The organism is Rhizobium sp. USDA 3886 (assembly GCF_056279785.1).
Window position 1 is genome coordinate 1 of the sequence record NZ_JBWCDC010000003.1, and the last position, 111,919, is coordinate 111,919.

The 111,919-nt window shown below is 59.5% G+C and carries 107 protein-coding genes and 10 pseudogenes (1 of these 117 cut by a window edge); 40 read left to right on the top strand and 77 right to left on the bottom strand.

The genetic code is table 11. The features are described 5' to 3' along the window. Nucleotides 1-883: pseudogene (locus ACZ9BX_RS22755) on the bottom strand (dihydroxyacetone kinase subunit DhaK); the annotation flags it as partial. Between the two features lie 22 nt (nt 884-905). Next, nucleotides 906-1,676 (bottom strand): SDR family oxidoreductase, encoded by a 771-nt coding sequence (locus ACZ9BX_RS22760; protein ID WP_476220269.1) that lies wholly within the window; start codon nt 1,674-1,676, stop codon nt 906-908. A gap of 145 nt (nt 1,677-1,821) precedes the next feature. Between ACZ9BX_RS22760 and ACZ9BX_RS22765 the strand changes: the two are divergent. Further along, a pseudogene (locus ACZ9BX_RS22765) lies at nt 1,822-2,103 on the top strand (ISL3 family transposase); the annotation flags it as partial. 725 nt (nt 2,104-2,828) lie between these two features. Here ACZ9BX_RS22765 and ACZ9BX_RS22770 read toward each other — a convergent pair. The 4 genes and pseudogenes from ACZ9BX_RS22770 to pdxR all read right to left on the bottom strand — a co-directional run. Beyond that, nucleotides 2,829-2,942, bottom strand: a pseudogene (locus tag ACZ9BX_RS22770) (ABC transporter ATP-binding protein); the annotation flags it as partial. Nucleotides 2,943-2,981: 39 nt separating this feature from the next. Further along, nucleotides 2,982-4,331: a DUF7986 domain-containing protein gene (locus tag ACZ9BX_RS22775; protein WP_476220271.1), complete on the bottom strand. Its 1,350-nt coding sequence runs from the start codon at nt 4,329-4,331 to the stop codon at nt 2,982-2,984. Nucleotides 4,332-4,451: 120 nt separating this feature from the next. Then, complete coding sequence (locus tag ACZ9BX_RS22780) at nt 4,452-4,667, bottom strand: helix-turn-helix domain-containing protein (protein WP_476220272.1); 216 nt, start codon at nt 4,665-4,667, stop codon at nt 4,452-4,454. 119 nt (nt 4,668-4,786) lie between these two features. Next, nucleotides 4,787-6,244, bottom strand: a complete 1,458-nt coding sequence (gene pdxR / locus ACZ9BX_RS22785) for a MocR-like pyridoxine biosynthesis transcription factor PdxR (RefSeq protein WP_476220274.1) — start codon at nt 6,242-6,244, stop codon at nt 4,787-4,789. A 73-nt stretch (nt 6,245-6,317) separates the two neighbouring features. On the opposite strand from pdxR, the gene ACZ9BX_RS22790 reads away from it, so the two are divergent. The 4 genes from ACZ9BX_RS22790 to ACZ9BX_RS22805 all read left to right on the top strand — a co-directional run bounded on the left by ACZ9BX_RS22790 (nt 6,318) and on the right by ACZ9BX_RS22805 (nt 8,452). Continuing rightward, nucleotides 6,318-6,941, top strand: a complete 624-nt coding sequence (locus ACZ9BX_RS22790) for an FMN-binding negative transcriptional regulator (RefSeq protein ID WP_476220275.1) — start codon at nt 6,318-6,320, stop codon at nt 6,939-6,941. A gap of 30 nt (nt 6,942-6,971) precedes the next feature. Next, nucleotides 6,972-7,667, top strand: a complete 696-nt coding sequence (locus tag ACZ9BX_RS22795; protein WP_476220276.1) for a B3/B4 domain-containing protein — start codon at nt 6,972-6,974, stop codon at nt 7,665-7,667. Nucleotides 7,668-7,814: 147 nt separating this feature from the next. Continuing rightward, nucleotides 7,815-8,063, top strand: a complete 249-nt coding sequence (locus tag ACZ9BX_RS22800; protein WP_476220278.1) for a type II toxin-antitoxin system VapB family antitoxin — start codon at nt 7,815-7,817, stop codon at nt 8,061-8,063. After that, nucleotides 8,060-8,452 (top strand): type II toxin-antitoxin system VapC family toxin, encoded by a 393-nt coding sequence (locus ACZ9BX_RS22805; RefSeq protein ID WP_476220280.1) that lies wholly within the window; start codon nt 8,060-8,062, stop codon nt 8,450-8,452. The genes ACZ9BX_RS22800 and ACZ9BX_RS22805 overlap by 4 nt, the downstream gene beginning before the upstream one ends. Nucleotides 8,453-8,707: 255 nt before the next feature. Here the strand turns inward: ACZ9BX_RS22805 and ACZ9BX_RS22810 are convergent, their stop codons facing one another. Further along, entirely contained in the window at nt 8,708-9,619 is a 912-nt protein-coding gene (locus tag ACZ9BX_RS22810; RefSeq protein WP_476220282.1) for a LysR family transcriptional regulator, read from the bottom strand. A 229-nt stretch (nt 9,620-9,848) separates the two neighbouring features. Here ACZ9BX_RS22810 and ACZ9BX_RS22815 point away from each other — a divergent pair, with 229 nt between their 5' ends. After that, nucleotides 9,849-11,036, top strand: coding sequence for a beta-propeller fold lactonase family protein (locus ACZ9BX_RS22815; RefSeq protein WP_476220284.1), 1,188 nt, complete (start codon nt 9,849-9,851; stop codon nt 11,034-11,036). A 159-nt stretch (nt 11,037-11,195) separates the two neighbouring features. On the opposite strand, the gene ACZ9BX_RS22820 is transcribed toward ACZ9BX_RS22815, so the two are convergent. From ACZ9BX_RS22820 to ACZ9BX_RS22835, 4 genes are all read right to left on the bottom strand, one after another. Further along, nucleotides 11,196-11,984, bottom strand: coding sequence for a transporter substrate-binding domain-containing protein (locus ACZ9BX_RS22820; RefSeq protein ID WP_476220286.1), 789 nt, complete (start codon nt 11,982-11,984; stop codon nt 11,196-11,198). A gap of 94 nt (nt 11,985-12,078) precedes the next feature. Beyond that, nucleotides 12,079-12,738: an amino acid ABC transporter permease gene (locus ACZ9BX_RS22825; protein ID WP_476220288.1), complete on the bottom strand. Its 660-nt coding sequence runs from the start codon at nt 12,736-12,738 to the stop codon at nt 12,079-12,081. Between the two features lie 2 nt (nt 12,739-12,740). Continuing rightward, nucleotides 12,741-13,538 carry an amino acid ABC transporter ATP-binding protein gene (locus ACZ9BX_RS22830; RefSeq protein WP_476220289.1) on the bottom strand — a complete coding sequence of 266 codons (798 nt, stop codon included), beginning with the start codon at nt 13,536-13,538 and terminating at the stop codon, nt 12,741-12,743. Next, entirely contained in the window at nt 13,535-14,158 is a 624-nt protein-coding gene (locus tag ACZ9BX_RS22835) for a DUF1989 domain-containing protein (protein WP_476220291.1), read from the bottom strand. Before ACZ9BX_RS22835 ends, ACZ9BX_RS22830 begins: the two co-directional genes overlap by 4 nt. A gap of 374 nt (nt 14,159-14,532) precedes the next feature. On the opposite strand from ACZ9BX_RS22835, the gene ACZ9BX_RS22840 reads away from it, so the two are divergent. Continuing rightward, nucleotides 14,533-15,711 carry a M24 family metallopeptidase gene (locus ACZ9BX_RS22840; RefSeq protein WP_476220292.1) on the top strand — a complete coding sequence of 393 codons (1,179 nt, stop codon included), beginning with the start codon at nt 14,533-14,535 and terminating at the stop codon, nt 15,709-15,711. Nucleotides 15,712-15,783: 72 nt separating this feature from the next. On the opposite strand, the gene ACZ9BX_RS22845 is transcribed toward ACZ9BX_RS22840, so the two are convergent. From ACZ9BX_RS22845 to pxpB (ACZ9BX_RS22880), 8 genes are all read right to left on the bottom strand, one after another. Further along, nucleotides 15,784-16,197 carry a VOC family protein gene (locus ACZ9BX_RS22845; RefSeq protein ID WP_027509025.1) on the bottom strand — a complete coding sequence of 138 codons (414 nt, stop codon included), beginning with the start codon at nt 16,195-16,197 and terminating at the stop codon, nt 15,784-15,786. A gap of 45 nt (nt 16,198-16,242) precedes the next feature. Further along, entirely contained in the window at nt 16,243-17,409 is a 1,167-nt protein-coding gene (locus ACZ9BX_RS22850) for a M24 family metallopeptidase (RefSeq protein WP_476220295.1), read from the bottom strand. A gap of 133 nt (nt 17,410-17,542) precedes the next feature. Continuing rightward, complete coding sequence (locus ACZ9BX_RS22855; RefSeq protein WP_476220297.1) at nt 17,543-18,175, bottom strand: GntR family transcriptional regulator; 633 nt, start codon at nt 18,173-18,175, stop codon at nt 17,543-17,545. A gap of 10 nt (nt 18,176-18,185) precedes the next feature. Continuing rightward, entirely contained in the window at nt 18,186-19,427 is a 1,242-nt protein-coding gene (locus ACZ9BX_RS22860) for a hydantoinase/carbamoylase family amidase (RefSeq protein WP_476220299.1), read from the bottom strand. Further along, nucleotides 19,424-20,371 carry a hydroxyacid dehydrogenase gene (locus tag ACZ9BX_RS22865; protein ID WP_476220300.1) on the bottom strand — a complete coding sequence of 316 codons (948 nt, stop codon included), beginning with the start codon at nt 20,369-20,371 and terminating at the stop codon, nt 19,424-19,426. The genes ACZ9BX_RS22860 and ACZ9BX_RS22865 overlap by 4 nt, the downstream gene beginning before the upstream one ends. Beyond that, nucleotides 20,368-21,012 carry a GntR family transcriptional regulator gene (locus ACZ9BX_RS22870; protein ID WP_476220302.1) on the bottom strand — a complete coding sequence of 215 codons (645 nt, stop codon included), beginning with the start codon at nt 21,010-21,012 and terminating at the stop codon, nt 20,368-20,370. The genes ACZ9BX_RS22865 and ACZ9BX_RS22870 overlap by 4 nt, the downstream gene beginning before the upstream one ends. Then, a complete protein-coding gene (locus ACZ9BX_RS22875; protein WP_476220303.1) occupies nt 21,009-21,980 on the bottom strand; it encodes a 5-oxoprolinase subunit C family protein in 972 nt (323 codons plus the stop codon). Before ACZ9BX_RS22875 ends, ACZ9BX_RS22870 begins: the two co-directional genes overlap by 4 nt. Next, complete coding sequence (gene pxpB / locus ACZ9BX_RS22880; RefSeq protein ID WP_476220304.1) at nt 21,977-22,702, bottom strand: 5-oxoprolinase subunit PxpB; 726 nt, start codon at nt 22,700-22,702, stop codon at nt 21,977-21,979. The genes ACZ9BX_RS22875 and pxpB (ACZ9BX_RS22880) overlap by 4 nt, the downstream gene beginning before the upstream one ends. A 185-nt stretch (nt 22,703-22,887) precedes the next feature. Between pxpB (ACZ9BX_RS22880) and ACZ9BX_RS22885 the strand changes: the two genes are divergently transcribed. After that, a complete protein-coding gene (locus tag ACZ9BX_RS22885) occupies nt 22,888-23,661 on the top strand; it encodes a LamB/YcsF family protein (protein ID WP_027509017.1) in 774 nt (257 codons plus the stop codon). A gap of 11 nt (nt 23,662-23,672) precedes the next feature. After that, a complete protein-coding gene (locus ACZ9BX_RS22890; RefSeq protein ID WP_476220305.1) occupies nt 23,673-24,527 on the top strand; it encodes a D-amino-acid transaminase in 855 nt (284 codons plus the stop codon). A 366-nt stretch (nt 24,528-24,893) separates the two neighbouring features. Here the strand turns inward: ACZ9BX_RS22890 and ACZ9BX_RS22895 are convergent, their stop codons facing one another. The 10 genes and pseudogenes from ACZ9BX_RS22895 to ACZ9BX_RS22940 all read right to left on the bottom strand — a co-directional run bounded on the left by ACZ9BX_RS22895 (nt 24,894) and on the right by ACZ9BX_RS22940 (nt 34,050). Then, nucleotides 24,894-25,676 carry an ABC transporter permease gene (locus ACZ9BX_RS22895; protein ID WP_476220307.1) on the bottom strand — a complete coding sequence of 261 codons (783 nt, stop codon included), beginning with the start codon at nt 25,674-25,676 and terminating at the stop codon, nt 24,894-24,896. A 3-nt stretch (nt 25,677-25,679) separates the two neighbouring features. Then, complete coding sequence (locus ACZ9BX_RS22900) at nt 25,680-26,855, bottom strand: ABC transporter permease (protein WP_476220308.1); 1,176 nt, start codon at nt 26,853-26,855, stop codon at nt 25,680-25,682. After that, complete coding sequence (locus ACZ9BX_RS22905; RefSeq protein WP_476220309.1) at nt 26,852-27,919, bottom strand: ABC transporter ATP-binding protein; 1,068 nt, start codon at nt 27,917-27,919, stop codon at nt 26,852-26,854. Before ACZ9BX_RS22905 ends, ACZ9BX_RS22900 begins: the two co-directional genes overlap by 4 nt. A 124-nt stretch (nt 27,920-28,043) precedes the next feature. After that, nucleotides 28,044-29,096 (bottom strand): ABC transporter substrate-binding protein, encoded by a 1,053-nt coding sequence (locus ACZ9BX_RS22910; protein WP_476220310.1) that lies wholly within the window; start codon nt 29,094-29,096, stop codon nt 28,044-28,046. A 61-nt stretch (nt 29,097-29,157) separates the two neighbouring features. Continuing rightward, on the bottom strand, nt 29,158-30,543 hold the full coding sequence (locus ACZ9BX_RS22915) for an aspartate aminotransferase family protein (RefSeq protein WP_476220311.1): 1,386 nt from the start codon (nt 30,541-30,543) through the stop codon (nt 29,158-29,160). Between the two features lie 55 nt (nt 30,544-30,598). After that, nucleotides 30,599-30,982 carry an FAD-dependent oxidoreductase gene (locus tag ACZ9BX_RS22920; RefSeq protein ID WP_476220312.1) on the bottom strand — a complete coding sequence of 128 codons (384 nt, stop codon included), beginning with the start codon at nt 30,980-30,982 and terminating at the stop codon, nt 30,599-30,601. After that, the gene (locus ACZ9BX_RS22925; protein ID WP_086995809.1) at nt 30,975-31,709 is read right to left on the bottom strand and encodes an SDR family NAD(P)-dependent oxidoreductase; all 735 of its coding nucleotides are present in this window, start codon (nt 31,707-31,709) and stop codon (nt 30,975-30,977) included. The genes ACZ9BX_RS22920 and ACZ9BX_RS22925 overlap by 8 nt, the downstream gene beginning before the upstream one ends. A gap of 113 nt (nt 31,710-31,822) precedes the next feature. Next, nucleotides 31,823-32,485, bottom strand: coding sequence for a GntR family transcriptional regulator (locus ACZ9BX_RS22930; protein ID WP_476220315.1), 663 nt, complete (start codon nt 32,483-32,485; stop codon nt 31,823-31,825). Between the two features lie 121 nt (nt 32,486-32,606). Further along, nucleotides 32,607-33,148, bottom strand: a pseudogene (locus ACZ9BX_RS22935) (AMP-binding protein); the annotation flags it as partial. Continuing rightward, on the bottom strand, nt 33,148-34,050 hold the full coding sequence (locus ACZ9BX_RS22940) for a LysR family transcriptional regulator (protein WP_132566884.1): 903 nt from the start codon (nt 34,048-34,050) through the stop codon (nt 33,148-33,150). The pseudogene ACZ9BX_RS22935 and the gene ACZ9BX_RS22940, both read right to left, overlap by 1 nt. A gap of 109 nt (nt 34,051-34,159) precedes the next feature. On the opposite strand from ACZ9BX_RS22940, the gene ACZ9BX_RS22945 reads away from it, so the two are divergent. Genes ACZ9BX_RS22945 through ACZ9BX_RS22960 form a run of 4 tightly spaced genes read left to right on the top strand, consistent with a single transcriptional unit; the run spans nt 34,160 to nt 37,897 of the window. Beyond that, a complete protein-coding gene (locus tag ACZ9BX_RS22945) occupies nt 34,160-35,242 on the top strand; it encodes a 4-oxalomesaconate tautomerase (protein ID WP_476220316.1) in 1,083 nt (360 codons plus the stop codon). Nucleotides 35,243-35,289: 47 nt separating this feature from the next. Continuing rightward, the gene (locus ACZ9BX_RS22950) at nt 35,290-36,291 is read left to right on the top strand and encodes an ABC transporter substrate-binding protein (protein ID WP_476220317.1); all 1,002 of its coding nucleotides are present in this window, start codon (nt 35,290-35,292) and stop codon (nt 36,289-36,291) included. A gap of 15 nt (nt 36,292-36,306) precedes the next feature. Further along, the gene (locus ACZ9BX_RS22955) at nt 36,307-37,137 is read left to right on the top strand and encodes an ABC transporter ATP-binding protein (protein WP_476220319.1); all 831 of its coding nucleotides are present in this window, start codon (nt 36,307-36,309) and stop codon (nt 37,135-37,137) included. Then, complete coding sequence (locus ACZ9BX_RS22960) at nt 37,121-37,897, top strand: ABC transporter permease (RefSeq protein WP_476220321.1); 777 nt, start codon at nt 37,121-37,123, stop codon at nt 37,895-37,897. Before ACZ9BX_RS22955 ends, ACZ9BX_RS22960 begins: the two co-directional genes overlap by 17 nt. 499 nt (nt 37,898-38,396) lie before the next feature. On the opposite strand, the pseudogene ACZ9BX_RS22965 reads toward ACZ9BX_RS22960, so the two are convergent. From ACZ9BX_RS22965 to ACZ9BX_RS22990, 6 genes and pseudogenes are all read right to left on the bottom strand, one after another. Further along, nucleotides 38,397-38,678 (bottom strand): annotated as a pseudogene (locus ACZ9BX_RS22965) (NAD(P)-dependent oxidoreductase); the annotation flags it as partial. A 93-nt stretch (nt 38,679-38,771) separates the two neighbouring features. Next, on the bottom strand, nt 38,772-40,004 hold the full coding sequence (locus ACZ9BX_RS22970) for an amidohydrolase family protein (RefSeq protein ID WP_476220323.1): 1,233 nt from the start codon (nt 40,002-40,004) through the stop codon (nt 38,772-38,774). Nucleotides 40,005-40,015: 11 nt separating this feature from the next. Then, entirely contained in the window at nt 40,016-41,365 is a 1,350-nt protein-coding gene (locus tag ACZ9BX_RS22975) for an 8-oxoguanine deaminase (RefSeq protein ID WP_476220324.1), read from the bottom strand. Nucleotides 41,366-41,402: 37 nt separating this feature from the next. Next, nucleotides 41,403-42,599, bottom strand: a complete 1,197-nt coding sequence (locus ACZ9BX_RS22980) for an amidohydrolase (protein ID WP_476220326.1) — start codon at nt 42,597-42,599, stop codon at nt 41,403-41,405. 18 nt (nt 42,600-42,617) lie between these two features. Next, complete coding sequence (locus tag ACZ9BX_RS22985) at nt 42,618-43,655, bottom strand: questin oxidase family protein (protein ID WP_476220328.1); 1,038 nt, start codon at nt 43,653-43,655, stop codon at nt 42,618-42,620. Next, nucleotides 43,652-45,103, bottom strand: coding sequence for an FAD-dependent oxidoreductase (locus tag ACZ9BX_RS22990; protein WP_476220329.1), 1,452 nt, complete (start codon nt 45,101-45,103; stop codon nt 43,652-43,654). Before ACZ9BX_RS22990 ends, ACZ9BX_RS22985 begins: the two co-directional genes overlap by 4 nt. A gap of 219 nt (nt 45,104-45,322) precedes the next feature. Between ACZ9BX_RS22990 and ACZ9BX_RS22995 the strand changes: the two genes are divergently transcribed. The 3 genes from ACZ9BX_RS22995 to ACZ9BX_RS23005 all read left to right on the top strand — a co-directional run bounded on the left by ACZ9BX_RS22995 (nt 45,323) and on the right by ACZ9BX_RS23005 (nt 48,518). Next, nucleotides 45,323-46,609 (top strand): ABC transporter substrate-binding protein, encoded by a 1,287-nt coding sequence (locus ACZ9BX_RS22995; protein ID WP_476220331.1) that lies wholly within the window; start codon nt 45,323-45,325, stop codon nt 46,607-46,609. Nucleotides 46,610-46,761: 152 nt separating this feature from the next. After that, nucleotides 46,762-47,703, top strand: a complete 942-nt coding sequence (locus ACZ9BX_RS23000; RefSeq protein WP_476220332.1) for a carbohydrate ABC transporter permease — start codon at nt 46,762-46,764, stop codon at nt 47,701-47,703. Beyond that, complete coding sequence (locus ACZ9BX_RS23005; protein WP_027508999.1) at nt 47,700-48,518, top strand: carbohydrate ABC transporter permease; 819 nt, start codon at nt 47,700-47,702, stop codon at nt 48,516-48,518. The genes ACZ9BX_RS23000 and ACZ9BX_RS23005 overlap by 4 nt, the downstream gene beginning before the upstream one ends. A gap of 13 nt (nt 48,519-48,531) precedes the next feature. Here ACZ9BX_RS23005 and ACZ9BX_RS23010 read toward each other — a convergent pair whose 3' ends face one another. Together ACZ9BX_RS23010 and ACZ9BX_RS23015 are read right to left on the bottom strand one after the other, a co-directional pair. Next, complete coding sequence (locus ACZ9BX_RS23010) at nt 48,532-49,680, bottom strand: ABC transporter ATP-binding protein (RefSeq protein ID WP_476220334.1); 1,149 nt, start codon at nt 49,678-49,680, stop codon at nt 48,532-48,534. Between the two features lie 46 nt (nt 49,681-49,726). Further along, the gene (locus ACZ9BX_RS23015) at nt 49,727-50,512 is read right to left on the bottom strand and encodes an SDR family NAD(P)-dependent oxidoreductase (protein WP_476220335.1); all 786 of its coding nucleotides are present in this window, start codon (nt 50,510-50,512) and stop codon (nt 49,727-49,729) included. 164 nt (nt 50,513-50,676) lie between these two features. Here ACZ9BX_RS23015 and ACZ9BX_RS23020 point away from each other — a divergent pair, with 164 nt between their 5' ends. The 7 genes from ACZ9BX_RS23020 to ACZ9BX_RS23050 all read left to right on the top strand — a co-directional run bounded on the left by ACZ9BX_RS23020 (nt 50,677) and on the right by ACZ9BX_RS23050 (nt 57,618). Beyond that, the gene (locus ACZ9BX_RS23020) at nt 50,677-51,528 is read left to right on the top strand and encodes a DeoR/GlpR family DNA-binding transcription regulator (protein WP_476220336.1); all 852 of its coding nucleotides are present in this window, start codon (nt 50,677-50,679) and stop codon (nt 51,526-51,528) included. A 68-nt stretch (nt 51,529-51,596) separates the two neighbouring features. Beyond that, nucleotides 51,597-52,397 (top strand): BtpA/SgcQ family protein, encoded by an 801-nt coding sequence (locus ACZ9BX_RS23025; RefSeq protein ID WP_086995735.1) that lies wholly within the window; start codon nt 51,597-51,599, stop codon nt 52,395-52,397. Nucleotides 52,398-52,412: 15 nt separating this feature from the next. Then, nucleotides 52,413-53,894, top strand: a complete 1,482-nt coding sequence (locus ACZ9BX_RS23030) for an FGGY-family carbohydrate kinase (RefSeq protein ID WP_476220338.1) — start codon at nt 52,413-52,415, stop codon at nt 53,892-53,894. 73 nt (nt 53,895-53,967) lie between these two features. Further along, the gene (locus tag ACZ9BX_RS23035; RefSeq protein WP_476223008.1) at nt 53,968-55,527 is read left to right on the top strand and encodes a gamma-glutamyltransferase family protein; all 1,560 of its coding nucleotides are present in this window, start codon (nt 53,968-53,970) and stop codon (nt 55,525-55,527) included. Between the two features lie 528 nt (nt 55,528-56,055). Continuing rightward, a complete protein-coding gene (locus ACZ9BX_RS23040) occupies nt 56,056-56,901 on the top strand; it encodes an SDR family oxidoreductase (protein WP_476223009.1) in 846 nt (281 codons plus the stop codon). A 55-nt stretch (nt 56,902-56,956) separates the two neighbouring features. Next, entirely contained in the window at nt 56,957-57,235 is a 279-nt protein-coding gene (locus tag ACZ9BX_RS23045; RefSeq protein WP_476220340.1) for a hypothetical protein, read from the top strand. A 170-nt stretch (nt 57,236-57,405) separates the two neighbouring features. Beyond that, nucleotides 57,406-57,618, top strand: coding sequence for a hypothetical protein (locus ACZ9BX_RS23050; protein ID WP_476220342.1), 213 nt, complete (start codon nt 57,406-57,408; stop codon nt 57,616-57,618). Nucleotides 57,619-57,901: 283 nt separating this feature from the next. Here ACZ9BX_RS23050 and ACZ9BX_RS23055 read toward each other — a convergent pair whose 3' ends face one another. Further along, nucleotides 57,902-58,906 carry a PQQ-dependent sugar dehydrogenase gene (locus ACZ9BX_RS23055; RefSeq protein ID WP_027508990.1) on the bottom strand — a complete coding sequence of 335 codons (1,005 nt, stop codon included), beginning with the start codon at nt 58,904-58,906 and terminating at the stop codon, nt 57,902-57,904. Nucleotides 58,907-59,118: 212 nt separating this feature from the next. On the opposite strand from ACZ9BX_RS23055, the pseudogene ACZ9BX_RS23060 reads away from it, so the two are divergent. Then, nucleotides 59,119-59,298: pseudogene (locus ACZ9BX_RS23060) on the top strand (Ku protein); the annotation flags it as partial. On the opposite strand, the gene ACZ9BX_RS23065 reads toward ACZ9BX_RS23060, so the two are convergent. From ACZ9BX_RS23065 to ACZ9BX_RS23080, 4 genes are all read right to left on the bottom strand, one after another. Continuing rightward, nucleotides 59,297-60,496 (bottom strand): mandelate racemase/muconate lactonizing enzyme family protein, encoded by a 1,200-nt coding sequence (locus ACZ9BX_RS23065; RefSeq protein WP_476220344.1) that lies wholly within the window; start codon nt 60,494-60,496, stop codon nt 59,297-59,299. The pseudogene ACZ9BX_RS23060 and the gene ACZ9BX_RS23065 sit on opposite strands and share 2 nt — an antisense overlap. Before the next feature lie 17 nt (nt 60,497-60,513). Continuing rightward, nucleotides 60,514-61,875 carry a mandelate racemase/muconate lactonizing enzyme family protein gene (locus tag ACZ9BX_RS23070; RefSeq protein ID WP_476220346.1) on the bottom strand — a complete coding sequence of 454 codons (1,362 nt, stop codon included), beginning with the start codon at nt 61,873-61,875 and terminating at the stop codon, nt 60,514-60,516. Nucleotides 61,876-61,939: 64 nt separating this feature from the next. After that, complete coding sequence (locus tag ACZ9BX_RS23075) at nt 61,940-63,106, bottom strand: mandelate racemase/muconate lactonizing enzyme family protein (protein ID WP_476223010.1); 1,167 nt, start codon at nt 63,104-63,106, stop codon at nt 61,940-61,942. Between the two features lie 55 nt (nt 63,107-63,161). Then, nucleotides 63,162-63,872, bottom strand: coding sequence for a GntR family transcriptional regulator (locus tag ACZ9BX_RS23080; RefSeq protein WP_040116455.1), 711 nt, complete (start codon nt 63,870-63,872; stop codon nt 63,162-63,164). Nucleotides 63,873-64,078: 206 nt separating this feature from the next. Here ACZ9BX_RS23080 and ACZ9BX_RS23085 point away from each other — a divergent pair, with 206 nt between their 5' ends. The 6 genes from ACZ9BX_RS23085 (at nt 64,079) to ACZ9BX_RS23110 (ending at nt 70,551) form a co-directional block, all read left to right on the top strand. After that, a complete protein-coding gene (locus tag ACZ9BX_RS23085) occupies nt 64,079-65,557 on the top strand; it encodes an ABC transporter substrate-binding protein (RefSeq protein ID WP_476220348.1) in 1,479 nt (492 codons plus the stop codon). 74 nt (nt 65,558-65,631) lie between these two features. Further along, on the top strand, nt 65,632-66,591 hold the full coding sequence (locus ACZ9BX_RS23090) for a carbohydrate ABC transporter permease (protein WP_476220349.1): 960 nt from the start codon (nt 65,632-65,634) through the stop codon (nt 66,589-66,591). Then, on the top strand, nt 66,588-67,478 hold the full coding sequence (locus tag ACZ9BX_RS23095; protein WP_476220351.1) for a carbohydrate ABC transporter permease: 891 nt from the start codon (nt 66,588-66,590) through the stop codon (nt 67,476-67,478). The genes ACZ9BX_RS23090 and ACZ9BX_RS23095 overlap by 4 nt, the downstream gene beginning before the upstream one ends. Before the next feature lie 10 nt (nt 67,479-67,488). Then, nucleotides 67,489-68,586, top strand: a complete 1,098-nt coding sequence (locus ACZ9BX_RS23100) for an ABC transporter ATP-binding protein (RefSeq protein ID WP_476220353.1) — start codon at nt 67,489-67,491, stop codon at nt 68,584-68,586. Between the two features lie 33 nt (nt 68,587-68,619). Next, nucleotides 68,620-69,783 carry a mandelate racemase/muconate lactonizing enzyme family protein gene (locus tag ACZ9BX_RS23105; RefSeq protein ID WP_476220355.1) on the top strand — a complete coding sequence of 388 codons (1,164 nt, stop codon included), beginning with the start codon at nt 68,620-68,622 and terminating at the stop codon, nt 69,781-69,783. A gap of 21 nt (nt 69,784-69,804) precedes the next feature. Further along, nucleotides 69,805-70,551, top strand: coding sequence for a ribonuclease activity regulator RraA (locus ACZ9BX_RS23110; RefSeq protein ID WP_132566904.1), 747 nt, complete (start codon nt 69,805-69,807; stop codon nt 70,549-70,551). A gap of 317 nt (nt 70,552-70,868) precedes the next feature. Here the strand turns inward: ACZ9BX_RS23110 and ACZ9BX_RS23115 are convergent, their stop codons facing one another. The 3 genes and pseudogenes from ACZ9BX_RS23115 to ACZ9BX_RS23125 all read right to left on the bottom strand — a co-directional run bounded on the left by ACZ9BX_RS23115 (nt 70,869) and on the right by ACZ9BX_RS23125 (nt 72,873). Next, the gene (locus ACZ9BX_RS23115) at nt 70,869-71,711 is read right to left on the bottom strand and encodes a type 1 glutamine amidotransferase domain-containing protein (protein ID WP_476220357.1); all 843 of its coding nucleotides are present in this window, start codon (nt 71,709-71,711) and stop codon (nt 70,869-70,871) included. Nucleotides 71,712-71,765: 54 nt separating this feature from the next. Next, nucleotides 71,766-72,067: pseudogene (locus ACZ9BX_RS23120) on the bottom strand (putative quinol monooxygenase). Nucleotides 72,068-72,081: 14 nt separating this feature from the next. Beyond that, nucleotides 72,082-72,873, bottom strand: coding sequence for an SDR family NAD(P)-dependent oxidoreductase (locus ACZ9BX_RS23125; protein WP_476220359.1), 792 nt, complete (start codon nt 72,871-72,873; stop codon nt 72,082-72,084). Between the two features lie 97 nt (nt 72,874-72,970). Between ACZ9BX_RS23125 and ACZ9BX_RS23130 the strand changes: the two genes are divergently transcribed. Then, a complete protein-coding gene (locus tag ACZ9BX_RS23130) occupies nt 72,971-73,891 on the top strand; it encodes a LysR family transcriptional regulator (RefSeq protein ID WP_027508964.1) in 921 nt (306 codons plus the stop codon). Between the two features lie 61 nt (nt 73,892-73,952). Here the strand turns inward: ACZ9BX_RS23130 and ACZ9BX_RS23135 are convergent, their stop codons facing one another. Further along, nucleotides 73,953-74,561, bottom strand: a complete 609-nt coding sequence (locus ACZ9BX_RS23135) for a TetR/AcrR family transcriptional regulator (protein WP_476220361.1) — start codon at nt 74,559-74,561, stop codon at nt 73,953-73,955. A 119-nt stretch (nt 74,562-74,680) separates the two neighbouring features. Between ACZ9BX_RS23135 and ACZ9BX_RS23140 the strand changes: the two genes are divergently transcribed. Further along, on the top strand, nt 74,681-75,715 hold the full coding sequence (locus ACZ9BX_RS23140; protein WP_476220362.1) for an aldo/keto reductase: 1,035 nt from the start codon (nt 74,681-74,683) through the stop codon (nt 75,713-75,715). A gap of 323 nt (nt 75,716-76,038) precedes the next feature. On the opposite strand, the gene ACZ9BX_RS23145 is transcribed toward ACZ9BX_RS23140, so the two are convergent. Then, complete coding sequence (locus tag ACZ9BX_RS23145; RefSeq protein WP_476220364.1) at nt 76,039-77,820, bottom strand: peroxidase family protein; 1,782 nt, start codon at nt 77,818-77,820, stop codon at nt 76,039-76,041. 827 nt (nt 77,821-78,647) lie between these two features. On the opposite strand from ACZ9BX_RS23145, the gene ACZ9BX_RS23150 reads away from it, so the two are divergent. Both ACZ9BX_RS23150 and ACZ9BX_RS23155 read left to right on the top strand, forming a co-directional pair. Further along, nucleotides 78,648-80,003 (top strand): S8 family peptidase, encoded by a 1,356-nt coding sequence (locus ACZ9BX_RS23150; protein WP_476220365.1) that lies wholly within the window; start codon nt 78,648-78,650, stop codon nt 80,001-80,003. Next, nucleotides 80,000-80,230: a hypothetical protein gene (locus ACZ9BX_RS23155; protein ID WP_476220367.1), complete on the top strand. Its 231-nt coding sequence runs from the start codon at nt 80,000-80,002 to the stop codon at nt 80,228-80,230. The genes ACZ9BX_RS23150 and ACZ9BX_RS23155 overlap by 4 nt, the downstream gene beginning before the upstream one ends. 158 nt (nt 80,231-80,388) lie before the next feature. Here the strand turns inward: ACZ9BX_RS23155 and ACZ9BX_RS23160 are convergent. From ACZ9BX_RS23160 to ACZ9BX_RS23190, 7 genes and pseudogenes are all read right to left on the bottom strand, one after another. Beyond that, a pseudogene (locus tag ACZ9BX_RS23160) lies at nt 80,389-80,802 on the bottom strand (hypothetical protein); the annotation flags it as partial. Nucleotides 80,803-80,877: 75 nt separating this feature from the next. Further along, nucleotides 80,878-81,552, bottom strand: a complete 675-nt coding sequence (locus tag ACZ9BX_RS23165; RefSeq protein WP_476220369.1) for a 4-carboxy-4-hydroxy-2-oxoadipate aldolase/oxaloacetate decarboxylase — start codon at nt 81,550-81,552, stop codon at nt 80,878-80,880. Nucleotides 81,553-81,643: 91 nt separating this feature from the next. Continuing rightward, complete coding sequence (locus ACZ9BX_RS23170) at nt 81,644-82,480, bottom strand: ABC transporter substrate-binding protein (RefSeq protein ID WP_132566919.1); 837 nt, start codon at nt 82,478-82,480, stop codon at nt 81,644-81,646. Between the two features lie 31 nt (nt 82,481-82,511). Then, complete coding sequence (locus ACZ9BX_RS23175) at nt 82,512-83,276, bottom strand: amino acid ABC transporter ATP-binding protein (RefSeq protein ID WP_476220371.1); 765 nt, start codon at nt 83,274-83,276, stop codon at nt 82,512-82,514. Further along, complete coding sequence (locus tag ACZ9BX_RS23180; protein ID WP_476220373.1) at nt 83,273-84,031, bottom strand: amino acid ABC transporter permease; 759 nt, start codon at nt 84,029-84,031, stop codon at nt 83,273-83,275. The genes ACZ9BX_RS23175 and ACZ9BX_RS23180 overlap by 4 nt, the downstream gene beginning before the upstream one ends. Next, complete coding sequence (locus tag ACZ9BX_RS23185; protein ID WP_476220374.1) at nt 84,028-84,735, bottom strand: amino acid ABC transporter permease; 708 nt, start codon at nt 84,733-84,735, stop codon at nt 84,028-84,030. The genes ACZ9BX_RS23180 and ACZ9BX_RS23185 overlap by 4 nt, the downstream gene beginning before the upstream one ends. Next, the gene (locus tag ACZ9BX_RS23190; protein ID WP_476220375.1) at nt 84,732-85,511 is read right to left on the bottom strand and encodes an SDR family oxidoreductase; all 780 of its coding nucleotides are present in this window, start codon (nt 85,509-85,511) and stop codon (nt 84,732-84,734) included. Before ACZ9BX_RS23190 ends, ACZ9BX_RS23185 begins: the two co-directional genes overlap by 4 nt. A 194-nt stretch (nt 85,512-85,705) precedes the next feature. On the opposite strand from ACZ9BX_RS23190, the gene nac reads away from it, so the two are divergent. Next, nucleotides 85,706-86,665, top strand: a complete 960-nt coding sequence (gene nac / locus ACZ9BX_RS23195) for a nitrogen assimilation transcriptional regulator NAC (protein ID WP_476220377.1) — start codon at nt 85,706-85,708, stop codon at nt 86,663-86,665. Between the two features lie 13 nt (nt 86,666-86,678). Here nac and ACZ9BX_RS23200 read toward each other — a convergent pair whose 3' ends face one another. The 14 genes and pseudogenes from ACZ9BX_RS23200 to ACZ9BX_RS23265 all read right to left on the bottom strand — a co-directional run bounded on the left by ACZ9BX_RS23200 (nt 86,679) and on the right by ACZ9BX_RS23265 (nt 98,214). After that, on the bottom strand, nt 86,679-87,881 hold the full coding sequence (locus tag ACZ9BX_RS23200) for a pyridoxal phosphate-dependent aminotransferase (RefSeq protein ID WP_476220378.1): 1,203 nt from the start codon (nt 87,879-87,881) through the stop codon (nt 86,679-86,681). A 61-nt stretch (nt 87,882-87,942) separates the two neighbouring features. Continuing rightward, nucleotides 87,943-88,710, bottom strand: coding sequence for a 5-oxoprolinase subunit PxpA (locus ACZ9BX_RS23205; RefSeq protein ID WP_476220380.1), 768 nt, complete (start codon nt 88,708-88,710; stop codon nt 87,943-87,945). A gap of 84 nt (nt 88,711-88,794) precedes the next feature. After that, nucleotides 88,795-89,790, bottom strand: coding sequence for a 5-oxoprolinase subunit C family protein (locus ACZ9BX_RS23210; RefSeq protein ID WP_476220382.1), 996 nt, complete (start codon nt 89,788-89,790; stop codon nt 88,795-88,797). Continuing rightward, a complete protein-coding gene (gene pxpB, locus ACZ9BX_RS23215; RefSeq protein ID WP_476220383.1) occupies nt 89,787-90,494 on the bottom strand; it encodes a 5-oxoprolinase subunit PxpB in 708 nt (235 codons plus the stop codon). Before pxpB (ACZ9BX_RS23215) ends, ACZ9BX_RS23210 begins: the two co-directional genes overlap by 4 nt. Then, entirely contained in the window at nt 90,491-90,916 is a 426-nt protein-coding gene (locus tag ACZ9BX_RS23220; protein ID WP_476220385.1) for an acetyl-CoA carboxylase biotin carboxyl carrier protein, read from the bottom strand. Before ACZ9BX_RS23220 ends, pxpB (ACZ9BX_RS23215) begins: the two co-directional genes overlap by 4 nt. Beyond that, nucleotides 90,913-92,299 (bottom strand): annotated as a pseudogene (locus tag ACZ9BX_RS23225) (acetyl-CoA carboxylase biotin carboxylase subunit). The gene ACZ9BX_RS23220 and the pseudogene ACZ9BX_RS23225 overlap by 4 nt, the downstream one beginning before the upstream one ends. Beyond that, entirely contained in the window at nt 92,299-92,742 is a 444-nt protein-coding gene (locus ACZ9BX_RS23230; RefSeq protein WP_476223011.1) for an acetyl-CoA carboxylase biotin carboxyl carrier protein, read from the bottom strand. Before ACZ9BX_RS23230 ends, ACZ9BX_RS23225 begins: the two are co-directional and overlap by 1 nt. 188 nt (nt 92,743-92,930) lie before the next feature. Then, nucleotides 92,931-94,145 carry a multidrug effflux MFS transporter gene (locus ACZ9BX_RS23235; RefSeq protein WP_476220386.1) on the bottom strand — a complete coding sequence of 405 codons (1,215 nt, stop codon included), beginning with the start codon at nt 94,143-94,145 and terminating at the stop codon, nt 92,931-92,933. A gap of 322 nt (nt 94,146-94,467) precedes the next feature. Continuing rightward, the gene (locus ACZ9BX_RS23240; RefSeq protein ID WP_476220387.1) at nt 94,468-95,064 is read right to left on the bottom strand and encodes a TetR/AcrR family transcriptional regulator; all 597 of its coding nucleotides are present in this window, start codon (nt 95,062-95,064) and stop codon (nt 94,468-94,470) included. A 355-nt stretch (nt 95,065-95,419) separates the two neighbouring features. Continuing rightward, nucleotides 95,420-96,082: a hypothetical protein gene (locus ACZ9BX_RS23245; protein ID WP_476220388.1), complete on the bottom strand. Its 663-nt coding sequence runs from the start codon at nt 96,080-96,082 to the stop codon at nt 95,420-95,422. Between the two features lie 224 nt (nt 96,083-96,306). Beyond that, entirely contained in the window at nt 96,307-96,654 is a 348-nt protein-coding gene (locus ACZ9BX_RS23250; RefSeq protein WP_476220389.1) for a YciI family protein, read from the bottom strand. 182 nt (nt 96,655-96,836) lie between these two features. Further along, a complete protein-coding gene (locus tag ACZ9BX_RS23255) occupies nt 96,837-97,421 on the bottom strand; it encodes a glutathione S-transferase N-terminal domain-containing protein (protein ID WP_476220390.1) in 585 nt (194 codons plus the stop codon). Next, nucleotides 97,418-97,879, bottom strand: a complete 462-nt coding sequence (locus tag ACZ9BX_RS23260; protein WP_476220391.1) for an SRPBCC family protein — start codon at nt 97,877-97,879, stop codon at nt 97,418-97,420. Before ACZ9BX_RS23260 ends, ACZ9BX_RS23255 begins: the two co-directional genes overlap by 4 nt. Further along, nucleotides 97,876-98,214, bottom strand: a complete 339-nt coding sequence (locus ACZ9BX_RS23265) for an ArsR/SmtB family transcription factor (RefSeq protein ID WP_476220392.1) — start codon at nt 98,212-98,214, stop codon at nt 97,876-97,878. The genes ACZ9BX_RS23260 and ACZ9BX_RS23265 overlap by 4 nt, the downstream gene beginning before the upstream one ends. 915 nt (nt 98,215-99,129) lie before the next feature. On the opposite strand from ACZ9BX_RS23265, the gene ACZ9BX_RS23270 reads away from it, so the two are divergent. Further along, nucleotides 99,130-100,278 (top strand): ABC transporter substrate-binding protein, encoded by a 1,149-nt coding sequence (locus ACZ9BX_RS23270; RefSeq protein WP_476220393.1) that lies wholly within the window; start codon nt 99,130-99,132, stop codon nt 100,276-100,278. A gap of 256 nt (nt 100,279-100,534) precedes the next feature. On the opposite strand, the pseudogene ACZ9BX_RS23275 reads toward ACZ9BX_RS23270, so the two are convergent. From ACZ9BX_RS23275 to ACZ9BX_RS23295, 5 genes and pseudogenes are all read right to left on the bottom strand, one after another. Continuing rightward, nucleotides 100,535-102,677 (bottom strand): annotated as a pseudogene (locus tag ACZ9BX_RS23275) (TonB-dependent receptor). A 544-nt stretch (nt 102,678-103,221) separates the two neighbouring features. Continuing rightward, entirely contained in the window at nt 103,222-103,974 is a 753-nt protein-coding gene (locus tag ACZ9BX_RS23280) for an SDR family oxidoreductase (protein ID WP_476220394.1), read from the bottom strand. 153 nt (nt 103,975-104,127) lie between these two features. Continuing rightward, a complete protein-coding gene (locus ACZ9BX_RS23285; protein ID WP_476220395.1) occupies nt 104,128-104,532 on the bottom strand; it encodes a cupin domain-containing protein in 405 nt (134 codons plus the stop codon). A gap of 107 nt (nt 104,533-104,639) precedes the next feature. Beyond that, nucleotides 104,640-105,395, bottom strand: a complete 756-nt coding sequence (locus ACZ9BX_RS23290) for an SDR family oxidoreductase (RefSeq protein WP_476220396.1) — start codon at nt 105,393-105,395, stop codon at nt 104,640-104,642. 419 nt (nt 105,396-105,814) lie between these two features. Continuing rightward, nucleotides 105,815-106,222 (bottom strand): hypothetical protein, encoded by a 408-nt coding sequence (locus tag ACZ9BX_RS23295; protein WP_476223135.1) that lies wholly within the window; start codon nt 106,220-106,222, stop codon nt 105,815-105,817. On the opposite strand from ACZ9BX_RS23295, the gene ACZ9BX_RS23300 reads away from it, so the two are divergent. The 3 genes from ACZ9BX_RS23300 to ACZ9BX_RS23310 all read left to right on the top strand — a co-directional run bounded on the left by ACZ9BX_RS23300 (nt 106,187) and on the right by ACZ9BX_RS23310 (nt 109,077). Beyond that, complete coding sequence (locus ACZ9BX_RS23300) at nt 106,187-106,540, top strand: sensor histidine kinase (RefSeq protein WP_476223012.1); 354 nt, start codon at nt 106,187-106,189, stop codon at nt 106,538-106,540. The genes ACZ9BX_RS23295 and ACZ9BX_RS23300 overlap by 36 nt on opposite strands. Nucleotides 106,541-106,744: 204 nt before the next feature. Beyond that, nucleotides 106,745-107,662, top strand: coding sequence for an MBL fold metallo-hydrolase (locus tag ACZ9BX_RS23305; protein WP_476220398.1), 918 nt, complete (start codon nt 106,745-106,747; stop codon nt 107,660-107,662). A gap of 371 nt (nt 107,663-108,033) precedes the next feature. Continuing rightward, the gene (locus ACZ9BX_RS23310) at nt 108,034-109,077 is read left to right on the top strand and encodes an alpha/beta fold hydrolase (RefSeq protein ID WP_476220399.1); all 1,044 of its coding nucleotides are present in this window, start codon (nt 108,034-108,036) and stop codon (nt 109,075-109,077) included. A 148-nt stretch (nt 109,078-109,225) separates the two neighbouring features. On the opposite strand, the gene ACZ9BX_RS23315 is transcribed toward ACZ9BX_RS23310, so the two are convergent. Beyond that, nucleotides 109,226-109,975, bottom strand: a complete 750-nt coding sequence (locus tag ACZ9BX_RS23315) for an SDR family NAD(P)-dependent oxidoreductase (RefSeq protein WP_476220401.1) — start codon at nt 109,973-109,975, stop codon at nt 109,226-109,228. Between the two features lie 95 nt (nt 109,976-110,070). On the opposite strand from ACZ9BX_RS23315, the gene ACZ9BX_RS23320 reads away from it, so the two are divergent. Next, nucleotides 110,071-110,967 (top strand): LysR family transcriptional regulator, encoded by an 897-nt coding sequence (locus tag ACZ9BX_RS23320; protein ID WP_476220402.1) that lies wholly within the window; start codon nt 110,071-110,073, stop codon nt 110,965-110,967. 23 nt (nt 110,968-110,990) lie between these two features. Here the strand turns inward: ACZ9BX_RS23320 and ACZ9BX_RS23325 are convergent, their stop codons facing one another. From ACZ9BX_RS23325 to ACZ9BX_RS23335, 3 genes are all read right to left on the bottom strand, one after another. Further along, on the bottom strand, nt 110,991-111,353 hold the full coding sequence (locus ACZ9BX_RS23325; protein ID WP_027513238.1) for a response regulator: 363 nt from the start codon (nt 111,351-111,353) through the stop codon (nt 110,991-110,993). A gap of 3 nt (nt 111,354-111,356) precedes the next feature. Beyond that, on the bottom strand, nt 111,357-111,521 hold the full coding sequence (locus ACZ9BX_RS23330; RefSeq protein WP_156915367.1) for a hypothetical protein: 165 nt from the start codon (nt 111,519-111,521) through the stop codon (nt 111,357-111,359). An 80-nt stretch (nt 111,522-111,601) separates the two neighbouring features. Beyond that, on the bottom strand, nt 111,602-111,919 hold the 3' portion of the coding sequence (locus ACZ9BX_RS23335) for an MASE1 domain-containing protein (RefSeq protein ID WP_476220404.1). The gene runs 3,411 nt beyond the window's last position; the window shows 318 of its 3,729 coding nt (coding positions 3,412-3,729); its start codon lies off the right edge, out of view — the gene reads right to left on this strand; it ends in the stop codon at nt 111,602-111,604.

Sequence of the window (111,919 nt, forward strand, 5' to 3'; positions counted from 1 at the left end):
GATATAGGTCTTGTGGATCTTCAGTCCGCGTCCGGTGATTTCGGACTCGATCGTGTCATGGAGAATATAGAGCTCGTTGAGAGGCGTGGCTCCGAGACCTGAGACAATCACCGCGACTTCGGTTCCGGCAGCGAGATTATGGTCGTCGAGAACGGCATTCGCCATGTCGCGTGCAACTTCGCTTGCCTGTTTCAGCGGTTCGACCCGCACGCCCGGCTCGCCGTGATGGCCGATGCCGACCTCCATCGTCCCGGGCTCGATCGAGAAATTGGGATGCCCGACAGCCGGCAGGGTGCAGGGACCGAGGCCGACGCCGATCGAGCGGCAGTTGTCGATCGCCCGTTGCGCGACTGCCTGAACCTCTTCGAGGCTCCCACCCTCTGCCGCCTTGGCGCTACCACACTTCCACATGAAGATCTCCCCGGCGACGCCGCGGCGTTTCTCCCGCTCGTCTGGCCCGGCCGAACACACGTCATCATTGGCAACGACGGTCGTGATGGTTGATGCCTTCCTTCGCCGCAAGCTTGATCGCCATTTTGACGTTCATGTTGTCGCCGGCATAGTTGCCGTAGAGGCAGACGACGCCATTGCCGCCATTCACTTCCCGCGCCGCGTCAAGGAAACTCTTGGCGGTCGGCGACGAAAAGAGCTCGCCCACGGCGACTGCATCCAGCATGTTGCGGCCGGTGTAACCGATAAACGCCGGCTCGTGGCCCGATCCGCCGCCGGTGATGACGCCGACCTTGCCGCTGACCGGCGCATGGCGGGCGACGACGACGCGCGGATTGCTACTTCCGAGCCTGACGATATCGGCATGCGCCTTGACGAAGCCCTTAACCGTATCCTCGACGACTTCGTCAGGATTATTGATGAACCGCTGCATTGTAACTCCTGTTCTCCGCTCGTCAGACAATCGTGTAGCCGCCGTCGATCAAAAGGTCCGCGCCGTTGATCATGTCGGCCCCGTTCGAGGCCAGAAACACCGCGGCGGCGGCTATTTCTTCCGGGACGGCGAAACGGCCGGTTGGGATGCGCTGCTTCAGCGCCTCACCGCGCGGACCATCCCATGCCTTCTTGCCAAGATCTGTCAGGACGACAGTCGGAGAAATGGTGTTGACGGTAATGCCATGTTTGCCCCATTCGGCAGCAAGCGTCTTTGATAGGCCGATGACGCCGAATTTCGACGCGCAATAGGCGACGTGCTGATCGATTGCGACCGTGCCGGCCTGCGACGCCATATTGATGATCTTGCCACCCTTTCCCGCTTTGATCATCGCCCGGCCCGCTGCTTGCGAAACAAGGAACGTGCCCTTCAGATTGATGGCAATGGTCTTGTCCCAGGCGTCGAGTGTCAGGTCTTCAGCGGGAGCAAGCATGACCACGCCCGCACTGTTGACGACGATGTCGAGATGCCCGAAAGCTGCCTCCGCTGAAGCGATGACGCCTTCCACCGATTGTGCGCTTGAGACGTCGCACACGAAGGATCTGGCGCCACTGCCGAGTTCGTCGGCCTTGGATCTCGCGACCGATTCATTGATATCAATCACGCCGACGACAGCACCCTTCGCCGCCAACGCCGAGGCGATGGCGCTGCCGATGCCGGACGCGCCGCCGGTGACCAGGGCGACCTTACCACTCAGCGAAAAGTTCAGATCAACCTGTTTTGAATCAGTCATGGATCTCTTCCCGACCTGTCGGAACGAGGGGTGGATCAACCACCCCTGGATGGAATTAGTTGCGCGTGGACAGAAGCTGGTCGACGTTCTCGGCCGTCACCGGCGTCCATGGTACATTGTAGTTCTTGTCCTTGCCGTCGTTCCACCCTTATATTTTCAGGCGTTTCTCGCCCAGTGCTGGAAAGATGGTAATCGCCGCGGACGGCAATACGAACAGTGCGGCTATTCAGGCAGTTTCTCGAATCTCGAACGACTTTTCAAAAGCTGGCGCCGCGCCGAGAGGTCGGAGGAAGAAAGTGCGTCGTCGGCTCCGATCATTCCCCATCAACAAGTCCGTGACGCTATCCTGGTACGGGATCCTGAGACTGGCCATGTGATTTCACCGGTCATCGCAGCGGTCCTTTGCATGAACCCACGAGGCCTCCTGAGATCAAATACGCGAGGAAGGTGGTGAGGCTGCTGCCAATCATGAGGAAGTTGCACAGGCCACGTCGCGATGGTTCGGCAAAGCCAAAATGTAGGGAAGGCTCGGTTGCGCTGCATCGCGGGGTTTTCCTGCAGGTGAGCGGAGGGGTTTTCCGGTGGAAAGGAGAGGCTTCGAACGATGAGACTTGGCCAAAGGCGCGGCCTGGAACCTTATTTCGTGCATCTTGAAGATGCGAGCTATGAAGCGTACTTTCCGACGTCGCCCGCTCTAGGGCGCTGCTCATCATTTCTTGAGCCCCGTCCCCTTGCGGGGCTTCTTTTCCCAGCGCGTCATCACCAGGCATCGTCCGGCAGAACACGCGAACTTGTTTCGCGCGCCACGAAAACGCTCGCTGTCGTCGCGACCGTGCAAAGCTCTAAAACTCTCACGGACGTCATAATGGTCACTCGGCCACTTGCTACTTAGGAGCATGGCCGGTGAGATCCTCGACTGTGTCAGAGTATCGATATCGTTTGTTGCCTTCGATTTCGACGTCCATCGGGCTGACAAAATGGGGGACCTCACCGAGCCATGCGCTTAAACTCCATTGCGTTTATTAGAATTCAGTAAATGGCGCCTTGAAATAATTTTCTTCCTTCCCGGCATCGAAGCTTGCGGCTTATATCACAACGTACCCCAGCGCTGTCGGCCGACGAGCACTCACTCTACCGTCACTGAAATGTCCTGCGGCGGCGCCGTGCGATCTCCGAGCGCATATGGACGCGCAATTCAGTATCGAGATTCGACAGCGGTTCGTCGAACAGCAAAACATCCGGATTACCTGCAGTGGCGCGGCCGATAGTCTCAGGGCATTATTAGGACACAGAACGACGGTAGGGTTACTGGCGCAGATCGATGACGCCGAGTTCGTGCCACATCCACTCGAAACTGTATGTGGCCATGGGGTCTGCGGAGTTCGGCCGTTTTGCGGATTGATTTTCGAGATATTTCAGCCACTCGGCAACCTGCTGGCGACCGGATGCTGATTTTGCCGCCTGGCGCGGCGTCTTGTTGCCGAGCAGGCCGACCGGCTGGTCGAGGGTTTCACGATACTGGCGGTCCATGAACTGATGGACGATCTGCTCTGCGATTTCGGGCGGAATGTCGGATGTAGCTTCTGTCTGATCCTGAGAAGAACGTTCGGCCATCATCTGCTCAGCGGTGCGGATTTCCGTGAGCGGAGTGAGCACGAGATCGCCGAGGATCTTCTGGATCAGGGCCGTTCCTTTTTCCGCACGGTCAGCTGAGTTGGTCGCCAGATGCAGGAAGCGACTCTTGAGCTCCACATTTCCCAGCACGCGCAAGCCGCTGTCCATGGTGGTGTCGAGAGAAAGCCCGGCGTTCTTCTTGTTCTTGCTTTGCGGTTGGTCCTCTAACCAGTTCCAGAACTTTGCGCTCTCCTGCGACATGCCGGGAATGCTGTTCACGCGAGAAGCAATGTCCTTCTGGGTTGTGCCGGATGCTAGCGGAAATCTCACATCGTGGAAGACGAGATCGTCCCCGTCGGCATTCTGGAGCCGCGGCATGTCCATTGTCCGCTCAAGCGTGTCGAACAGCCATGAGAGGGTGAACATGGAGGCTGCGGCCTGCAGGTCTTCATCCTTGATGGCCGGTAGTTTCTTTGCGTTCTTTTTGCCGAACATCTGCCGCAGGCCATCGAGCAGTGCGTCGGTAGCCTGCGGCGTGAACGGCAAAAGACCGCCGGCAAACACGTTTTTTCCCATGACGGGGACAATGCGGGCAGCAATCCTGTCCCACTGCTTTAGCGATTTAGTGGCCGTTCCCTCGCTGACGGCGAGCGGCTCGCCACCCCGAATGAGGTCACGCGCCATGAGAGACTTGCCCGGAACGACCTCACTGACCTCGTACAAGCTCATGACGGAGGTTCGCAGCGCCGTCATATAGGCTTTTGCCTGGGCATTTTCCTTCCAGCCGCGGCGTTTGAGATATTCATCAACGATGTTGCCGCCCTCGACTTCAAAATCCTGAGTGAGGAAATCCTCGAAGGCGCAACCCCAGAGTGTCATGGACCAAACTTCACCGAGGATTTCGGCAATGTCCTCGAAGTCTATGCCGCTGGCATCGAGGACCGGCCCGAAATGGTCGTAAAACACCTCGTCGAAGCATTCACTCCATTCGTCCCGGGCGAGGAATTTCATCAGCCCCTTGAGGTCATGGCTGGTTGGCATAGAAAATCTCCAGGTTCTGGCGATGCTCGGCCGCGATGCGTGAGACGGTCGGCACGCTGATATCGCAGAGTCTCGCCGTTTCGGCGCCGCACTTTTGACCGATGCGAACTTCGGCTTCCCCTAGTTCGCCAAGAGTTCTTGCCCGGCGTTAGTAGGTGGCAGCCCGCGAGAGGTTCTGCTGAGAAATTGCGTCCCGAGATGAGCCTCAAGCCCCGCGATTTGTTTTCTCACGGCAGGCGGTCCGATACCAAGTTCACGGTCGACATGGGTGAAGCTGCCATGATCTACGACCCGGACGAACAACTGCAATGATGAAAAAGCGATCCACGGAACCATTGCCTATTGGGCGTATCGTTGGCACGACCTCTTCAGAACCTCAAGTGACTTTGACCGGCAGCCTTTGCCAGAAAACGGCTGTTCAGCCGCAGCGCCATGTCCGCTCAGGTCCAAACCGGTCATGCCGACCATAACTTGGATCGGTAGACTCGTGCTAGGTTGTCTATCCCCTTTGCAATCAGCGCAACAGCGATTGACGCGTATCCGAATATGAAGCCCGCGCGTTGATCAGTTGGAGCCTCGAACAAGCGCGAGATTGGATAGATGCCGACACCATCCTTCCTGGCACGGGCGGCGAAACCCTCTTCATCGCTTGCCGCCATGCGGTTGAACCACACTACGATATGAAGACCCGCCGACGTTCCTACGATATCAACCTCGCCGCCAAACGCGTCCGCCATTGCTTTTAAGAAAACCGCACGTCTTTCCGCGTTCAGTCGCCTCATCTTCCGAACATGGCTCTCATATGCTCCCGATTCGATCATTGCGGCGAGCGCCTCTTGCTCGAAGCTCGAGCTGTGTCGATCCGTGATCTGCTTGCAACGTACGAAGGGGTCGACAAGCTTGCCAGGCAGCACCATGTAACCAAGTCGAAGTGTCGGCGACAGGGTCTTGGATACGGTGCCGACATAGATGACCCGACCCTGACCTGTAATCGACAGCGGGGGGATCGGACGTACGTCATAGCGATACTCGCCGTCGTAATCGTCCTCGATGATGTAAGTGTTCCCGGCGTTCGCCCATTCAATCAGGGCCTGGCGACGATGAGAGGGTAGGACGCCACCCAACGGAAACTGATGACTGGGCGTCACAAATGCCAGGGCGACGTCCTTCGGATCGGGAAGCTGAGTCGTATCCATTCCGTCCCTGTCGCAATATACTGGAATGGACTTTGCCCCTGTAGCAAGCATCACGTTCCGGGCCATCGCGTAGCAAGGCTCCTCGAGGACAACTAAGCCTCCAGGATCGACAAGTACCCGCGCACACAGGTCCAACGCCTGCTGGGAACCGCTGACGATGATGATCTGCGAGACATCGCATTCAATGCCACGGGCTCGCCAGAGATAACCTTGCAAGGCATGGCGAAGTGCCAGATTCCCGGCTGGGTGCTCATAGCCAAGCCGTTCTTTGTGAGCCAGAACTGCGGAGTTCAAGGCACGCCGCCAGGCAAGCTTGGGAAAGTCAGATGAAGCGATGTCTCCGTACCGAAAGTCGTATTGCAAGGCTTCCTGTTCGGCGCTGATGTTCTTCGGCAACGCCATTACGCGCGAGGCATACTCAGACACCTGAGGCGCGGTTTCCCGCCCCTGCGGTGCTTCTCCAGTATCCGCAGGTCGCCCACTAGAGGTGACCGTCGGCCGCGTACCCTGCCGCACCTGAATGTATCCCTCAGAGATCAACTGGTCGTAGGCAGCCGTTACTGTGGTCCTGGAGACACCGAGTTGGTCCGCAAGCGCGCGGCTCGAGGACAACCTGTCGCCCGGCGCGTAAACGCCAGACATGATTTGGTCACGCAAGGAAAGGTATATGCGGCGGGTCGCGCCGGTTTTTCTTGAGCCTTTTCGAGACTGGACCAACAAAACATTCCCTAACTGGCGGTGTATTTGGGCCACCTGATGTGAATAATGCGCTCACGTCAAGGAGATGCTTATGTACACCCCGCCAGCCTTTGCCGTGGAAGACGCGGCCGAACTCTATGCAATGATGCGGCAATGTCGCCTCGCCGATTTCGTAACGGCTACACCCGATGGCCCGATGGCCACACCCTTACCGATGTTCCTCGATGAGACTGAGGCAGAAAAGGGCGTCCTCTATGCGCATCTCGCTCGACCGAACCCGCAGTGGCAGGCCAATGTCATTGGACATGGACTTGCAGTCTTCATGGGACCCGACGCCTATGTGACCCCCTCTTGGTATGCCTCAAAAGCCGAGCACGGGAAGGTCGTCCCGACGTGGAACTACACAGCCATCCATGCGAGTGGACCGGTTGAGTTCTTCGCAGATGCCGAACGACTGCTTGAGGTAGTGTCGCGGCTTACGGGCATTCACGAGGCGTCACGCCCGCTGCCGTGGGAGGTCACGGATGCCCCCGAAGCCTACATCAAGGCTCAGCTCCGCGGCATTGTCGGCATTCGCATGCCGATCGTTTCGCTGCAGGGGAAGCGGAAGATGAGCCAAAATCGGCCTGAGGCTGATAGAAAGGGGGTAAAGCAAGGGCTCGGCGATAGCCCCAGCCACACCGACCAGATCGTTTCGGACATGATACCGGTCTAAGGTGAGCAATTGGGTTTGAGTGGAAGTCTGATGTTAGCAATAGATGGTGAGTCACCCGTGATCGACGGACGGATCAAGGAAATTGCGCCTGGGTTCAGGGCGATGAGCATTCGTGTCGACGCGACAAACGCTGGGCAAGGAAGCCTCTCACCAAAGCTTCTGACAGATGGCTGCGATTATGTATTGCAGGGCGGCCCAAGCTGGGCTAAGGCCCATTTGGCGAGTTGGGCCGACGCCTATATCCGATTTGGATCAAAGCCCAAACGGACGCCATGTTCAGCGCAGGCGCTGAGAAAGCGGGTGTTAAAAGACGGATCAATCCCTTCTATCAATCCCATCGTCGATCTCTACAACGCTGTCAGTCTCAAATATGCCATTCCGGTTGGCGGCGAGAACTACGATGCCTATCTCGGACGTCCGCTTTTGACTGTGGCCGACGGAAGCGAGACATTCGAAACGGTCATGAACGGCGAAGCGGTGATCGAAAATCCCCTCCCTGGAGAGGTCATCTGGCGAGATGACGCGGGCGTAACATGTCGGCGATGGAACTGGCGGCAGGGCACCCGCACTCGACTGGATGCTGCGGCTGGACGAATGTGGTTTGTATTGGAAAGCCTTGAGACGATGCCAGACGATGCTCTTGCAGAAGCGTCGGACATGCTCGTCGATGGGCTAGAGACGTTGATGCCCGGTTGCTCGGTGTTCGCTCAGAGAATTGCTGTCTGAAGATGACTTGTCCGCTACGGCGCGAAGGAGACTGGACTGTTTTCAGCTTCGGCCCATCGGACGTTATTTTTGCAGACTTGAAATCGGCACGATTTTTATGTAGAAAGCTAGAAATAATGCTATTTTTCTAGACGAAGATTGGCACCGATGAGCCTTAGCATCAAGGATCCGGAAGCCCACCGCTTGGCACAGGCAATCTCCCGTGCCACGGGAGAAAGCATGACCCGCGTCGTGACTGAGGCATTGCGCGAGCGCCTTGCGACAATCGAACGCCGAAAGGGCCGAGCGAGCGTCGAGGAACTTCTGGCGATTGCCGACCGCGCCGCCGCGCACGTGAGACACCCCTATGTCGATCACGCTGACTTTCTCTATGACGAAAACGGCATTCCGAAATGATTGTCGATACCTCCGCACTGGTCGCAATCCTTTACCGCGAGCCCGAAGCGGCAAGCTTTGTAATATTTGTCCACGACGCCGAAACCGCCCGGATGAGCGTCGCGAATTATGTTGAGTTGTCCATGGTGGTGGAAAGCCAGCTCGGGCCTGATGGTATGCGCCAGACTGAAGCTTTCTTCCGACGCGCCGGCATTATCGTCGAGCCCGTCACCGTCGAGCACGGAGAACTGGCACGACAGGCTTTTCTCGATTTCGGCAAAGGCCGCCACAAAGCCGGTCTTAATTTCGGCGACTGCTTTGCCTATGCTCTGGCCAAGGCGTCTGGCGAACCGCTACTGTTCAAGGGCGACGGCTTTTCTCAAACCGATATCCAGGCGGCCTGGTCATAGCCGACGATGCGCGGTTAACCGGACTAACGCGCAGACACATCTGGTGGCCTCCTATGAATAGGCATCGTGCAATGACCCCGTCACCTCAGCAAAAACAATTATCTAACCTGCCGATCGGCACCGGGACCCCATGCCGATTCACAATCATCGATGCGGTCCTCCCTAGCGGGAGCCGCCAAGTCGAAATGCCACGCCGCCGAGCACAACTGGTTCTCATCAGGAACTGGAAGGCGCTGTAACAATCCTAGGGCTCCGTTAGGAGGGATTCAAAGTCGCGCTTACGCCAGCGACTAAGCGCCGGAGCCAAGCTTGACCGGGGTCACTATCATTTCGCCTATGCCACAGCATGGTTTCCGTGTAACCGCTATATTCGAGAGGCACAGGAAAGGACCTTACATCCGGCCAATCCGCCAAATCGAGCACGCCGGATGATACGGTGCAAATCATGTCCGTACGAGAAATGATGGCTGGCACCGCCAGAGAGTAAGGCAAGCTCATCGCGACCGTCCGCTTGAGGCCACGGTCGTCCAGCATCCGATCGATGTAACCTTTCAAGTCACCCACGTGGGTGACCAGCAAGTGCGGATATTTCAAGAACAACTCCAGGGTCAGTTCATCGCGGACTTCGGGATGGTTCACTGAAACAATCGAAAGCCACTTCACATGAAAAAGAGGAGCGCGTTTGATGCTCGTCGGCGCGTCGGGCAAGATTGTAATAGCAAGATCGACAGATCCCTTCTCAAGGCTATCAACGACGTCCTGCCGATGAAGATTTCGAATGATGATCGCAATCCTCGGCGCGATTGATCGCACAGAGGCCATCAAACTCGGCATCAAAGTCGCTGCAAGATGATCTGTCGTCGCAATCCTGAAAACCCGACCAGACCGTGTTGGCGAGAATTGTCCGAATCCGCCCAACGCTTCTTCAATCTGGCGCAGCGCCGAGCGGATGGGATCGGCAAGGTCCAGCGCCTTTTCTGTTGGGCGCACACCATCTGCATGCCGGATAAAAAGATCATCAGCGAAAAGCTGCCGCAAGCGAGCCAACCGCTTGCTCATCGCCGGCTGGCTCAGGCCGATGCGGTGCGCCGCGGCACTGACGCTCCCCTCGCCCAGCAGGGCGTCAAAAGCAACAAGCAGGTTCAAGTCGATTGCAGCCAAATTCATGACGCCATCCTACAGCGGTATATAACTTGAAGGAATATACAGATACCCAATATCGATTGGACGATTGAAGCAAAAACTGGAAGACAAAGCCAGTCGTATCATCCGGAGCCCAATCATGCGAATATGCTCAGGCCTCTTGGCTTTAACGATATTGCTGATACCGTCACTGTCGCGTTCCGAGGCTTCCAGCAGCGAAGCCGAGGCTGTTTACGTGTTGTCAGATACAGATATGGTCCCGACTGTCTACGAAACCGGCGAACTCGGTCCTCCAGACGTGAAGAGCCAGGACACGCTGTCGGTTATAACGTCACCGTTAAGCCCGGCAGCTTCGGTAACAGGGGTGGAAATCTCGAACTCGACCTATGGGCCGCCAGGAGTTCTCGATCTCTCGCCGGACGGCCGCTTCGCTTTTGTTGCGGAGACATACCTCCAGCGGCCCACAGGAGCGACCCGTCTCGATGAACTGCCACCAGGCAATACGATCCGCTCCCTAAATCTCAACGGTGACCGCTCAGTTGTCGACAGCGTGGAAATCGGCAGCCGGCCGCAGGCGATCGAGGTGAGCCCATTGGGGGATCTTATCGCCGCGGTTACGGTCGAAAACAATCGCGAGCTTGCCTTTGTTTCGGTCGATGGCGGTCGTTTCGGCAAGGTTGCGAGCTTCGACCTTGGCCTGGAGCCACCCACCGGCTTCATCCCGTTGAAGTCGACCTGGGTGCAATGGCATCCAAGCGGCCGCTATGTCGCGGTGAACCTGGTGGACCGCAATCAGGTCGGCTTCTATGAGGTAATTCGCGATCAGTCTGGTCACGTCGCAAACATCCATCCGTGGGGCAATCGTGTCCAGACAAACAAATTCCCGTTCGTCGGCCGTTTTTCACCGGACGGGCGCTATTACATCACGTCTGACCTTCAGTGGGGAATTGATACAGATGGCTTTTACGGGGTACAGGAGGGGATTCTGACATCCATCAGGCTCGCGGATGTCGGCTCTTCCGGTGACGTTGCGCGGCACAGGGTTCCCCACATTGCTCTTGGCGGCTGGGGATCGGAGACGATGGCCTTCAGCCCCGACGGCCGCTTCTTGGTCACGTCCAATCTCCGAGGAACTGGAAAGCCGGAAGGTTCGCGTGACTGGACGGAGCGGGCCTCCCTCAGCCTCTACGAATTGAATGCCGAAACCGGCCGATTGACGCTTCACGGTGAGTGGCCGATCTCGTCCGTGCTTCCACAGGGTCTCGCCTTCGACCGCAGCGGGCGGAATGTCTTCGTCGGTGTCAACCGATACAGAAACGAAAGTTCTCCGCTCGGAGCAGTCGAGATCTGGCGGATTGTCACCGAAGGTCGTCCATCGCTCGTCGCAACAAAGGGCCGCATCCGGCTGCCACCGGGCGTACACACGATCGTCTCGCGCTGATCCCGGTCGTCCGTTGGTATCGGTTGAAGACCCGGGTTGGACTTGCGCCCTTGCGACGGAAGACAGAGATCAAGCCGATTTTCAGCGGCTTGATGAGCGAGACATGCAGGCTCACCGTGGCAGGCGTGGCACCCCACGGTGATAGAATTGTGCCTCTGATTATTGAATGCTTTTGATCGGGTCTTTCGGCGCGGGATTGAAGCCCACCAGATCCGTCGTGAGCTTGGCGTAGGTACCATCTGCAACCATGTCGGCGAGCGCCTTGTTGACCGCCTTGACGAGTTCAGGCTTGCCCTTTTTGACGGCGAAACCCTTCTGGACATGGCTGACAAAATCAGGAAGGACCTCAAGTGGCATGTTTGCCGACTTGATCATGTAGCCGGCGCCGATCGCATCGGTGATTTCAGCGTCGATGTTGCCGTTGATCAGGTCCTGGATGCCGTCTGTCTCAGCCTTGTATCCCTTGACGGCAGCACCCTTGTCTTCTGCGATCTTGGCGAAGGTGGAAGACGCCAGGGCGCCGACGGTCTTGCCCTTCAGGTCAGCCGGCGTCCTGATTGCGGAGCCCTTCGCAACAACAACGACGCCGCCGGATTCGAGCCACCCGTTGGCAAAGACGACCTGCTTCTGGCGCTCGGCCGTGATGTCCATCGCATCGCTGGTGATGTCGTATTGATCGGCCTGAAGCCCGATCAACAAGGATTCCCACTTGATGATGACAGGCGTGTATTCGAGGTCGAGGCGTTGGCAGATTTCCTTCATCACGCGGATTTCAAGTCCATCCAAGGTGCCATCAGCAGCGCGCATGCTGAAGGGTGGAAAAGTACCTTCGGTGGCTACGAGTAACTTGCCGGGCTGGAGCAACTCGAGTTCGGCGGCCGAGGCGGCAACGTGGCTGGAAAAGGCGGCTGCTGCGGTCAAGGCAAGGGCGATTATCTGATGTTTCATTTCTGTTCCCTTCTTAATTCTTCGAGGCCCCTCGCCGGCTGGCCGAGAGGGGTTAGGTTCTTCGGGCACGATGCACGAGGAATAGGTCAATTGTTCAGTTATGCACTGCATAGCGGCGCTCGAGCCAAGCGGCGAGTTGCGTGAGAATGGTCGTCAACAGCAGGTAAATCACCGCAACTGCAATGTAGAAGTCGAACGGGCGAAAAGTCATTGCAATCAGTGTCTGGGCATACAACGTCAATTCGACGACGGTGATCGTCGACAGGAGCGAGGTATTCTTCAGCGTCGAGATCGCCTCGTTGGTTAGCGACGGAAGAACGATGCGAAACACCTGCGGCAGGATAATGCTGCGCATTGTCGCGGCCTGGCTGAAGCCGATCGCGAGGGCGGATTCCGTCTGGCCCCGAGGGATAGCCGAGAGCCCGCTGCGGATGATTTCCGCAACATAGGCGCCGCTGTTGATGCCGAGTGCGAGAACCCCGGCCGTAAAAGGCGAAAGCCTGATCCCTATCTGAGGAAAACCGAAATAGACGATGAAGATCTGGATGATCGTCGGCGTCCCGCGAATGAACCAGATGTAAAACGCGGTGACGGAGCGAACAGTGCGCCATCTCGAGGTTTGCCCGAGCGCGGCCAGCAGACCGGAAATCCAGCTGACGATGATGGTCAGGACCGTGAGCCAGAAAACCGTCCAGGACGCCATCAGGAACCCGAAACCGTAGAGCCTGACATCCGCCAGAGAATTAGACAGCATGATCAAGCTCCTTCCGCTGCTGCACTGCCGTAAGCCAGGCCATCATGCAGAATGCGATGAAGGAATTGCCGCAGCCGGTCGCTTTGGGGATTTCGCAGGATATCGGGCGCGCCCCGTTCGGCAATCACGCCCTTGTCAAAGAACAGCACGCGCGAGGAAACGTCGCGTGCGAAGGCAATCTCGTGCGTGACCAGCAGCATGGTCATTCCTTCCGAGGCAAGCGAAGCCATCAGCACCAGCACTTCGTGCACCAGTTCCGGATCAAGCGCCGAGGTGACTTCATCGAACAACATAAGCCGCGGCTTCATGGCGAGCGCCCTGACGATCGCAACGCGCTGTTGCTGACCGCCGGAAAGCTGAGACGGATAGCTGTGCCTCTTGTCATAGAGGCCGATGCGCGACAAAAGCGCCTCCGCCTCTTCGATTGCCCGCGCTTTTTGAAGCTTCAACAGTGCCATGGGCGCATGGACGACGTTTTCCAGCACCGTCATGTGCGGCCACAGATTGTAGCTCTGGAAAACCATGCCGACCCGCTGCCTGAGCGACTGCATTTGCGCAGGCGTGGGAAGAAAGCGGGACTCCGTTCGAAAATCGAAGGATAGCTCTTCGAATTTCAGGAAACCCTCCTGCGGCATTTCGAGACCGTTGATGGAGCGCAGGAACGTGCTCTTTCCGGAGCCGCTGGCACCGATGATCGACACGACTTCACCGGCCTGTACGTCCAGTGAGACACCCTTGAGGACCTCATTTTCGCCGAAGCTCTTTTTGATGTCCTTGAGCGCAAGAAGCGGTCCGGTCATTGTAAAGCCTCCGGATATTCATCGGCAATCCGAATTGCTATGTCCCGGGGTGTGCGATCGTCGCCGTTTATGACCGTGATATCCTGAGGGCAGGCCGAGAGCACTAGAAGCAGATCCATTTCAGCCCGTAGCGCGACATAGTCTCCTGCCTTCGACGCGGGCGCACGCCGCTCAAGGCTGCCGTCGGCGTGCACCGGGACGTTCATAAAAAGATTAAGCGAGGCGGGAGTGAAAGGAAGCTGTCTCTCCTTGGCGGCAAGCGCTTCATGAAAGTTGTCGGAGCAGCTGCGATGATAGCCATCGCAGCCGAGTTGTTCGTAGATTTCCGCATTGCAGGGGCAGAGCAGTGTGTCGTGACAGAGCAGCGCGCTATCGTCGAGCAATGTCATCATGGGCCGCCGCCGATTGCTGACGAACTTCATACCCTTCTCCAGGTAGATGCTGCTGTTGACCGAGCGGGTGTGATCCATCGAGCTGAACTCCAACGGATCGGTCTCGGACAAGGCCCAGGCATCCACAACCTGGTTGCCGTGCAGATTGGCAATTACGGCAACCTGCCCAGCCTGCATGCGATATGCGCGCCCATGGCTCGCCGGCACGATTTCAGAAATCACGGTCATTCTTCACTTACCCAACGATGCCCAGGTCACGATGCGCAACCGGCCTGCGGCAGCGATCTACAACGTCATTCAGCCGCTTACAGAAAAGCTTATTCAGTATACCGCTGGAATTCAACTATAAAATTCAGATATTTATGATGATCTTATAGTCATAATGCACAATTTAGAGACTCCGAATGATGAAATTTTCATCAGAGACAATTATGAGTAGATCGGGTTGATCGAGTGATTGACGTCAGAACACTGTTGGTGTACCGAAATTATTTAACTGCCGCGACGTGATCGTGCGCTTCAATCCATTGCCGCTGCGACAACGCACGTTTACTTCGAAAGAGGTGTCGCTTCCGTTCTGATTGACGTTCTCAGGAGACCTGATGACCCGCTATTTCCCACAGGAAGAATATGAAAACCGTTGGGATCGTGTTCTTAAGGAAATGCAGTCGCGCGGTTTCGAGACCGCCGTCGTCTTCGGCCGCGGTGGTGGCACCACGGATAATTGCGGCGATATTCTTTATCTCTCCAATCATTATGCCATCAGCGGCGGCATGGATTCGCTGATATGGTCGGCGCGCTCGTTCTCCGGCGTTATCCTTCAGCAGGGGACAGAGCCACAACTCCATATCGACGAACCCGAGGTGCGCACCGATCTCGTGTCCATCTCGGACGCACATTGTTCGAACCATCCCTTCCGTAGCGTGGCGAAAGCACTCACAGAGAGGGGCGTTGCCGCGCGCGTGGCACTGGTGGGCACACAGTTTATCCCGATGAAATTCTATCAGCAGCTTCTTGAGGACGCGCCGGACATTCAATGGATCCCTGCCGATGATCTCGTCCGTTCGGCACGGCGGATCAAAAGCCCTCGTGAGCAGGACTGTTACCGCATTGGCGGCGAGACTGCCACGGCCGGCCTGAACCGTTTGATGGAGGGTTTGATCAGCGGCCTTTCAGAGCGGGAAGCCGCGGGCGAGGCTGCCCGCGAAGTGGTGCGGCGCGGTGGTCGTGTGCAGATGATCGGAACGAACCATGGCGAAACGCTCGGCTTCGACCAGCGGTTTCCGCTGACGGGCTATAGCGCCGATACGCCCAAACCCGGCGATATCGTCACCGGCACCCTCCATGGCGCCTTGCACCAGGGTTACTATCTTGATCCTGGCCGGACGGGCGTTCGCGGCAGGCCAAATGCAGATCAACGAAGGCTGATCGATGCGGTCGCGGACCTCGTACACCGCCTCTCGGAAATGATGCGCCCTGGGGTCAGGCTTCTTGATGTCGCTGCAGAAGGTGACCGGCTGACGGCAGCCTTCGGCGGATCGATCTCGCCGATCATGAAGAACTTCCCTTTTTACGGACACGGAATCGGCCTGGGGTTCGAGCAGCCGCGCATTTCCACCGTGATGTCTCTGCCGGAAGATGTCGTCGACGAAAACATGGTGTTCGGTGTCGAGGCCTTCCTGTCGCACGATGGCGTCGGCGCGGCCTTTTACGAGGACATCATCATCATCGGCAAGGATAGCAACGAGTTACTGACGCCCTCGCCCACCCATTGGTGGTAAGCGGGAGGCCTATCTCTTCGCAAAATCCATGGTGATGAGAAAACCGGCGACCTTTGGCCGCCGGATTTCTTTCTAATGCGCGAAAACGCCGTCGAAATCCTTGAAGCCCTTGACCTCGATCGGATTGCCACTCGGGTCGAAGAAGAACATCGTGCGCTGCTCGCCCGGTTCGCCCTCAAAGCGCACGACCGGCGGGATGTCGAAGGCAATGCCGGCGTCCTGCAGGCGCTTCGACAGGGCGAACCAGTCGTCCAGCGGCAAGACGACGCCGAGATGCGGCATCATCACCATGTGGTCGCCGACCTTGCCTGTGCGGGTAACCTCAAACGGCTTGCCGAGATGCAGCGAGATCTGGTGGCCAAAGAAATCGAAATCGACCCATGTGTCGGTTGACCGGCCTTCTTCACACCCCAGGACGCCGCCGTAAAACTGGCGGCATTGGTCGAGATCGGTCACGTGATAGGCGAGATGGAAAAGCGAACGCATGATGGCTCCTTGCGATGTTGGAATGCTGAAGTTGTAGAACCGGTTTTAGCGGATGGTGAGATCCCGCTGCAGATTAGACAGAGGCTCGGCGCCGTTCTCTGTCACGATGACGGTTTCGGAGGCGCCAACGGTCCACACACCGTAGCTGCGCAGGGTCGCCGGCAGATGGAAGACCATGCCGGGCTCGATGATCCGGTCGACGCCGGAAAACAAACTAAGGATGCCACCCTCCCCCCAGTCCGGCGCAAAGGCGACCCCCATCGAATAGCCGATCCGCTTGCGGAAGGCGGCCGTGTAGCCTGCCGCGTCGATAACCCGCTGTGCTGCCTCGTGTGGCGCTGCGCAGGACGCCCCCGGCTTTATCTCGGACAGTGCTGCATCGAGCGCGGTCAGCGAGCAATCCATCATTCGTCGCGCCTCGACGGGTGGCTGACCGATCCAGACGGTTCGCATCAGCGCAGCATGATAGCGGGCATGACTGCCTGCCAATTCGAGAAACACGGGATCGCCCTCTTCAAGTCGTCGTCGTCGCCACGTCATGTGCGGCAAGCCGCTGCGCGGGCCAGAAGAGATCAGCGGCTCCATTGCCATCACCTCGGATCCCGCCCGCGTGGCAGCATCGAGCATGGCAGCGGCGATGGCATTTTCGTCCGTGCCGGCGCCACTGGCCGAAATTCCCGCGGCAAGACCGGCTTGCGCGTAAGTCGCGGCCAACCGGATGGCTGCCAATTCTGCGGGTGACTTAACCGTTCTGAGCGGCACCAGAATGCCGGAGCCATCCGGCATGGTCTCGACGCCGATTTCGGTGGCAATCTTTTGTGCCAGCATCGGTGACAAGAACCAGCCGGCAAGCTCGATGGCCGATCGCCTTATGCCCCGTTCCCGCAGAAGCTGGACCAGCAGGGAGGCCGGCTCTTCTCCATCCTGATAGACGGCAATATCGTCCAGCCAGGTGTTGGCGATAGATCCGACCAATTCCAGTTGGCGAACCAAAAGCGTCGGCTCGCCCTCCTCGGGCATGATCAGGGCCTGAAAGGCGAAATAGCCCGCCGTCTGGCGGCCCGTCAGCCAGTAGATGTTTTCCGGGGTCGTGACAATCAGCGCGTCGTATCCGGCGGCGTTGATTGCGGCCCGGGCGCGGGCCTGTCGGGCCTTGAATTCGTCTTTAGGGAAAGAGGCTTCGCAACCTCGGAATTCGGCAAGCTCAGGCATGTAATCTTACTCGGCTCAGGAGATGGCGTCTCTCTATCGAGACAGGCAGGCGGATTCTGGAAATCCAATATGGTGAGTGATGCAGTCGGCAGCCTTCCCTTCGAAAATCGTACCGCATCGGCGAATGCTGGCTCTAAGGCCGGGCAAGCCATCGCAGAAACCGACTACGCACGCTATCAAAATGGGCCTCCATGGCCCCTGCCGCTGCCGCTGGATCACGCGCCTCGATGGCGTCGATTATTGCGATATGCTCAGCGGCCTGCTCGGCAAAGCGGTCGTGAGTGCGGGTGATCGTACAGCGCCGGGCGATGCTGCGCATTTCCCTGACCATGTCGGGGAGAAGATGCAGATCGGCCGCCTCGGCGACGGCTTCGTGGAACGCGTCGTCATCCGTCCAGAAATGATCGAAGGCCACGTCCTTTCCCTCAACATAGGCCTGCATGATCTTGCGCGATTGCTCGAGCGCCGGCGTCATCGGACGCTGGGCGGCGCGAGCGGCAGCTGCACCTTCGACAAGACGGCGGATCTGGACGATTTCCAGCAATTGCTCGACGGTGACGGGCAGAACCATCAATGTGCCGTTGGTCAGCCGTGAGATGACACCCTCTTTTTGAAGCCTCGAAATCGCCGCACGAAGCGGCGTGCGGGAAATGCCGGATTCGATCGCCAAAGTCCGTTCGGTCAGCAGATCGCCGGCCTTGATGGCCCCTTCGAGAATGCGCTGCTTGATATCTTTGTAGGCTTGCTGGGCCAGGGTTTCGCTCATGTTTCCACTCTCACGATTTCGACCAGGCATGATGCAGAACCTTGACGGCCTGTATCAGGTCCGCGGGGTTCATGGCCTCATCCGGATTATGGCTGCCATTCCAATTGCGCAGAAACACCATGACCGAGTCCCAGCCAGCCTGGGCGAAGGCGGCGGCGTCATGGCCGCCACCGGATAACATCGTCCGAGGCTTGAGACCGAGTGCGACAGCGGCGGCGGTGATGGTCTGACCGAGGTCTGGAGACAACCGGGTCGGCTGGCTTCGCGATTGCGCACCGGTGACGACGCGCACCCCTCGCGCCTTTTCTATCCTGGCAATCTCGTCATGAAAAATCCGGTCGACCCGTTCCATGATTGCAGTATCGTCGCTGCGGATGTCGATGCAGAAATCAACCCGGCCCGGGACTTTGGCAAAGGCATGTTCGGCCGTTGCCGCATCGACGCGGCCAAAGGTCACCGCAAGGTCATGCCCCTCTTCCAGGACAGTGCCCCAAGCCTTGTCCATCGCCACAATGAGATCTGCAAGCGCAAATACGGCATCCGATCTCGAAACGCGTGGTGCGCCGCCGGAATGCGCCCAGACACCCTCGATGCGGGCGTCCCGGTAGCGCAGGCCGCCACGCACGCCGTCAACTATCCCGAAGGCTTCGCCTGCGTCGTCAAGGACCGGTCCCTGTTCGATGTGCAGTTCGAGGAAGCGAGCGGGCACGAGCCCCGAGCTACTGATAACCGCGTCCGGATCGCCGCCTTGTTCGCGCATGTGATCGGCGAGCGTGCGGCCGGTGTCTGTGCGCTTGGCCTGCATCTCCGCCGCCGTCAGGCGACCAAGCGCCGATCGCGAACCGATGTAGGAGACAGGAAACCAGACGCTTTCTTCGGCTCGGATTACTGTAACGACAAGATCGGTCGGCGGCGTTTTGCCACTCTTTACGAACGCCGTGGCGAGCGCCATGGCCCCAACAACACCGGCCGTGCCGTCATAGGCGCCGCCCATCGGAACTGTATCCAGATGCGAGCCGACGTAGAGCGCAGGCGCCTTTCGATCCCGGCCCGGCAGTCGCGCATAGAGATTCATAGCCGCGTCACGTGTTACTTCAAGGCCAAGGGCCTCTGCCTCTTCGGCTATCACGCGATGGGAATCAGTTTCCAAGGTGCTGTAGGCCGGTCGGGTATATCCCGGCCCGGGCGCGGAAATGGAATTGATCTTCTCCAGCAGCCGGTCAACTGTCTCCTTGATCAGCGTATCCGTCATGCCGACATTCCTACGGGAACGTTAAGGGCAGTCGCGGGGCGTCCGCCAGAGAGAGCGGTCAAGACGTTGCGGGCCGAACCCACGGCAACACGGCGTAGTGCCTCCTCGGTCGCGCCGCCAAGATGCGGAGTGAAAATCACCCGCCCGCCCGCCGCCAGCGGACCAAGCGGTGCTTCATGGGTATAGACATCGAGACCCGCCGCAAAAACACGGCCGGCGTCGATGGCCGCGACCAGTGCTTCTTCGTTGACAAGGCCGGCACGCGCAGTATTGACGAGGATTGCTCCGGGCTTGATGACCGACAGCGCCGCTTCGCCGATCAAATGGCGCGTCTCCGGACGAAGCGGTGTATGCAGCGACACGAGGTCCGCTTGGGAGAGGCCGGTTTCGAGGCTGGTCACTCTTTCGAAGCCCTGAAGGTCGGTAACACGCGGCGAGTACACCAGAACGCGCATGTCGAGTGCTGCCTTGAGCATATGGCCGAGCCCTGCGCCCGTTGCGCCGAAGCCGACAATCAGTGCTGTCTTGCCCGAAAGCTCGAAGAACATCTCACGCTCGCGAAAGCCATGCGCGCCGGTTCGTTCGCTGCGATCGGCGGCGGGAACGCGCCGGGCGGCGGCTAGCGCCAGAGCCAGTGCCAGTTCGGAAACCGATCGGGCATTTGCGCCCGGTGTGTTACAGACAAGAACACCCTTGCGCGTTGCCGCATCCTTGTCGACCGCATCATGACCGGCACCATGGACAACGACGACGCGCAGGCCGTTGCTGGCCTGAATGGCTGCAGCGGACAAACCGGCATCCCGCGTGATGACTGCATCGCAACTCGGAATCATCCGGGCGACGGTCTGCATGTCGGATTTCGGGCACAGCACCGGCTCGACGCCGGCCTGGCGCAGCAGTTCCAGCCCTTCGGCATGAATCGGCTGAACGATCAGGCACTTCATTCCCCGGTCCTTTCAAGGGATAGTGCGAGCCTTTCGAGAATGGCATCGCGGGCGTGGTTGATGTGCTCCTCCATCAGGAGGCCTGCCCGCTCACCATCGCCAGCCCGCAGGGCATCGAGCATTTCCAGGTGCTCTTCGCAGCTCTTCAAAAAACGGTGCGGCAAATTGCTGTGGTCGAACATGCAGGTGCGACGGCGCAGGTCGGCAATGGTGCTGACCATCATGTCGTTGCGGGTGGACAGCGCAAACGTCCGATGCAGGTCATCGTCGACCCGGCGCTGTTCGTCTTCCTCGCCCGGACCATGTTGCAGCAGATGGCGAACCCGGGCATCCAGTTCGTCGAGTACGGAAACGGCAACCGAGGTTGCCTGTCTGGCGCAGTGGGATTCCAATACCCCACGCAGGAAGAAGATTTCCTCGACTTCGGCGGCGGTCAGCGTTCGCACTTTCAGAAAGCGGCCGTCCTGAACAGCCAAGCCCTCCGCTTCGATCCGCTTGATTGCCTCACGCACCGGGGTGCGCGACATGTCCAATGTGTCGCCCAGCTTTGCTTCCTGCAGCGCATCGCCCGGCATCAAGGTGCCGGACAGGATCATCTCTATGATCTTCCCATAGGCCTGTTGGGCAAGCGGCTGGTTCATTGCGATATCTCTCCCGGTCGATCGTTACTGGCCGGCTTGGCTACCAGATTTGCAAGGACGCTGCGCAGGGCCTGCCGTTCGGCGATCAACAATTCCTCGGCCTGCCCCTGCGAAATGCGAGCAAAGCGGACTGTGCGGCCGGTTGCCACCTGGGCCAGCCTCGGCAGATCGACAGAGGCTACCGTGGCGATCTTCGGATAACCGCCCGCCGTCTGCCGTTCCGCCATCAGTACGAACAACTTGTTGGACGACGGCACCTGGATGGAGCCCGGGCATGTCCCGTCGGAGACGATATCGTGCCCTCCGACTGCCCGGATCGGCGGCCCGTCCAGCACCTGCGCCATGCGATCCCGGGTGGGCGACACGATGAAGGCCATCTCCAGAAATGTCTGCCTGACGTCTTCGGCAAAATAATCGTCCTGTGGTCCGCAAACCACCCGTATGGGACGCCCGCCGCGGCGCCAGGGTTGCCCCAAGGCAAGATTGATGGAACTAACGGCGTCACCGATCGGCAACCGGTCGCCCGCCTGTAACCGGCGCCCGCGGTGGCCGCCAAGCCCGCTGCGAAGATGGGTGGATCGCGAGCCGAGGACGGGCGCCACGTCGATGCCTCCGGATATCGCCAGATAGCCCCAGACGCACTCCCGCAAGGCGCCGATCGTCAGCGTCACACCCGGCAGAAGATCGTAGCTTTCCCAGGGATGTGCCCTCATGCCATCGAGCCTGATATCGACGTCACCGCCGGTCACCGCAAAACGCACAGGACGTGAGAGAGTAAAACTGCCGCCGACGCCGGCAAACTCCAGCCCGGCGCACATCGGATCATTGCCGACCAAGGCATTGGCGATACGGAAGGACGGGGCATCCATCGGGCCCGAACCGGATACGCCTGCATGTTGCAAGCCCTTTCGACCGAGGTCCTGGACCGTTGTCATCGGCCCTATCTGCCTGATGTCGATGAAGCTCATTGCGGCACCGCCTCGCCCGTCATCCGTCCCGCAGCGATCGCTCGATCAAGCGTCTCGGCCTCGCCCTCGCTGACGGGCCGAAATGTGACGCGATCGCCGGCTTTGAGCAGAAATGGCTCGGCTCTTGCCGGATCGAAAAGCCGCAGTGGCGTCCGGCCGAGAAACCGCCAGCCGCTTGGCCCTGGAACGGAATTGATGCTCGCCTGCTTGCCTCCGATGCCGATCGCGCTGGCCTCTATCCTTTGCCGGGGGGTTGCAAGACGTGGCGTATGCAGGATTTCCGGCAGCCCACCGAGATAGGCAAAGCCGGGCGCAAAACCGATCATGAAGACCCGATATTCAGCCGACGAATGAAGTTCGATCAGCTGGGAAACCGTCAGATCCTTCATGTCGGCGAGTTCCTGCAGGTCCATACCCATTGTCCCGCCATAGACGACAGGCACGTGGAAACGCCGCATGTGGCTATCGCCGACGACAAGGGCATCCAATCGCTGACGCAACGTCATCGCGAGACTGTGCCCGCGAACCGTTTCAGGATCATAAAACACCATCAACGAGCGGTAGGTCGGCACCAGCTCCTCGACACCATTCACCGGCGCATCCGCTAGATTTTGTGCGAGCGCTATGACTCGCTCGCTGACTGCCTCGTCAATGGTGTCGCACAACTCAACAGACAAGGCGCTGTCGCCGCAAGCAAGAATGCGCGGAAACGTCTTGACCATCGTATGCAGTTCCCCTTCGTCCGTTGCAGATAGGTGCGATTCTCGCTTATCGCGCGCTATTGCTATTTCAGTATACCAACTGTATGTCAACAAAAACTGCTTTAAATGCAACGCGCCAAACTTAAATTGCGCAGGGAAACCATAATTGCTGCAACGCAAGTCCACCCTGCAAGGAGTTCTATCGCATGGCAACCATCGACCTCAATTGTGACATGGGTGAAAGCTTCGGCGCCTACAAGATGGGCGATGACGAATCGATGCTAGAGCTTATTTCCACCGCCAACATTGCCTGCGGATTTCACGCGGGAGACCCCGTGGTTATGCGCGACACGATCCTGGCCGCCAAGGCCAGAGGCGTGGCGATCGGTGCCCACCCGTCCTTTATGGATCTTTACGGCTTCGGCCGCCGCCGCATTGCCGGCGAACGTCCTGAAGATCTGGAAGCGCAGATCATCTATCAGATCGCGGCCATGCAGGGCATGGCGACAGCCCTGTCCTGGCCGATAACCCATGTCAAAACCCATGGCTCCCTCGGCAACATGGCGGCGATTGACGCCGAACTCGCCGCCGTCTGCGTTCGCGCCATCAAGGCAGTCGATCCAACGCTCGTGTTCATTACCCTTCCCTATTCGGAAACGATGAAGGCAGCAGAAGTCGCCGGTCTTCGCGTCGCCTGCGAAATCTATGCCGACCGGACCTATGACGATGCCGGCATGCTGACCTCCAGGCAGATGGAAGGATCGGTCATTCACGATCCGCAGCAGAGCGTCGACCAGGTTGTGTCGATGGTCCGGGATGGCGTTATTCCAACCATGGGCGGGAGAAGGTTGCCCGTAGAAGCGGCGACGATCTGTGTTCACGGCGATAATCCCCATGCTGTAGCGATGGTCCGCGCCTTGCGCACATCACTCGCCGCCCATGGCGTCGATATCGCTCCCTTTGCAAAACCTGCGATCTGAACGAGGACGTAATGAGCCGCATTGTTTATTTGAATGGCACCTGGCTTCCCGAAGCCGATGCGAAAGTGTCCGTTTTCGATCGTGGCTTTCTGTTTGCTGACGCCATCTACGAAGTCACAGCCGTCATCGGCGGCAAGCTGATTGACTACCATGGCCATAGCGCCCGTCTTCATCGGTCCCTTTCAGAGCTCGGCATTCCCTGCCCGCTCTCCGAACCGTCGCTGCTGGACGCCCATCGGGAGATCGTCCATCGCAACGGGCTGGATGAGGGGCTGATCTACCTACAGATCAGCCGTGGTGCCGCGGATCGCGATTTTGCCTATCCCACCAAGGCGGAGCCGACGCTGGTACTCTTCACCCAAGCAAAGCCGATACTGAACAATCCGCGGAGCGAGACTGGCATCTCGATCGCCACCGTTCCGGACTGGCGCTGGGAGCGACGGGACATCAAAACCGTGCAACTGCTCTATCCATCCATGGCGAAGATGGAGGCGATGCGGCGCGGTGCCGACGACGCGTGGCTCGTTGAGGATGGGCTTGTCACCGAGGGCAGTGCTGCAACAGCCCACATCGTGAAAGCCGACGGAACGCTCGTGACACGTGGCCTGTCGAATGCGCTGCTACACGGGATCACCCGCGCGAGCATCATCGATCTTGCTCGCGGCGCTGGAATGGCCGTTGAAGAAAGGGCATTTTCTGTGGAAGAAGCTCAGGCGGCGGCCGAAGCCTTCATCACGTCTGCAACCAACTTCTCCACGTCGGTGATCAAGATCGATGAGGTCATCATCGGTGACGGCAAGCCTGGCCCCGTCTCAAGAAGGCTTCGCGCGCTTTACACGGAGAGTCACTTGGCTTCAGCAATTTGACAATAAGGATTTGAGAGGATCGCTTTTGGTATCTCAGCAGTAGGCGTGGCAGCATGGAGTCCGCGCCGGGCTGAAATGACGGATGCTGGTAGGGACAGATTAACAGATTAAGAGATCTGCTCGCTCAGGCCAGCCGAACTCAGCTGTCCGCGCCGATCAGGGTGCTGCGAATAAGGTAGGCCTAGGAGTATGCCGGTACAACAATTCATGATTGCCGGTGGGTGTGAAGAAATGCATCGTGGAGGCCGCCACTGCGGCAGTGGCGGCCTCCACGATGCATTCCAACAACGGTGCCAATCAGGATGTTGCCGGCAAGTCCGGCTGCACCGGAGCAGCGACCTCAGGCGCTTGCTAGAGTGGAAAGCCTCACGCCTCACACGTTTTTCGGCCTTTGGCGATAACAATGCCAATCAAACCTATCACTACAGTGCCTGCTATAAGGATCAGGGCCGCCGCTGCTATAGCTGGACTTATATTTTCACGTATCGTCGAGAACATCTGTCGTGCCAGCGTTCTTTGATTTGGCCCAGCCACAAATAGAGTCAGAACCACCTCATCGAGCGACGTCGCGAATGCGAGAACAGCGCCTGAAATGATGCCCGGCATGGCAAGGGGAAATGTGATACGCCGCAATACGGTGGCTGGAGAGGCGCCGAGGCTTTGGGCAGCCAGTTCCACACGCTTGTCGATCCCGGCAAGAGCAGCGCTAACACTTACGACCACGAACGGAATGGCGACAACCGTGTGCGCGACGATCACGCCGATATAGCTGTTGGCGATGCCGAGCCGGACGAATAGCACCTGCATTCCGACGCCTAGAACGACGGCCGGGACTACCATCGGCAGCAGGAAGAGTGTTTTCAATGCTCCCGACAGGAAGAGCATTCGATGGCGCAAGCCAAGAGACGCGGCCGTGCCCAGCGTAAGTGAAAGAGCTGTGGTTCCGAAGCCGACAATGAGACTGTTGATGATCGACCGACTCCAGGCGTCTGCAGTGACGAGCTCACCGAACCATCGCATTGACAATGCTGGTATAGGGTAGGTCAAAAAAACGCTTGACGTAAAGGCTAGGGGCAGGATCGCGACGAGTGGTGCGATTAAGAACGTAACGACGGCGATACTAAAGAGAATTTTGAAGGACGTGGTCACGGCTCAAGCTCTCCTTGGATCTTCGGCTGCAAGGCGCGCATAGAGGGTGTACAGGGCAATGGTGGGTACCAGAAGAACCAGGCCTAAGGCACCCGCCATGCTCCAATTGGCCGAACCGGTTGCATAGAAGGCGATCACGGAACTGATCATCTGGTCGCCTGGCCCCCCGATGAGAGCCGGCGTGATATAGTAGCCGATGGCCGACATGAAGACGAGCAACGCACCGGAAGCAACGCCCCGCAGACTCAGCGGCAAAAGCACACGTAGGAATGCCTTGATCGGATGCGCTCCCAGTGATGCGGCGGCGGGCATCAGGTTTCTCGGGATAGCTATCAGCACGCTGTAAATCGGCAGAACCATGAAAGGAAGTAGAACATGCGTCATTGCGATGATGACGCCCGTGCGGTTGAAGATCAGGGGCAGCGGGCCGTTGATGAGACCCAGCGCCTCCAGGACCTCGTTGATCAAGCCTTTTTCTTGGAGGATGATAAACCAAGCTGCCGTCCGCACCAGAAGAGACGTCCACAGCGGCAAGAGTACCGCCGCGAGAAGAATCTGGCGCTTCCATCCGTCGCACGCCGCAATCAGCATCGCATATGGAAAGCCGATCACGATGCAGGCGAGCGTTACTAAGGCTGCGATCCAGAGGGTGCGCGACATGATTGTCCGATTGGCGGAAGCATCTGGCGGCATTTCGACGATGCTCCCCGACGAGTCCCGGGTGAGATCGACCGCTGCCAGGAGATGACGGTCTGTCGTCGGTGATAGTGCGCCCGTGATCGCCCGCCAGAACTCTGGATTTTGCCAGCGTGGATCGATCTGCTCAAGACTTGGCAGAGGGTCGTTGCTGTTAATGGCCGACAGGGTTTTGGACATCAAAGTGCGAAAGCCAGACTGAGCGCTGTTTAGCCGTCGCACCATGTCGCCTATGGCCTGCGTATCGGTAGCCTGCTTCAGGTCCTTGACCAAGGCCGCCTTCAATTCGGGTGTCGGCGCCGACCGTCCGTCCCAAGAGTTTGCAGCTTTCGCCGTCTCTGGCAAAATGCATAACACCGCCGTGTCGGAGACCGCCTGGGACATCATCGTCATTAGCGGCCAGATGAAAAACACCGCGCTGAACAGGAGGAGCGGAGCAAGGAGAAGCGTTGCCCGCAGATTCTTTATTGCCCTGCCGGTCATGATGCGATGATCCAGCAATCCGAAGGCTGGAACTCGGCAACGACACTGGCACCGACGGGCCATTCGTGGGATTTGCGGCCAAGGCGTGCGACAACACTGTTGCCATTCCCGTCCAAATGCACCCTCAGATGATCGCCTTGATAGACGCTATCGGTGACGTTAGCCGCAAAGCTGTTCATTCCCGTCTTTGTCTCTTTTAATTCGATCCGTTCTGGCCGGATCGAGACGAGCACCTGTTGACCCGCGCGCATCACATCCCCAAGCGTTGCGCTCATCTGGCCACCGTTCTGAAGGCGAATTAGCCCTTGCGATCCGTCAACGCTCTCGATGGTACCCTGGAGCAAGTTCGTTTCGCCAATGAACTCCGCGACAAACCGCGTTCTCGGGTGGTCGTAGATCTCGCGGGGCGTACCGATCTGCTCAATCTTGCCCTTGTTGAATACGGCGATCCGATCAGACATGGTCAGTGCTTCTGACTGATCGTGCGTTACAAAGACAATGGTCAGTTCGAGGCGATTATGCAGGGCGCGGATGTCGAGTTGCATCTGTTCACGTAAATTCTTGTCAAGCGCACCGAGCGGCTCGTCCATCAGCACGACACGGGGCTCGAACACCAATGCCCGAGCTAGGGCCACCCGCTGCTGCTGCCCGCCGGAAAGTTGTGCAGGCCAGCGGTCACGCATGGCGCAGAGTTGAACCATGTCTAGCGCTCTCGTGACCCGCTCGGCGATCTCAACTTTGCCCGCCGAGCGCATCTGCAAGGGAAAGGCAACGTTTTCGGCAACACTCATGTGGGGAAAGAGCGCATAATTCTGAAATACTACACCCATGTCGCGGCGATGGGTTGGCACACTATTGACGGGCTCGCCATCAACCAAGATGGTGCCTTGGGTCGGTGTCTCGAAACCCGCCAGCATCATCAGAAGCGTTGTCTTGCCCGAGCCGGAAGGGCCGAGAAGGCTGACGAATTCGCCTTTGGCAATATCGAGATCGAGATTGTCGATGACACAAAGCGGACCATAGGATTTGCTGATTTGGTCAAAACGTATGCGCAGGTCACTCACAGGCGCTCTCCGTGTAGTTTTGACCGGCTCATATCGAGATGAAAGAATGGCCGGCCGACGTCGAAGAAATGCGGCGGACGCGCACTCAAGATAGTCCTGCTGCGCGCCGCCCGGGAGGAACTTTTTACTGTGCTAGCCAAGCGTTGAAGCGCTGCGTCAGAGCTTCGGCATTGTCGATCCAGAAATCGGTGTTCAGCGGCAGTGAGTCCGTCATATTGTTGACATCTGTCGGGACGTCCGAGGCATATTCCGCTGAAACATTGCTGGCGGCTTCGACGTTCGACAGTCCATAGGCGATGTAACGGGGCAACATGACCTGATTTGCGGCCTCGCTTGCAAACGCGATGAAATCTTGGCCGAGTACCTTGTTTTCTGCATCTTTCAAGACGACCCAGCTGTCGATTGCATAGATGCTTCCCGGCCAGACGACCTTGAAGTTCTTGTTCTCCGTGCGGTTGATACCGGTGATGCGGCCGTTATAAGCTGACGCCATGACGACTTCACCCGAAGCAAGCAATTGCAGGGGTTGTGCGCCTGATTCCCACCAGACGATGTTCGGGCGCAATTCGTCGAGCTTCTTGAACGCTCGATCGACACCTTCCGGAGTGGCAAGAACGTCGTAGACTTCGTCCTTCTTCACGCCGTCGGCGAGCAGCGCAAATTCGAGGGTATATTTTGCCCCTTTTCGCAGCGACCGCTTACCAGGGAATTTCTTCATGTCCCAGAAATCGGCCCATGATTTCGGACCATCCTTTAGCCTTGCACCGTCGTAGGCGATCGCCGTTGACCAGACGATTGCGCCAACACCGCAGTCGCTGACGGCATCCGGCAGAAACTTGTCCTTGCCGCCAAGCTTGTTCCAGTCAATCTTCTCGAAAAGTCCGTCGGCGCAGCCAAGAGCAAGTTCTTCGGCCTCAACCTGAACGACGTCCCAATTGGGTGCGCCGGCCTTAACCTTAGCCTGGAGCACACCAATGCCCCCATCCCAGGCTTCCTCGAGCAGTGGCTTGCCGATTTTTTCGGAAAACGGCTTAAAGTAGATTTCACGTTGTGCGTCCTGATAGCTTCCACCCCAGGACGCCACGGTCAGATCGCGAGCCGAAGCCGCCGGAACGGCCAATCCGGAAGAGGCCATGACAAGATTGGAAACGAGCGCGGTCTTGATAGAAAATTTCATTTCATTCCCTTCTTTTGTTGGCTGGAACCCCGCTCCTTTGCACGGGGGCAGGCGCAGGAAATCAGTCCTTTACGGAGCCGGCGGGAAGGGATGCGAGCGTTGCATCGAGTGCCTGCCGGAAACGGCCAAGAAGATCGTCGACTTGGTTTTCGGAGATGATGAGAGGCGGGCAGAAAGCCAGGGCATCGCCCATGATGCGGCTGATCACGCCAGCCTCCTGAAAATTGTTGTTGGCGATTGCTCCGAGTTGACCGGGCAATTCCAGACCCGTCTTGAGAGATTTGTCGGTGACGAGCTCAACGGCGGCCATCAAGCCGACGCCCCTGACTTCGCCTACGAGTGGATGAGTCTCCAACCTGTGCAAGCCAGTACGCAACCGTTCGCCCATGGCGGCGGCGTGTGCCACGAGGTTTTCCTCCTCGATGATACGAATGGTTTCCAGCGCCACGGCCGCAGCCACGGGATGCCCTCCCCCGGTGTAACCGTGACCGAGCGTACCGATCCTGTTGCTTTCGTCAGCAATAGGGTCGAATACCCGGTCATTGATCAAAAGCGCAGATGCAGGGAGGTAGGACGAAGACAATTGCTTCGACAGCACCATCATATCCGGTTTCAGATCATAGGTCTGGGTGCCGAACATATTGCCAGTGCGCCCGAAGCCGCAGATGACTTCATCAGCCACGAACAGAATATCGTATTTTTGCAGAAGGGCCTGAATCTTGTCCCAGTAGGTGCGCGGCGGCACGACGACCCCGCCTGCGCCAATGACCGGTTCTCCGAAAAAGGCGGCGATCGTTTCCGGACCCTCGCTCAGGATTGTCTCCTCGAGTTCTTCGGCAAGGCGCGTGGAAAAACTTTCCTCGGTTTCGCCAGCCTCCGCTTCACGCCAATAGTGCGGACAGGTGAGCCTGCTTACGCCGGACACGATCAGGTCAAAGGAGCGATGGTTGCCGGGTAGGCTCGTCAGGCAGGAACCGGCGACGGTAACGCCGTGATAGGCGCGGTTACGTACGACGATCTTCTTGCGCTGAGGTTCGCCGAGTGCGTTGGCGCGATACCAGATGAGCTTCAGGGCCGTGTCGATCGCTTCCGATCCGGAGTTCGTGAAGAACGCCTTGCTCATTGGAACTGGCGCCATGCTGACGAGCTTTTCGGCGAGATCGACGACAGGCCCGTGCGATTTATGTGTGAAGGTGTGGTAGAAGGGCAGCTTCGCCATTTGCCGCGCCGCCGCCTGGACCAGCCGTTTTTCACTGAAGCCAAGGGCCGCGCTCCAGAGGCCGGCCATCGCTTCGATGTAACGGTTGCCGGCAGAATCTATAACGTAAATGTTTTCGCCACGTTCAATGACGAGGGGCCCGATCTCCGAGTGTTTCTTGGCGTTGGTGTAGCCATGAAGATGGTATGCGATGTCGCGAGCTTCTGCCGAATTGGGTGCTGCTGTCATTATGTGCTTCCTAACCGCTCGCGCGAATAAGACCTAATGTATGATGCATCATATTTCATGCGTCATGGTGAGTCAATCCTTTTGGCTCCTCCAAGCCGATCATGCGCTGGATCTCCATCTCGCTCGTGGCAACCAGCACCTTGCCGCAGTTTTCGAAACGGGATGCCGTGGTCTTCGCAGAAGCGCTTGGTTGCCTCGGCCCCTTGCCGACAAAGGCGCGCTTTGAGGGAACCCGGCTGGTAGTAGAGCCGGCATGGATCACGCCACTGTTATGACCGGTCTGATGCCGGGCCAGTCCGGTCTCCTTTTTGAGAGGGAGAATACGCGCACCAGCGGTGCGTTCCTGAAGCGCCATTGCGGTGGCAAGACCGACGATCCCACCGCCGACAATGCAAAAATCGTATACCAAAGCCGCCCGTTTCCTCGACAGGTCAGACATGCTGTCCGCCGTTGATGTGGATCTCGGCACCATTGATGTATGAGGAGGCGTCACTACACAGGAAGTGTATCGTCTCGGCTACTTCGCGGGGCGTTCCGAGCCGACCCATCGGGACTTCTTGCTCCACCAAAGCGTCGGTGCCCGGCGACAGGATTGAGGTTTCGATTTCACCCGGAGCAATTGCGTTTGCACGGACGCCTCGTGGGCCGAACTCATGTGCGAGTTCGCGTGTCAAGGAAGCGAGGCCGGCCTTTGACGCGGCGTAGGCGACGCCGGCAAACGGATGAACACGCGAGCCGGCGATTGAAGTCACATTGACGATGTGGCCCTTGGCCGCCTCAAGCTCCGGCAGGAGCGCCCGTGCGAGCAATGCGGTGGAAATCAGATTGACGTTCAACACTTTCGTCCAGGTATCCGCGTCGGTTCCGATGATGCCAAGCCGCGAGCCGCCGGGGCCTTTGGGCGAAATGCCGGCGTTGTTAACAAGTGCGTCAAGCTTCCCATCAGGAAGACGCTCCCTAACAGCCGCGACCAAGGGGCCGATCTGAGCGAGATCTGCAAGATCAGCCTGAATGTGACTCTCCCTTGCTGTCGGCCAGGCGCATTCTTCTGAAAATGGCTGCCGCGACACTGTGAGGATGCGCCAGCCTTTCTCCTGAAATAACTTTACGGTTGCGTGGCCAATCCCGCGGCTTGCGCCTGTCAACAGCATGTATCCGGTTGCCATAAGACTCTCATTCATCTAGATGTATGATGCATCATAAGTGAGAACACGTTTGGCGCAAGATGTATTTTTGGCTGCCCTCAAATATTATCGTATCGACATCCACGCGGACATCATTAAGCAGCAGCCACACTCACACGCGCAAGGATAACTCGTCCACCCTTCTCAATGTCGTCCATGATTGCCCGCGCCGCGCCCTCGGGGTCGCCTCTCTTGATTGCCTCGACTATGGGGTAGTGGAAGTCGATCATCGAGCGGCCTCCCTCAAGATAAGCATCAGCGATCAGAGGACCCATCTGAAGCCAAAGGCGGCGGAGGATTCCGTTCAACACATGTAAGTCTGCAATTTTTGAAAGTTGGAAATGAAAGGCCTGATTGAGTTCTGTCCCTTTCAACCGATCGCCATCAACAAGCGCCTTTTCGTTTTCCGCCAGGATTGCCGTCAGGGTCTCAATGTCTGCCTTCGATGCAACACGGGCGGCACTCTCGGCTGCGAGAGCTTCGAGCCGCAAACGAATTGCGCGTATTTCGAGATACTGCGGCTTGCTAAGTATGGGAATACGTATGTCCCGGGGGGATTGAAAAACGATTGCATCGTCGTGAGCCAGCCGCAGGATTGCGTCACGTACAGGCGTTACACTCGTGCCCAACTGTTCGGCTATCTCGCGGATTTTCAGCCTGTCACCCGGCTGAAACCGGCCTTTGATCAACGCGTCGCATAGTGTTGCATAGACAGTGTTGCTCAGATTCTCATGTTCCAAAATCGGTAACTCGGACACGTATCAGACCTCGTGTTAAAGACAGTTAGATGCAGATAACTCGTTATGAACGTCTTTGATGCATCAAGCAACGTCGTGTGATCAGGCGGTTAGGGGAAACGGTTCATGCAGTTTCAAAGTCCAACCGATGACTTTCGCGCGGCTTCACTCTGCCTTGGCGAGGGCATCGAGATACTTGGCCGAGGTGCCGAAAATGGAAAAACTGCTCCTCTTCGGCGTAGTCCCACTCGACCTTTGCATCAGGCGCAAAGGGAGAGCCATCGCACAGGCAGAGCGTGGCGTCGCTCGCAAGCCCGGAAACCAGCTAGTTCTACATCATCCAGCCGCACATCGTGTAGTAGAAGAGCTTGTCCCCACTCACGAGATCCCAATGGAACCGGTGTTCCTTCAGATGCTGCAGAAGCGTTCCCCCGGCCGAGTGGACGATGCATTTCGGCACGCCCGTCGCCCCGAGGAAAACCGGATGACCAGCGGATGGGAGAACGGCAACCTCGAACTCGGGTTCGCGGGCGTCATGGGCGGACATGAATGCCTCGAGGGTGCGCCCATTCGCTGGCCTTGCGACAAGGCTTACCGCCCACGGCAATCCACGACGGCGACCGGTACGCCGAGCTGTGGCTCCAGCAACGTCACCTTCTCGCCGACATCAACGCGTTTGCCGCTCAGTTTCCTTCGGCCCACGTCCCAATCAACATTGTCATGAACCGCTCGGCTGCCGGCGAAAGCGTACCACCACGGCGGCGCACGATGCCTATCGTTCGCGAGATTTGCGGGTTGCGAATAGGTCTCGTGACGAGGAACGGATGCTCTTCCTGTGGTGTGGCGAGCTTCGGCAGAACCGAAATTCCAAGCCCGGCTTCCACCAAACCAAGCGATGTCGACAGATGCGTGACTTCATAGGACCAGCGCAATTTCAGGTTCGATTTCGCCAATGCTGCATCAAGAAGGGTGCGATTGCCGCTGGACCGGTGAACCGTGATCAGTTGATAGGGCGCCAGATCATCCCACTCGAGTTCACTCTTCGTCGCCAGCGGATGATCCTTGCGTGCTGCCAGCACGAACGGATCCTCGATGAGCCGGTCAAAGACAAGGTCGGGATCTGAGAAGCCCATGATATTGATGCCGAACTCGACTTCCCCGCGGGCGACCGCCTGCAGCCCGTCCGTGGCAGGCAGGTCGAGGATGCGAAACCGAATATGGGGATACTCGGCGCTGAACTGCTTGATGACCGTCGGCAGGAAATAGAAGGCTGCCGTCGGCAGGCAAGCGATGGTCACCAGACCGCTGCGCTGGGACCCGACATCGCGCACCGCAAACAGCGACGTGTCGAACTCCTCGAGCATGCGCCGCACCAAGGGGATCAGCTCCGCCCCAAGGGCAGTTGTCGAGACATGCCGCGTCGTGCGCTCGAGCAACGGCGCCCCGATTGCCAGCTCCAGCTTCTGAATTCGTCGGCTGAGTGCCGGCTGGGAAAGATTGAGAGCTTCGGCAGCTCGGTGGAAATTCTCGAGTTCGACGACCGATAGAAACGCGCGCAAATCCAATATCTCGCAATTAATGCTCATAACGCATCATTCCTTCTGATATTCGCATTTCACATATCAATCATTTTGCCGCTTACTGCAACAAAGAAGCTGATTGATATTTAAATCACATCAGTATGCGGACACAACCATGAACGACCTGATTTCCATCCCCTGCGTTCTGATGCGAGGCGGCACCTCCAAGGGACCGTTTTTTCTCGCATCCGACCTTCCGTCGGATTCGCGTCAACGCGATCAGATCCTGCTTTCGGTCATGGGATCCGGTCACCCGTTGCAGATCGATGGAATCGGCGGTGGCAATCCGGTCACAAGCAAGGTCGCCATCGTTGGTCCAGCAACCGTGTCCGATGCCGATGTGGATTATCTGTTCGCTCAGGTCCGCATCGATCAGCAATTCGTCGATACCTCGCCCAACTGCGGAAATATGCTGGCGGCCGTTGGGCCGTTCGCGATCGAGGCCGGTCTGGTCAAGGCTGCAACGGGCGTAACCCGCGTGCGCATTCACAACGTTAATACCGGTAAATTGATTGAAGCCGAGGTTCCGACCCCTGATGGCCGCGTTGCCTACATGGGAGATGCCTCGATCGACGGCGTGCCCGGCAATGCTGCGCCAATCGCACTGACTTTCATGGATGCTGCCGGGGCACGCACAGGCAAGCTTTTTCCCACCGGCAACCCGCGCGACATGATCGATGGCATCGACGTCACCTGCATCGATTGCGCGATGCCGATGATGCTGCTCAAAGCCGCCGCTCTCGGCGTGACTGGCAATGAATCCACCGCCGAGCTCAATGCCAACAGCGCGTTGCTTCAGCGGCTCGAAGCCCTCAGGCTCGAGGCCGGCCGGCGCATGGGTATGGGTGACGTTAGCAATCAGGTCACGCCAAAGCCGGTTCTGATCTCCAGGCCCAACAAGGGCGGCGATCTCGGTGTGCGCTATTTCATGCCGCATCAGTGCCATCCATCTCTTGCAACGACCGGTGCGGTTGGGATTGCCACGGCCTGCATCAGCGACGGAACCGTCGCCTCGCGGCTGATCGGGGACCGCAAGCCGCCGGTCGTTCTCGTTCTCGAACATCCAAGCGGTCGTTTGGAAGTGAAACTGGATACCCGCGACGGCAAGACAGTTGCCGGAATCCTACGGACGGCCCGGCGCCTCTTCGAGGGCCGGGTCTTTGCAAAACCTATCGCGCAAATGGTTTGCGCGGCATAATCGAAAGTGGTTGCCGGGAGGGCGCCACGCATCAGGGAGGAATACACATGCGTAAACTTTTACTCGCCCTTGCGGCAACGGTCGCTTTTGCCGGTTCGGCACTTGCGGAACCAGTCCGCATCAGCGTCGGGTCCTACAACCTCAACAACCTGCCCTTCCCGGTCGCAGCCGGCCTAGGTCTCTACGAGAAGGAAGGTCTTGAGGTGACCGTCGAAAACTTCGCATCTGGCGGTTCAAAGACGCTGCAGGCGCTTGTCGCCGGCTCGACGGATATCGCCGTCGGCTTCTACGATCATACGATCCAGATGCAGTCGCAGAACAAGGCCGTCGTCGGCTTTGTCCAGCTTGCGCGCAATTCGGGCCTGGTTCTGGCTGGCGGCAAGGGCACAACCTTCGATCCGGCTAAACCCGAGACAATCAAGGGCGCGAAAATCGGCATCACCGCACCGGGTTCATCCTCGGACTTCTTCGTCCGCTACTATCTGCAGCGCAACAATCTTTCGGCCGACGACATCTCGTTGATCGGCGTTGGCTCAGGCGCGGCGGCCGTCGCGGCGCTCGAGCAAGGGAAAGTTGATCTGTTGGTCAACTACGATCCGGCAGCAACCTTTATCGAAGCCAAGGGTGTCGGCAAGATTTTGATCGACGCCCGCAGTGACGAGGGTGCCAAGGAAATCTACGGTGGAATCTACCCGACCTCCGTCCTTTATGCGACGCAGGCCTATATCGATGAGAACCCGGAAACCATCCAGAAGGTCACGAACGCGACCGTTAAGGCACTGGCCTGGATGAACGCACATAGCGCTAAAGAGATCGTCGAAAAACTGCCGAAAGAATTCATCTCCGGCGACCGGGACACCTATGTGAAGGCCGTCCAGAATGCCAAACCGATTTTCTCAGTGGACGGCAAATTCAGCGAGACCGACACGCAGACGCCGTTGGCCGTTCTCAAGAGCTTCAACGAAAAGGTTGCTGCCGCAACAATCGATCTTTCCAAAACCTACACGAACGCTTTCGTGGACAAGGTGACGGATAAGACCACCAACTGATCCTAGGAGGAGGCCATGTCTTTGGCTGTCGTAACACCTATGCCCATCCCGACGGGACAGCAAAATGCAAAGTCGATGGTATCGATCGACGCCGTGACAATGTCGTTTGGTTCCTATGTCGCGGTGCAGGACGTCAACCTGGCGGTTGCCGATGGTGAGTTTCTCGCCATCGTCGGCCCGACCGGTTGCGGCAAGAGCACCATTTTGAACGCGATCGCAGGTCTTCTGAAACCCGCGAGCGGAACGGTGTCGATCGACGGCGCGCCGGTAAAGGGCGTCCAGAACGACATAGGCTATCTCTTCCAGCAGGACGCGCTGCTTCCGTGGAAGACATCCATCGAGAATGTCGAACTCGGCCTGATGTTCAGGGGCGTTGCAGCCGCCGAGCGCTGCGAGCGGTCGATGAGTTGGCTTGCAAAGGTCGGTCTCAAAGGCTTCGAACACCGTTATCCGCACCAACTATCCGGCGGCCAGCGCAAACGTGTCCAGATGGCGCAAGCCCTCATTGCTGGTCCGAAGGTCATCCTGATGGACGAACCGTTCTCGGCCCTCGACATCCATACGCGGCATCTCATGCAGAACGAACTGCTGCGGCTTTGGCAGGAAGAACGCCGCGCCGTCGTAATGATCACCCACGACCTCGAAGAGGCCATCGCGCTTGGAGACCGCGTCGCCATTCTAGCGGCCGGCCCCCGTTCGCGGGTCATCGAAAGTTTCCCGGTGGATCTCGAGCGGCCACGGGATGTGGCTGAGATCAAGCTCGATCCACGCTTTATGGATCTGTATCGCAATATCTGGGCTTCCCTGCGCGGCGAAGTGGAGAAAAGCTATGAACGTCGTGACTGAACGCATTATCCAGCTCGGTATGCTGGTTTTTATCCTCGGCGGCTGGCAGCTCGGCGTGACCGCCGGCATCATCGATGTCTTCTTTTTCCCGGCGCCTCTCGATATCTTCAACCAGATCATCAGCTGGGTCGTTGATCCGAGCTTTTACAAGCATGTCTCGATAACCCTGACGGAAACGGTGCTCGGCTACATCATCGGCACAGGTCTGGGCGTCGCCGCCGGTGTCTGGCTCGGTCTCAGCCGCAGTGCGGCGCGGATTCTCGATCCCTTCATCAAGGGCCTGAACGCTATTCCACGCGTCGTGCTTGCACCAATTTTCGTGCTTTGGCTTGGACTCGGGCTCTGGTCGAAGGTGGCGCTTGCCGTAACACTGGTGTTCTTCATCACCTTCTTCAACGCCATGCAGGGTGTCCGCGAAGTCAACCCGGTGGTTCTCGCAAACGCAAGGATCCTCGGGGCCAAGCGGTCCGATCTGCTGCGGCACGTCTACTTCCCGGCAGCGGCAAGCTGGATTCTGTCCTCGCTGCGCACGTCTGTCGGCTTCGCGGTGGTCGGCGCCATCATCGGCGAATATCTCGGCTCCTCCGCAGGTCTCGGCTACCTGATCGCCCAAGCGGAGGGCAACTTCGATGCGGTCGGCGTGTTCGCCGGCATCATCATCCTTGCGATGTTCGTTCTCATCATCGATCGAGTTCTGGATGTTCTGGAGGGACGGCTCATCAAGTGGAGGCCGAACGCCGCAGAAGAAAGAGCGGCGTAACTATCCGGATCAGGTTCCATGTGAGTTGGAATGGGGGTACTGGCGTCGGCACCCCCATTCTTTTCAGATTTGAGTTCGAACGCGTAACCAACACCTGATGTCAATCAACGTGCTAAAATCGCGGGCGTTTCCGAGCGGCCATTGTTTTAGTACGACAATGGATTGGGCCAGTACCCCCAGACTCTCTGTCTAGATCTAAAATCATGATTGTCGCCTTGAGGGATTAGAACCGTAGACCCCTCTATTATTAGGCACTCAAAAACCGAAAGACCTGACTCACGACGGAAGTGATATACTTCCTTCCAGTTAAACGGATTCGAACCGTGGGCCGATAGATTGAACTACCGTTTGCGGCATCGTCGACCGCCGGACTTCATCGAGATGGATGCCCCATGACAGCGTTTGATTGCGGTCCGAATCTCCCGACAGAACATCTGCCAAGTCCGAAGCCGCTACGTGACCGGCAGTAAATGCCGGCAAACCATTCCAACTTGGATTTTCAGAATACCGGACTGATCAGCGGCTTCCCGGGGAAATTGGCGGTTAGGTTTGCAACTACGAGATCCCCGACCGCGGCGCGGGTCTCTTCCGTCCGGCTGCCCTGTTGCGGCGAAAGCACGACATTGTCGAGATCGAGAAGCGCGGCGGGCACAGCCGGCTCCTTGTCGAGCACGTCGAGCACGTCGAGCGCTGCGCCGCCGAGTTGCTTCGACACTAACATTTCAACCACCGCGTCCTGATCCACCATGTTGCCACGTGCCATGTTGACGAGCACGCGTTTGGGGCCAAGCGCTCTCCAGAGCTTCGCGCGAGATGATCCCGGTCGTTGATGCGTTGCCGGGCGCGATCACCCAGCGCGAAGCGTGTGCGGTGCCTAGCCTTGGTCCAGGAAAAGCTGCGGCCGCGGGCGAAGGAAGCTCCGACGACCATTTTTCCAGCCGGCGCTCGCCGGGGCGATTGTCGCGACGGCATCGGCAGCCGAGGGGGCGTCGAAGAGGACGATATCTGCCGCGCTGCCGATCGCAAGGTCGTAACCCTTTCTTCCCAGGAGGGTGGCAGCCTGCGTCGTGATCATGGCGAAGACACCGTCGAGGCCATCGGCGGTGCCGATCTGGGCAACGTTGGCGTAGAGATTGGCCATGCGCATCAGGTTGACGTCGCCGAAGGGCGTGAATGGGTTCAGGATATTGTTGGTGGAGATGGTCGTCACGACGCCGAGCGCTGCCAGGCGGTGAGCGGGCGTCACGCCGCGCGGGACGAGATGGGTCGAATTACGGCCGGTCAGGAAGAGATCGGTGGCCGGCAGGACGGTCAATGCGATGCCGGCTTCGGCAAGCTGGCGGCCGATCGACTCCAGCTCCTCCGGCGGCAGAGCCGAGAGCTTGGTGACATGGCCGACCGAGACGCGCCCCTGGTATCGGCGCGCGACCGTTTCGGCGATGACAACAGGGAGATTGGAGCACGCGGGGTCGAGATCGAAATCGAGGTGGAAATCGACGGCGACGTCGTGGCGCATGGCGAGGTCGAAGATGCGGCGGATGTGTTCGACGGGCTCCGGATCGGTGTAGGGGCAGCCCCCCACCATATCGGCACCCGCCTTCAGCGCCTGTTCCAGCATCTCCTCGGTGCCGAGGTCGTTCGTCAGGCCCTCCTGGGCAAAGGCGCAGATTTCGATGTCGATGAGGCTGGTATAGTCGGCCTTCAGACGCTTGATCGCCTCGAAGGAGCGGAAGCCGGCGCGCGGGTCGATCTCGACGAAGGTGCGCAGGCGGGTGGTGCCGTTGAGGATCGCCTTTCCGACGACCGCGGCAGCACGAGCATAGACATCTTCCTCGGTGAAGGCGGCCTTGGCTCGGGAGGTTTCGCTGACGGCCTCCGCGAGCGTGCCGGTGCAGAGATTGCAGCGGCTGATGATAGCGGCCTTGTCGAGGTGAATATGGGTTTCGATGAGGCCTGCGCAGGCGAATTTTCCCCCGCCATCATGCTCCGGCGCATCGCAGACGAAACGAGGCGAGATCGCCGCGATGCGGCCCGCCTCGAAGGCGATATCGGTCGGCTCGGTCAAGCCGGCGATTTGGACATTGCGGATGACGAAATCGATCGCCATGGGGGACCTCCTCAGACCGACAGAAGGAAATTGCGGGCGACGCGGTTGTGATCGGCGATCAGCGCCTCGATATCGACGTTCGCGGGTATACGGTCGGTAACGCGCCATTCGCCTGCGATCATGACGCGGTCGGCCGTGGTGGCGCCGCAGAGCACCAGGGCTGCCAGCGGATCGCCGGCACCGGCGAAACGCAATTCGTCGAGCTTGTAGAAGGAAAGGTCCGCCTGGCGACCGGGCGCGATGATCCCGATGTCGTCGCGGCCGAGCAGCCTTGATGAACCCGCGGTGCCCCAGCGTAGCGCGTCGAGATGGGTGACCGCTTCGGCGCCGTAGGTCAGCCGGTTCAGCATCAGGGCATGGCGCACGCTTTCCATCAGGTTGGAATTGTCGTTGGAAGCCGAGCCGTCGACGCCGAGACCGATAGGCACCCCTGCGGCTTCCAGCTCGCAGGTGCGGCACATGCCCGACGCAAGCACCATGTTCGAGGTCGGGCAATGGCAGATGCCGACGCCGTGACGGCCGAGCGCGGCGATCTCGGTATCGTCGAAATGAATGCCGTGGGCGAGCCAGGTGCGGGCGTTCAGCCAGTTGCAGCGGTCGAGATATTCCACCGGCGTGCAGGCAAATTTGCTGCGGCAGAATTCTGCTTCCGCCCTGGTCTCGACCAGATGGGTGTGAAGCCGGCAATCGTAGCGTTCCGCCAGCGCCGCCGTTTCGCGCATCAGCTCCAGCGTGACGTCGAAGGGCGCGCAGGGCGCGAGCGCCACCTGCGTCATCGCCCCTTCGGAGCGGTCGTGATAACGCCTGAGCACACGCTCGCTGTCGGCGAGGATCACGTCGTCGTCCTGCACGACATTGGCGGGCGAAATGACGCCTTGCTGGTTTTTGATGTTGAGACTGCCCCGCGTCAGCGTGATGCGCATGCCGAGGCGAGCCGCCTCCTCGGCCTCGACATCCATCGCGTCTTCGAGGCCGGCGGCATAGAGATAGTGGTGGTCGGAGGTGGTGGTGCAACCGGAAAGGAGGAGTTCCGTCAGCGCGAGACGGACGGCAAGACGGAAGGCTTCGGGCGTCATGTGCTTTGCCCAGATCGGATAGAGCGCGCGGATCCATGGCCAGAGCGACTTGTTGATCGCAGCCGGATGGGCGCGCGTCAGCGTCTGGAACATATGGTGATGGGTATTGACGAGACCGGGGATGACGACATGGCGGCCGGCGTCGAAGCGTGCATCGACGGGGCTCTGAGGCTGCCGTCCAGTCGCGACCAGCTCGACTATGCGGCCATTCTCGATGACGATGCCGCCCTTGGCACCCTCGGCCATGATGGCGAGCGGCGATTGGATCCAAAGTCGGCCCTTCATCTACGGTGCTCCCATGCGTCATGCATTGACGGAAAAATCAGACGACCAGCCGGCCCCCGCGGGCGATGATGGCGCCGCCGCGGAAGACGGTGCGATCGAGGGGACGGGCAGCGACGGCTTCTGCCAGCGACGCGGCGGGCAGGATGATAAAATCGGCAGGCGAACCGGCTTGGAGCGGCCCGACGGGGCGGCCGAGGATTTCGGCCGGCGCCTGCGTCGCCAGGCGGAAGGCCGCAGCCAGATCCTCATCCGAACGGAAATCCTGGCGATCGCAGAGGATGCCGACGCGCTCCAGCATGTCGCCATTGCCGAACGGCGACCAGGCGTCGCGGATATTGTCGTTGGCGCAGAAGAGCCGGACGCCGGCGGCGGCGAGCCGCTTGACCGGCGGCATGGGCACGGCTCCCGGCGCGCTGGTCATGATCGCCACGCCCGATCCGGCGAGGGCCGCGGCGGTGCGGCCGAAATCGGCATCCTCCAACTCGCCTAGGCAGAAGGCGTGGCTGACGACCACCTTGCCTTCAAGACCGAGAGCTGCCGTGCGATCGGCGATCTGGCGAAGTTCGAAGGCGCCAAGTGCGCCGCCATCGTGCAGATGAATATCGAGCCCGACGCCGTATTTGGCTGCGACCGCGAAGATCGCATCGAGATGACCGGTCACATCGTTGTCGATGCCGGCGGGATCGAGGCCGCCGACAAGATCGGCGCCGGCGGCGATCGCCGCATCGAGCAGCCCCGCGGTGCCGGGATCGCGCAGCACGCCGGATTGCGGGAAGGCAACGGTCTGGATGTCGACGAGATGACCATGGCTCTGCTTCAGCGAGAGCACCGCCTCGAGGCCTCTCAGACCGACCTCGCTATCGATGTCGACGTGGCTGCGAACGGAGAGAGTGCCATAGGCGGCGAGCCTTTCCAGCAGGGCGCCGCCGCGGGCTTCGACCGACAGCGCCACAGTGCGCCGCAGGGTTTTCTCTGCCTCGATGCGCTTGGCGACCGTATCGCCCGGAATATGCGGGATGAAAGGCAAGCCGATCAGCGTCTTGTCGAGATGAATATGACCGTCGACGAAGGGAAGGCAAAGCAGGCCGCCGGCAGCATCGAAACGCGGCACTGCGGGGCCGATGCCGGCCGCCGCATTCGGACCGATCGCGGCGATCCTTTCATTGTCCAGAATGAGCGAGACGACCTCGCCGGCTTCGGTCCCGGCGTTTTCGATTACGAGGCTCGGCGTCATCAACCCTTCCATCATCCGCTATGCAATCAGCCCGACCCGGCGCGCCGCGACGAGGCGATAAAGCGGATCCTTCCAAACCTCTTCCTCCTGCAAGGCGGAAAAAACCAGGCTGATATCGTGTTCGTCGTCCGAAGCAATAGCGGCGCGTTTGATCTCTGCCCAGGCGGGCGCCTGTCGACTGCGCATTTCTTCCAGCGCCTCGGCGGTGGGGAGTGCCGGAAAACCGATCTTCGGCACCAGCGAGGCGATCACCTGCCAGAAGGCGCGGTAGAAAGGCTCGGCGTTTTCGAGGTGCGGAGAGACGAGGCGCAGCCAGTGCATGCCGGTGACAGAATGGAGTGCGGAGAAATCCATGGTTCCGGCGAAGAGGGCAAGCGAGGTCGCGGCCATACGGCGCGGCGTATCGGGGCTGAAAGCCAGGCGATCGATAATGGGGCGGAAGCCCGGAAGTGCGGCGACGGCGCGGATATTATGCCAGAGCAGATCGGTTTCGGGCTCGTAGCTGAGAATGCCTTCGATATTGCCGACATCCGCAAGTATCCGTCCCGGGTCGTCCGTATCCGGAGCGGCGCTGGTCGCGGGTGGCAGCGGCAGATAGCAGGCCGCCCAATAACCGAGCGCGGTGCCGACCTCCTGGTCATCCTTCTTGAGCACACCATAGGCAAGGCGCATCAGCGGATGCGTGGCGCTGCCGGCAAGGCCGTTCACCATGGCGGGAAGATAGGTGCGGATAGCGGTATCGATGCCGAGCCGGCGGGTTTCGGCGATGAAGAAGGCACGGTAATCCGCCTCACGCGTGCGATCGCCGAACGCCTCGGTCCAGGCTGCTCTGACAATCGGGGCAACCGGTGGCGGCACGGGCGGGAGTGCATGGCTCTCGCGATACTGCTCGTACCATTGTTCCAACCGTTCCGGCGAGGCGCCGAGGCGATCGAGCGCGATCAGCACCATCGGAACGTGGTTGGCCAGCAGATAGGGAAATTCGACGCTATCCTCGCGGGCCCGCAAAAGGATGGTCTCCAATCCCGAAAATTGAACGGCAGCGGCCTGTCTCATGCCAAAACCTCCCTTGGTGTCGTGACGTCCTCGTCTATGCCGGGATCGAAATGCGGTTCGTCATAGGCGGCCAATGCTGCAAGATACCGGTTGGAATCCTCGATGAACAGCGCTTTCACCAGCGCGCCGACGATGCGCGGCACGCCGTATTTGAGCCCGGTGACGCCGTTGCTGATCGGGCCGAGGCTCGCCAGCGCGCCGGCATTGAACATATGGATGCGCGAGACCCAGCCCGCTTCGGCATGTCTGGGCGCAAGTTCGAAACCGGGGCCGAGATAGGGATAGCCGGCAAGCATGGCGTTCTCCTCTCCCTGTGGCGGCTCGAAACGGTCCTTCCAAAATGCTGCGGTCTCGGCGAGGCCGGCAAGCTCGGGCCTGAGTGCGAAATTAATCTCATAACCGGTGCCGAGCAAAAGGTGATCGGCATAGTGAATACGGTTTGCGGTCGTAAGCCTGATCCTGCTGCCGTCCATTACGAGCTCGCGGACGCCACAGCCGAGCTGCATGGTGAAACCGGGGTGGCTGCGGGCCCGGTCATATTGCTCCTGCGTCGGCGGCACCTTGAAATTGAAGTAGAGGTGGGCGAACCGCCAGCGCTCCAGATCCGGCAAGTCGGCGAAATGGCCGAGGAAGCCGGGAAAGTTTGTCCAGGCGAGAACCTCTGTGCGCGGCAGATCGGCGCTTCGCGCAAACATCGTCACTTCCCGAGCTCCGGTTTCGAGCGCCGCCACCGCCCAGTCGAAGCTCGACGTGCCGCCGCCAAGGATCGCGACATCCCTGCCCTTGAGGAAATCGATCGGTATCGGCTCGTTGCTATGCGTCCAGGCGGATTTCGGCAGCGTCTTGACCATCGCAGGTATGCGCGGGCCGCCGCAACCGTCGATGCCGGTCGCCATCACCAGGCGGCGGCAGGCGATCGTGCGATTGGTACCGTCACCCTTCATCAGCGTTAGAGCAAGTCCGCCCTCCCCCTGATCGATCGAGGAAAGTGTCGTGCCGTTTTCGACGTCGATGCCGACCGTCTTTCGAAACCAGATGAGATACGCCATCCAATCGTGGCGGCCGATCTTGTCGAGCGCTTCCCAGGCGTCGGCGCCATTCAGCGCCTCATACCAGGAGCGCAGCGTCAGGCTCGGGATGCCGAGGTCCGGGCCTGACAGATATTTCGGCGAACGCAATGTCTGCATGCGAGCGCAGGTGATCCAGGGGCCTTCGCGGCCTTCCTCGCTCTGATCGATCACATGGACGGATCTGATGCCGCGCCGCTTCAGGGCGAAGGCGATCGACAGGCCGGAGAGGCCGGCGCCACAAATCACGACGGAATGCAGGTCGTCGCGGTCTTCATCGTTGAGCTCCGGCCAGTCGGCGCAGAGCGCTTCTATGCGCGCCATCTCATCACGGGCGCGACGTTCCAACTCTCTCAAACGCTCGTCCGGCGTGGTCTTCATGAATGTGCAGCTCGTGCGCGTTGGACAGGACAGTATAGGCGCGCAGGGAATGATCAACTCCCCGCTATTTTTTATGCAACGCGCACAAAATATGGACATTTATGCGCGAATATGTTCTAATTTGTGATTTTTAGTGTTTACGATTTTTTGTCAAGTGCGCTTGAGTGCGATTTTGTTTGATGTATAGTGCCCCAAGCCAATCAAAAAAGGGGAGCAAACATGAAATCGCTCAGCAGTTTCACACGAAAATTGGCGATCGCGGGCCTCGTCTCGGTCGCATTTGCGGGCTCCGCCGTCGGCGCCGACAAGAAATATGAGGGCATCACGCTCACGCTTGCCTCGCAGAACGACCAGTTCGCCGCCGTTCTGGCTGCCATCGCCCCCAAATTCACCGAGGAGACGGGCGCCACCGTCAAGGTCGATATTCTCGACTACGGCTCGCTGCTGACCAAGACGACGACCGATTTCGTCGGCGGCACCGGTGGCTACGACTTGGTGACGATGGATATCGTCTGGGCGGGCCAATATGCCGAAAACAAATACACCGTCGACCTCACCGAGTGGATGAAACGCGACGCCGCCGAACTGAAGCTCGACGACATCTATCCGACGCTTCTCAACGCGCTTGGCCACTGGGGCGACAAGCAGGTCGCCTTTCCCTTTGCCGGTTATGCCAACGTGCTCGCCTATCGCAAGGATCTCTTCGACGCCGCCGGCCTGAAGGCGCCGACGACGATGGAGGAAATGGTCGAGGCCGCCTACAAGCTGACCGACCCCAGCAAGAATATCTACGGCTTCGTCGCCAACGGCCAGAAAGGCCCGGCGGTCGCCCAGGATTGGATGCAGTACAATACCGAGATGGGCGGTTCGATCCTCGGTTCCGACGGCAAGCCGGCACTGAATTCCGAAGCCAATATCAAGAGCCTGACCGTCTACAAGGACCTGTTCATGAAGGCAGCACCTCCCGGCGCCGTTAATTATGACTGGGGCGGACGCGAGGAAAGCTTCCGCCAGGGCATTGCCGCGACCATGCAGACATGGTCGGTCGGTGCGCCCGGCTACTATGATCCGTCGATTTCCAAGATCGTCGACAAGGTGGCGATCACGACGGCACCACGCGGCGCCGGTCTGCCGAAGGTCTATGGGATCGGCGGCTGGGGCATGGCGATCAACGCCGGCATCAAGGACACGCAGAAGGAAGCCGCCTGGGCCTTCATCAAGTGGCTGGTCAGCCCGCCGGTGCACAAGGAATTCAACATGATGGGCGCCGGTAGCTTCCTGCGCAAGAGCGAGATGACCGATCCCGATCTGCTGAAGAAGTTCCCCTTCCTGCCTGTCATCGCCGAAACCTTTGAGCATGGTGACGGCGAATATCGTCCGCGCATCCCGCAATATCCGGAGATTCAGGAGCTGCTCGGCACCGCCGTCAACGACGTGCTCGTCGGCAATGCCGATCCTAAGAAGGCGCTCGACGCCGCTCAGGAAGCCGCGGCAAAGCTCTTCTGAGAACAAAACGGTTCCTCCCCGGGGCCGCGGCCTATGTCGCGGCCCCGCCGTTTCCAGACCATTGATCCGATGCGCCTCAGGCTTCATGATCGGGTGAGCCCCGGGCTCGATCCCGGTAGCGCGCATCGAACCAGGAACCTGATGGACACGACGTGACCCTATCCCTCACTTCCGCGCTGAAGCCCTCCCCGGCCTTGAGCGTTTCCTATGTGGAGCGCAGGCGGCTGTTCTTCATCCTGATGACACTGCCGGCCGTCATCTATGTGCTCGTCATTGGCGTCTGGCCGCTGGCGCAGGGCATCTGGTTCAGCCTCTACGAATATAATTTGCTGAAGCCGGCGCGGACGCATTTCGTCGGCCTCGGCAACTATATCGACCTTCTTTCCGACACGGTGACACGCGGGGCCTTCGTCAACACCGTCATCTTCACGGTCGGCGCTGTGACTGTCGAACTGCTGCTCGGCTTTGCCATTGCGCTGGCGCTCTGGCGCGACGACCGCTTCAACCGGATCTGCCTGGCGCTGATCCTGATCCCGGTGACGATCACGCCGCTGGTGGTCGGACTGATCTTCCGAGCGCTGCTGCTCGCCGATTACGGACTCGTCGGCTATTATCTCGCCGAGTTCGGGCTTTCCGATCCGCGTGGGCTTTTTGCCAATCCGAGTTCGGCGCTGGCGACCCTTATCTTCGTCGACATCTGGGAATGGACGCCGCTGGTGGCACTGATCCTGCTTGCGGGCCTGAAAGCGCTGCCGGGCGACATTCTCGAGGCATCCGAAGTGGATGGGGCAACGGCGCTGCAGCGGCTGAGGATCATCATCATTCCACTGATGCTGCCTTCGATCCTGCTGGCGCTGACGCTGCGCACCATCGATGCCTTCCGCATCTTCGACAGCGTCTACGTGACGACGGGCGGCGGGCCGGGCAACGCGACCAACACGCTGATGCTGCATGCGGTGAAGCAGGGGCTGGAATTCTTCAATATCGGCCGCGCCTCGGCAATCTCCAACCTGACACTGATCTGCATCGCCGTGATTGCGGCAGGCTTCATCCTGTTGATCCGCAAGGCGGACAGAAAGGCGAACGGGCGATGAGCACACGCACCCTCAGCCGTATCGGCGAGCGCAGCTTCATCCTTGTCATGCTCGCCTTTTTCCTGCTGCCCTTCCTGTGGCTGGCATCAACCGCTTACAAGCCGTCGCGCGACATCTTCTCGATCCCGCCGAAACTGACCTTCCCACCGACCTTCGAGCAGTTCGCTACGGTCTTCCGCCTGTTCGACGTTTGGAGCCTCGTGTCGTCGAGCCTGCTGATCGCCGGCGGTTCCGTCATCCTGTCGCTGCTTCTCGGCGTGCCGGCAGGCTATGCGCTGGCGCGCTCGACCAGCCGCTATGCCATTGCCGTTGCCTATTTCTTCATGGCGATCCGCATGGTGCCGGCGGTGGCGGCGCTGATCCCCTTCTATCTGATGATGCGCGATATCGGGCTGCTCGGCAGCTGGGTTGCCGTCGTCCTCATTAACGCGATGCTGAATTCGGCCTTCGTCACCTGGATGATGTTTTCCTATTTCCGCAGTCTGCCGAAGGAGCTGGAAGAGGCGGCGTTGACGGATGGCTGCACGCTGTTTGGCTCCTTCTGGCGCGTGGCGCTGCCGGCGGTGCGCTCGGGCGTCGTCGCCTCCACACTGTTCTGCCTGATGTTTTCCTGGAACGACTTCCTCTATCCGATGTTTCTCACCCGGCTCGATTCCAAGCCGATCTCGGTGGCGCTGCTTTCAGCCTACGGAACGAAGGATATCACCTGGGGCACACTCGGCGCACTGGCGCATTTTTCAACGATCCCGATCGTGCTGATCGTGCTCTTCCTCAACCGCTATTTCGTGCAGGGCCTGACGAAAGGCATTCACTAAAAAAGCGATGCGCTCAGCCGCGAATGGCCGCTTCGGTCGCGGCATCGAAGACGTGGACGCGGGCGGGGTCGGCGGCAAGCGACAGGCGCTCGCCGATCTTGACGCGGCTGGTGCCGTCAATGATGACGCGCAGGCGCGGGGCGGACAGCGCCACGTCGTCCTCTTCGGCCGAAAGCGACTTCAGCCGGTCGGCGGCCTCGACATCGACATGAACGAGCAGGTTGGCGCCGAGATCCTCGACGAAGGCAACGGTTCCAGTGAGGCCGCCTGCATCGACCGGCTGGAACGCTTCCGGTCGGATGCCGAGCACGACGGCGCGACCGACGGCGGAGGCGATGCGTGGCCGTTCGGCGAGCACCTCGCCCGAGAAAAGGATGGAGGCCTGGCCGAAGCGGGCCTCGGGGCCGTTCTCCGTCGCGAAGAGATCGGCCGCCAGCAGGTTCATCGCCGGCGAGCCCATGAAGCTTGCGACGAACAGATTGGCCGGCTGATCATAGAGGCTGCGCGGCGTGCCGAGCTGCTGCAGGACGCCGCTCTTCATGACGGCGACGCGATCGCCCATGGTCATGGCTTCGACCTGATCGTGAGTGACATAGACCGTGGTAATGCCCGACATCTTCTGCATGCGGGCGATTTCGGCGCGCATCTGGCCGCGCAGGCGAGCATCGAGGTTGGAAAGCGGTTCGTCCATCAGGAAAGCCTGAGGGCTGCGGGCGAGCGCCCGGCCCATGGCGACGCGCTGGCGCTGGCCGCCGGAGAGCTGGGCGGGCTTGCGGGCGAGATAGTCCTCGAGTTCCAGAAGCTTTGCCGTCTCCTGCACCTTGCGGGCGATGTCGGCCTTGTCGAGGCCACGGACACGAAGGCCGAAGCCAATATTCTCGGCGACGGTCAGATGCGGGTAGAGCGCGTAGGACTGGAAGACCATGGCGATATCGCGGTCGCGCGGGGCGAGGTCGTTGACGACGGCGCCGTTGATCGTCAGGCGGCCGTCGGTGACCTCCTCGAGGCCGGCGATCATCCGCAGTGCCGTCGACTTGCCGCAGCCGGAAGGGCCGACCAGCACCAAGAATTCGCCGTCGCGGATGGTCATGTTCAGGTTGCGGATCGCCGCATAGCCATCGCCGTAGCTCTTGCTGATCTGGTCGAAGACGATTTCAGCCATGCTCTTTCCTTGCCGAAGGGGAGACCTGCCGTGGAAGCTGGATGGGTCAGGTCGTGTAGACGCCGCCGGTGATATTGACGCCCTGTCCGGTCATGAAGCGGGCCGAATTCGAGCAGAGGAAAACGACGACATCGGCCACGTCTTCAGGTGTTTCCAGCCGGCCGAGCGGCGTCTGGGCGATATAATCCGCAACGACGCGTTCCGGCGTGACGCCACGAAGGCTCGCCTCCCAGGCGATCTCGCGCTCCTGCATGCCGGTCTTGACGAAACCGGGGCAGACTGCATTGACACGGATGCCCGAAGCCGCGAGCTCGCGGCCGAGCGCCTGCGTCCAGCCGAGCACGGCAAACTTGCTGGCGGAATAATGGGCCAGCAGCGGTGCGCCGATCTTTGCGGCGAGCGAGGCGGTGTTGACAATGACGCCGGTTCCGGTGCTCGTGAAACGGCGAGCAGCAATCTGGTTGGTCAGGAAGATGCCGCGAATGTTGACGTCGAAATTATAGTCCCACTCCTCGTCGGTCAGTTCCAGCGCATGCTGCATCGTGGAGACACCAGCATTGGCGCAGAGGATCTCGTAACCGCCCGTCCTCTCGACCACCTCGGAAAAGGTCGCCTCGACGGAGGCGCGCTTGCGAACGTCGATCGCATAGGCAGTGGCGCCGTTGCCGATCTCGGCCGCCGTCTGTTCGGCGGCCGCCAGGTTGATGTCGCAGATCGCCACCTGGATCGACTGGCGGGAGAGCGCGGTCGCGATCGCGCGCCCTATCCCAGTCGCCCCGCCGGTTACGATCGCACGCATGCCGGATAGTTCTGGAAAGCTCGGAGACTGCATGTTCGCCCTCATCGACTGGAAACATCACCGATCATATAACAACAAAATCATACACAACAAGAAAAATTTATGTTTGAATTTGTTCGAGTCATTCGATACATAAGGAGCAACAATCAGACAATCGTAGCCACGAGTTGCGACGGCGGGAGGATGAGAACGGTATCATGGACGCGGAACAGCAGATGGTTGCCGCAGCGGAGAAACCGAAGGTTCTGGCCCAGGTGCGGCATGCGCGCATCCTGGAGACACTGGCGCGCAAAGGAGCGGTCTCCGTCAGCGATGTCGCCTCCCAGCTTGCCGTTTCCGAAATGACCGTCCGCCGCGACCTGATCGAACTCGAAAAGGACGGCAGGCTGGTGCGCACGCACGGCGGCGCGGTGCGCAGCGGCAAGGCCTTCGAGCCGATCGCCAGCGAAACGGTCGATCGCGAGGAACCGACCTTCGAATCCCGGCTGACGCGCAATGCCGCCTCGAAGCGGACGATCGCGATGGCGGCGGCAGGCGTTGCTGCCGGCGCGCGCACCCTGGCGCTCGACGTTGGTACCACCACCTATCTGCTGTCCGGCCTGCTGCTCAACCAGCCGCATACGAAGATCTTCACCAACAGCGTGCGCAACGCCATGCAGCTCGGCACCGGCTTCGGCGAGGTCTATCTGCCCGGCGGACGCATGCGCGGCGAGGAAATGGCGATCAGCAGCCAATCGGCCGTCTCGCAATTCGAGGAGCTCTGGTTCGATATCGCCTTCGTCGGCGTGTCCGGGATCACGGCGCAGGGAATCTATGACTATTCCTTCGAGGACACCGACATGAAGCGGGTCTATCTGCGTCGCGCGACGCAGAAGGTGGTGCTTTGCGATTCCACTAAGTTCAAGCGCATGTCGCTGGTGCATATCGCGCCGCTGCAGCAATTCGACATGCTGATCACCGATGCCATGCCGCCGGCCGACCTTGGCGATGCGCTCGCCGCCGCTGGCGTCGAAGTGCGCATCGCGCCCGAGGAGCAGCCGCTGCTTTGATTTGCCCTTTCCCGCATCCGTCCCCCAGCGGATGACCGTCCACTCGATTTCGCTTCAGGGAGTTTCGTATGGTCTTCGACTTTTTTGGCGTCAAGAAGAAGGCGGTCATCGCCATGGCGCATATCGGCGCCCTGCCCGGCTCGCCCGCCTATGACGCCGCCGGCGGGCTGAACAAGCTCGTCGACCACGTGCTTTCCGATGTCGAGAAGTTGCAGGCGGGCGGTGTCGACGCCATCATGTTCGGCAACGAGAACGACCGGCCCTACGTCTTCCAGGCCCCGCCGGAAGGGCTGGCGGCGATGACCGCGATCGTCGAGCGGGTGAAGCCGCAACTGACCGTGCCGTTCGGCGTCAACTATCTCTGGGATCCCTCGGCAAGCGTTGCGATCGGCGCAGTGACGGGCGCGAGCTTCGTTCGCGAGATCTTCACCGGCGTCTTCGCATCAGACATGGGCATCTGGCAGCCGGATTGCGCCAAGGCGGCACGGATGCGACATAGCCTCGGCCGCGACGACATGAAGATGCTCTTCAACATCAACGCGGAATTTGCCCATTCGCTGGACCAGCGACCGATTGAACTCAGGGCGAAGAGCGCCGTGTTCTCGTCGCTTGCCGATGCCATCCTGGTGTCGGGACCACTGACCGGACAGGCCGTCGATCAATCGGACCTTAGGCGCGTTTGCGAGACGGTCAAGGATGTCCCCGTCTTTGCCAATACCGGCGTCAACAAGGACAATGTGCGCGACATATTGAGCGTTGCCAGCGGCGTCATCATCGGCACGCATTTCAAGGTGGACGGCAATACGTGGAACCCGGTCGACGGCGACCGGGTAAAGCGCTTCATGGAGATCGTCGAGAGGCTGCGCTAAGTGAAGGGAGCCGCTATGTCCATCACGCTCGGCCTCGATATCGGCACCACCTCCACCATCGGCATCTTGATCGAACTGCCGAACCGCGTGCTCGGCCTCACCTCACGACCGTCGACGCTTCATTCGCCGCAGCATGGCTGGGCCGAGGAAGACCCGGCGGAATGGTGGTCGAATGTCTGCGAGATCACCAGGGAACTGATTGCAACGAGCGGGATCGAGGCCGGGGAAATCTCGGCCGTCGGCGTGACCGGCATGCTGCCGGCCGTCGTGCTGCTCGATGACGCCGGCCGGGTGCTGAGGCCCAGCATCCAGCAGAGCGACGGGCGCTGCGGCGAAGAGGTCGAGGAACTTAAGGCCGAGTGGGATGAGGCGGATTTTCTGCGCAGAGCGGGAAACGGCATCAATCAGCAGTTGGTGACAGCGAAGCTTCGCTGGATCGCCCGGCATGAGCCCGCTGTTTTCGAGCGCATTGCCACAGTCATGGGGTCCTATGATTTCATCAACTGGAAACTGACCGGCGAAAAGGCGATCGAACAGAACTGGGCGCTGGAAGCGGGCTTCGTCGATATCAATACCGGCAAGCTCGACGACGAACTGATCGGGCTTGCCAGAGTTCGGCGAGGCGCCATTCCTGGGAAAGCGGTGTCGCATGCGGTACTTGGCCATGTGACCGACGACGCCGCCAAGGCGACGGGGCTTGCACCCGGAACGCCTGTCATCGGCGGGGCAGCCGACATGATCGCCTCGGCCTTCGGCGCGGGTATCAACAAGGCGGGCGACGTGCTGCTGAAATTCGGGGGTGCCGTCGACATCCTGACGGCGACGGATGCCGTGCTGCCCGATCCTCGCATGTTTCTCGATTATCACCTGGTGCCGGGGCTTTACATGCCGAACGGCTGCATGTCGACCGGCGGCTCGGGGCTCAACTGGTTCATCAGCACCTTCGCCGGACGCGAAGAGGTCGCGGCAAAGGCAGAGGGAATATCCGCGCACCGCTATCTCGACCGGCTGGCCGCGCAATGCGCGCCCGGTGCGGACGGGCTGACGATCCTGCCTTACTTCCTCGGCGAGAAGACGCCGATCCACGATGCCGGCGCGCGCGGCCTGATCGACGGGCTGACGCTGTCGCATCATATCGGCCATCTCTGGCGGGCGATGCTGGAAGCCTATGCCTATGCGTTGCGCCATCATATCGACGTGCTGAACGATATCGGTCATCCGACGACGCGTTTCATCGTTTCAGACGGGGGTTCGCAGAGCCGGATCTGGATGCAGATCGTTTCCGACGTGCTGCAGCACCCGCTACAGGGTCTCACCGGCCATCCCGGCTCCTGTCTCGGTGTCGCCTGGGCGGCGGCAATCGGTGCCGGACTGACCGAGGATTGGTCCGGTGTGACCGCCTTTGTCGGCCAAGGTGAAAGGATCGTGCCCAACCCCGACAATGCGGCGGTTTATGATCGGGCCTATCGGACCTATCGTGCGCTGTATAGGCGATAGACCGAGTGGGGATTTGATCGCGATGACACTGACGGATCGGGATTCTAAAAAGCAGGCGGCCGGAACCGGTGGTATGGTAACAAGCCCGCATGCGCTGGCGAGCGAGGCAGGCGCGGCGATCCTGCGGGCCGGGGGCAATGCGCTGGAGGCTGCGATCGCCATCGGCAGCACGATTGCCGTCGTCTATCCGCATTTCTGCGGACTTGGCGGCGACTCCGTCTGGATCGTTGCCGATCGTAGCGGGCGGAAGACATGCTTTCTTGGCATCGGCCAGGCGGCGCAGAAATTGCCGGATTTCGGCGGCAGCATTCCGCTGCGCGGGCCGCTTTCGGCGCTGACCTCGGCCTGCGCCGTCGATGCGTGGCGGCACGCGCATGAGTATTCCGCGCAGCACTGGAGCGGAAAGATCGGTTTTCCTGCCTTGCTTGCCGATGCGATCCGCCACGCGGAACAGGGCTTTCCGATCACGCGCTCGCAGAGCTTCTGGCTTGCCTTCCGGCAAGAGGAGGCGGCCGGCTGGCCGGGTTTTGCCGCGCTCTTCATGCCGGATGGCGCGGCGCTGGAAACAGGCAGTCTGTTTCGGCAGAGGAATCTGGCGCGGTCGCTTTCGCTAATTGCTGCCGACGGGCCGCGCTCCTTCTACGACGGCGAACTCGGGACGAGCATTGCGGCAGGGCTGCAGGCGGCGGGTTCTCCGCTGACTGCCGACGATCTCAAGGCGACCCGAACACGCGAAGTGGCGCCGATCAGCCTCTCCTATCGCGGTTTCGAACTGCTTGCGCCGCCCCCACCAACACAGGGTCTGTCGACACTGGGGATCATGGGCATTCTTGCTCATTTCGATCTCGCCGTCCATACGGCCGGCAGCGCTGACCATCTGCACCTCTGCGTGGAAGCCGTCAAACACGCCTTTTTCGACCGCGGCGGTATCGCCGATCCCGATGTCGCGCCGCAGCCGGTGGAGGAATGGCTGAGCGCACAGCATCTCGCGCAGGTGGCGGCCTCCATCGATCCCGTGCGGGCACTCGAATGGCCAGCACTCTTTCGCAGCGGCGACACCGTGTTCTTCGCCGCAACCGACGCAGAGGGCGGCAGCGTCAGCGTCTTGCAGAGCACCTATTTCGACTGGGGCAGCGGCGTGGTGGTCGGCGATACGGGTATTCTCTGGCAGAACCGCGGGGCTGCCTTTTCGTCCGATCCCAATCATGTCAATGCCATCGCACCCTGCAAACGGCCGTTCTATACTTTGAATCCCGGCCTCGGCCTGCGCAACGGCAAGCCTGCGCTGCTCTACGGCACGCAGGGCGCCGACGGCCAGCCGCAGACGCTGGCAATGCTGCTGACCCGGCTGATCGACTTCGACGAGGAACCAGCAGCAGCGCTGGCCGGTCCACGCTTTCTCCTCGGCAAGACCTTTTCCGACAGCCGTGACAGCCTCAAGCTGGAAAGCGATGCCGGCGAAGCAGTGCTTGCCGAACTGGCCGCACGAGGCCACGCACTGTCACCGATCGAGGCGCAGAGCCCGCTTGCAGGGCAGGCAGGTGTGATCGTTATCGACGAGGACGGCATGGCGACCGGCGCACATGATCCACGTGGCGACGGACTGGCGATCGGGATCTCTTCCGGGGCATGAGTTCTGGGGTTACGCGCCGGCGAGACGCCTTCAAACACACGGAAGCGGGAAAAAGCTAATAATTGATCAGACGGACCGCTGAAGACCCTTCCGGAGCATCGTACTCCTCGCAGATCGGCGACGTTCTCCGCATTGGGCATTATTCCGCTACGGATTCGAAAGTCGCCGAGGGTCCCAGTGGAAGGCCTTGGCGCTTTAGGGTTATAATCGGCGATGGCCGTGACCTCTGCCTTGGCGTCGAATTACATTTGAAAATCAGTATGAAGAGCTTTGCCCATAAGGGGTCAACCATCGGCTCCGAATTACGAGTGGCACCGGACTCACCTGACTCGGCGGAAAACCCGAGAAAAGCGAACTCATTGCGCGATTGTATGCAACGAAAGAAGACATTCCGAAGAATGCGAGGAGGATTGACGCCACTGCGCTCATCGACCGCGTTGTTGACGATATTCTCTCGAAATGCAGAACGGCAGACCAAAGCCCACTAGCGGATAGAACCTGACGGAAGTATCCGAAAGGAGATTCTGAATTACTGGAGCAACAGGACAGCTGGGCCGCCTCGTGATCGACGTGCTGCTGAAGACCAATCCGGCCGACCGGATCGTCGCGGCGGTTCGCAAGCCAACAAAGGCCAGCGATCTGGCCGAGCGCGGTGTGATCGTACGCGAGGCGGACTACAACCGCCCCGAAACGCTCGCCCCGGCCTTCACCGGCGTCGATAAGCTGCTGTTGATTTCCTCGACCGAAGTCAGCGGCCGCCTGCCGCAGCATCGCGCAGCGATCAAGGCAGCCCAACGGGCGGGGGTTTCGCTGATCGCTTACACTAGCATGCTGCACGCCGACACGTCTCCCGCAACGCTCGCGGTTGAGCACCGGCAGACGGAGGAAGCCATCGCGGCCTCCGGCCTTCCCGCCGCCATTCTGCGCAATGGCTGGTACACCGAGAACCATCTGCTGGCGCTCCCGGCGGCTCTTGAGCACGGCGCTTTCGCCGGCGCCGCCAAAGACGGGCGTTTCTCATCCGCGGCACGGCGGGACTATGCCGAGGCCGCAGCCGTGGTGCTGACGACCGACGGCCAGGCGGGGAAGACGTACGAGCTCGCCGCAGACCAGGCTTTCACGCTCGCCGAGCTTGCGGCGGAGGTCTCGCGCCAATCAGGCAAGGCTATCGCTTACAACGATCTTGCCCAGGCCGCTTATCAGGATGTGTTGGCTGGAGCCGGGCTGCCGGACGACCTCGCGGCGCTTCTGGCCGATGCCGACGCTGCAGCCGCACGCGGAGCGCTGTTCGATGACGGAGGCGCCCTGGGGCGGCTAATCGGTCGCCCGACCACCTCGATGCAGAGCCTCGTCGCGGCGGCATTGCGCGGTTAAAGTCAGGGCTGCTGGCGGAGGCGTACAGTCGCGACGAGGCCAGGTCCGTATCCGAATGGCTGCCTCCGTCGGTGCAATTGTTCCGGATCTAGACGATGTCATCGCTTCGCAACAACTGGAGCTACCGTCGCCAGCAAATCCCATCCTGCCGCTGGATCTGCGGCCAGCTACGCTTGCCGGTGTAGCCATCGTTGAACCGGCCGGACCGGAAATGCTCGCAATGCTGCGTAGGCATATGTTTGGTCAGAACCACGCGCGGTTCAGCAGCACTATCGAGGAGATCATGACCCATACACGCAATTCGACGGAGAATTTGCAGTTGCAGTTAATTTGAGATTCGAGCTCGCTGGAGTCTCACCTTTAAATGCCAAACTCGACTGAAACGACGCATTCTTACAATTAAGGGGTCTTCCTCAATTTGTGTGGTTCACTGACCGTTAGCGATGATCGCTAGAACGGCCAAAAGCTGGTGAATATGGCCGACGGTGGTGAGAGGAAATGACCATGAAGTTGATTGGCGTTGAAGAACATTTTATCGTTGAAGAGGTTCGCCAGGCATGGACCTTCGCCGGACTCGATGATACCGACCCCAGCGTGGCCTATCATCCTGACGATATCGAGCGAAGGCTGCTCGATATCGCCGATGAACGCATCGCGCTTATACCCGCTGAACCCGTCGCAAGAAGATGGCGCAAGATAAGCTCCTGCGACGGCTGAACGGGCGAACCGCCGCCGGCGATCGGAAGCGAGCGTCCGGTACCCAGGAGCGGCGGCGAAGGTGATGCGCGGCTGACCAACCAGTTCCTCACCGTGGCCACATCCCGTCTCCGTGCTGCCGTGATTTTCGCTGCCGCCCTTCAATCGGGCGGCGCCCGCGCCGGGATGGGCTTGCTGGGATCCTGTTCGTTGATGAAGCATCGCGCTGCATCTCAGCTGACTGGTTCGACCTGGTGGCCAATGGCCCACAAGGCCGCGCTTGGCGGGAACGCGCCAATGGACATCACCGCCTGAGGACGTAAATCGCGCCTCCGGCGTCGTCGGATACGAGGACGGAACCATCCGGCGCCTCCTTGACGTCTACCGGCCGGCCGACGCCTCTGGCGAAAGTCGTCGCCGAGACTGGGCGCGCCCCTTGGAAGCGCACCCGCACAACCTGACGGCCGACCGGAACCGACCTGTCCCAACTGCCGTGCTCGGCAACCAGGGCGTCGCCGCCGAGGCTGCGGAAGAAATGGATTCCCAAGGTCGCGACATGCGCCTGAAAGTTGAACACGGGCGAAATCTGCCGCGCGGGCGGCGACGCGTCCTGGAACCCTTTGAGCCGGATTTGGCCTCCGAAGAAGGGAAAGCCGTAAAAGCCGCCGGGCTGCAACTCGTTCAGCTCGTCAGGTGGGATATCGTCGCCCATTCGGTCGGCGCCGTTGTCCGTAAAGAACATCGTGCCGCCGCGCCAGTCGAAGCCGACCGAATTGCGCACGCCCCAGGCGACTCGTCGAAGGTCGGACCCGTCCTGGTCCATGCTGACGATCGTGCCTTGCAGCCCGCGTGGCAAGCAAATGTTGCAAGGCGATCCGAACGAGACATAGAGCCGGGAGTCGGGGCCGACAGCGATATAGCGAAAACTGTGGGCTCCCGAATTCGGCAAGTCTCGACGAATGTCGCGCCTGCCGCTTAGAGCGCCCCCGCGCCCGATGTTGAACGCGGTTACGCTGTTCCTCGAAGCAACGAACAAACGACCACGGGAACATGCGACCCCGTTGGGAGCGGAGAATCCCGAAGCGACCGGCCGGGCGCGACCGCCGGACAATGGCACGGCATAGACCGAGGAACCTTTGGTCCCGACGAACAATGTGTCGCCGCAAACCGCCATTTCGCGCGCTGCGGGAACACGTGCGAGAAGTTCGGCGCGCGCCGGGCCGAGGGCCATGCCGGAGGCGACCGCGGCAAGCGCGAGCAATCCGATTCTAGCGAAGAGAAATCCGGCTTTAGTGGAAAAGACGTTCATCGGCGCCCTCCGAATACAAGCTGAATTTGTTGGAGGGAATTGGAGCGGCTTATTCTCGTTTCAAGCCGGAGCCCAGTGGCGTAGTGCCACAAAACGTTGCCTGAGGGGGCGAAGGGCGAGCCGTCGAACAAGCATACGTCGCGCCACTTGCCAGTCCTGACGCCTGCCAGTTCCACATCATCCAACCGCAGGTGGTGAAATAGAAGAGGGCTATCGAGAACGGCCAGTATATCGTGCTGGAGCCGGACGAGGTCGCCGCCGCCGTACCCGATAGCGACAAGACCTTGAAGATCGAGGCCTTCATTTCCTGTTTACAGATCGATATCACCTATTTCGACAAGCCCTATTACCTGGCGCCCGACAAGATGGACACGGCAGGTGGAGGGAGGTTCAGGCGAAAAAGCCCGCATCTTCTTCGCTGAGATATCTCCTGGCCCCTTCAGCGTCGATATCGAGGCCCAGGCCCGGCGCTTCCAGTAGGTCCACCATGCTGTCCTTCACGATCTGCGGCGGCAAGCCGATTACCAGGTCCTCCCACCAGGGGTCGGAGGCGGTCGGATATTCGAAGGCGATGTAATTTGCCGGCAACGTGGCGCAGACATTGATCAACGCGCCGAGGCCCAGCAGGCCGTTAGCGGTGCCGTGCGGTGCCATCAGGATCGAGTGCATGTAGGCGTGCTCGGCGACCCATTTGAGCTCGGCAATGCCGCCAACATCGGCTGGATCGGGGCCGATGACGCGTACCGCCTGCGTCTCGATCAGTTCCTTGAAATTGTGCCGCAGGTAGATCTGCTCACCAGTGTGGATTGGCGTCGAGGTGGAGGTTGTCAGTTCCCGATAGGCCTGCGGATTGACCCACGGCACGTAGTCGCCAGTCAGCATGTCTTCGAGCCACATCAAATTGTACTTCTCGACAGCGCGAGCGAACTTAATCGCATCGGGCAGCATCCAGCCCGGGCCGCAGTCGAGCGCCAGGCTGACTTTATCGCCCAGCACTTCCTTCATCGCGATCACGCAGTCGAGCATGTGATTGAAACCGCGCTCGCTGATCACGCCCTGATCCATGGCACCGTGATAGCCGGCCTTCTTCTGCGTCACGCCGTAGTGGAAGCCCTCGATAGTGTCCTTCATGTTGGAGTGGAACGAGATTCCTTGCTTGACCATGAAGAAGTTCTGCGGCTGCTCCATCATCCATTTGACGTCAGCGGCGTAATCCTCCGGCCGGTCGCCCGTGCGTTTCTGGCGAATCTCACCATTGTAGACGCGCACCTTGTCCCGCACCTTGCCGCCGAGCAGTTTATAGGCAGGCACGCCCGCGGCCTTGCCAGCGATATCCCACAGCGCATGCTCAATAGCGCTCACCGCCGCGCCGTACGGCTTGAAAGAGCCGCGTTGGCGGATCTTCAACATTACTCTCTCGACGTCGGTCGGGTCCTCGCCGACCAGCGCCTCGCGGAAATGCAGCACCCAGGGCTTGAGGTAGGACTTGGTGAATTCGACTTCGCCCAAGCCATAGAGGCCCTCGTCCGTAACGATGCGGACGATCGGGTGTTTGCCGATAACGGCGCAGCGGAGATCGGTGATCTTCATCTTCGTTCCTTTTCGCCTCAGCTCCAGGTGCGATCCCAGGAATACTCATCGTCCCAGTGATCCGTAGGCGGCCAAATGCCGGTGACACCCGGCTGCAGATGCTGTGAGATCACCTCGTCGACGACGTCGTCAATCCCCAGGCCCGGCTTGTCCGGAACAGTGATGAAGCCGTCCTTCACCAGCGGCTTGGGAAGGCCCGTGACGATATCGTCCCACCAGTCGACATCGGCGGCATGGTATTCGAGCGCCATGAAATTTTCGGTCGCGGTCGCGACATGTGCAGCGGCCATTGCGGCGATTGGACTTTCTGCCATGTGGATGGCCATGGCGACACCATGGTCCTGCGCCATGTCGCCGATCTTCTTGGTCTCGAGGATGCCCCCACTGGTGAGCAGGTCCGGGTGGATAACGGAGACGCCGCCGCTGTTAAGCAGAGGCTCGAAGCCTTCCTTGAGGTATATGTCCTCGCCAGTGCAGATTGGCACCGTGGTGGCGTCCTGCAGTTGTCGGTATTGCTCGGTATACTGCCATGGGATCACATCCTCGAGCCAGGCTGGCACGTATTTTTCAATTCGCCTGGCAAGGCGAATGCCGTTCTGCATCGAGATATGGCCGATATGGTCGATCGCGAGCGGCACATCCATGCCGATGACCTCACGAACCTCGGCGATGTATTGCTCAAGCAGGTCGAGGCCCTTGTCGGAAAAGTGGAGGCCGGTAAACGGGTGCTGGACGTTATGCAAATCGTACGCAGCATTGCGGACACGCCGCTCTTCAATGGTCTTCAGCGGCCCGCGACTGGGACGGTCGCGGTATCCTTCTAGTGAGCCGGCGGGAAACACGACCGCACCGGGCACATCCGCGATCTGCATCAGTCCCAAATCCATCTTGAGGAAGGTGAAGCCGAGCTCGATGCGCTGCTTGAGGCGCTTGCCGGTCTCGGTGCCGCTCGGCACGGTGGCGTCGGTATCGCAGTAGACGCGCACTTTCTCCCGAAAACGGCCGCCGAGCATCTGGTAGATGGGAACGCCATAGGCCTTGCCGGCAAGATCCCACAACGCGATTTCAACCGCCGATACGCCGCCGCCTTGCCGGCCGTGCCCGCCGAACTGCTTGATCCGGCGAAACAGTCGATCGATGTTGCAAGGGTTCTCGCCAAGCAACCGGCTCTTCAGCATCAGCGCGTAGGTGGCGCTGGCACCGTCGCGCACCTCGCCAAGCCCGACGATGCCCTGGTTGGTGTAAATCTTAAGCAGCACTGAGGTGAACGGGGCGCCGACAATTTCGGCTACCCGCATGTCGGTGATGCGAAGGTCGGACGGCTTGGAATGCGTGTTCACCCGATTGAGCGCCTCGTCGGCTCCATCTGCCTCTGGCATGATTTATCCTCGTTTTGGTCGGGGGGGCTCGTCGCCGCACACGCTGGGGCGGCGTTGAGCGTTGCTAGTCCAGCTCTATCTCGTGGCTTTGAAGGTAGTCGCGGTTCATTTCAACGCCGAGACCAGGCTTGGGCGTAAGCTTGAGGCTGCCGTTCGAAACATCGAGTGGTCTGTCGATGAGGTGATCGTATTTGCCCAGGTTCCACTCCGACGTTTCCAGTTTGTAGAAATTAGGAACGGTCATCATCACCTGCGCTCCCGCAACCACGTTGATCGGCCCTGCGGCGTCATGCGGCGAGACGGGAATGTAGTAGGCTTCGCATAGGGCAGAAATCTTCTTGAGTTCAGTAATGCCGCCGGTCCATGTGACGTCCGGCATGATGTAATCAGCTAGTCTGTTTTCGAGCACCGGCACGAAATCCCATTTCGTATGGCCGCGCTCGCCCCACGAGATAGCGGCGCTGACCTTCTCACGGACCTGTCTAAGCGCGTTGAGGCTCTCCGGTGGACAGGGCTCCTCGAACCAGTCGATCTGACCAGCTTCCTCGAGGCTCCGACAAAGGCGAATGGCGGTGGGAACGTCGAACCGGCCATGCGCATCGATGAGGATGTCGACATCAGAGCCCGCCGTTTCGCGGATCAGAGCCGTGAGTTCGGCGGCTTCGCGCTCATCCTTGCGGGTCATGCTGCCATCGAGGTAGCCGTCGCGCTGTTCGCGAGGCTGTCCATCGGCGGTGCGGCCTTGTTGGGGGAAAGGATCGAACTTGAGCGCAGTGTGGCCGGACTCGACGATGTCTCGAATTTCGCGGACCACAGCCTCATTGCTGGTGAATTTAGCCTGGTTCGGATGGGTGTAGAGCGCAATTTCATCGCGTACCGGCCCACCCAACAGCTCGTAAATCGGCTTACCCAAGACTTTGCCTCGGATGTCCCAGAGGGCTATGTCAATGGCGCTCACGCATTCGACTGCGGCGCCGCGACTGCCCATGTAGGTGAAGCTGCGGAATATCTTGTGCCACAGATACTCAATACGCGCCGGGTCCTCGCCTGTCACAGCGGCACCGATCTGCCTCAGGATCGTGCAGAGGGCGCGATTGGCGAGCCTTGTCGTGGTGGTGATCTCTCCCCAGCCGCTGACCCCCTCATCGGTCGTCACTTCGACGAACAGATACTCTCCCCAATAAGAAGCATCGGACTTGATGAGCCACGGCCGAACGCTGGTGATTTTCATCTCAACTGCCTTTATCTGAAGTGGTCGGGGATAACGATATTCCAGGCCAGGTATTCTATCCTGCGCGAGCGGCGTTACGCGCACGCATGTGTTCGAGGATGTGCCGGCCGGAGCCCTCGACATGGCGTGCAATGAGTTCGCCTGCCTCGTTCGCATTTCCCGCTTTTACATGCGCGATGAGCTCGCGATGCTCGCTAAGGATTGCGGCACGCCGGGCGAGCGTGAAGTTGAAACGCCGGCTCACCGCTCGAAGCACTTCGCGATGCTTCCACCAAAGCTCGGCGGCATGGCGGTTGTAGTGCCTTTGGTACATTACGGTGTGAAAGGCGGTGTCCAGCTCGCTGTGCCTGAACGTGTCGGCGAAGTTGTTCTCTTCAATCAAGCCTTGAATGCGTTCAAGTTCAGCAATGTCCTCGACGGTGGCCATATTCACGAACCATCGCGTCAGTGCCGGCTCGATCAAGACTCCTATCTCGTAGATGTCCCGAACAAAATCCTGATCTATGGGCCGGACGCGCGCTCCACGGTTGGGAACGAAGGTGACAAAGCCCTCCCCGCGCAACAGTTGCAGAGCCTCGCGCACAGGGTTGGTCGAGGTGCCGTGGCGCCGGGCGAGATCGGTGACCACAAGGCGTTCGTTGGCAGCGAGCCGCCCTTCGATGATGTCTTCCCTGATCAGTTGATAAAGCGAGGCGCCCTCGCTGGAGGCCCCGATAGCGTCGATCCCTTCGGGTGGCTGTGCTTTGAAATCGCTTGTTTCCGCCAAGGCTATCCCCATTCAATACATATATTTCTCGGATATCACGCGAGATTTCTCTAAACAATGTACGATTTCTCTTATTGACAGGAAATCTGCGATCTGAAAACGTATGATCAGGTCGAAGGGATACATTGGGTGGAAAGTCCCGCGGCCGGGGAGCAAAGACCGCTCGCTTCGACGCAGAGCGGCATGGGAGAACCTGGAGGATACCTATGACGAGGATTTCACTCGGCGGTGCCGTCCTGCGCGGCACTGTCTCGACTGCTTTGATGGTATCATTGATGTCTGCGTCTGCGCTGGGGGCGCCGGTCGACTTGAGCAAATGGTCGCCGCAATATGTGCGCTCCATTGCCGGCACACAGAATTTCGACACGGCAGCTGATTGCGGCAAGGTCACACCGCTCGACTACAAGGGGCGACTGACTTTCTGGTATCAGGGCGTGTTCGAGGGCGACCCCGACCTCCTGCGCCAGTATTACAAGGATTTCTTCGCGACCTTTCGCAAGACCTATCCAAACATCCAGCTTGAGGAACAAGCCCTCACCTATAACGACCTCTTGGACAAGTTCCGCACCGCGCTGCTTGGCAATGCCGCGCCCATGGCGGTCCGCCTGCAAATCCTGGGTGGCACTGAGTTCGCCTCAAAGGGCTATTTGCAGCCTCTGAAGCCGGAGGATGTAGGATATTCGACCGAGGATTTCTGGCCCGGCGCCATGAAGGCTGTAACCTGGGACGATGTGACCTACGGCATTCCAACCAACAACGAGACGATGGCGTTCATCTGGAACGCCGACATCTTCAAGCGTGCAGGCCTTGATCCGGACAAGGCCCCAGCAACTTGGGGTGACGTCGTCAAGTATTCCCAGCAGATCCACGACAAGCTCGGCATTGCCGGTTACGGCCTCGTGGCTCGCAAAAATGCCGGCAATACGCCTTACCGCTTCATGCCGCAGCTGTGGGCCTATGGGGGCGGCGTCTTCGACGAGGCCACCGCCGACCCGACCTATAAGGAGGTCGAGCTCGATAGCCCGCAGAGCAAAGCGGCATTGCAAGCGTCCTACGATATGTATGTTCGCGACAAGTCGGTACCGGTTTCGGCGCTTACCAACCAGCAGGCCGACAACCAGCCCCTTTTCCTGGCCGGCCAGCTCGGCATGATGATCTCGCATCCGTCCGATTACGACGTTATGCTCGACCTGCAGAAAAAGGCGACGGACACCGACAAGGAAAAGGCGCAGACCGTTATCGACAATATGCGGTACGGCCTGATCCCGACTGGCCCCGACGGCAAACGTGCCGTGGTATTTGGCGGCTCAAACATTCACATCCTCAAGCCCGAATACGTGGAGGGCGGCAAGGTAGACGAGCCGGCGGCAAAAGCTATCATCTGCATGTGGACGAGCCCCGAATGGTCACTAAAGATGGCTTATGCCGGCTCGAACCCGGGAAACCTCAACGGCTTCAAGACAAAATGGATGAAGGAACGTCTGGACAGCATCAAGTTCCTTGATGTCACGACCTCGATGCTGCCTTACGGCATCCCGTTCCCCGCACTGCCACAGGCCCCCGAGATCATGAACATCATCATCCCGGACATGCTCCAGAATGCTCTGACTGGGGCCATGACCGTCGACCAGGCAGCGGACGACGCGGCCAAGAAGGTCAAAGACCTCATGGACGGTGGGCTCTAGTCCAAGTCCGACGATCTGACCGGCTGCGCAACGATCGCAGCCGGTTTTGTTCCCAAGGATGAGGGCTCTGCACAGTGACGATCTTGACTCGGAAGGCCGAGGTTCCCCGACGACTGCAACCTCATAGGTCCGAAGTGCTGCGAAAAATCTGGGAGCATCGCGCTGACTACGCGTACGTGCTTCCTGCGATCGCCGTGATGCTCATCGTCATAGCCTACCCTATCTATTACACGATCGAGCTGTCGTTCTTCAATACACCGCCTGGCCTGCAGCTTCGGGACAAGATTTTCGTCGGTCTCGACAACTACACCGCCATCCTCAAAAGTCCGGTGTTCTGGACGGTTACCTCGAACACTCTTATCTGGACATTGGGATCGACCATCATCGCGTTTGTCCTGGGGTTCGCTTGCGCCCTCGCACTTCATCGTGACTTTGCTGGTCGCGCCATCCTGCGCGCCGTCCTGATCATTCCATGGGTTATCAGCGCGGTTGCCGCGTCCTACATCTGGAAATGGATCTACCATTCCGACTTTGGGATCATTGGCGCAGTGCTGGTGGGCCTGGGATTGAGCGATCGGCCGCCGAATTTCATCGACAGCGTCAGTACGGTGCTGCCCTCGCTGATCGTCGTGAATATCTGGCGAGAGTTTCCGTTCGCCATGATCATGATGATGGCTGGCCTGCAGACGGTTCCCGACCAATTGCTGCGCGCCGCAAAAGTCGACGGAGCCAATGCATGGCAGCGGTTCTGGCACGTCACCTTTCCGCACTTGAGAAACGTCTCGACGGTGACGATCCTTCTGCTGGCAGTGGCCAACTTCAATTCTTTCATCATCCCCTGGATCATGACCGGCGGCGGGCCGTCGAATGCATCGCATATCTGGATCACCCACATTTACGAACTCGCGTTCGGCCGCCAGCGCTGGGGGGTGGCATCGGCCTATTCGGTACTGCTGTTCCTGATCCTGATGTCGCTCGGCTACTTCTACGTTCGTGCACTGAGCGGCAACGACCAGAAGGGTGGGAGCGAATGAGCACGATTGCCGAGCCTGCTCCTCGAGGCCAGGCGCGTCGCCGTATGCGCATCGATGGATGGCGGTGGGGCGGACGCATCTTCCTTGTGTTCATGCTGCTTTACACCGCATTACCGATGATCTGGATGCTGATCACCTCGATCAAGTCCGGCTTCGCGGCCATGCAATTCCCGCCGCAATGGTGGCCGGATCAACCCACTCTTGCCAGCTACCAAAAGTTGCTCGATCCGCAAAACAGCGTCGGCCAGGACTTCCTTCGTTTCTTCTGGAACAGCCTTTTCGTCTCCACTGCCACGACCATCCTTTCGGTGATCGTGGCAGTTCCTGCGGCCTATGCGTTTTCGCGCTTCACCTTCCCGGGCAGGAACTTTCTGTTCTTCGCCGTCTTGCTCCGCAACATGTTCCCGGCAGTGATCTTTCTCGTGCCGCTCTTCATCCTGATGCGCGCGATCGGGCTTGTGAACACGCATGGATCGCTCGTTCTCACCTACCTCACATTCGGCCTGCCGCTGGCAATCTGGCTCCTCAAGGGCTTCTACGACAACATCCCGGTGCAACTCGAGCAGGCCGCGCGCATCGACGGGGCGACACGATTCCAGGCCTTTTTCCTGATCGTGATGCCGCTCTCGGCGCCAGGAATCATCGCCACGGCGATCTATTCTTTCATCGGCGCGTGGAACGAGTACATCTACGCCTACACGTTCCTCTCCAAGAACGACCAGTTGACACTGCCGGTCGGCATCCAGCGCTTCTTCTCGGAAAATACAACGGACTTTCCGGGCCTGATGGCGGCCAGCTTTATGATGAGCGTGCCCGTCGTGGTCCTGTTCCTCGTCCTTCAGCGATACTTCGTACGCGCCCTTACAGAAGGCGCAGTCAAGCACTAGGGAGTTGCCGGTGGCCCACGTGGTCCTCAAAGATCTTGTCAAGACCTATGGCAGCTTCAAAGCTGTCAACGATGTTTCGCTGACGGTCAATGACGGCGAATTCGTTGCGCTCGTCGGCCCTTCAGGCTGCGGCAAAACAACCACGCTCAATCTTGTAGCAGGGCTCATCCCCATCACATCTGGCGACGTCGTCATCGGCGACCGGGTGGTCAACGACCTCGACCCCAAGGACCGGGACATCGCAATGGTGTTCCAGAACTACGCGCTCTATCCGCAGAAATCTGTCTATAAAAATCTGGCTTTCCCGCTGCAGATGCGCAAACTGCCAAGGGACGAGATCGACAAGAAGGTCAAGGAAGCAGCGCGCGTGCTCGACATGACGCAGCTGCTCGAGCGCAAGCCACGCGAACTTTCGGGCGGTCAACAGCAGCGTGTGGCCCTGGGCCGTGCCCTCGTTCGCGATCCGGCGGTATTCCTGATGGATGAACCACTCTCCAACCTCGACGCAAAGCTGCGCGTGCAGATGCGGTCGGAAATCAAGCGTTTCCACCAGGACCTCAAGGCGACGATCATCTACGTGACGCACGACCAGCTCGAAGCCGTGACCATGGCCGACAGGATGGCGGTGATGAACGGCGGCTACCTGCAGCAATACGATTCACCGGCGCAGGTCTTTGCCCATCCGGTGAACATGTTCGTCGCCAGCTTCGTCGGCAGCCCGGCAATGAGCCTTGTTCCGCTGGAGGCATCAACGGAAAGCGGCAACACTGTGTTGACCAGCGCGGAGGGCTGGCGCCTCGAGCTTTCGCCAAACAACGCGCAGAAGGTCGCGAGGGCAACCACCAAGAAAGTCGTGCTCGGCGCACGTCACTCGACGATCAAGCTGCACAAGAGTGCGGTGCCAGGCAGCATTCCTGCCAAGGCCTACACGGTGGAGCCGACCGGAGACGTCACCTTCGTTCAGGCGTTTCTGTCTGGCGCCATCGTCAACGTCAGCGTGCCGCCGACCATTGCCGTCGCGCCCGACGAACAGATTTGGCTCGAGTTCGATCAGGAGCGGATGCATCTGTTCGACGGCGAAACAGAAATGGCCCTCAAGGCCCACTGAGACAGAGCCGATGCGTGTGAAACGAGGGCGTGGATGATTACGAAGCTTGAAATCACGGCGATCAAGCCCTATCCAGTATGGGTAGGAACGCGCAACCAGATGCTGGTCAAGGTCGAGACCGACAATGGCATCTTCGGCTGGGGCGAGAGCGGCTTGAGCGGTCGCGAGAAGGCCGTGGCCGGCGCGATCGAGCACTATCGCGAGTTTCTCATCGGCCGCGACCCGATGCAGATTGGTCGGATCTGGCAAGAAGTTTATCGCAGCCAATACTTCGAAGGCGGGCGCGTTCTGCAGGCGGCGATTTCCGCCATCGACATTGCCCTTCACGACATCAAAGGCAAGGCGCTGGGGGTGCCGGCCTACGAACTGTTGGGCGGCAAGCAGCGCGACCGAATTCCTACCTTCGCCTCGACGGGTGACGAGGCCGAGGGCGAGGTTGCCATCGAACGAGCCCGCGAACTACGCGAACAAGGGTGGCAGGCGATCCGCTTCTTTCCCATCGGGCAAAACAGCAAGGACATCTTTGAGCCGCGGGAGTCGATCGGCGCGACCGCAACTATGCTGAACAAGGCGCGCGAGGCGCTGGGCGACGAGGTCGTCCTCGGGATCGACTATCATCATCGGCTGTCGGTGGCAGAGGCGGCGAGCTTCTGTAACAAGCTCGGCCGCGGCGTGCTTGATTTCCTCGAGGAGCCGATACGAGACGAGACACCCGAGGCCTACGAATCCCTGCGCACGATGACCGACATCCCGTTCGCCATCGGCGAGGAATTTGCCAGCAAGTGGCAATTCCTGCCCTACATCGAGCGCGGCATCCATCAGTTCAACCGGCTCGATGTTTGCAATGTTGGCGGGCTCACTGAAGCGATGAAGGTGGCTGGCTGGAGCGAGGCGCACTATGTGGACCTGATGCCGCACAATCCCCTTGGCCCAGTCTGCACGGCCGCGACCATCCATCTCGCCGCCGCGGTACCGAATTTCGCTTGGCTCGAGACCAGGGCGCCCGAAGCAAAACTGGGCTTCGACAATTACGACTTCTTCCCCGTGCAACCACGGCTCGACGGCCCCGACTATCCGGTCAGCGATCTGCCAGGGCTCGGCGTCGAGGTCAACGAAGAGGCGGTCGAGGCGGAGAGCTTTCGTTTCTGGGAAGCGCCTCACCTGAAGCGCCGCGACGGTTCTGTCACAAACTGGTAGTTTCATCCACCGGAGCCTAGAATGATGCATACGCCCGACATTACGCGACCGCCCAAAGAGCTGATCGACGCACTGAAGGAAATCGGCGCCGCGACGGTTTCCGGCACGCTTGGCCACATGGGCTTCCGCAATCCGCACATGGTCGGTCCCGTTCCGCAGAATCGCGGAAAGTCGATCGTCGGGCCGGCCCTGACGCTTCAATTCATGCCGCAGCGGCCGGACCTCTTCACCGAGGGAGAATATGCAGATCCGGAGACGCAGTTGCACCGCCATGTGCTTTATCACGTGCAGGAGGGCGATGTGGTCGTGGTCGACGCGCGCGGCGACATGAGCTCGGGCGTCTTCGGCGATATGATGTCGACGTATTTCAAAGGCAGAGGCGGCGCTGGCATCGTGATCGATGGGTGCATGCGCGATCGGCCAAATGTCGAGAAGCTAGATCTCCCTCTATGGCTGCGCGGCTGGACGCCCAACTATCATGTGCAGACTGGCATCTATCCCAACGCCGTCAACGTTCCGATTGCCTGCGGCGGTGTCACGGTAATCCCCGGAGACATCATCGTCGCCGACGATGACGGGGTGGTGGTGCTTCCAGTCGCAATGGCCTCAAAGGTAATCGAAGAATCGCAAAAGCATCACGATTGGGAGGAGTTCTCGCGAGTGAAGCTTATGGGGGGCGGGTCGTTGCAGCGCTACTATCCGCTGCATGACGATGCCCGCGGAGAGTACGAAGAGTGGCGCAAAACAAACCGCTCGGGAACAACTTAGCCAATGGATTACCTTAGGCGGGCGGCGAACTTTCTGGGATATTGCCGGCGTCTACACAAAAAGCACGGAGTCGAATTTCGCCGTCGGCGCCCGCTTTTCGATCTGGCAGCCGGATCCAGCCGCCGACGTTGGCCGAATGTCCCTTCTATGAAGCGTTTCGGATGCCGACAGCTTTGGGCCGAACGTTCCATGACGGTGTCGGGCCGTCGGAAATAGTGGACGTTCAGATCGGGAGGGGCTGAAAACTTCGGGCCTTCCGGCCCGACCCCGAAATGATGACGCCCATAGGAGCATCATCACAAAACTTTCGGCGAACGCTACTTCAGTCGGCTCAGCAGCTCCTGGGCCACGGCCGGAGCAGACGCAGGGTTCTGACCCGTGATCAGCTCGCGATCCACCACGACGTGCCCGACGAACGGTGCCTCGGCCTGACTGAATTGCCCCCCTGCTTGGGTGAGCGCGTCCTGTGGATAGAACTTCATTTCGCCGCCGCTCAGCAACCCCTTCGCCATTTCCTCTTCCTGGTTGCTGAAAACGGTCAGCCTGTAGCCGGCATAGATCCAGTCGGTTTGCGCGTTGGCCGTTCCCGCCGTCTCGAACTTCGTGACGAAGCCCTTCGCGTCTGCCAGCGTAGACAGCAACGCGATCGGGCCATGGCAGGCGAGCGCGGTCGTCTTGCCGTTTTCATGGAAATAGGTGAGCAGGTTGCCGAGTTCGGAACTCACCAGAAGATCCTGCATAGGTGCGTGACCGCCGGGGACGTAGACCGCGTCGAAATGGTCGTAACCGACCTGCTCGACCCGTGCGAGGCTGATGACCGGCGACTTCTCGCTCGACAAGAGGCCCAGGTCCGAAAGTTGTGTTTCGCTGGCTTTCATTGCGGCCTCGTCACCGCCAAAATACATCTTGTCGATGGACGTCCTGTCGACGGATGGAGCGGTCCCTTTCGGGGTGGCGAAGGTAATGTCGTGGCCGGCGTCGAGCAGCGCCTTCACCGGCTGCATCAGTTCATTAAGGTAGAAGCCGGTCTCGAATACCTTTCCGTCCTTCAGGTCGAGGCGGTCGGAATCGGACAAGACGATCAGCACGTTTCCGGCATAGGCACAGATGGTGCTGGCACCAAGCACAAGTGTGATGGTGAGGCTGCGCAGAAGTTTCATGGTTTATCTCCGAATGTACGAAAATCCGATTGGGAATGAAAAGGCAACCGCTTATCAGCCGGCGACCTTGGTCAGCCGGTGCAGGTGAAGTCGGCGAAATATTCGCCCACGCCGCTCGCCTGAAAGCGCTGCATGGCAGCGCCCTGCATATGGGCGCGCCATTGGACCTCGCTTGCCCAAGTTTCGACGAAGATGCGGACGCGTCCTTCATCGAGCGACTGGTGCAGTTCGTAACGAAGGCAGCCGTCTTCAGCCAGAGTCTCTGCGACCAGCTTTTCCTGGGCGGCACCGAGGGCTGCTTGCTTGCCGGGCTTAGCCGTGGTGATGGCGATAATTGTCAGAGGTGTGTTTGACATGGGTAAGACCTTAGTCAGGCGATGGTGTTGACGAGGCCGCCTTCGGCGCGAAGGGCAGCGCCGTTGGTCGCGGATGAGCGGGGGCTGGCGAGATAGGCGACCAGGTTTGCCACCTCCTCCGCTTCCACCATGCGCTGGAGGATCGAAGCCGAGCGGGCTGTCGCGAAGAATTCGGCCTCGACCTCTTTGATCGGCGCGGACGGGTCGCTTGCCTGACTGCGCAGGAAAGCCTCAATGCCTTCCGAGCGGGTCGGCCCCGGCAGCACGGAATTGACCGTGACATTGGTCCCGCGGGTCAGTTGCGCCAATCCGCGCGAAACCGAGAGTTGCGCGGTCTTGGTCGTCGCGTAGTGGATCATGTCCTGCGGAATGGCGAGGCCCGACTCACTGGAAATGAAAATAATGCGGCCCCAGTTGCGCTCCAGCATGCCGGGGAGATAGGTCCGTGACAGGCGCACGCCGCTCATGACATTGACGTCGAACAGATGGCTCCAATCGGCATCGCTGATGTCGCCGAATGCCTTGCTCTCGTAGATGCCGAGATTGTTGACGAGTATATCGACCGAAGCCTCAGCCCTTGCGATGATCGCGGCACCCTCGGCGCTGGCGGCGTCCGCCAGAACGCCAGCGATGTCCGATCCGCCGGATGCCTTAACGGCAGCGACCGCGCTATCGAGCTTGGCACGGTCGCGTCCTGTGATGACAACGCGTGCACCTTCGGCAGCGAGAGTGCGGGCGATTTCGAGGCCAATGCCGGCTGTGGCTCCGGTAACTAGGGCAGTCTTGCCAGTGAGTCGCAGGTCCATGTCGTGTCTCCAGGTTGTTGCTGCCGACAATTTATGATTTAAGAACCACAGGAACTATTGCGTGTGGGAGACATGCACCTGTGAATGAGGATCATCAATGCCGCGTATCCTGATGGAACGCTCGGGCGAGATGGAAGTGTTTGCCCGCGTGGTTCAGGATGGGGGCTTCTCCGCCGCCGCGCGCAACCTTGACCTCACGCCATCGGCAGTCAGCAAATTGATCGCCCGCCTTGAAGCACGGCTTGGCACACGCCTTCTGGTGCGAACTACTCGCGCTCTCACGCTAACGGAAGAAGGCGAGGCCTATCACCATGCAGCCCTTCGGATTCTGCAGGAACTGAACGATGCGGATCAGGAGGCCGCGGGAGGTGCCGTCCGTGGGCGATTACGGGTCAACACAACGATACCATTCGGCACGATGTTCATCGTGCCGGCAATGCCGGATTTCATTGCGCATAATCCCAATCTGATCGTCGATCTCAGCTTCACTGACGGCATTGTCGATCTGGTGGCGGAAAAGACCGATGTCGCCATCCGCATGGGCAACCTGCCCGACAGCGGGCTGATCGCCCGCAAGCTGGGGCAGAGCCGGCGCGTGGTCTGTGCTGCACCTTCCTATCTGGAACGCAGAGGACGGCCAGAAACACCTGCCGACCTGGAACATCACGACTGCCTGACCTTCAACTTCCGACGTGCAAGGCCGTCGTGGCCGTTTCACTGCGAAGGCCGAGAGGTGGCACAACCGGTCAAAGGCAGCATCGTGGTGAACAACGGCGAAACGATGAAACAGATGGTGCTGGCCGGCGTCGGTATCGCCCGGCTTGGTCTGTTTCATGTCGCGGATGAGATCGCGGCGGGACGACTTATCCCACTGCTCGAAGATCAGAATCCAGGCGACCTGGAACTGGTTCATGCCGTCTATGTGGGCGGCGGCCCACTGCCTCACCGCGTCCGCGCCTTTATCGAGCACATGGTGATAACATTGGCAGAAACGCCACTGCTGAAAGGGACTTCCTAAGCAGAGATCCTCTGGACGGGCAACTGATAGAAGCGGGCTTCGTAGGTATTCCGCTGTGATGCTAACTCTTTGGATTTGGTCGGTGGCGTAGACCGTCCGTGAGCAGTGACACCATGCGCCTCGGCTGCTCTGTGTCACCGTCACTCGACGGTGTGGCGAGACGTAGTCCGGCGTTCAGCAGGTCGCTTGCGTTTACGTCATTCCTGATCGCTCCTGAGGCTGCGGCAGCATCGAGCAGCCGTCGAAGCACTGGTGTGAACTGGCCAAGAACAAACTCCGGAAGTGCCTGGTAGGCGGGGTCGCCTGAATGTAGCGCTGGACCCAAGGCTTTTTTCGTGGAGATGAAATCAACAAGACGCGTCATCCATTTTGCGAGTGCCTCTGCTGGCTCAAGCTCTTCTGCGTAAGCCGCCGCAGCGTCCGCCTGAGCAAGAACGTCGCGTTTGATCAATGCCTTGATGAGGTCAGAGCGTTCGGGGAAATGGCGATAGAGCGTGCCAACACCAACCCCTGCTCTGTCTGCGATAGTTCGCATCGGCGCATCAACGCCCAGCTCGCTGAAGACAGCCATTGCAGCTTGAAGCAGTGCGTCGAAATTGCGCCTCGCATCGGCCCGCACTGCCGGATGGGTCGCGCTGCTAGACTCGTTCTTTTGTTCGTCTGACTTCATCGGTCGACTATACCTATTGCAAAACGGAACAATGTTCCGTATAAACGGACGAATGTTCCGATTACACTCTATATCGCGCCTGCTGGAACGTTGCAATCGTAAGCACAAGGAAAATGAACATGCTCTATCGCACTCTCGGCCGTACTGGCATCAAGGTCAGCTCCTATTGTCTAGGCGCGATGATGTTCGGGAAGATGGCCAACAACGACCACGATGAGTGCGCCCGCATGATCCACAGAGCACTTGATGCGGGCATAAACTTCATCGATACCGCCGACCGATACAGTGATGGCGACTCTGAAGTGATCGTCGGGAAAGCACTGAAGGGAAGGCGCGACGATGTTGTTCTCGCCACCAAGGTTTTCGGCCCGATGGGCGACGATCCGAACCGGCGTGGTGGTTCGCGGCGCTGGGTGACGCAAGCAGTGGAGGACTCGCTGCGCCGACTTCAGACTGACTATATTGACCTTTACCAGCTCCATCGCCCCGTCCCTGACACCGACATCGAGGAAACGCTTTCGGTGTTAACTGACCTGATGCGTGCGGGTAAGGTTCGCGCCATCGGAGGGTCAACTTTCCCGGCGTCGGACATTGTCGAGGCGCAATGGGTGGCCGAGCGCCGAGGGCTTGCACGATTCCGCACGGAGCAGCCGCCCTACTCGATCCTTAATCGTTCAATCGAGCGCGAGGTGCTGCCAACCTGCCAGCGTTACGGGATGGGCGTCATGGCATGGAGCCCGCTCGCCAAAGGAATGCTCACAGGTAAGTATCGAAAAGGTGAGCCAACGCCGGACACCCTGCGAGCAAAGTTCTTCCAGAAGGCAATGACTGACCAACAGACCCTCGACAAGGTCGAACAGCTCATAGCGCTTGCCGATGGAGCAGGCATCTTGCTGATGCATATGGCCCTCGCCTTCGTCGTTTCGCATCCGGCTCTATCGTCAGCTATCATTGGACCGCGTACTCCCGAGCAACTTGAAGGCCTTCTTGCTGGTGTTGAGGTATCCCTTGACGATGAAATTCTTGACCGGATCGATGAAATTGTACCACCGGGAGAAGACGTGGGCTTGCTGGAGGGGTCGGCATACATCCCGCCGTCACTCGAACAGGTGGCGCTCCGTCGACGCCCGCTCCCCGAGCGAGCGGCTAGGTGAGACCACGCAGCTTTGAAAATAGTTGTAGGATGACGCGATAGCGGTTGGGTGTCGGCAGATCTCAGCATTCGAACGGTTCGGCAGCGTTTCCATAAGCAATGACGCTGTTTTTGGTCGGCGATTGTTTGCTTTCCGCCTGCAAGGACGTCCATCTATGCTTGCGGGACACCTGGACCCTATAGGAAGCGTGACCGTTGTTATCGCAGGATTTCGATGGGCTTAAGACCCTCATCAAACGCAAGAAGCAGCACCAACGATCTTGAGGCTGCACGCATGTCGCTTTGCCCCGCCGCAGTGCGGCGAGGCAGCAGTCTTACGCGCCACTACTGCATGACGGCCGCGAACCGCATCCACTTGGCGATCGAGTCGATCGGCGAGTTGTCCGGCATCGTAAGGGGGCTCTGATCGGGCGTGAACCCGCGCGAAAGGGCCGAGTCCGGATCCGCAAGCAGCACGCCCACGAAGGTCAACGCCACGAGACAGCTCCCAACTTCACCCAATCGATTTCCACCGGCAGCCTCGGCTTCAGCAAGAATGTAGAACCATAGCGGTGCGCGCTCGTGGAAGCGCGATGTGGTTCCGGCGAGGAAGTTCTGCAGATCGGGCTTCGTGGCGAACAGCGCTGAGACATCCTGGATCGGCGACGACTCCACTGCACCAATTTGCTTGAGATGCTTGTGCAGAGCCTGGCCCGTCGGGAGCCTGAGATTGTAGCCTCTACGAAGGTTCCTCCTTGCCAGGTTTTTGAACAACTCTTTGAGTTGTTGGTCGGCCTGGTCTTCCCCTTCCTTGAACATCGTGTGCAATGGCGGGGCGAGTTCGGTATCGATCTTCCTGGCGAAACGGGCCGGTTCTCCGTCGCTCCCATCATGGGGATCGACGCCCGTAAAGCGTGTCCAGTCGATGATCCAGTTCTTGGGCAGCTTCTTCTCGGTATCCAGCCTGCCGCCGCCTCCAGTGAATTCGAAAAGCAACTGCAAGGTCGCACGCGGTAGAAAACCTGTGCCCGGCCGCCCAAAGATCTTGTTGTAGTCGTAGAACGCTCTGACCATGGAATGACCGAACCGATAAGCTGCCGCCGAGAACTCCAATGGCAGAGCATTTCCAAGGCGAGTATTCTGCCTTCGGGCATCAAACTCGGCTCTGAACTTGAAGAAATGAGACGCCCGATCCTTGACGACGCGGTCCACCACAACCGGATCGCAAACGCCCTTGAGGTATCCTTCGACAATCAACCATTGGTAATGAAGTCTTGTCAGAGCCTGCGCCGAGCTGAAATCGGCGATCCAGCCCGTGTCGTGCGACGCAAGATAGTCGATGGCCTTGTTATGGAACCGAAGAAAACTCAGATGGAACTGCGCGACGACGAGATTTTCGTCGTTGCGATTATCCCCGATTATCGCGCGCTGGGGCAACGTATCGGAGAATTTCTGAAACGCCTCAGGAGTCATCGCGGCCTGAGCCAGACGTAAAGCCGCTTCCCGGACAGACGACTGGACCTGACCATAGCGAGGCAGGTCTCGATGTTGGTCGAGGCTGTCGGGCAAAGGCCCCGGTTCGATGGCTGTTCCGACACGCATTTTGTCCTTCAGCGTGGGGTGGCGAAGACCAGAAATCACTTTGACAACGTCTGCACCTAACCCCTCGCCGACGGCAGATCCGCCGTAGACACTGTCGAGATCGAAGCGGGGCGAGCGGGCATTCCTGAACTGGCTCTCCACTGTCGACGAGGCGACAGGCGGGTGTGCGTTGACCATGCTCGAAATCGCCCCTTCACGATCGGTTCGGGCCGTCAGCTCGTGATCCAGGAATTGTCCCCAATAGGTGAAAACCGGCGGGAGCGTGGAATCTTCCGTCGGATCCTCGCTCGTCGGCGTGGCGACGACGTCGATCAACAGTGCGCCGAGCTCATCGAGCTCTCCAATCGTCTCCGCCGTGTTTGGCAAGTAGTTCTCGGGCGCATCTAGTGGCGGTACGAAATAGCCGAAGTCAGCCTCTTCATCGACCGCGACGTCACCCGTCGCTGGCGGCGCGGCCCGAAGGCTCGGCCTTGGAACGGCGCGCTTTTTCTCTGTACCCCCGTGCGATTGAAAAACGATTGCCATTGGCAACACCCTCCGTTTTCCAGCCCGCGGGATAATTCGTACAGCTAGAAGGCGAAGTCAATTAATCATATAGGGTTATTTCTCGCCTTAAAGTTGGTAAACTAACCGTAAACTAAGTCAGTGTGTGTCCGGATTCAGCGCAACTCGCCTTGTTGCAGCCTCGTATACCCGGTTGATTCATTCGCCGTCTCACCGCGTCGAACTTGATCTAAGACTGCTACACGATTCCCCAAAAGGAGCACATCGACCTTGCCAGGTTTCCAAAGCGGCGAGAACAGTTCCTGCCCTCGCCGGAGCCTCGTTGTAAGGGTGCCATTTCCGGCATCGCTGGCGATTTTTCGCGGGCATAATTCGGCTTTCTAAAAATGAAACTTCCATTATCGCACTGCAGTATCGATCATCGGACTGAGTTTCCTCGGGCACAAAATAACGAGGAAATCCAACGGGGAGGAGATGCAAAAGTATACTTCACCTGAAAGGCAATGAAATGCGGGCGAACCGCTCGCTGGAACTTTTACTTGCTAACTCAACAATAATATGTATATTTGCCGCCGAGATTTCGTCTATGGGAACTACATCCCGAAATCGATCTACAAGGTACAACTTATTCTTCTTTGCCGAATGCTCCAATTTTCGGTCGGCGAAGCTTTGCGGTCTCGCGGCAGTCAGCGGAGATAACCACCTAATCAATCCGCTTCGATCTAACTGCAGGGCCGCCCACTGCCCCGAACTCGAGTGTCGGCTCGACTAACGGATTGCCGCGTCCAGCTTGCGAGTTTTGTCATTGCGTATCGTCTTTGAAAACGTGAAAGAGGGGGAATTGTACTATGGCGAAATCAACGCGAGGCCGGGTTAACGCACAAGGCGACGGCACATCGGGTCTTGGCATGGTGGTGCGATTTACACCCAAAACAAAGAGCGAGGGTGTACAGCAACTTGAAAAAGGCGGATTCCGTGTCGCTTCGTCCAAGGACTTTCGAAGCGCCGCCGCGGTGCCAAATGATTTCGATGGCGCTGATGTTCAATACTTCGAGCGTTTCGGGATCGCGATTGTGCGCCGGGACGGCGAGAAGCTGAAGCCGATGCTGCAAAATGCCATGCAGCAGAAGGTCGTAAGTGCGGTTCGGCCAGAGCGATCCTATCGTGCCCTCGGCGGCCCACTGTCGAAGCGACTGGACCTCGCACAGGGAACCGTGGGCGGCTTTGCAACTCCTTTGGACAGTGACTACCTGCTCGGGTATCGTGACGCTGTCAACGAGCTGGTCGATCGCTTGCTGGGCAGAAAGGGGGCAGAGGGAGTTATGGCCCGGGCTGCCTTTGACGAGACGAGCAACACTTGGGGACTGCAGGCTGTCAAGGTTATCGAAAGTGACCTAAGCGGGGCCGGCATCAAGGTGGCAGTGCTGGATACCGGATTTGACGAAACTCATCAGGATTTTGTCGGCCGTTTGATCACTAAGAAGCTCTTTGCAACGCGTAGTTCCGAAAGAGACGTGCACGGTCACGGAACCCATTGCATCGGTACGGCATGCGGTCCATTGCGACCGGCCACCGGCCCGCGCTACGGTATCGCCTACGAAGCGGAAATTTACGCTGGAAAGGTGCTAGGCGACGACGGCTTCGGTACTGACCGGTCGATTATTGCGGGCATGGAATGGGCGCTGGATGAAGGTTGCCAGGTTATTTCGATGTCGCTAGGAGCTGCGGCGCAAGTTGGAGATTCGCCGAGCGACGATTACGAGCAAATTGGGCGGGTTTGTTTAGACGCGGGAGCTTTAGTCGTTGCCGCCGCTGGGAACGAAAGTTCACGTCCTCAGCATATTGCGCCCGTCGGCTCTCCGGCGAACGCGTCCACGATCCTCGGGGTTGGTGCCGTGGATCGCTCCTTTGCGCCAGCGTCGTTCTCGTGTGGCGGTTTGAATCCCGGCCAGGAAGTAGACATTGCCGCTCCTGGCGTCGACATACTTTCGAGCTTGCCTGATGACAACTATGATCGGTGGAATGGCACCAGCATGGCGACCCCACATGTTGCTGGCGTTGCGGCTCTAATTGCTCAGTCTGATCCGACGTTTCGCGGATGGGCGCTGTGGGCGCGCTTGATTCAGCTTACGAAGCCACTATCTTCCCCTGCCAGGGATGTTGGTAAGGGTCTGCTCCAGGCAAGAGGAAGCGGTGAGGTATGACGACCGATAAAATTGGAGTTACCATTCGAATCGACAAAAGCGAGGCCCGCAGTCTAGGCGAGGTCGTCGATGACTTGAAGTCGCAAGGCCTCGAACAGGTGCAAAGCCATGAGCGCTTTATGATTGTCAACGGGAGTGTCAATCCTGACGCACTCGATGCGCTTCGCGCGGTAAAGGGAGTCGTTTCGGTTCGGAAAGATGTCGTATACAAAGCTCAAGCGAGCTGATTATTCGCGGATGGCATGGCCTTTGCGCAGGCGGCGCGCCTTTCTTGCCCTTTGGATTCTTCGTCTTCGTTTCCGACAAGCTGAGAACGGCCTCCGGTGCTTCCGGCGCCGAGCCGAAGGCAACACAGTAGCCCGCGATTGAAGGCGATCTTTTCTGAGCGCAGTTCGTCGAACGCTCGATAAGGCACTGTCCAAAGTCGACGATCCGCGTCCCAGCGCGCAAAGGGGATCTCTCGAATTTCGTTCACGACAGTGCGCGAGTATGGCGTCCTGACCTGAAAGGCCGAAGGCGCTGCTTCGAGATAGCGGCTTTCGATCGGGTCGAATGCGAAAGCATCCCTGCCCTTTTCATCGGCAAAAGCGTCGGCCTCTGCTTCCATCTCAGCCAGCCAACGACCGATGCGCCTTTCGGCGGTGCGGCCGGGCACGAACCAAGCCTTCAGACTGTCGCTCCGGCGCGCGCGTGGGAAAGACTCGCGAAAACGCTGCACCGTGACGCGATCGTGAGGCAGGTCGGCCGTGGCGCCGACACGCGGTTTTGAGGGGGCGGTATCGTTCGGTTCCATTTCCATGCTCCCATAACGCAGCAATGCCAGCCTATGTTCTTCGGCTCGTGGCGCTCAACCAATCAAGCTTACGGCGTCACGTCAAATGTCGACGACAAGGCCCTTCGCTTTCAGCACCGGTTCCAGATTGCTGACCTCGATGACCGACGTCCCCTGCTTATATGCCGCGATATAGCCGGCCTCAGCATCTTCGCGAGCCTGCGAGAGCCTGGCGACTTCCTGCGCTTCCTGCCTGCGGATGACCACCAGGCCGTCGGCATCTCCTGCGACGATGTCGCCGGGATTGATGATCTCGCCGCCGACGATGATCGGGTCGTTCACCGCCGCAATGGTTTCCTTCACCGTCCCCTTGATGGAGACGCTAAGCGAGAAGACCGGGAAGCCAAGCTCCCTCAGCTGAAGCGTGTCGCGCACGCCCGTGTCGGTCACGAGGCCGCCGATGCCCTTTGCAAGGCAGGCATTGGCGAGGACATCGCCGAAGGATCCGGCCTCTTCGTACTCGCCGGCCGATACCACGATGATATCGCCCGGCCTTGCGTAGTTGATGGCGAGCTGCAGCATGATGTTGTCACGCGGCGCGCATTTCACCGTAAAGGCCGGACCGCACAGTTTCATGCGGTAGTCCACGGGCTTGAGGCGGGAGGAAAGGGCTCCGCGCCGCCCTTGGGCTTCGTGGATCGTCGCGGGCGAAAATTTGGAAACGGCGTCGATATCGGCTTTGCTCGGCCGTTCAGCGATATCTTTTATATGAATCATGGATGCCTCCCATCGTCGGCCGACAGCGGGCATGCCCCGCCGTCTGAATTCGTTTGGACATTGTCATCGGATGGCACCGAGGCCGGGCGGCCTACGGGATCGGGTCGAATTTCAGCTCCGAGAGGGTTGCGACCTTATCGGTGCGCGTCATTTTGTATTCGGTATCCGGGCCGAGCCACTTGTCCCAGATCTTGTTGATGTCGCCCGATGCGTCGAGCTTGCGAAGGATCTCGTTGATCTTGGCGGTCAGCGCCGGCTGATCCTTGGCCATGCCGATGCCAATCGGCTGGAACAGCATCGGCTCCTCGATCATCCGCATTTCCTTGCCCTTGCTCTTCGATTCATTGACGAACTTGGTCGTCGTCATGGTGTTGGCCACCATGCCGCGCGCCTTGCCCTGCTGGACGGCGAGATAGGCCGAGGCAGTATCCTGGAACGTCAGCGGGTCGGATTTGTTGAGCTTGATCGACATCTCGGAGGTCGAACCCTTGGTCGAAGCGATGCGCTGGCCGGCGTAATCGGCCTTCTTCTTGCCGGGATCGTCCGCCGGTACGATCAGCATTTCCTTGGCGAGATAATAGGGATCGCTGAACTGGATCTGCTCGGCGCGGCTCAGAGTATAGGCAAGGTTGGCAACGGTGATGTCGACGCGGCCGAGCCTGACCTCGGGCACGCGCGCCTCGACCGAAACCGGCTTGATTTCAGCCCTTACGCCCAATTCCTTGGCGATGACGCCGCAGAGATCGACGTCGAAACCGGCCATTTCGCGGGTCTTCGGATCGGGTGAAGCGAAGGGAGGAACGTCGGCAAAGGTCGCGCAACGCAGGGTTTTCGCCGACATGATGTTGTCGAGCTGATCTGCTTGTGCGGGCAAAGCGGCCGCCATGCCGGCAAATGCGATGGTGAGGGTTAGGCATTTCCAGTTCATTGCTGTTCTCCTTTGTTATTGGTGGTTGGTATCAATGCCGCAAATCAGCGAGGAAACGCTGCGCACGGGGATGGCTGGGATTGTTGAAGAACTCCTCGGGGGTCGCCATTTCGAGGATCTGGCCCGCATCGATGAACCAGACCCGATCCGCGACGTCGCGCGCGAAACCCATTTCATGGGTGACGCAGAGCATGGTCATGCCTTCGGACGCCAGGTTCTTCATGACGGCCAGCACCTCGCCTACCATTTCAGGATCGAGCGCGCTTGTCGGCTCGTCGAACAGCATCACCGGCGGTTCCATGGCAAGGGCGCGGGCGATTGCCACCCGCTGCTGCTGGCCGCCTGACAGTTGACCCGGATAGGCCCGGGCCTTGTCGGCGAGGCCGACCCGTTCGAGAAGTTTGAGCGCCTTGTCCTGGGCGACGTCAGGCGCCACGCCTTTCACCCGGATCGGCGACATCGAGACGTTTTCGACGACCGAAAGGTGCGGAAACAGGTTGAAGTTCTGAAATACGAAGCCGATCCGGCTGCGCAGCGCGTTGAGTTCCTTTGCCCGCATGGCGGCGTGAATGTTTTGCCCGTCGAGCGTAATCGATCCGCTGTTGATTTCCTCGAGGCGATTGATCGTGCGGATCAGCGTGGATTTTCCCGAACCGGACGGCCCGCAGATGACCACGACCTCGCCGCGCGACACTTGCGCATCGATATCCTTCAGGACCGGATAGTCGCCATAGCTCTTGCAGACCTGCGAAAGCCGGATCGTCTGCAATTCCTGCGCTGAAACTGACATGGTCATGGCTGCTCCGATATGATTTTCGATGGCGCGACCAAGGCGGCGGCAGGAAGGCCGGAAAGTCCCGCACGCCGCCGCGTGATGCGCCGCTCGAGGCGATTTGCGAAGTGGGTGAGCGTCCAGCAGATGGCGAAGTATACGATCGCGAGGATGAGGAAGACCTGGAAAGGCTGCGTCAGGAGCTGGTTGTTGACCTGGCTTGCCGCAAAGGTCAGGTCCGGCACGTTGATCACGTAGCCGAGCGTCGTGTCCTTGATCGTCGAGACGAAGGTGGAGATGATGCTGGGGATCATGTTGTAGAGCGCCTGCGGTAGGATGATGAAGCGCATAGCACCGATATAATTGTGGCCAAGCGCACGCGCCGCGTCCATCTGGCCCGATCCGAGCGCGACAATGCCAGCACGGACGACTTCGCTGAGGAACGCGCTCTGATAGACCACGAGTGTCGTCAGCATCGTGACGAAGCTCGGCACATCCGCGCCGCTCAGCAGCGGAACGAGGAAGTAGCTCCACAGGATGAGCATCAGCAGCGGCACGCCTCTGGTGAAATAAACAAGCGCAGTCACCGGCCAGCGCAGCAGCGGCGACTTGGAGAGCCGCGCCAATGCGAACATGATGCTGGCCGGAAAGGCGAGAGCGATGCTGAGCGCCGAAAGGATCAGCGTATTGGCGAGCCCGCCAAGCGGTCCGTTGGGATATTGGCCGATCAGCAGCAGCAGCCAGTAGTCTCGGATGATGGCGATCATGTCGTGGATCATGCGCGCGCGCTCCTGGCAGGATCTGCGCGCATCGATAGATAGGCGCCGATGCTCATGATCACGAGCGAGAAGAAAAGGTAGAGAACTGTGCCGATCAGGTAGATCTCGAATGTCCGGAAACTGAGGTTCTCGATTTCCTTGACGGCATGCGTCAGCTCCGACGCTCCGATGACGACGGCGAGACTGCTATTCTTGAACAGGGAAACGCTGTGATTGATGAGCGGCGGCAGCGCGTTGCGCACGCCCTGCGGCATGATGACGAAGCGCATCGCGGAAACATACCCATGGCCAAGCGCGCGAGCTGCCTGCATTTGGCCGGGACTGACCGAGCGCACGCCCGAACGAAGATCTTCGCTGAAATAGGCCGCCTGGCAGAGCCCGAGCCCGATCACCGCGAAGATGGCCTCCGCATTATGGATTGCCAGCCATGTCGCTACCCCGCTCGGCATCAGGGTGAAAATCCCGAAGTACCACAGCATCAACTGAACCAGGGTGGGAACGTTCCGGTGGTAGGATACGTAAGCCGCTACTAACGGATCGCCAAAGCGAAAGGGTGACAAACGCAAACCCAGCAGCAGAAGCGCAAGCGCCATCGCCAGCGACCAGGAGCCGGCATAGATGATGAAAGTCATCTCGATGCCATGCAGCAGCATGGCGGCATACTCAGGATTTCCCAGGATTGCCGAAAGGTCGAAACCGCTCACGGGTTCGGCTCCCCGGATTGATCTGTCTTCGCCGAAGGCTGAGGCTTCGCCGTCTGCAGGCCGCCCATGACCTGTAGCGTGGGCGTGATCTCCATGTGTCCGATGTTGACGGCCACGGGGGCTGCTATGGCGAAGGCGATCGCATCGGCGATATCGGCTGCCTGCGGCAATTCGAAGCCGTCGATGAACCGTTCTCGGACGCTTGGGTCATCGCCGTGGACGTGATTGAAGATATCCGTGGCGACCCGACCGGGGCAGATTTCCGTAACCCGTACCCGCCTGCCGAAAGCGTCGATACGCAGCTGGTTGGACAGCATGCTCACCCCTGCTTTGGTGGCGTGATAGGATGAGTTGCCGCCAAAATTGTAGGCGCCGGCGATCGACGAGATGTTGATGACGTGCCCGCGGTCTCGCGCCACCATGCCGGGCACGACCATGCGGCAGATGTGCAGGACCGCACGGAGATTGATATCGACAATGAGATCGATATCGCCCTCGTCGGCTTCCAGGAACTTCTTCGGCCGGTCGACACCGGCGTTGTTGACGAGAATATCGAACTCCACCCGACGCGTGAGCTCGGCCATGGCCTGACGGTCGGTCACATCAATGACGTGGGCGATGCAGCCCGTCCGTGCGGCGAGCTGCTGCAGCGCGTCGGCGCTGCGGGCAACGGCATGGACCTCGATGTTCTCCCGGCGGAGCCGCTCTACCACGGCTGCGCCGATGCCGGAGGATGCGCCGGTCACCAGTGCGGTCTTGTAGTCGGAAAATGGCATTGTCGTTCCCTTGTTATTGATCCGGACAGTAGCGAAGCTTAAACCCCTTGCCTAAGACCGATTATCTCTGGAGCAATAAGCAACGGTTATGGAGCCGAGACCGGCTGCTGAAGAATAGTGGCGGCATCGTCTCGCGGCGTCCGTGCCTCAGGCAGTCCCCCGGAGGCTGGTGACTGCGTCGCGTTGCAAAAGCAATGCGCGTCTGCAAACATGCCAGCCGCGCAGATCAGAACGGTACCCCGATCCTCATGGATATCAGACGCCTCAAATCTTTCATCGTGATCGTCGACAGCGGCAGCATCACGCGAGCGGCGGACCTTTTGCATATCGCCCAGCCGGCCCTCAGTCAGCAACTTGCAGCACTGGAGGAGCATTTCGGCCACAAGCTGCTGATCCGCAGCCAGCAAGGCGTCAGCATGACCGATGCGGGACAAGCAGTTTATCGCCATGCGCAGATTATCCTTCGGCAGATGGAGCAGGCGCAGGCGGATGCATCGGCAGCCGGCAATTCGCTTGCCGGGCGCGTGTCCGTTGGGCTCGTGCCCTTCAGCAGTGCCGCCACGCTGTCGGTCGACCTCCTGGCGGAGACCCGGAAACGACATCCCGGTATCCTGCTGCACCTGACCGAAAGCGTCGGCCAGACCTATAGCCAGATGATCATGAATGGCCGGCTGGAGATGGCGCTTCTCCATGGAACCGGACCAATCAAGGGCGTCCGGTTCGAACCGATCCTGAGCGAAGAGTTTTTCCTTGTCGCGCATCGGGATTTTGCGATCGAAGCGGATGTGAAACCCGTTCCGGTCAATGCTCTCGACGGAATACCGCTGCTCTTGCCGCCAGCCTATAATTTCGTCCGTCGCGCGGTCGATACCGCCTTCACGCGCACGCGCACCAACCTGAAAGTCGTGGCGGAAGTCGAAATCGTCCGCACGCTCGCCCGCGCGGTGGAAAGCGGTCTCGGCGCGACGATCATGCCGAAAGCCATCGCCGATCGCATCGTATTGGAATCGAGCGAGCCGCTGATCCGCCGGCTCGTCTCGCCGCGGATCGAAGAGACCCTGTCGCTTTGCGTTTCCGACCAGAACCCCTTGTCGGAACCTGCCCTTGCCGTCCGGGACATCCTTCTCGAGCTGACAGCGCGGCTGAAAAGCTGAAACGCGTTGCCGATCAGCGCATATCCCTGCAGAACTGGGCTATTCGCGCGCATCCTTCGCCGAGCTGCTCCATGCTCGTAGCGTAGGAAATGCGAAAGAAGGGGCTCATTCCGTAGGCTGCTCCCTGCACGGTCGCGACATGATGCTCCTCCACGAGCCCCATGACGAAATCGACATCGGTTTCGATCTTTCGCCCGCCCTTGCTGGTCTTGCCGATCAAACCGGAAATGTTGGGATAGATGTAAAAGGCGCCTTCGGGCCTATGGCAGCGCAGACCGTCCACTTCCGATAATTTGTCGAGGACGAAGTCGCGTCTTTCCTTGTAGATCGCGGCGCGCTCCTTCAAGAGATCCTGAGGCCCATCTAGGGCAGCGAGCGCCGCAGCCTGCGTCAGCGTCGCGATGCCGCCGCCATTCTGTCCGTTGACGTTGCTGACGGCGGAGATCAGGTCTTTCGGCCCGGCGCAAAAGCCGAGCCGCCAGCCTGTCATCGCGTAAGCCTTGGAGACGCCATTCATCGTCAGGACGCGTTCATAGAGCCTGGGCTCGACTTCCGCGATCGTGCAGAACTGGAAGTCGTCATAGACCAGGTGTTCGTAGATATCGTCGGTCATGATCCAGACATGCGGATGACGCAGCATGACCTTGGCGATCGCAGCCATTTCCGCCCGGGGGCAGGCGGCCCCAGTGGGATTGTTCGGGAAATTCAGGAAGAGCCATTTGGTGCGCGGCGTGATCGTCGCCTCCAGATCCTCCGGACGCAACTTGAAGCCGGTCTCCTCGTGGCAGGGAACGGCGACCGGGACGCCGCCGGCGAATTTGACGATATCCGCATAACTGACCCAGGAGGGCGCGGGAATGACGACCTCGTCGCCTGGATTGCAGGTTGCCAGCATGGCATTGAAGATCACCTGCTTGCCACCGCCCGACACGACGATCTGGCTGGCATCGTAGTCGAGATTGTTGTCCCGTTTGAACTTCCTGATGATGGCGGACTTGAGCGCCGGCGTACCGTCCATCGGAGGATATTTCGTATCGCCCGCAAGAGCTGCCGCATGAGCCGCCTCGATCGCGTGCGCCGGGGTGGGGAAATCCGGCTCGCCGGACGAGAGGCTGACGACTTTGATCCCATTGGCGGCCAGTTCCCTGGCGCGCTGGGTCATGGCGGCGGATGCAGATATGGAGACGTTTTTCAGGCGGTCGGCTATGGCGGACATCAAGATGGTCCTTCGATGAGAGATTGGAACGAAAAACCGCCCGCAGGCGATCAGGATTGCGTCAGTCGGCGAGTTCGGCGGCAGGAGCGAGCATGCCGCCCGTGGCTTCGATCTCGCCGCGCACGATGCCGGCAAGCTCCAAGGCGCCGGGTGTGTCGCTGTGGACGAGAATGGAGCGGGCCGCCATCGCGATCACGGCTCCATCGATCGTCTCGACGGTTCCTTCGAGGAGGAATCGTCGTACGCGCGCGCGCACCGAGGCTTCGTCCTTGATGACGGCGCCAGTGAGCCCGCGCGCGACAAGCCTGCCGCCGGCGTCATAGGCCCGGTCCGCAAGGAAAAGCGCCAGCGTCTTCAAGTGCGCGCGTCTGGCCGCCTGTTGGATTTCGCTGTCGGGTGTTGCGAAGACGACGAGGCTGGCGTCCACGGTGGCGATCGCATCCATCATTAGGTCGGCGAGGACAGGATCGCGGTTGACCATATTGCCCATGGCCGCATGGAAGCTGATATGGGACACGGCGACACGCTCGCTTCTGGCGATCGCCATCAGGGCACCGAGCTGATAAAGCATCTGCTGGCGAAGCTCGTCCGCCTGAGACGGTATTTCGCGCCGGCCGAACCCCAGCCGGTCGGGCAAGCCCGGATGCGCGCCGATGCCGACGCGGTTCAGTTTCGCAAGCCGGACCATGCGCCCCATCGTATCGGGGTCGCCGCCGTGGAAACCACAGGCGATGTTGGCCGACGAGACGAGTTTCATCATCGCTTCGTCATCACACAGCCGGTAGGGACCAAATCCTTCGCCCATGTCGGAGTTCAGATCTATCTTCATCAGTTCTTCCTTTGACGGCCGTTGTCTCTTTGTTTTCATGCATGTCGTCGTCCCAAGACCGCTTCACGTTTTCGGCGACACGCGTCACTTCATTGCCTTCAGGGCGCGCTTGACCATCCGGGATGTTTGCCTGACGTCGTCGACATAGCGGGCGACAGCCTGTTCCACCGCACGCGCCTCTGCATGCGTCGACCGAACGAAGCTCAGACGGGCGCCTATGCGGACTTGCGCGAGCCGCCACAGGTCGCATTCGATCACGCCGGCGATCTTCGGATATCCGCCGGCGGTGTTCGCATCGCTCATCTGGACGATCGGTTCGCCGCCAGGCGGAACCTGGATCACGCCGGGCACGACGCCATGGGAGCGCATCTCGATAGACGCCGTCGGCTTGATTGGTTCGCCTGACAACCGGTAGCCCGTCCGGTCGCTTCGGGAGGAAATCCTCCAGGTCTGGCTCCAGAAAGCTTCGCCATCGCCTGCGAAAAGATTGTGCTCGCCGGCCGGCAGGGCACGGATCGGCAATGCGCCGTCGACGGGCACCGGGAAGACATTGCGCAGCGCCACGGCCGGTTCGACGACGGCCAGACCGGGGGCCAGCAGCATGACGATCTCTGCATCCTCGCCGACCGCGATCCGATCGCCCGTCGCCAGAGGCCGGCCGGCATTACCCCCGAAGCCGCCGCGCAGGGACGTGCTTCGCGAGCCCATGACAACGGGAATATCCAGCCCCCCTCCGACCGGAATATAAGAGCGTGCGAGCCGTGGGGGCTGCTTCAGTTCGAGAACCTGCCCAGGCTCCGCGACGTAGGCGCACCAGGAAAGCAGCTCCGTCCCGTCCAGGTGAGGATTGCCGTCGGCGCCGGTAACGGCAAAGACGATGCGCCGCTCGAAACGCAGGCTGAACGGGAAGGTCTGCACCTCTATCGCGGCCGCATTTTCGTCATTGCCGACGAGAATGTTGCCGATCCGGACCGCAAGCGGATCCATCGCGCCGCTGGCCGATACGCCAATATCGCGATAGCCGGGACGTCCAAGATCCTGCACCGTGTTGAATGGGCCGGTTTCGACGATCTCGATCATAGCTCGATCCTTGCTGGCAGGAACCGCACCGTATCTCCCGGCGCCATCATGGCGGGGCTCGGCGACGTGGGGTCGAACATCTCCAGTGCCGCGAAGCCTATGGAATTCCAGCCATTGGGGCCCGTAAGCATGGCGACGCCGGTTTGCATGCCGCCGATGGTCACGCAGCCCTTCGGCATCTTCAGCGAGGGCACGGTCTTTCGCGGCATGTAGATGCGCGGATCGAGACCGTGCAGATAACCGAAACCGGGAGCACTGCCCAAGGCGAAGACCCTGTAGGTCGCTTCATGATGGATGCGGACGACTTCGTGATCGCTGAGCCTGGAGCGATCGCAAAGGGCCGGAAGATCCGTCGCATATTCGCCGCCATAATGGACGGGGATCTCGATGGTCTTGCCCTTGAGATCGACGCTGCGCGCATTCTCCCATGCCTCCAGCAGCCGGGCGACTACCGCATCGGGATCTTCGGGCGTCTCCTTGAAGATCAGTAGCAGATTGGTCATTCCTGGGATGTTTTCCGCAAGGTCCGCCCAGCCCTTCACGGTCTGGGACAAGGCCCAGATCCGCCGCTGCGCGATGAGATCGAAGTCGCCGGGCGCCTCGAGCAGGAAGGATCTGGCACCGATCGAGGAAACCCGCGCCCGGCTTTTGGTGGCTGGAACGATCTCGCGTTGCGATGCGTCTCTGCTCGTCGTGGCGATCATGATGGGAGCTCGATTTCGACCAGAGGATCGCCGAAGCCGACCAGTGCGCCGGGCTCGGCGAGCAGCCTGGTCAAAACACCGGAACGGCCGGCGCGAAGGGGAAGAAGGATATGCCCTACCCCGACGAAGCCGACGATATCCGCATCTGATACGGAGCGCGGCAGATTTTGGGGCTTGGCGGAGGCGGCCGGGTGCTCGACGCAGAAGCGGCCCGCCATCGGTGCCTTCACGACGGCCGATGCGGAGCCGGGAGCGTGTGGTGTCGCTTCTGCCGAGCTGATCCGGGCGCCGCCATTTCCGGCGACAGCGATGCGTAGCTGTCCGCCCGGCCGGGAGATTTCCAGACCGTCCACGCCGGCGGCCGTCAACGCGTCGGTGAGGAATGCGATGGTCGCCGGATCGCTGAAATCGATCGAGCTCATGCCGCCCTCCGCAGCTTCAGCCATTGTTCGAGATAGTGGATATCCGTCTCGCCGCGCGCGAACGCGCCGTCCTCGAACAGAGCGCGCAGGAAGGGGATATTGGTGGAAATTCCCTCGACGTCCGTGCCGGCAAGCGCTTCGCGCATTCTTGCCATCGCTTCCGCCCGCGTCGGCGCATGGACGATCAGCTTGGCGATCAGCGAATCGTAGTAGGGCGAGACCTTGTAGCCGGCATGAATATGCGTATCGACGCGGATGCCCGGCCCCGCAGGCAAAGCCAGATGGATGACGATACCCGCCGATGGCAGGAAGGTTTCCGGATCCTCGGCGTTGATGCGGCATTCGAAGGAATGGCCCTCGCATGTCACATCGCCTTGGGTGAGGTCCAGAACATGACCCTGAGCCGCCTTTATCTGCGCCTGGACGATATCAAAACCGCTCGTCATCTCGGTGACGGGATGTTCGACCTGAAGTCGCGTGTTCATCTCGATGAAATAGAAAGCGCCGTCCTGATACAGGAATTCGAAAGTTCCGAGGCCCCGGTAGCCGATCTGAAGGCAGGCCTGCACGCAAGCCATGCCGACCCGGCTGGATGATGTCGGGCGCGATTCCCGCCGCCGGCGCCTCCTCCACCACTTTCTGATGGCGGCGCTGCATCGAGCAATCCCGGTGTCCCAGCCACACGGCATTGCCGTGATCGTCGCAAATAACCTGTATCTCGATGTGACGCGGATGCTGGAGGAATTTCTCCATGTAGAGCGAGGGTGAGCCGAAGGCCTTGCGGGCCTCTTCCCGCGTCAACGCAATTGCTTCATGTAATAGGTCGGCCGTTTGCACGACGCGCATGCCGCGTCCGCCCCCGCCGCCGGCTGCCTTGATGATGACTGGATATCCGATCTCGAGCGCTATGCGCTCGACCGAGACGGGGTCATCGGGCAACGCGGTATCCGGACCGGGAACGCAGGGTACGCCGGCCGCCATCATCGCCCGCTTTGCCGAGATCTTGTCGCCCATGATTGCAATCGATGAAGCGGTCGGACCAATGAAGACCAATCCGGCCTTTTCGACGACGTCGGCGAAGGCGGCGTTTTCCGATAGAAAACCGTAACCCGGATGGATGGCGCCGGCATCGGACAGGCGCGCAGCCAGAAGGATGGCATCCTGATTGAGATAACTCTTGGCAGCACTCGACGGGCCGATGCACAGAAAGCTGTCTGCGGTGCTGCCGTAAGGCGCGTTCCTATCCGCCTCGGAACAGATGGCGACCGTCTTGAGGCCGAGCTCGCGACAGGCGCGCTGAATCCGAGCTGCGATCTCGCCGCGGTTGGCGATCAGAACGGTGTCGAAGCGGCCGGCTGCGGACTGTTGAGGCGTCTCCGACATCAGGCAATCTCCGCGAGCAGGTCGCCGGTTTCGACCTCGCCGTCGTCGATTTCGGTGAGATGCGTAATGCGCCCTGACCGCGGCGCGGCGATCTTGTTGAAGACCTTCATTGCCTCGATGATGAAAAGGATCTGCCCCTCCTCCACCTCGTCACCGATCGCGACGAATGGCGGCTCCCCAAGCGCAGGGGTGCGGTGCAGAACGCCGAAGACGGGCGCCTTCACCGCGCAGGAAGTTTTCTCAGGTCTCGAAGGCGTATCGGAGCCGGCATCCTGGGCAAGGCTTATTGTCGATCCCGCCTTTTGCCGAGGCTCGGCAGCAGCCTCCTGACCCTGCGACGTGCGGAAAATCCGAACCGTCACATCCTTCTCCGTCACGGTCAGCTCGTTAATGTTCGATCGTCCGACAAAGTCGATCAGCGTCTTGATCTTCGAGAGGTCCATATGCGTGCTCGGAATTTCGGAATTCAACCGCGCATACCTGAAATTTCAAGTCACGCGGTGTTGTGATTTTCCGTAGCACGACGCGTCGGTTGATGGGGTCAGACGAACTTTTGATGGACCGTCTCACATCGTCACCCGTAGCCAGGGGACCAACGGGCGCAAGTCGGTACTGCCGGGGCGAGGTTTGCTTATCGAGCCGCTTCGACTGGCGAGGCGTCACCTCGTACCGCCAGTTCCACCAGAATTAGCGAGCTGACGCCGGCGATAGAAAAACCTACTGCCAAAATCATGGTCGTACCGTCATGGAAGCTACCTATTCCGATAGCGAATAGGGTGGCAATGAGGCTCGATCCCGACGCGATCAACGATGCGCCCAGGCCCGCAACCTGGCCGAGAGAGCACATTGCCATGGCATTGAGATTGCCGAATAGTATCCCTATGGCAAAGAAGGCCAAGAACCCCAACATCATCAGGGCGACAAGAGGCAGGCGACCGTCCCATAAAATCGACGCGAACAGCATTTGAAGGCCGACCGATGCCAATCCGATGAAGGCGGCACGCGCCATGGCTTCCATGCCGAACCGCTGCACGAATTTCGCATTGAGAAACGAGGCAAGTCCTATCCCTGTCGCCAGGACTGCGAAATAAAATGGGAACGTTTCTTTGATCCCATAGGTGTAAAAAAACAAGTCGGCCGCCGTGCTGAGATAGAGGAGCTGCGCCCCGAACACGATCCCGGTGGAGATGATCAGTAAGGTGACGCGGCGCTTCGACAGGATGCGTCGGCCATTCCTGAACAGAAGTTTCGGCCGGAAGGCAACGCGTCTTTCAGCTGGTAGGGTTTCCGGGTGTCGCATAGCCAGCCACAGGCCGAGCAGTACAGCGATCACGAGATAGATGCCGAAGACGCTGCGCCACCCGGCAAGGGAGATCACACCCTGTGCCAAGGCGGGGGCCAGCATCGGGACGACAATGAAGAGCGTGAACATGAAAGACATGACGCGCGCCATCGCGTCACCCTCGAATTGATCGCGGATCATGGCGCGCGTTGCGATCTTTGGGCCAGACACACCCACGCCCTGAAGGAATCGGCCAAAGATCACGATTTCGAGCGATCCGGCAAACATGGCAATGATGGTTCCAACGGCATAAACGCCGAGGCCGAGCACGAGCGCTTTCTTGCGCCCCATCGTATCCGATAATGGCCCTAAGAGCAGTTCCCCGAACGCCATGCCGAAAATGAAGAGCGATATAATGTGCTGCGTGGATAGCGGCGGTGCGACAGCGACCTCCTCTCCGATCTGGCGTAACCCTGGCAGGAGCGCGTCGATGCTGAGGGAAGTCAGCGAGGTCAGAAGGGCATAGAGGGCAATGCGTTCGCGAAAACTGATGGAGGATGTCATGAGCCGTGTACACTGAAAAGGAATGGCCTCGACCTCTACCAGTTTTCGCGCAAAGGTCTCGTAATTTTGTGTCTCGCAAGACTGATATCCAGGTAGACACTTGAGATATCCATTTTACCGTCGCGATTGGCGGTGGATAACGTGCGACCGTCATGTAGTAAAAATCGAGTCTAATCCGATCGCGAAACCCCTCAGCCTGTGTCAGGCACGCCAGCCTCGGCGCGCCACTATGGTGGCTGTCCTCGCGCTGGCGTCGACAGGTGATGACGGTCATCCTGATGGAAAGACAGACACGTCAGCATCAACGCTGCCAAACAGCGCGTTATGACAGGGCAGCCTGGATCGCCAGCATCGCGGTGGGGACCGTCGCCAATAACCGTTTCCGGGACACGCCATCTCGCGCCTGCACGGAGAGCCCATGCAGAACAGTGGCGTAATAGTCTCCGAGTGCCTGCGCATCAGTGTCCGGCTGCAACTCGCCTTCCGTCACGGCGCGCTCCAGACGCTCGACGAGAGATGCGGTGCGGCGGCGGCGATAGTGGGCCAGAAACTCTCGTACACCATCGTTTTCGCTAGCACAGTTGGTCGCTGCCGACACGACCATGCAGCCTTGCGGTCGGCCCTTACGGGTGTAGGTCTCGGCGGCTTCGCGCAGGCTTCGTTCGATTGCTCTTGCTGCCGTAGGCTCCCCCGCCAGCGCCCGCGAGGCAAATCCCCCTTCCTGCGCATCATAGAGTGCGACCGATTCGCGAAACAGCGTCTCCTTCGATCCGAAGGCCGCATAGATTCGCGCCGAGGCGATCCCCAGCATCTCAACCAGATCCGCCATCGACACGCCTTCATAGCCGCGCGACCAGAACGCATCGCGCGCCTTGGCCAGTGCCGTATCCCGGTCGAATTCTCGCGGCCGTCCCGCCATCGTTTCCTCAATTCTTGAATGGACCACAAATAATTCGCTTGACCAGGTGATGACGATAGCCTTGGGCACTTCTTGCAGCAGATGGCGATCCAGCTCCTTCGGTGACCGCCTCCCTCCTCGTCGAGGTATCGGACGGCCTGCTGGAAAGTGCCTATCTGGATGATTCCGAAAGCGTCCCCGCCCCTTGTCCGCGAGGCGGTGGCCGGACTGCTGGACCGCCGTTCAATCGCCGATCGCCAGGCGGCCTTGTCGGTAGCGGGTCAGCCCGTCTCCGGAGCCAGCGCGTAGCGGATCGCGGCCGCGACGTCGGGGCGGCTCGACAACCTCGCCAGAGCGGCGCGCATCGCAGAGCCGGTCAACCTTCCAGCATGTGATCCGCCAAGCTGTAGCAGTGGCTCGCATGGTAGGCGTTCCGACCTCGGTTCATATGCGTCAGATTGAAAGTCCGAATGGCGCGCAACACGCGGCGGGTCGCGAGGAATTTGCGGATCGAGGCGGAGCCCCGCACATTGATGCCGAAAATGTCCTCGCCGCGCGGGAAGAAATAGCCGACGTCTTCTGGCGTCGTGACGCAGTGTTCGAGAAAAGGTTCGTCCACGTGGTCCTGCACCGGTGAATGGTCCGTGGTGAAATCCGAAAGATGCACCAAGAATCTCGCACGGATGCCCTCGCCGTCCACATAGAGCGTGAAAAGCTCCATCCAGCTCGCATTAACGCGGACAAGCGGCTTGTCGGAGGTCGACGGCAGACAAGAAACCGACCAATAGTGACGCTCGGTCTTGCGCGGGAGGGGGATGCAGTTTTGGCCGTAGAGTCTGAGAATCTCCAGAACTTCTTGTACCTGCGGGCGGCGAAGCAGCTTTTGAAACCGCGCGACGTACTTGAACCGTTGTTCGAGGGACTCCGAGCGCTCTTCGGCGTCGCGCAAGTTCGTCTTGCCTTCTATCCAATGGCGCTGCTGCTCGAGATTCAGAAATTGGCGCAGGCCAGTGGTGCTGCGGCGAGGAGTCGTACTCATGTCAGGTGCATCCGCTCGTCCTCCCGCGAAGTGCCGCGCCCGACACGCTGCGACTTGTGACCCTTGCCATCAGAGCAATTTAGGCTGTGAATACGCACGGAAGTTCACCCCTTTCAGCGCAGAACATTGACCTGGTGGAGGCAGGATATCTCATTTGTTCGACTTGCAGAATTTGGCATGCTGTCGGGTTGGGGGTCAAACGCTATGCCGAAACACATTCGAAGCTAAAAACCGGCGGTCTCGCGCACCTCGATCGCCCCCATCCGAGCGAGCGAGTCCCGTTCCGCGATCTCCATCGCCTCGGCAAGATTCTTCGCTTCGAGGAGCAGGAAGCCTCCCAGATGCTCCTTAGTCTCTGCGAAGGGCCCGTCGGTCCAACTCGCCTTGCCGGCACGAACGCGCAATGTCTTTGCGGTCCTTGGATCGGCAAGGGCGTTGGAGGCGACATAGTGGCCCGATCGTTTGAGCTCGTCATTGGAAGCCAAGGACTCCCGGTCGATCTCGGCCCATTCCTCCTTGCTGGAGGCGTCAGCAAGGTTTTGATCAATATAAAAGAGACAAAGGTAGCGCATCCGGTTCCTCCATGGTGTCGTTCTATGTTAGTCGAAGTTGGAGCCCGCGATTCGACAAAGAGCGGAAGAAATTCTGCCAGTTCCGCTTAACGGAAGCTGTCGGCGATGATGGGCTTGCTCTGCTCGCGGGTCATGATCGTTGCGATCGTCACAACCCTTTTCGTTGGCCGTTTGATCGCTCGCTATGCCAGCCCTTCGGCGCATAGCGTCCGTTGCACCGCCGGGCGTGCCTCAACCCGCTCGGCATAGCCGACGAGACGATCCGGAATTTTCAGTCCGGAATCGCGCGCCCAGCGAACCATTACATAGAACAGCGCGTCGGCGGTACTGAAGGCGTCGCCGAACAGGTAGTCATCCTTCAGTCGCTGACTGATCAGGGCCAGCCGCCCGGCGATCGCCTCGCGTGCGGCCTGCTTTTCGGCGTCCGCCGGTGAGAACATCGAACGCATGAATGGCCGATGGATTTCCGTGGCGAGGAAGGCCAGCATTTCGACGTTGCGCGAACGACCAAGCGGGCCATCGGGCGCGAGGTGAGGCGCCTGGCCGGCCACCCAATCCATGATCGCGACGTTCTCAGTCAGCACCTCGCCGTCGTCGAAGACAAGCGCCGGCACATAGCCTTTCGGATTGACTGCGGTGAAATCTTCGCCGTGCTCGGTGCGCCGCGTGCTGAGATCGACCTTGACAGTCTCGACCTGAATGCCGGCCTCGGTCAGCGCGATATGGTCAGCCAGGCTGCAGGCGCCCGGTGTGAGATAGAGTTTCATTGCTCGAGATACCTTCCGAGTTGGTTGAGCGTCTCCTTCCAGCCTCCCAGATGGCCATCACGCGAGGCTTCGCTGAGGAAGAAGGCTTGGTGCAGCGTGAGCCGCGTCTTGCCGTCATCGGTATCGGCCAAAGTGATGGTTACAACCGTCTCGTGTTCCGAATTGCCCGCTTCGTTCTGCCAGGCATGGGTGAAGACAATCTTCTCGTCGGGCACGATTTCCGTGTAGGTTCCGCCGAGCCAGTTGTCCTCGCCCTGCGGCGAGCGCATGCAGGTGCGGAATGTGCCGCCCGGCCTGATATCGCCTTCGGAAAAGGGGATGGTGAAGCCGGTCGGGCAGCACCAGCGCTTGAGATGCTCGCCATCGGTCCACATTCTAAAGACCAGCGATCGTGGCGCGTCGAAGGTGCGGCGTATGGTGAGCTCGGGCCGGGCTTCGGTTTTCGGCAGTGCGTTCATTTTTCTTCTCCATGCTGAACTTCTTTCAGATACGCGCCGAGGCGGTCGAACCGCTCCTCCCAGAGACAGCGATAGGTTTCGAGCCAGCCCGCGACATCGCGCAGGGGCTCCGGTTTGAACCGGCGCGGACGGAACTGTGCGTTGCGACCTTGCTCCACCAGCCCTGCCCGCTCCAGCACCTTGAGGTGCTTGGAAACCGCCGGAAAGCTCATTTCGAATGGCTCCGCCAGTTCCGACGCCGTTGCCTCGCCGCGGGCGAGCCGGGCCAGGATCGCACGCCTGGTCGGGTCGGCGAGAGCCGACAACGTGAGGCTAAGCCGGTCCTGCGAGGTCATCGGAAAACCAATTAGTTAATTATCTCATTGGTTAAATACAGCGAGCGTCAGTTCGAGTCAAGCGCCTTGACGGCGCAGAGAGAGATTCCCCGACCCCCGGACCTATGATCCTTAGTCAATCTGACCGCGGCCGGAAATGCGTTGAGAAACGCCCGTTGACCCAGACGTATCACTTTAAGGAGCTCGACCGGAGCCCTCAGTCAGGCCGAACTACGCGGCGTGCTGCGGCAAGGGAGAGGGCGAGGCCCGGTAGCAATCATGGCTCACGCTTCTCGGTCCGGATTTCGTCCACCGCCCCAACATCTACTGCGTGCCGAGCCTACCAATTGACCTAGCCGGTGTTTGACGGTGACCAGCGGCGGGCCGCATAGAGCGTCCGGTCGGCGCTCCACCGGAGACATGGCGGATCCTGCCCGTTCAAACAGGGCAAAGCATAGCTCGGTATCGTCGTGGCGGCCATGGTAGGCAATGCCGTCCGCCGCCACGGGATGACCTGCTCGAGCTTTCGACCAGTTTTGCGGCACGTCACAGGCGCGAGCGCGGTTAGATTCTTTCCTTGTTCCAGGCAATCGCTCATCCGATCCGAAAATCGGAGCCTCGCACCATCTTCAGTTCGCTTTTTTTCTCAAGCATCACGAGCGCACCTGTCTCGTTTTGGGCGCAAGATTGCCGCTACGTTGAAAAACCATCAACGCCGTCGGTACTTCCCAACGCTCGAAGCAATCCATCATTGAAGGCACTATTGACGCCACAATCATGGCTGGCTATAGCGGCAATAATCTTGAGTTATCGACTCAAGATATATGAATGCGATGTAAAAGAGCGAGCGCTATCTTTTTTAGGAACTCTCGGCTTATGGCTCAAATCACGTCGATCATCGGGTTAAGGAGAATTTTCGTGAGGAGAAAACGTTCAATGTTGCGTGCGATGATCGCCGCTCTTGTCTTGATGGCGCAAGACCCAGCGATGACATTCGCCGAAGAACAGTCGACAGCGCAAACCCCGATCACCGTCACCGACATTGCCGGCCGCCAGATGACGGTGAATGCGCCAGTCAAGCGCATTCTCCTTGGAGAGGGGCGGCAACTTTATCTCATCGCCTCGCTCGAGACGGAAGACCCATTGGCCCGCATCGTTGCATGGCGCAATGATCTGATCGAGGCCGATCCAGCCACCTATGCCCAATATCTCCAGGCCTTTCCCAAACTGGCAACGCTTCCAGCCTTCGCGGGAAAGGAGAATGGGCTGATCGATATCGAATCGACGATCGTCCAGAAGCCCGATGTGGTCCTGCTTAATCTCGAGGCGATGAGTGCCAACGAGGACGTCAAACATATCGAGAAGCTGGCGGAGCTGAAGATTCCGGTCCTCTATATCGACTTTCGTCACTATCCTTTGAAGAACACCGAACCGACCATTCGCCTCCTTGGCAAGATCATGGGGCGTGAGAACCGCGCGGAAGAAATCATTGCTTTCCGCCATCAGGCCATGGCCCGCGTCACCGATGTGCTTGCCCGCGCCAAGCCGCAACGTCCGAGAGTATTCGTCGAACGGATCGGCGGCTATGCCGATGATTGCTGCCTGTCATTCGGTGCGGAAAACTTCGGCAAATATGTCGAACTTGCCGGCGGCCACAACATCGGCAGTGATTTGCTTCCCTCCACCTTCGGACAGATCAATCCCGAGCAGGTGATCGCCGCCGATCCCGAGCAGGTGGTGGTCACCAGCGCCGATTGGGAAGCCTATGTGCCAGGTGGCAAATGGATCCCGCTTGGCCCAGGCGCCGACCCCAAGGTGAACCGCAAGAAGCTCGAATGGTTCACCACTCGTAGTGCCTATACCGGCATCGCCGCGCAGAAGACGCAGAATTTCCACGGCATCTGGCACCAGTTCTACAACAGCCCCTATGAGTTCTTTGCTGTCCAGAAACTGGCGAAATGGTTCCATCCGGACTTGTTTGCCGACCTTGATCCGGACGCGACATTTGCGGAATATCACCGCCGCTTCCTGCCTACCCCGTATCGGCCGGGCTATGCCGTCAGCCTTTCTGACAGCGCGAATTAACAGGAATCCGCCGCGCAATTTGCTTGCAACGGGCGAGGCTCGGATAAAGGAGAGCCTCCTCTTCCCTCTCCTTTGTCCGCGACGCGAGCTGAAGCGAAGATTGCTTCTCTTAGCGACAATTCGCTGGTCGGCTAAAATCGCTCTTATCTATTGGGTCCGGTCAACCGAGCAAACAGAAGAAGTGCCGGCCTGTGGTCAGCGCATCCCTGCACATCACTGAGGCGGTTCGTCCGTCGATCCGGCACCCGCCCCGCGACTAGAAGTCAGTCGTCATCGAGACCTTCACAGTCAACGGTGCTCCCTGCGAAATCGTGCCGAAGCTCGCAACACCGGACCAGTAATCGAGGTCGAAGACGTTCTCGACTTCGGCGCGGAACGTGACGGGCTTTTGGTTGATTTCGGTGTGATATCTGGCGCCGAGGTCAAGGCGTGTCCATGAGGGAATTTTCTGCGTGTTCGCCGTGTTGACGAACTGCTCGTCCGTGTGGATGACATTGCCGGCGAGCGTCAGCCCGGGCATGAAGGGCGTATCCCACTCCGCTCCCAAGTTGACCTGCACCGACGGCACGCCAATCGGGGTATTCCCCTGGGTCGTTGGGCTGTTCGTTTTCGTCAACTCGCCATGGATGAAGGTCACGCCGCCAAGCACCCGGACATCAGGCGTCACTTCACCAAAAATATTGAGCTCCACACCGCGGTTGCGCTGCTCACCGCCCTCGACGAAGACGAGGTCACTGCCGCGCGTTTCAAGCTGACCGAAGGGTTTTTCGATCTGGAACGCGCTGACGGTGACTGCCACTCGTCCGAGGTCGACCTTGGTGCCTATCTCGTATTGTTTGGACCGATAGGGAGCGAGCGTCTCGCCGGCATTGACGGCTGTCGTGGGAGCGGTATCGCCGACGCTCAGGCCTTCGACATAGTTGGCGTAGAGGGCGACGTTCTCCCACGGCTTGACGACGATCCCGACCAGTGGGGTCAATGCGCTCTCGTCGGAAGAGGTGGTGACGTCGCCCGTGACCGGGCTGAAGTTTTCGGTATCGATATGCTGCCAGCGCCCACCCAGCGTCAGTTGCACACGCTCGTCAAGCATTGACATCGTGTCGGAGAGAGCAAAGCCGTAGAACGTGTTCTCCGACACCTTCGGCACGTGGCTCGGTTGCGGCACGTCCTGTTCGGGGCGAGGAAGCGGATCAAAGAGATTTGTGAGTTGAGCCGTACCCGAGTTCGAGCCTCGATTGAGGGTCTGCTGGAGACCGCTGACCTGGAACATGACGGCGTGTTCCACGGCCTCCGTGTCGAACTCAGCCCTTATGCCTGTCTCGGCCGTGAGCCGGTCGACATCGAAAATGAAATTCTGCGGCGTAATGCTGACGTCGCCGGCGGAATTGAGAATGGTTGGCGTGCCGAAGAGGCGCTCGACGCGCGAGTTGCCGCCGCCAACTGCACCAAACACCGTCACGGTGTCGCTAAGATCGTATTCGACTCGCCCCAGCCAGGACAGATCCTCGCTCTTCGACCACTCCCACGGTTCCTGAACGTTTGAGCGGCTATCTGGCGCGTCTGGAATTTCGATTCCAGCCATCGGAAAGAACGGACGCTGCGGAGCGTCGAAGTCTTCGCGCTGGCCGATGATGTCGAGTGTTGCCCTCAGATCTTCGCCCTCGTAGTCGAGCGCCAGAGCGCCGACCGCAATGTCGCGCGACTGATTGTCGATCGGCGTGTCCGCCACCATGAAAACTTCCGTTGAAGCGCGCGCCGAACTGGCGTTCCTCGCCGAAACGGCGGCTGAGATCCAGATGGATTCCGCCGTAGAGATCCGAAGCATAGTCGGTTGTCACCCGTGTCAAGTCGACGTCTGAAGCGCGCTTCGGCACGATATTGATGGTGCCGCCGACGCTGCTGTTCGGCGAGATGCCATAAAGAAGCGCCGTCGGCCCCTTGAGCACCTCCACACGCTCTGCATAGTCCGTGAACAGCCGGTAAGTCGGAGCGACACCAAATACGCCATCGAAGGCGATTTCACCGAAGTTCCCCTCGTTGAGCGGGAAGCCCCTGACGTAGAAGGAGTCGAGCATGCCGCCTGACGCATGGGTGCTTCTCACCGATGGATCATTGGCCACAACATCGGCCACCGTCTGGGCGCCTTGATTTTCGATCGTCTCTGCGGTGTAGCTAGTGATGTTGAACGGCGTGTCGACGAAGTCTCGGTTGCCGAGCAACCCAACGCGACCGCCACGCGCCACCTGTCCGCCCGGATATTCTTCCGGAGCCGTGCCGATCGTCGATGTCGAAGACCCCGCCTTGACTTCGATGCGCTCCAGCGCCGTAGCATCTTGCGCCAGTGCAGCGCGGCTTACCGTCGCCAGCAAAACAGCGAGCAGTCCAAGACGCAGTTCCATATACAGCCCCTCTCATGCGTGAACCAAATAAGCACTATGCTCGCCTGGTTTCAGGGGTGCTAGATAACATGACTATAATTGTCAACATATCCGAGGATCGGTGCAATATCGTTCCAAAGAAAGTTGCCGGTGATGCCGAGATGCACCCGTGGGGCCGCCGCAATAGGTCAGGAGTGCTCCAGGACTTCAGTGTTCTCGGCACCCTTCTCCGCCTTCACCAAGGTCGCGTCCCGGCCGGTGTTGGCCGCGTGCAATCGCATTGGTTCGGTATTCTCGGCCTGCGATTGCAGCCAGGTTTGAATGGCCGGTTGGCCGAGCAAATCAACCAGTGAACGCACACCATCTGGCGAAGGCGATTCCCCTAGAAAATAGCAAGAAATGCTTTGTCCATGGAATGTGAAGCGCGGTCTCAGACACATCGAGAATCTCGATTGCGCTAAATTCCTGTTTTCGTTCATCTTAGGGCATAATGTGCTGCGCGAACGCCTGCGATCCCCAAATAAACCATCTGGAAGTGGCTCTCGAGCAGCAACCGGGTCGCTGCCTAACCGGCCATTTTCAGAAACAGCCAGTCTAAATACCGTCGTGAAGACGTACGTGCGCCCTGGCCAGGCAGGAGAGTGTCGTCATTTAGTTCGACACCATAGTAAGACGCTTTGTCATCGCTAATGACCTGGCGTCGGTCTTCATTTGCTGCCAGGTGCATACGGGCAATCTCGTCAAGACCAAACCGCTCCGGTCCGGCAATCTCCACTGTGTCATTGCTTGCGGCACCTAGCGCCAATTCCGCCAATACATCGCTGACATCAGCCGCGGATATGGGCTGTATCGAGGCTGATGGAAGCCGGAATCCACCGCCATTTGCACCCATATCAATCACACCGCCTATGAACTCGAAAAACTGCGTAGAATGGAGAATAGTATAGGGTTTTCGCGACGCTCGGATAAGATTCTCCTGTACCATCTTTGCCCGGAAATAGTCACTCTCGACCAGGCGAGGCGTTCCCACCACGGAGAGCACCAAATAGTGTCCCACGCCTGCATCAACGGAAGCAGCAAGAAGATTCCTGGTGGAGGTTTTAAAAAAAGCCAAGGCAGAATTATCGCCAAATGACGCGGCATTGGTAACGTCGATGACAACGTCCGCTCCAGCCACAGCGGCTTCAAGGCCTTCGCCCGTGACACTATCAACTCCGAAAGACGGAGATGCAGGGATTACCTCGATACCCCTGCGTTGAAGATTCTGAACGAGTGGCGCTCCGATAAGTCCGCTCGCACCCATAACCGTTATTTTCATCAACTCGCTCCCCTTGATTATTTCGGTGCGTCGGTTTTAGCCCGGTCGCAGCGAGCAAAGGCTGCGACCATTCCTCCGGCGACCGAAAAAGCGGCGCCTCCTTCCAACCCATGAACAAAAACAAGGCCGCATGGTTTTGTGTCGCACGGAAGATCACTCGACCGGCATGACGACCGGAGCGCCCTTGGTCTTCAGCAATACAACGACAAATTTTGCCTGTTTCGACCTACTCGCATTGCGGCTGACCACGTGAATGTCTGTTGGACCTTCATAGTAAGTGTCTCCCGCCGACAAGGTGACTTCTTTTTCTCCCTTGACCTGCATCACGATAGAGCCTTCGAGAACGTAAACGAATGCATTTGCATCGTGTTTGTGAATAGGCGAAGAGCCGCCCGGCTCGTACTTAACTGATATCATCAGCCCCTCCTTGCCAGGATAATTTGGCAGGTCTTTTTGCATGAGCGGTGTCACGATTGCACCATCCTCAGCGGCAGCTGCGAAAGTGCCCAGAAGGCCAACAGTTGCTGACACAACCAGTGTTAACAAAACTGATCTCATTGTCGTAATCCTTTTGGTTTTGAATGCATCTGTGCGTGACGCAAAACGCGTTCGATCTCGAATGTGCCGAGGCCAATATTCACTTGGCCAGGGTTTCGCTGATGGGTTCACTTCGGTTGCCGGGATTGCCGGAACCATTCTTCGAAGCCGATCCTGCCGAGCCGTGCGCCTTCCCCAGGCACAAGAGACTGGTCATTCAGTTCGGTGCCGAAATAACGAGCATGAACATCTGCCTCGACAGTCCGGGGATCATTGTTTGCTTTGAGATACCGCGCAATGATCTCGTTCATGGGAGCGCGCTCGGGTCCAGCAATCTCGATTGTTCCGTTGAGCGGCTTGCCGAGAACGACGTCGGCCATGACGTCAGCTACGTCGTCCGATGCGATAGGCTGGAAAGATGCAGGAGAAAGGCGAGCAACGGTACCCACTGTTGCTGCATCGGCAATGCCCTTGAGGAATTCGAAGAACTGCGTGGAATGGACGATTGTGTAAGGGATCGGGGAGGCCTTGACGAGCTGCTCCTGAACAAGTTTGGCCCTCATATAGCCGCTTTCCGGAAGCCGCTCTGTTCCTACGATGGAAAGAGCAATGTGATGCTTCACGCCGGCCTTTGCCTCGGCAGCCAGCAGATTGTGGCCCGCCGTTTTGAAGAATTCGAGAACCGCCTCGTCTTCGAAAGAAGGCGAGTTGGCGAGATCAAGCACGACGTCGCAACTTGCTAGCGCTTCATCAAGACCTTCTCCGGTGATCGTATTGACCCCGGAATTTGGTGAGGCAGCCAGTACATCGTGTCCCTTGGCCCGCAACCGTGCAACAGTCTTTGACCCGATAAGGCCGGTCCCGCCAATCACAACAATTTTCATATCGAATGTCCCTCATAACGTGAAATGTCAGATCATTTCGATCGCTTCAGATTCAGATAATGACGGGAGCGGCACATTCATTCTATCGTGCATGGGGCGTAACGTTCTAATCGCCGGGTTTAGCCAAGCCATCCTCAAGTCTAGGAATACGCGACGCGACTGTGGCGACCGGACGCAAGGAGTCGTTTTCGCGACAAAAAAATGCCTTCACTGTAAAAAAACGAAGGCGTGGCAAATTTCAAATCCGTGGTGCAAGTGATTTGACGCATTCATCAACCTACGATCAAATCGCGGTATCACAGATGGCAACTGGCGAACTTTGCCATGAATGCACTAGCAGTTGGGATCTCGCAGCGCAGAAGCAAAAGGCGCAGATTGGAAGTCTGAACTTTCGCAATCGGCAGCTCAACTTTCGCGATCTAGTCTGGCAGCCCTGCCTTTCGCAATCCTTCCGCGAGCAGTGCGAGATCGTCCGGTCTATGTATTGGTTGCCAGTCCGTTAGATTGGAGATGCGTAGCATCGGATGGAGCTGGCGCAAACGGTTCATCGCCTCCTGTGCCTTGTCGCTCCGGCCAGCGAGCGCATGGCTTGCAGCGATGGTGGTCACAACCACGAGGAAGGTTGGCATATAGCTGAATGATTTTTCCGCCCATAACGACGCTTCGTCGAACCGCCTTGCAAACAAATGCGCCATTGCCATCCCGGTCTGCAAGAACTCCCGGTTGTCCGAGGTGATCGTGTCCAGTTGCAGCAGGCGATCGTTAACCTGATGGTCAACAGCATTCAGGCCATGAAGGTCACGTCCCCAATTCAACGTGAGATTCATCTCGAAACAGGTTTAAACGAAACCGGCCGTATCGCGTTTTCAATCAGGGATACCGGGACTGGCATTCCCCTTGATCACATGGACCAGATATTTGATGGATTCTTCACTACTAAGGAAGGCGGCCTGGGCATAGGACTGGCCATTTGCCAGTCGATCATCAGAGCCCATGGTGGGGAAATAACCGCTTCGAACCATCCGCAAGGCGGTGCCCGGTTCCACTTCTCGCTACCCGCCGACGGCATTGCTAACGACCAGTTTCACAAATGCCTTTCTAACTGCCCCTGTCTCAGGCACAGGACGACAAAATCGATCGTATAATTTAATGCGACTTCAGCCATTGTCATCTCCGTCCGCGGCGCTCTCGCCGGCGTCCGTTCCGGTTAATGACACGAACCGTATGACAAGACCTATACCGTGGTATGGCTCACCCTACTCCTCGACTCAATTTACCGCGAACACCCCCCGACATAGCGTCATTGATGCCTTGTGTAAGGCGGCGATCAGTAAACACAGGAGACGGACATGAATCTGGACATTACCCCAAAACCCGCCAGGTCGGCACCCGAAGAGTTGGTTCCGTCGCGCTACGCGGTGCGGATCGGCGAGATTGACGTGCTGGTTGTCAGCGATGGAGTGCTGCCGCTCCCAACCGTGATGTTGGGCCACAACGCCGACCCGGCCGCCCGGGCTGCCTGGCTGGGCGACATGTTCCTGCCGCCAGACGCCTTCGACTGGGCGCTGAACGTGGTCGTCGTGCGCAGCGGCGGGCAGACCATACTCATCGACGCTGGGCTGGGACTCGACCCGGACTTGAACCTGCCGCGGGCCGGGCAGTTGATAAAGCGACTGGAGGCCGCCGGCATTGATCTTGCATCCGTGACCGACGTGGTGCTGACCCACATGCACATGGACCACGTTGGCGGGCTGCTCGTCGACGGGGTGAAGGAACGGCTGAATCCGGACCTGCGGATCCATGTGGCCGCTGCCGAGGTCAAATTTTGGGAGTCGCCCGATTTCTCTCGCGTCTCGATGCCGGCGGGCTTCCCGGACGCGCTTCGGGCGGCCGCCAAGCGGTTCAGCAAAGAGTACCAGAGCCAGCTGCGGTTGTTCGAGGATGAGCACGAGGTGGCGCCGGGCGTCGTCGTCTCTCGGACCGGCGGCCACACCCCCGGGCACAGCGTCGTCCGCGTGGCCTCAGGCAACGACCGGCTGATGTTTGCCGGCGACGCCGTGTTCGCGGTCGGCTTCGATCACCCCGACTGGCACAACGGTTTCGAACATGACCCCGAGGAGGCTGCCCGCGTTCGGGTCCGGCTTTTGCAGGAGCTGGCAGCGACCGGCGAACTGCTGGTGGCAACTCATATGCCGTTTCCTTCCGTTGGCCATGTCGCAGTCGACGGCAACGCCTTTCGTTGGGTACCGGTCTTCTGGGACTACTGATCGCCATTGGGTTAAGCAGGAATACACGTCTGCCAGCGCTGAACGAATCAGCGGTGTACGACATCGTCATATCCTTGCTGCGGCGAAAAATGCGGTAACCGAGCGTGCCACAGATCCGGCACATCTAGCGAGGTCCGGTGATAGCCCGGACCTCGCCTCAAGGTGGCCGCGTGCATCCCTCACACTGCCAATTACGGTCGATTTGGCCCGATTGGCCGATGATCTGTGGGCGATATACCGTCGTATGACCGATACTTCGTCCAGTAGCGACCTTTCGCCTACCGTCTCAAACTCCTCTCGTCCAATGCGCTCATTGAGGTGCCGCCTCTGAGGCAGCGCCGCACAAGCACCCACTTTTGGAGAACGCAGTTATGGGAAACATTGAACTCGCGAACTTGACCCGCCGGTCCCTCGGCGGCGCCGCCCTCGGGCTGATGGCGACAGGAATACCCGGAAAGAGCGCCCGAGCGACTCAGGGCACGGAAGAAGCGAAAGCTGGCCAAACGCAGGGCGCGACATTGGGGGCCAGCAAGCGCATTGACGCCGGCGACCTTAACGTCGCCTACGCCGATCTCGGGCCTGCTGACGGGTCACCCGTTCTTCTGCTGCACGGCTGGCCGTACGACATCAACAGCTTCGTCGAGGTCGCGCCACTGTTGGCAGATCATGGTCATCGGGTAATCGTTCCATATCTGCGCGGATACGGCGCAACGACGTTCCTATCCGACAAGACGAAGCGCAATGGGCAGCAGTCGGCGCTCGCACTCGACGTCGTGAAGCTGATGGACGCCCTCAAGATCGAGAAGGCGACCATCGCCGGTTTTGACTGGGGAGCCAGGACTGCCGACATCATCGCGGCTCTCTGGCCGAATCGATGCAAGGCTCTCGTATCCGTCAGCGGCTACCTGATCGGCAGTCAGAGCGCGGGCAAGAAGCCCCTGCCGCCGTCGGCCGAGCTTCAATGGTGGTACCAGTACTATTTCGCCACCGATCGCGGCCGCGAAGGCTACCAGAAATACACCAACGACTTCGCCAAGCTGATCTGGAGGCTGGCGTCGCCTCGCTGGACGTTCGATGACGCCACATTCGACCGGAGCGCAGCGGCCTTTTCCAATCCAGACCATGTGGAGATCGTCGTACACAACTACCGCTGGCGTCTCGGCCTGGCCCAAGGCGAGAAGCGCTTCGACAAGTATGAGGCCAAGCTTGCCGACGCCCCCGACATCGAGGTCCCGGCGATCACGCTGGAAGGCGATGCCAATGGCGCTCCTCACCCCGACCCCAAAGCGTATGCGGGAAAATTCAAGGCGAAGTACGAGCATCGGCTGATTTCGGGCGGAATCGGCCATAACCTTCCGCAAGAGGCACCCGAGGCGTTTGCCAAGGCCGTAATCGACGCCGAAACGTGGGCGTAGGCGATCAAAGCCATCAACGCGCAGCAACTCAAAAGACAGCCGTCACCGTATGAAGTCTTTCGGCCGACCCTTTCGGCGCAGATGCGACGCACCGGATAGCTTGGTGCGTCGCACAAATCGCGCTTTCCCGCGAACTCCCATCGGTCCTTCAAGCCAAAGTCATGCCGCCATCGACATGCAGTTCGATACCATTGACGAAACTTCCCCCCTCGGAGGCGAGGAAGAGAGCGGCGCGCGCCAGTTCTTCCGGCTGTCCCAGGCGGCCCGCCGGGATAAGCGAAGCCATGTGATGTTCGAATGCCGGGCGATCAGCTTCCGAAACTCCAAGTTTTCCGAGAATAGCGGTATCGACCGGTCCCGGGCTCAAAATATTGACGCGGATCCTTCGGTGCTTGAACTCGATCGCCCAGTTCTTCGCGAACGCGGCGACAGCAGCTTTCGAGCCGGCATAGACGGTGTGATCCGGCAGAACCTTGGTAGCTGCCAGCGAGCTCGTGACGATGATGCTGCCGCCATCGCGGATCACCGGCTCGATCGTTTGTACGCCGAAGAACACCCCGCGCGTATTAATGGCGAAATGCCGGTCATAGTCTTCCGGCGTCACATTGCCGGAAGCAGTGAGATTGATGATCGCGGCATTGGCTATATAGATGTCCAGGCCGCCAAAGCGGTTCTTCACCGTCTCGGCAAGCGTTCGATGGTGTTCGATGTCGGCGACATCACCAGCGACACCGACGGCGCCATGGCCGATTTCGCTCACCGTTTGATCGACGACGTCCTGGCGCCGGCCGGTGATGACGACCTGCGCCCCTTCTTGCGCGAACAGGCGCGCAGTTGACTTGCCGATGCCGCTGTTACCGCCCGTGATGACGGCGACCTTGTCTTTCAGATGCTGCATTGTTTATCTCCGTTTCTGTAGAGGTTGAGATAAACCCGCTCGCCTCGCGCCATTAGAATGCAGTCAGGCACATGATTTGTGCCGCGGAGATGCAAATGCCAAATCTGCTGAGTGAGACGTCGGGACTGATGGCTTTTGTTCGGACTGTGGAGGCCGGCTCCTTCAGCGCGGCTGCACGCGACCTGAACACAACGCCATCTGCGGTCTCGAAGAGCGTGGCGCGGCTGGAAAAGAAGATCGGAACGAGGCTCTTCCTGCGCTCCACCCGCGCCCTAACGCTCACGCAGGACGGCCAGTTTTTTTTCGAACGCGTTGCGCCGCTCTTGCGAGATCTGGATTCGAGCGACGAGGCGATCAGGTCGCAGGCTGCGCCATACGGGCGCCTGCGCATCAGCATGCCCGGCGAGCTGGCGCCCTTGCTGCTGCCCCGGCTGTTTGCCAGCTTTGCGGCCGCCTATCCGGACCTGCATCTGGATATCGGACTGACGGACCGGTTCGTGGATCTGATCAGGGAGGATTACGACGTCGTGTTGCGCGTCGGTGATCCCACGCAACAGGACCTCATTGTTCGTCATCTGTCAGATCTGCCGATGGCAGTGGTTGCCTCCCCGCGTTTCCTTGAGACCTGGGGCAGTCCAAAGTCGGCGGAAGCTCTGGCAAGCCTGCCCTTCGCTCGATTTGCAATGGGCGGCATACCAACGTCCGTGCGTTTGGCCGATGGAACCACCTTCATCCCCTCCGGGCGCGTCAATTGCGATTCAGGAACGGCACTGATCCAGGCGGCGCTGAGCGGACTTGGCGCCGCATATCTTCTGCGATGCCTGGTGGCCGGCGAACTGAAAGACGGGACACTGGTCGATCTCGCACCAGCGATCGCCCTTCCCGAGCTTCCCTTCAATGCCCTGCATGCCTTCGGACGCACCGCCCCCTTGCGCGTGAGGCTGCTCTGCGACTTCATGGCCACCGAAGCGAAGGCCATCACAGGGATGTGAAAGCTAGACAGGTCCGGCCTGTCTCAATCGCGTAAGGCGTCTCCGATGGCCGCAAGTAGTACCCGGCCATCGAAAGGCTTGCGGAAAAATCCGCTAATGCCTTGGGCACGGCCCTGATCCGCTATCTCGTGGCGGCCAGTGATCAAGAACACGGGCAGTTCCGGATGCGCCTCCCTCACCAGATCACGAAGTTCAAAGCCGTCCATGCCCGGCATTCCAATGTCGGTGATGAGCACATCCACGCCCGACAGTCCGCTAGCAAGGAGCGATCCCGCCGACGAGAAGCTGCGGGCCACGTAGCCCGCGGATTCCAGAAGTTCTTCCAGCGACTCAAGTACCCGTGGGTCATCATCAACAATCGCCACGACAGTTTTTTCTTCGCTCATACTCTACTCCATCTCGCCCGGCGCGAGCGAGTTATAGATATTTCCACCGCCACTCTCTCCTGCATAACGTTCCTTCTGTCGATTTGCTGCATGACCCCGCAGCTCTGCGGCAACGAATTCGTCCAAAACGCTGCCCACCACCAACGGCGGCCCCTGTTTGCGCATCATGGCGGGCGCGCTCCGAACTTGTTTCTCGATTTCGAACGACTGACTGCCCCGTGGCCGGGCGCCTCCGAATGCGCCCATCGTCATCCATTCTGGATCCGCATTGACGATATGTCGTCATGGAGACTGTTCACTTCAGCCGGCAACGTGAAGATGAACTTCGCGCCATACGGTTGGTTTTTCTCCGTCCATAACTGTCCACCGTGTGCCTCGACAATTGAACGGCAGATCGCCAACCCCATACCCATCCCTTGCTCTTTCGTCGTAAAGAACGGCTCGAATATTCTGTCGGGAAATTGGACGCCCCGGCCGGAGTCGCTGATCTCGATCCGAACCACGTCCAGAACTTGGTTTACACGTATCCGAAGAATCCTGTCATTCGGAACAGTAGCCATCGCATC

Bases quoted from the DNA above. Each gene is read 5' to 3' on its own strand.
- ACZ9BX_RS22760 (WP_476220269.1), bottom strand. From the start codon at position 1,676: ATGACTGATTCAAAACAGGTTGATCTGAACTTTTCGCTGAGTGGTAAG.
- ACZ9BX_RS22775 (WP_476220271.1), bottom strand. From the start codon at position 4,331: ATGCCAACCAGCCATGACCTCAAGGGGCTGATGAAATTCCTCGCCCGG.
- ACZ9BX_RS22780 (WP_476220272.1), bottom strand. From the start codon at position 4,667: ATGGTTCCGTGGATCGCTTTTTCATCATTGCAGTTGTTCGTCCGGGTC.
- ACZ9BX_RS22790 (WP_476220275.1), top strand. From the start codon at position 6,318: ATGTACACCCCGCCAGCCTTTGCCGTGGAAGACGCGGCCGAACTCTAT.
- ACZ9BX_RS22795 (WP_476220276.1), top strand. From the start codon at position 6,972: ATGTTAGCAATAGATGGTGAGTCACCCGTGATCGACGGACGGATCAAG.
- ACZ9BX_RS22800 (WP_476220278.1), top strand. From the start codon at position 7,815: ATGAGCCTTAGCATCAAGGATCCGGAAGCCCACCGCTTGGCACAGGCA.
- ACZ9BX_RS22805 (WP_476220280.1), top strand. From the start codon at position 8,060: ATGATTGTCGATACCTCCGCACTGGTCGCAATCCTTTACCGCGAGCCC.
- ACZ9BX_RS22810 (WP_476220282.1), bottom strand. From the start codon at position 9,619: ATGAATTTGGCTGCAATCGACTTGAACCTGCTTGTTGCTTTTGACGCC.
- ACZ9BX_RS22815 (WP_476220284.1), top strand. From the start codon at position 9,849: ATGGTCCCGACTGTCTACGAAACCGGCGAACTCGGTCCTCCAGACGTG.
- ACZ9BX_RS22820 (WP_476220286.1), bottom strand. From the start codon at position 11,984: ATGAAACATCAGATAATCGCCCTTGCCTTGACCGCAGCAGCCGCCTTT.
- ACZ9BX_RS22825 (WP_476220288.1), bottom strand. From the start codon at position 12,738: ATGCTGTCTAATTCTCTGGCGGATGTCAGGCTCTACGGTTTCGGGTTC.
- ACZ9BX_RS22830 (WP_476220289.1), bottom strand. From the start codon at position 13,538: ATGACCGGACCGCTTCTTGCGCTCAAGGACATCAAAAAGAGCTTCGGC.
- ACZ9BX_RS22835 (WP_476220291.1), bottom strand. From the start codon at position 14,158: ATGACCGTGATTTCTGAAATCGTGCCGGCGAGCCATGGGCGCGCATAT.
- ACZ9BX_RS22840 (WP_476220292.1), top strand. From the start codon at position 14,533: ATGACCCGCTATTTCCCACAGGAAGAATATGAAAACCGTTGGGATCGT.
- ACZ9BX_RS22845 (WP_027509025.1), bottom strand. From the start codon at position 16,197: ATGCGTTCGCTTTTCCATCTCGCCTATCACGTGACCGATCTCGACCAA.
- ACZ9BX_RS22850 (WP_476220295.1), bottom strand. From the start codon at position 17,409: ATGCCTGAGCTTGCCGAATTCCGAGGTTGCGAAGCCTCTTTCCCTAAA.
- ACZ9BX_RS22855 (WP_476220297.1), bottom strand. From the start codon at position 18,175: ATGAGCGAAACCCTGGCCCAGCAAGCCTACAAAGATATCAAGCAGCGC.
- ACZ9BX_RS22860 (WP_476220299.1), bottom strand. From the start codon at position 19,427: ATGACGGATACGCTGATCAAGGAGACAGTTGACCGGCTGCTGGAGAAG.
- ACZ9BX_RS22865 (WP_476220300.1), bottom strand. From the start codon at position 20,371: ATGAAGTGCCTGATCGTTCAGCCGATTCATGCCGAAGGGCTGGAACTG.
- ACZ9BX_RS22870 (WP_476220302.1), bottom strand. From the start codon at position 21,012: ATGAACCAGCCGCTTGCCCAACAGGCCTATGGGAAGATCATAGAGATG.
- ACZ9BX_RS22875 (WP_476220303.1), bottom strand. From the start codon at position 21,980: ATGAGCTTCATCGACATCAGGCAGATAGGGCCGATGACAACGGTCCAG.
- pxpB (WP_476220304.1), bottom strand. From the start codon at position 22,702: ATGGTCAAGACGTTTCCGCGCATTCTTGCTTGCGGCGACAGCGCCTTG.
- ACZ9BX_RS22885 (WP_027509017.1), top strand. From the start codon at position 22,888: ATGGCAACCATCGACCTCAATTGTGACATGGGTGAAAGCTTCGGCGCC.
- ACZ9BX_RS22890 (WP_476220305.1), top strand. From the start codon at position 23,673: ATGAGCCGCATTGTTTATTTGAATGGCACCTGGCTTCCCGAAGCCGAT.
- ACZ9BX_RS22900 (WP_476220308.1), bottom strand. From the start codon at position 26,855: ATGACCGGCAGGGCAATAAAGAATCTGCGGGCAACGCTTCTCCTTGCT.
- ACZ9BX_RS22910 (WP_476220310.1), bottom strand. From the start codon at position 29,096: ATGAAATTTTCTATCAAGACCGCGCTCGTTTCCAATCTTGTCATGGCC.
- ACZ9BX_RS22915 (WP_476220311.1), bottom strand. From the start codon at position 30,543: ATGACAGCAGCACCCAATTCGGCAGAAGCTCGCGACATCGCATACCAT.
- ACZ9BX_RS22920 (WP_476220312.1), bottom strand. From the start codon at position 30,982: ATGTCTGACCTGTCGAGGAAACGGGCGGCTTTGGTATACGATTTTTGC.
- ACZ9BX_RS22925 (WP_086995809.1), bottom strand. From the start codon at position 31,709: ATGGCAACCGGATACATGCTGTTGACAGGCGCAAGCCGCGGGATTGGC.
- ACZ9BX_RS22940 (WP_132566884.1), bottom strand. From the start codon at position 34,050: ATGAGCATTAATTGCGAGATATTGGATTTGCGCGCGTTTCTATCGGTC.
- ACZ9BX_RS22945 (WP_476220316.1), top strand. From the start codon at position 34,160: ATGAACGACCTGATTTCCATCCCCTGCGTTCTGATGCGAGGCGGCACC.
- ACZ9BX_RS22950 (WP_476220317.1), top strand. From the start codon at position 35,290: ATGCGTAAACTTTTACTCGCCCTTGCGGCAACGGTCGCTTTTGCCGGT.
- ACZ9BX_RS22955 (WP_476220319.1), top strand. From the start codon at position 36,307: ATGTCTTTGGCTGTCGTAACACCTATGCCCATCCCGACGGGACAGCAA.
- ACZ9BX_RS22960 (WP_476220321.1), top strand. From the start codon at position 37,121: ATGAACGTCGTGACTGAACGCATTATCCAGCTCGGTATGCTGGTTTTT.
- ACZ9BX_RS22970 (WP_476220323.1), bottom strand. From the start codon at position 40,004: ATGGCGATCGATTTCGTCATCCGCAATGTCCAAATCGCCGGCTTGACC.
- ACZ9BX_RS22975 (WP_476220324.1), bottom strand. From the start codon at position 41,365: ATGAAGGGCCGACTTTGGATCCAATCGCCGCTCGCCATCATGGCCGAG.
- ACZ9BX_RS22980 (WP_476220326.1), bottom strand. From the start codon at position 42,599: ATGACGCCGAGCCTCGTAATCGAAAACGCCGGGACCGAAGCCGGCGAG.
- ACZ9BX_RS22985 (WP_476220328.1), bottom strand. From the start codon at position 43,655: ATGAGACAGGCCGCTGCCGTTCAATTTTCGGGATTGGAGACCATCCTT.
- ACZ9BX_RS22990 (WP_476220329.1), bottom strand. From the start codon at position 45,103: ATGAAGACCACGCCGGACGAGCGTTTGAGAGAGTTGGAACGTCGCGCC.
- ACZ9BX_RS22995 (WP_476220331.1), top strand. From the start codon at position 45,323: ATGAAATCGCTCAGCAGTTTCACACGAAAATTGGCGATCGCGGGCCTC.
- ACZ9BX_RS23005 (WP_027508999.1), top strand. From the start codon at position 47,700: ATGAGCACACGCACCCTCAGCCGTATCGGCGAGCGCAGCTTCATCCTT.
- ACZ9BX_RS23010 (WP_476220334.1), bottom strand. From the start codon at position 49,680: ATGGCTGAAATCGTCTTCGACCAGATCAGCAAGAGCTACGGCGATGGC.
- ACZ9BX_RS23015 (WP_476220335.1), bottom strand. From the start codon at position 50,512: ATGCAGTCTCCGAGCTTTCCAGAACTATCCGGCATGCGTGCGATCGTA.
- ACZ9BX_RS23020 (WP_476220336.1), top strand. From the start codon at position 50,677: ATGGACGCGGAACAGCAGATGGTTGCCGCAGCGGAGAAACCGAAGGTT.
- ACZ9BX_RS23025 (WP_086995735.1), top strand. From the start codon at position 51,597: ATGGTCTTCGACTTTTTTGGCGTCAAGAAGAAGGCGGTCATCGCCATG.
- ACZ9BX_RS23030 (WP_476220338.1), top strand. From the start codon at position 52,413: ATGTCCATCACGCTCGGCCTCGATATCGGCACCACCTCCACCATCGGC.
- ACZ9BX_RS23035 (WP_476223008.1), top strand. From the start codon at position 53,968: ATGGTAACAAGCCCGCATGCGCTGGCGAGCGAGGCAGGCGCGGCGATC.
- ACZ9BX_RS23045 (WP_476220340.1), top strand. From the start codon at position 56,957: ATGGCTGCCTCCGTCGGTGCAATTGTTCCGGATCTAGACGATGTCATC.
- ACZ9BX_RS23050 (WP_476220342.1), top strand. From the start codon at position 57,406: ATGAAGTTGATTGGCGTTGAAGAACATTTTATCGTTGAAGAGGTTCGC.
- ACZ9BX_RS23055 (WP_027508990.1), bottom strand. From the start codon at position 58,906: ATGAACGTCTTTTCCACTAAAGCCGGATTTCTCTTCGCTAGAATCGGA.
- ACZ9BX_RS23065 (WP_476220344.1), bottom strand. From the start codon at position 60,496: ATGAAGATCACCGATCTCCGCTGCGCCGTTATCGGCAAACACCCGATC.
- ACZ9BX_RS23070 (WP_476220346.1), bottom strand. From the start codon at position 61,875: ATGCCAGAGGCAGATGGAGCCGACGAGGCGCTCAATCGGGTGAACACG.
- ACZ9BX_RS23075 (WP_476223010.1), bottom strand. From the start codon at position 63,106: ATGAAAATCACCAGCGTTCGGCCGTGGCTCATCAAGTCCGATGCTTCT.
- ACZ9BX_RS23085 (WP_476220348.1), top strand. From the start codon at position 64,079: ATGACGAGGATTTCACTCGGCGGTGCCGTCCTGCGCGGCACTGTCTCG.
- ACZ9BX_RS23095 (WP_476220351.1), top strand. From the start codon at position 66,588: ATGAGCACGATTGCCGAGCCTGCTCCTCGAGGCCAGGCGCGTCGCCGT.
- ACZ9BX_RS23105 (WP_476220355.1), top strand. From the start codon at position 68,620: ATGATTACGAAGCTTGAAATCACGGCGATCAAGCCCTATCCAGTATGG.
- ACZ9BX_RS23110 (WP_132566904.1), top strand. From the start codon at position 69,805: ATGATGCATACGCCCGACATTACGCGACCGCCCAAAGAGCTGATCGAC.
- ACZ9BX_RS23115 (WP_476220357.1), bottom strand. From the start codon at position 71,711: ATGAAACTTCTGCGCAGCCTCACCATCACACTTGTGCTTGGTGCCAGC.
- ACZ9BX_RS23125 (WP_476220359.1), bottom strand. From the start codon at position 72,873: ATGGACCTGCGACTCACTGGCAAGACTGCCCTAGTTACCGGAGCCACA.
- ACZ9BX_RS23130 (WP_027508964.1), top strand. From the start codon at position 72,971: ATGCCGCGTATCCTGATGGAACGCTCGGGCGAGATGGAAGTGTTTGCC.
- ACZ9BX_RS23135 (WP_476220361.1), bottom strand. From the start codon at position 74,561: ATGAAGTCAGACGAACAAAAGAACGAGTCTAGCAGCGCGACCCATCCG.
- ACZ9BX_RS23140 (WP_476220362.1), top strand. From the start codon at position 74,681: ATGCTCTATCGCACTCTCGGCCGTACTGGCATCAAGGTCAGCTCCTAT.
- ACZ9BX_RS23145 (WP_476220364.1), bottom strand. From the start codon at position 77,820: ATGGCAATCGTTTTTCAATCGCACGGGGGTACAGAGAAAAAGCGCGCC.
- ACZ9BX_RS23150 (WP_476220365.1), top strand. From the start codon at position 78,648: ATGGCGAAATCAACGCGAGGCCGGGTTAACGCACAAGGCGACGGCACA.
- ACZ9BX_RS23155 (WP_476220367.1), top strand. From the start codon at position 80,000: ATGACGACCGATAAAATTGGAGTTACCATTCGAATCGACAAAAGCGAG.
- ACZ9BX_RS23165 (WP_476220369.1), bottom strand. From the start codon at position 81,552: ATGATTCATATAAAAGATATCGCTGAACGGCCGAGCAAAGCCGATATC.
- ACZ9BX_RS23170 (WP_132566919.1), bottom strand. From the start codon at position 82,480: ATGAACTGGAAATGCCTAACCCTCACCATCGCATTTGCCGGCATGGCG.
- ACZ9BX_RS23175 (WP_476220371.1), bottom strand. From the start codon at position 83,276: ATGACCATGTCAGTTTCAGCGCAGGAATTGCAGACGATCCGGCTTTCG.
- ACZ9BX_RS23180 (WP_476220373.1), bottom strand. From the start codon at position 84,031: ATGATCCACGACATGATCGCCATCATCCGAGACTACTGGCTGCTGCTG.
- ACZ9BX_RS23190 (WP_476220375.1), bottom strand. From the start codon at position 85,511: ATGCCATTTTCCGACTACAAGACCGCACTGGTGACCGGCGCATCCTCC.
- nac (WP_476220377.1), top strand. From the start codon at position 85,706: ATGCGCGTCTGCAAACATGCCAGCCGCGCAGATCAGAACGGTACCCCG.
- ACZ9BX_RS23200 (WP_476220378.1), bottom strand. From the start codon at position 87,881: ATGTCCGCCATAGCCGACCGCCTGAAAAACGTCTCCATATCTGCATCC.
- ACZ9BX_RS23205 (WP_476220380.1), bottom strand. From the start codon at position 88,710: ATGAAGATAGATCTGAACTCCGACATGGGCGAAGGATTTGGTCCCTAC.
- ACZ9BX_RS23210 (WP_476220382.1), bottom strand. From the start codon at position 89,790: ATGATCGAGATCGTCGAAACCGGCCCATTCAACACGGTGCAGGATCTT.
- pxpB (WP_476220383.1), bottom strand. From the start codon at position 90,494: ATGATCGCCACGACGAGCAGAGACGCATCGCAACGCGAGATCGTTCCA.
- ACZ9BX_RS23220 (WP_476220385.1), bottom strand. From the start codon at position 90,916: ATGAGCTCGATCGATTTCAGCGATCCGGCGACCATCGCATTCCTCACC.
- ACZ9BX_RS23230 (WP_476223011.1), bottom strand. From the start codon at position 92,742: ATGGACCTCTCGAAGATCAAGACGCTGATCGACTTTGTCGGACGATCG.
- ACZ9BX_RS23235 (WP_476220386.1), bottom strand. From the start codon at position 94,145: ATGACATCCTCCATCAGTTTTCGCGAACGCATTGCCCTCTATGCCCTT.
- ACZ9BX_RS23240 (WP_476220387.1), bottom strand. From the start codon at position 95,064: ATGGCGGGACGGCCGCGAGAATTCGACCGGGATACGGCACTGGCCAAG.
- ACZ9BX_RS23245 (WP_476220388.1), bottom strand. From the start codon at position 96,082: ATGAGTACGACTCCTCGCCGCAGCACCACTGGCCTGCGCCAATTTCTG.
- ACZ9BX_RS23250 (WP_476220389.1), bottom strand. From the start codon at position 96,654: ATGCGCTACCTTTGTCTCTTTTATATTGATCAAAACCTTGCTGACGCC.
- ACZ9BX_RS23255 (WP_476220390.1), bottom strand. From the start codon at position 97,421: ATGAAACTCTATCTCACACCGGGCGCCTGCAGCCTGGCTGACCATATC.
- ACZ9BX_RS23260 (WP_476220391.1), bottom strand. From the start codon at position 97,879: ATGAACGCACTGCCGAAAACCGAAGCCCGGCCCGAGCTCACCATACGC.
- ACZ9BX_RS23265 (WP_476220392.1), bottom strand. From the start codon at position 98,214: ATGACCTCGCAGGACCGGCTTAGCCTCACGTTGTCGGCTCTCGCCGAC.
- ACZ9BX_RS23270 (WP_476220393.1), top strand. From the start codon at position 99,130: ATGTTGCGTGCGATGATCGCCGCTCTTGTCTTGATGGCGCAAGACCCA.
- ACZ9BX_RS23280 (WP_476220394.1), bottom strand. From the start codon at position 103,974: ATGAAAATAACGGTTATGGGTGCGAGCGGACTTATCGGAGCGCCACTC.
- ACZ9BX_RS23285 (WP_476220395.1), bottom strand. From the start codon at position 104,532: ATGAGATCAGTTTTGTTAACACTGGTTGTGTCAGCAACTGTTGGCCTT.
- ACZ9BX_RS23290 (WP_476220396.1), bottom strand. From the start codon at position 105,395: ATGAAAATTGTTGTGATTGGCGGGACCGGCCTTATCGGGTCAAAGACT.
- ACZ9BX_RS23300 (WP_476223012.1), top strand. From the start codon at position 106,187: ATGAAGGTCACGTCCCCAATTCAACGTGAGATTCATCTCGAAACAGGT.
- ACZ9BX_RS23295 (WP_476223135.1), bottom strand. From the start codon at position 106,222: ATGAATCTCACGTTGAATTGGGGACGTGACCTTCATGGCCTGAATGCT.
- ACZ9BX_RS23305 (WP_476220398.1), top strand. From the start codon at position 106,745: ATGAATCTGGACATTACCCCAAAACCCGCCAGGTCGGCACCCGAAGAG.
- ACZ9BX_RS23310 (WP_476220399.1), top strand. From the start codon at position 108,034: ATGGGAAACATTGAACTCGCGAACTTGACCCGCCGGTCCCTCGGCGGC.
- ACZ9BX_RS23315 (WP_476220401.1), bottom strand. From the start codon at position 109,975: ATGCAGCATCTGAAAGACAAGGTCGCCGTCATCACGGGCGGTAACAGC.
- ACZ9BX_RS23320 (WP_476220402.1), top strand. From the start codon at position 110,071: ATGCCAAATCTGCTGAGTGAGACGTCGGGACTGATGGCTTTTGTTCGG.
- ACZ9BX_RS23325 (WP_027513238.1), bottom strand. From the start codon at position 111,353: ATGAGCGAAGAAAAAACTGTCGTGGCGATTGTTGATGATGACCCACGG.
- ACZ9BX_RS23330 (WP_156915367.1), bottom strand. From the start codon at position 111,521: ATGATGCGCAAACAGGGGCCGCCGTTGGTGGTGGGCAGCGTTTTGGAC.